A 96,138-nucleotide genomic window follows, 5' to 3' on the forward strand; every position below is an offset into this window, starting at 1 on the left:
TATCTTTTCTATACATTGCCATTGGGTGTCGGTTAAATCACTTAGGTAAGTCATAAGTCTGCAAACTTTTCTTACCCAACAACCGGCACCTACTTTTCTATTCAACTAAATCAAAACAGCCTCTAAGAGTTGCTGCTTTTTTTTTGCTATAAGAGCCTGAAGATTAGAATAATGATAGTGGGAAGAGATGCCCTTGTGAAGAGGAGCAGGAAACGGTGTCGGGCATTGGTCTAGGAAAATGAATTGTTCGACAGTATTCTAAAGCTATATATATAATATGTGTAAACATTAATATCTAATATTCTAAAACATACTTAGATTGATTAAGCTAAAACGGGGAAATAGCTGCTCCCTCAATTCTTTCCTTCAACTTAATTCTAATTATCTATGAAAAGAAATTACCTTATTAGGGTGATTGCCCTGTTGCTGTTCATGGCTCCTTTTGCCTTGTTCGGGCAAACGTTGGTGCGCGGTACAGTAACCGACTTTGGGTCTGGAGTACCCTTACCGGGCGTAAGTGTGGTGGTAGTGGGCACCACCACCGGCACCTCCACCGATGCGGACGGGAATTACAGCATCCAGCTTCCCTCCAGCACCGGCAGACTCACCTTCTCCTTTCTGGGTTATGTGCCGCAGACAATCAATATTACCCCAGCCGTAACCGAGTTGCCGGTGCAGTTGAAGGAAAGTACAACTAATTTACAAGAGGTAGTAGTAACAGGATTGGCAACCACTGTGAAGCGGGCCAACGCTGCCAACGCTGTATCTACGATCAACACAAGAGAAATTACAGGAATCACAACGCCACAGACGATAGATGCCGCCATCAGCGGAAAGCTGGTAGGGGCAAATGTGGTGTCTAACTCCGGGGCGCCGGGCGGCGGTATCGCCATGAAGCTGCGCGGCATTACCTCAGTGTTTGGCAACGCGCAGCCGCTGTATGTAGTGGACGGTATTATTGTGGATAACTCTTCTGTTTCCTCTGGTCTGAATGCCATCACGGCTGCCGGCGGTGGTGGAAACACGTCTACCCAGGACAATGCCTCTAACCGTATTGCCGACCTGAACCCGGACGATATTGAGAGCATTGAGGTGCTGAAAGGTGCCTCGGCTGCTGCTATATATGGTTCCCTGGCTTCAGCAGGTGTGGTCATCATCACCACAAAGCGTGGCGCTGCCGGTAAAACGCTTGTTGACTTGTCGCAGGATGTAGGGGTGGCGCGTGTATCCAAGCTCTTGGGCATGCGTACCCTCACGGAGGAGCGAGTGGCTGCATCCTTTGGCCAAGCATCGGTGCCTGCCTTTATTGCGGCCCGCGATGCCGGCCGCCTGATAGACTATGAGGAGGAACTCTATGGCAACACCGGCATGCTTTACAGCACCCGCCTCAACGTGAGTGGAGGTGCCGAGAAAACCCGCTTCTTTGTTGGCGGCCTGATACAGGATGAGGAAGGAATTGTGAAGAACACAGGTTATGAGAAAAAATCGCTCCGCTTTAACCTGGACCACACCCTCTCTAACCGCTTTGACTTTAGCCTGAGCACCAATTACATCAACTCTTCCGCTGACCGTGGCTTAACAAATAACGACAACGCAGGTGTTTCTTTCGGTGTGGCGATGTCGTCTACTCCGAGTTTTGTAAATCTGTTCCCGGACGAAAGCGGCCTGTACCCGAACAACCCCTTCGGAGCTTCTAACTTTCTGCAAACCCGCGACCTGATCACCAACAATGAAACCACGAACCGCTTTTTAGGGGGCCTAACCATGAACGCCTACCTGCAGGAGAGTGAGGTGAGCAACACAAAACTGGTTATTCGTGCCGGCCTCGACTTTTATAACCTCACAACAAGCGCTATTTTCCCACGCCTGCTGCAGTTCCAGTCAAACGGTAACGGAACGGGCGGTGCCGTTCTGAGGGGTAATAACTATAACTTAAACACCAACTACGCCGGATTTCTGGTGAACACCCTGAACCTGGCGGATAACAGCTTGTTTCTGACCACCACGGCAGGTGCTACCCGCGAGAACTTTAACCGTGACCAGGTGCTGAACGTGGCGACACAACTGATTGGTACACAAACAAACCTGGACCAGGCAGGTGCCGTGGAGGTAGACCAGACAGTAGCCACAGAACGCAACAAAGGCCTTTTCTTTCAGGAGGAGGTAAACTTCCGCGACCAGATTATCGCCACTGCAGGCCTGCGCCTCGACAAATCATCCAACAATGCCGAGTCAAATGAATTCCAGGCTTTCCCTAAGTTCTAGCTTGCTGTGAACCTGGCCAACTTTGACTTCTGGAGCCTGGAGGCCCTGAACTTATTTAAGCTGCGTGCGGCATACGGTGAGTCTGGCGGTTTCCCGCCGTTTGGGTCTAAATACACATCTTTCTCTCCCTTCAACATTGGAGGTAACCCCGGTTTGATTGTGGCCTTGCAGCGTGGCAACGAAAACATAAAGCAGGAACGGCAGAAGGAATTGGAGGCAGGTATAGACATTGCGCTTTTCCAGAACAAAGTTGTGTTTGAGGCAACGGCTTATAATAAAACAGTGTCTGACCTGATACTGATACAGAATGTGCCTGCCTCTTCCGGCTTCACCACCCAGGTGGTAAACGGCGGGGAACTGCGCAACCGGGGCATAGAACTGGCCCTGAGCACCACACCATTTGAAACGCCTTCCTTTAAATGGGATTCCAGAACCAGCTACTGGATAAACCGGTCAGAGATTACGGAGCTGAATGTGCCTGCCTTTCCACTGGGTGCTTTTGGTAGTACACTGGGTACTTTCTTTATTGAAGAAGGAAAGTCAGCCACGCAGATTGTGGGTATAAAGGAAGGAGAGGAGGGCCCGGTGAAACTGGGAGATGCAACCCCTGACTTCCAGATGAACTTCCACAACTTTTTCACCATCAAGCAGAACCTGACATTCTCTTTCCTGCTGCACTGGAAGCAGGGCGGCGATAATATTAACCTGACACAGTTGCTTACAGACCTCGGCGGCACCTCCTTCGACTATGACGACGATGAGGATGGTGACGGCACAACAAATGCAGCAGAGCGCATCAACCAACTAGGCGTAAGTGCAGAGCCTTTTGTGCAGGACGCCTCTTACCTGCGCCTGCGCGAGATTGGCATGTACTATAGCCTGCCGGTGCCACTGCTTCAAACAGCTTTCGGAAATACAGTGCGCCAAATCCGAATCGGAGTATCAGGAAACAACCTGTTTACCTTTACCGGCTACGACAGCTACGACCCGGAAGTATCTAACTTTGGTGGCAACGGCCTCTCGACAGGTGTGGACGTAACACCTTTCCCGAACTCAAGGCGTTATTTCTTCCATTTTTCCATTGGTTTCTAATTTAATGAGATAATTCAGATGAAAACATATATAAAGCAATTGAAATACAAGCCACTTATTGGTTTAGTAGCCATTGGTCTGATGTTGTCTTCCTGCGGGATAGAAGATATTCCGGACCCTAACAACCCCACCATCGAGTCGGTGCTGGAGAATGCCACAGTGGATGACCTGAATAACCTGGTGGTGGGCACGGAATCCGGTATGCGCAACTCACTGGGCACCTATTATGATAATGTGGGCGTAGTTGGGCGCGAGCATTACCGTTTCTCCGGCGCTGAACCCCGCTTCACGTCTGACTTACTGGGAGCTGGCAGCGCCACCCTTGATAACAGCACCTTTTATACAAGTAACCCATGGGGTGCCCGCTACCGGGTGGTGAAGAACACGAACATCCTGATAGCCTCTGTTAACAATACAGAATTAGTTTCAGAAGAGCAGCGGCAGGCATACTTAGGTTTTGCCAAGACCATAAAGGCATACCAATTGCTCCTGAACCTGACGATGACGAACGAGAACGGGATTCGGTTTGATGTGGATGATATCAATAACCTGGGGCCTGTCGTTGCTGATCCGCAGGAGGCCCTGACACAGATTGCGGCGATGCTGGACGAAGCGGCTGCGCACCTGCAGGATGCAGGTAGTACTTTCCCTTTCTCTCTCTCCCAAGGCTTTGAAGGATACAATACTCCGGAAGGCTTCCGGATGTTTAACAGGGCTTTGGCTGCCCGTGTGGCGGTGTACCGGGAGAATTATGCTGAGGCGCTGACGCTGCTGGAGGAATCTTTCCTCGACCTGGACGGCAGCTTTACCGAAGGGGTATACTATGTGTTCAGCACCTCACCCGGTGACCAGCTCAACCCGCTGTACTATGCGGCCAATGCCACCGGTGAGGTTCGGATAGCGCACCCTGGCTTTGTCGCTGACGCTACCCCCGGTGATACCAGATTAACCAAAGTGTCGAAGCGTGATGCGCCGGCAACGCAGAGTAACCTGACAGGGGAGTATGATGTGGCCCTGTATACCACCAATACAGATCCGGTTCCGATTATCCGGAATGAGGAGCTTATCCTGATTTATGCAGAGGCAAAAATCCAGACAGGTGACTTGCAGGAAGCGGAGGAAGCGCTGAACATTATCAGGGAAGGCAGTGGTCTGCCGCCGTATGCGAGTGCTGTGACACAGGAGGCTTTAATTGATGAGATGCTGCGCCAGCGCCGTTACTCTCTGTATTTCGAAGGCCACCGCTGGGTAGACATGCGCCGCTACAACCGCTTAGACCAGTTGCCTATAGACAGGACCGGTGATGATGTATGGGTAAGCTTCCCGATTCCTATCTCAGAAGAGATTTAGCAAAGCATACCAGTCAAATAAAAAAGGAAGCCTCAAAAGGCTTCCTTTTTTATTTGAATTTAGTTATTTGTCTTTCCAGAAATGGCCGCAGTTATAGCAAATAAATTTGCGACTCCGGAAAGGCACCGGGAAGCCAAGCAGCAGATAACTGAGGGAAAATACGGTCTTGTTGTACTTCTCCTCGCTTACGTTGTCAGAACCGCAGTTGGGGCAGGTTCTGGCGGGTACATGCTCCTGCATGGGTGGGGCCATTTCCAGGTCATCGTCGTACAGGTATTCAGAGGTGCCACCATGTATTTTGGCCATGATAGCCTGTGCCTCTTCTGCGTCCTGCGCTGTTACTTTTAGCTTCACGCCTCCCACCGCCACAGAGTAAAACGGCTGTGCGCCCACAATATGCTCATCGCCTAAAAAGCAAAGAATGCCCTCTGCCTCCAGGCGGCCTTTTACGATATGAGCCTCCGTTACGTCATTAAATGTGGCAATGGTTACGAAGCGATCTGCCATTGAAGGGTGCGGTTAAAGATTATTGCTTCTTTGGGGGCAGGTCGAATGCCTCCGCTTCGTGTTCAAAGTGACCTTTGTGAGAAGCATCGCAGAAGGGTTTATTCTTGGAAAGACCACAGCGGCAGATGGATACCAGCTCGCGGCCACCCAAACCATAGGTGTTGCCGTTCTTGTCCACAATTTCAAAGTCGCCTTCTACACGCAGCGAGCCGTTGTTGTTTACGGTTATTTTTGTTTTTGCCATTTTAATTAATGTTTCAGTAGTAGAACAATGTCTGTAACAGCAGAATAATCACAAAGCTGTAAGCTACAGCTTCGGTTTTTAGCATGCTGCAGGAGTGTCATTAGGACCACCCGCAATCCGGGTACCTATAAGCAAATATAGTTAATTAGGCGGATAACTCTTAAGATGAAGGGCTGTTAAGGGTAATAAATGCAAAATCGGCCCTGAGTAGCAGACTCAGAGCCGATTTAAACCTGATGTAGTGATTTGATTATTGGTTACTGTATAGATAGCTATACGTTTCACTCTTTCCAGTAGGAGTCACTACCGTTTGTGTCAGCGGGTACCCCTGCTCATTATAAGTATAAGCGTAGGCATATTTATACGTCTTATTGCCGTTCTGTATCAGAGCCGAAGATGCAACAAGGTTATTAGGGCTACTGGCACTGCCGGGCTCAGCAAACTCGTGGAGTGGGTTTCGGTTTGTGTCGTAAGAATAAGTAGTGGTGGAGAATAAAATAGCTTTTCCTTTTCCATCAATCACATACTGCTTCTCTTCAGCGTAGTTGCCATTAGGTAGTATCTCATAGGTAGTGTATGACTTTTGAGTGGCTTCGGCTTCTTTCTTCTCGCCTTTGTCGTTGCTTACCTCGAAAAGAGACTTTTTTAGAAGGTTATTCTTTTCGTCATATTCAAAGGTAGCATAAGCGGTGTACTCTAACTTACCTCCATTGTGGTAAGCCATATCTGTTTTAGCCAAGAGGTCCTTGGAGTTATACGTGAATTTCTGCTCTGTTAGCAGCGCGTTGTCTGAAGCTGCATATATGGAGGCTTTTGTAAGTTTCCCGGTACCGTCGTACTCATACTTCTCAAAGGTTTCCGCTTCTCCGTTTTCTTTGTGGTAGTGATTTACCTGGCTAAGTTGTTTACCAGCAAAGCTATACGAAGTTACTTTTGAAGAGTCTGCCAGAATTTGCGAAAGCATTCCCTGTGTAAACTCTGGATTAACAGATTCCTGCTCATTTTTTTCGCAAGAACTTAGTGCTACCACACCACAGAAAAGTAGGGCTGGCATCAATCTGTTTTTCAATCTCATTTGGCTAAAAGTTTTATTGAAGAAATATCACCTGCCTATGCAAGTTTAGGTCAAAACGGGGCGATTGTAGTGGAAATTGCACTGGTATATAAAATAAACAAAAAGCAGCTCTTGGACTCAACTGCTTTTGAGAGTTTAACTTTTTGACGTAAAATGTCTTGTGTTATGTTTTAGGTTTGCGGAAAAAATGTTAAATATTATAATTTATATATTTAATGGGCATTGCTTTAGTTTAAGCTGGCACTCTGGGCAATATTCAGCAATTCATCCCCGGCATCAATATCATGCCGCAGCTCTTCTTTAAAGTTGATGGAAAGGCGCATTGCCTTCAGCCCTGGTACGCCTGGCAGTTCCTCTACATCCAGATACTCTATTTCCTCACAGATATAATTCTCCGATTGCAGAAACTCAATATAACGCTGGTATTCCTGCACTTCTTTCTGCTGTGTATACACAATGGCAATCTTACCGGGCTGCGTCAGGCGTTCTTCGGTGTCACGTACGGTTGCCTTGTCAATTCGCTTTTTGATAATCTCATAGCGTATGTTATTGGCGCCATCTACATCGAATTTTTTCTCATCCATTCTGAATCGTATTGAGATAGGGTCGCTGTGCACGAGTAGGAGCTGCGTAATTTCTAACGGAAGCTTTAGGTTAGCCCGCAGCTTATAAATGCGCCGGGCAATCTCGCAGGTGAGCATCAGTTGCCACAGGCGCATGTTCTTCAGGTAGATGGATTGGTAGTCGCCGTTGTTCAGCAGTGAGGCACCAATATAAATGTTATACTCCAGGCCATCCGTTTTGTATCGTTCGAAATAATGCGGAAAGATCTGCTGGGCTTTCTCCTCCTCCCGATCCAGAAAAGTAGAGATGGTCTCATTTATCATAAAAAGACTCTCCTCATACGCACGGCGCTTGTTATACACTGCCTTATAGGGATTGCTGATAGCAGCCTGGTATGCCTCTATTGCAGGGCGCGCTGCAGGTCGCTTCTTCAGGAAGTGGTCAAAAAGCGGCTCAATTTCAGATCGCAGGAAGTCCAGTACCAGCACCTCATCCCCTGAACCAAGCTCACTCAGGATATCCTGGGAGTACTTATCCATCTTATACACCAGCTCATCCAGAATAGAAAGCGGCAGGTTGTCCTTCACGGCGAGCACCACTTCTTTTGCCAGTACCAGCTGTTCTATCAGGTCACCTTGTATGGCCTTGTTGCGCTCAGTGGCAGATCCGCGGATATCAGAAGAGCCATAGAGCGGGTATATATCCCGGAACACGATGGGTTCAATCTCAGAACTCGCGTTGCGTTCCCTTTTATCCAGGAGGTTAACCGCTGCCTTTGTGAAGCGCCACTCCACAACAGGGTGAATGGCAGTATACTTTTCTTTGATGATGCTCTGAATATTGCTGCGCAACTCTTCCAGGCTGCGGTTCATGGCCAGTGCAAACAGGGGCAGTATCTCTTTAAGCCTGATCGTAGAGAGGGCATTCAGCTCTCCCGGTATGGGCGAGGCCAACTCCATCAGGCCAATGGTTTTGCCATCATATTCGAGTGGTGCTATAATCAGGTTCCGGATTCCTGACTCCATTAGTTTCTGTTCTACCTTGGTCGGGTTCGGAAACACGTTCAGGTCTTCTACCACAATGGTATTCCCTCTTTTAAGCACAGGCTCGTAAATAGAGTATTGCAGATCTGAGAGTACAATATCACAGTCCTGTGTCAGGATAAGGCCATTCCAGATTTTGCGGGCATAGGTGGTGTCAAACTCCTGTAGTGCCGGGCAGGAGGCAAAGCCAAGCTTTATGCCGGGCAGGCCGAAAAGAATGCGCATCTTCTGCTGCAGGTTCAGGAAGCCCTCTGTTGTGCTCACAGAGCCTCTGTCCAGCAGGTCGAAACGCAGCGCGGAAATAGTTTCCTCGTTAGTGACCTCCGTAAAGTCATACACGGCAAAGCCCGAAAACTCAAAGTTCTCCGGCGGGAGCTTCATCATCCAGAGATCAAGGTCATTGTAGCGGTTAATGAGGAAGTTGATCTCCTGTGTCGTCAGTTTTTTTATTTCACCCCTTGCCTTCACCTCCATAAACTTCAGGTCGATGCTGAGTTTATAGTGGCGCGGCAGACCTGTGAATTTATCCTTCACGATAAAAATAAAGGGAACATCAATGTTGAAATTGGCATTGTAAAACTTTTCCAGTATCAGGGTATACGCTGATAGCGTGAGCCGGAAAAGCAGCGTTTTCAGGTCCAGGTTTAGCTTATCAACGTAGTTGTCTCCTTCCAATAGCTTTAGCTCCTCCAGCTTTGGCGTAGCGTAAAAACTCTCAAAGCGGAAAGGTACAACCGCTGCCATCAACTCTTTTTCCCAGAGCGCACTCGGGAAAACATCCTCCATCAGTATGTCAACGGTATCCACGTACTGCTCTATAATGGCTGGGTCCTCTATAGGCCCTGCCAACTCGGGGGTGTTACGCAGCAGGTCTGCCAGTTCACGCACCCGTGCAGCGTTGCAGCTGGGGTCGTTTTGCTCTTTGTTCTCCCAGTACGTAATCAGAGGCGCCAGGCTGAGCGTTGTTTTAAACGGGAATCCATCCACACTCAGGAAGATATCATCCTGGCTTGAAATGGAAACTACCGTCTCATGGAAGCTGGCTTTATGATGTTTTGTTTTACTCATAGTTTACTTAATCTGTCGTAGCGGCGAGTGTGCTAAGGGGCGTTTTATTTCACCGCTTTTGGATAATAAACGAAGTTTATTTCCAAAAGATAGTACAATTACCGTTATGTCTGTTTTAAGTTTGAGTAAAGTTTGACTGATACTGTAAGAGTTAAGTAAGTGTAGGGGAAATATGCTTTGTATATTTGTGGCATAATATTTACGGGGATAAGCTGTTATAGTTTAAGCCAAAAAAGAACTACCTATGAAAAATGTCATGAAATGGATGCTGACGCTTTTATTCGCAACTGCAACACTGGGAGCCGCACAGGCACAATCGAAGGTAGAACAGGACCTGGATGAGTTGCGCGCCTGGATGCAACGCAGATCGGGCCAGGCAGACAGCACTCTCAGGAAAGAGTGGCCAAGTGTGAAGCAGGAGTTTAAGAGCCTGACTTCAGGCCTCAACCGAAACACACAAAGCCTGTCTGAGGAGTCCAGAGCAGAATATAACGACATAAAGCAGCGCTACGAAAGCTGGGAGGAACGCAACGAAAGCACTGCTGTGGACCTTGAAGGAAAGGAGTTGGAGCGATGGGAACGGGAACTAACCGGTACTACCAACATCAACCGGATTAAACCCGCTAAAATGCGCGATGCCTATGCCAGGCTATTGGAAAAGACGAGGGGGCAGCGCCGTAACTGGAGCCTTCGCGACTGGGAGTATGCTGATTTTGTGCTTGGGGAGCTGAACAGCCGCAAAGCAGAAGTGCTGCATCAGCTCAGCAACGGTGATAAAATTAAGATTGCCGCTTTACAGGTAGAGTTTGCATCCCTCAAAAGAAGCCGTGAAGCCAAAGACGCTTACGAGCACATGATTGAAAGCAAACGGTAAGGGTTAAAACAGTCCTAAAAAAAGCGAACGCCTGGCAGCATATATAGCTGTCAGGCGTTCGCTTTTTTTAGGACTGTTTATGATTAAATGGCATTTTGGCCTTTGGTGCCACCAGACTGGTCTTCACCAGAATTGCGCCCCTGGTCCGGGCTTTTATCCTGTTTTTTATCAGTAAGATGGCGGTTTTCTTTCAGGTCATCCGGGTTCTTTGGCTTTGCATCAGTTTGTTTATGTGCGTCTTGATTATGTCCTTTTGTCATAGCTTTCAGTTTTTGGTTTATACCTTTAAATGTACGGCCCTTAGGCCATGAGGTTAAGCTGAGGAGAGAGCCGGTGCGGGAATGTTGATAACCTCGTGGGGAACTTGTCGGAAACGGACCCACTTCGTCTGTTGAAAAAGCCGTACTTTTGCTTCCCGATTTTTACTATAACCACAGATTACCATGCATATTGCAATCGTCGGCAACATTGGCGCTGGCAAAACCACCCTGGCAACGAAACTATCCCAACATTTTAAATGGGATCTATACCTCGAGGCAGTGGAAAACAATCCTTACCTGAAGGACTTTTATGAGGATATGGAGCGCTGGGCTTTTCACCTGCAGGTGTACTTCCTGAACAGCCGCTTTAACCAGGTGCAGCAGATACAGGCGAAGGCTAATGATGTAATTCAGGATCGTACCATCTATGAGGATGCCTTTATATTTGCCAAAAACCTGCACCAGTCGGGCCTGATGAGTACCCGCGACTATGAGAACTACTTTTCGCTGTTCCAGTCCATGATCAGCATGGTAAAAGCCCCGGATCTGATGATTTACCTAAAAGCCGACCTGCCCAAACTTATCGGACAGATAGAGAAGCGGAACCGCGACTACGAGAGCAGCATCAGCATTAACTACCTCCGCAACCTGAACGAGCACTATAACACCTGGATGAGCAGTTACGACCAGGGGAAGCTGTTGGTAATTGATGTAAACAACATGGATTTTGTGGCTAATCCAGAAGATTTAGGTTCTATCATCGAGAAGATTCAGCGGGAACTTTTTGGCCTGTTTTAAGCCATTATAGCACTAAGGCTGTATACGATAATGGAAGAAAGGGAAAGGCTGCGGTTTTTCCCTTTCCTCGTTTCAGGCGGTTTTTGATGTCTCTTTTTCCTACCCTTGCTTCAGTGCCACCCGCAGGTTTGCCACCACCTCGATTTTTACTATCTTCATCGCTAAAACAACCCTAAAAACACTACATGAAACCACAGCATATACTTTTTGCTTCGGCCATGGCGGCAGCCACCTTTGGTTGCACCAGCACAACCACCGAATCAGGAGAAACCACGGAAGCAGTGCAAACAGGCGATAACCTGCAGCAGAAACTGGACATGTACACGAGCGTGCGGCTGACTGCTGACCTTGGCCACCTGAGTGCACAGGAAAAGCAGATGATTCCATTGCTGATTGAGGCGGCCGATATCATGAACAAGCTGTTCTTGTACGAAGCCTATGGGCAAAGAGACTCGCTGTTAACAGCTTTGGATAATGAGAACGCCAGGCGCTTTGTCAACATCAATTATGGCCCCTGGGACCGCCTGAACAACAACGAGCCCTTTATAGCCGGAGTTGGGCCAAAGCCCGAGGGAGCTAACTTCTACCCGCAGGACATGACAAAGGAGGAGTTTGAGCAGGCTAACCTCCCGGATAAAGATAGTCAGTATACGTTCCTGCGCCGCGATGCGAATGGGAATCTGACGACGGTGCCTTACCATGTGCAGTTTCAGGAAGAGGTGGAGCGCGCATCGGATCTATTAAAGCAGGCTGCTAACCTGGCAGAGGAACCTGGGCTGAAGAACTATCTGAACCTGCGGGCAGAGGCACTGCTCACAGATAATTACCAGCCGAGCGACCTGGCATGGATGGACATGAAGAACAACCGGATTGATGTGGTGATTGGACCAATCGAGACGTACGAGGATAAGCTTTTCGGTTACAAAGCCGCACACGAGGCTTATGTGCTGGTGAAGGACATGGAGTGGAGTGAGCGCCTGGAGAAGTATGCTGCTTTCCTGCCGGAACTACAGCGCGGCCTGCCGGTAGAGCCCAGGTTTAAGCAGGAAACGCCCGGCACCGACTCCGACCTGAACGCCTACGATGTGGTGTACTATGCCGGCGACAGCAATGCGGGCAGCAAAACCATCGCTATCAACCTGCCAAACGACGAGGAGGTGCAACTCCAGAAAGGAACCCGCCGCCTGCAACTGAAAAACGCCATGCGTGCAAAGTTCGACAAAATTATGGAGCCGATTACGGACGAGTTGATTGCAGAGGATCAGCAGCAGCACGTTACGTTTGATGCGTTCTTCGCCAATACCATGTTCCACGAAGTGGCGCACGGGTTGGGTATCAAGAACACTGTGAATGGCAAAGGCACTGTGCGGGAGGCGCTGAAAGAGCATGCCTCTGCACTGGAAGAGGGTAAAGCTGATATACTTGGCCTGTACATGATAACGCAGCTACACGAGAAAGGCGAGGTAGAAGGTAGCCTGGAAGATTATTATACCACCTTCTTGGCTGGTATTTTTCGTTCTGTTCGTTTTGGCGCGGCCAGTGCGCATGGTAAGGCGAATATGGTGCGCTTCAACTTCTTTCAGGAGAATGGCGCTTTTGAGCGTGACGAGCAGACAGGCCGGTACCGTGTAAATTATGTAAAAATGCGGGAGGCGATGAACAAGCTGTCAGAGAAGATACTGACCCTGCAAGGCACCGGAGATTACGCAGGCATAGGTGAGCTTCTGGATAAACAAGGTCAGGTAAGTTCTCAATTGCAAGCTGATTTAGATCGATTGGCTAAGGCGAACATACCAGTGGATATTGTCTTTGAACAAGGTACAGAAGTGCTGAGTCTTAATTAGTTATATATTATCTTTTAATATTTAAATACCTGTTTTAGTAGCTCAAGAAGGTTGCCGAAAATATCAAATAAAAATATATAGTTGCTGAATATTAGCTAACCGGCTATACCCTTTTGGTGTAGCCGGTTTATTTTTTAGTTAAGCTGCCGCTGATACTTTGCTTAGAGTGTTGAATTTCAGTTTGTTAACAACTTATTAAATCTTTAAGAGTATGTTATTCTTGGCAATAAATTGTAAATCAATGTTTTAAAAAAAATCAAGTTCAACCATGAAAAGCTTTTATGACTTTAACAGAAACAATCCAGAAGAGCGGATGGAACAGTACCAATTATTTCCTGAAATGGCTCTTTTTCATATAGCTCTCCGGGAAGAAATGGGAGAGGAAGAGTATTTGGAATTTTATCAGGCAGAAAAAGAAGCAGCCAAACGCATGGCACCAATTTTTCACCATAGTAACCGTGTATGGGCAACCGCATAAGCAAAATGACCGAAACAAAATAAGAGGCAAGCTGATTCAAACGGCTTGCCTCTTATTTTTAACACACATTTATTAGGCAGTTATAGTGGCTGCTACTTTTGTCTTTAGCTTCTTTATAGCTCCGGCACCCTTTACAAAGGCATAAATAAAGACGAGGTTCAGCAGCAGGCCGGATGCTGGAGAACTGCCGGTGCCGTTTTCAAGGACAGATAAAATGCATAGGAATGCAATATCGAAAGCGAGCAGCGCAATCATGGCGTAGACAGCGAACAGCGACAGGCGTTTAATTCCCCGCGAAAGCGACAGATATGCCACCCCCACAATAGCCGTTTCGTAACCAAAGCCCAGGTGCAGCAACAGCTCTGATTGGACGGACTCCGCAAGCAGCCCTCCCATTATGTTCAGGATGCCTAAGAAGAAGGCTAGTTGATAATTGTTTTTTACCTGCCTGCGCAGGTCCGTATCACTGCCATGCATGGGCATTCCATCAAGAGACAGAACCAGGTCCGGCTCTTTGCGGCGGTTCAGGCGCACAGATAACAAACGACCATCCGGCATTACATATACCTGCCCTTCTGCCAGCTCCTCCTTCATAGTAAAAGAGCTAACTTCCTGATCTTGAAGGCGGAGCGTGAAATGTCGCCAGTTGTGCTTCCAACTGGCTGTCAGGCACTGCTGCTTTTCATCGTCAAGGTAAAAATAGCGCTGTGGCATATTCTGGTAATTTTGGCTGGCCAACGCCACAATATAATATTTCTACGCAGCTTTCATAAACAGATCAGGGAAAAAATACAAAAAATTATACTTTCTCCAGTACGAGTGCTGCGCCCTCTTCTCCTACAAGGGAACCTATGGCAATGCCCATGCCACTGAGGCGAATGGCGCAGCTCACCCGTTCCGATACCTGCTGTACGAGAGTCGTCTTTTCGGCGCCCATGCCCATGATGCCGCTCCAGCGATGTTCAATTTCAAACGGCGTATCCGGTAGAATGACCTCACGCAGCAAATCTTCCAACTTGTGCTGTACCAGTCCTGTTAAACCGAACTCCATTGTTTCCTCCGTCCCGAAGTCTAAGTTTCGGCCCCCGCCAAACAATACACGGTTGCCGATGTTGCGGAAGTAGTAATAGCCTTTGTCGTAGTGGAAAGTGCCTTTAATCCTGAGGTGGGGGATAGGCTTTGTAATCAGTACCTGCGCCCGGGCCGGAACGATAGAAAGCTGTGGCAGCAGCTTTTGAGCAAAGCCGTTGGTGGCAACGAGGGCTGCACGCGCTTTTATTGTGATATCCTGTGTTGTGGTGGCCGTTACGTGCGTTTCTTCGTCCTGCAGTTCCTGCACCTCCAGGCCATTCAGCACCAATACGCCCAGCGCTTGTACCTTTTGCGTCAGGGCCAGAATCATTTTGCCTGTATCTATCTGGCCTTCGGCTGTGCTTTCTATCAGGTGACTTACCTGCTGAAAGCCGAAGGTGCTGATTTTGCTATCGGCTGAGCGGTAAATTTCTGGTTCGCCAATCAGGGATTGCAGTTGCTTGTTTAGGTAGGGGAGGCGTTCCATACACGCCTCATACAGGTCTGCCTGATGTGGCTCGAAGAGCTCATAGCCGCCCCAGCGGTGGTAATCAATGGCAGTGTCGCCCAGGTTATGGCGCAGGCGCTGCAGCCCTTTCCAGCGGCGTTCCACCAGGTTGAACACCGTCTCCTCCGAGTGATGCGCAAGGTCGTCCAACAGCTCGGAGGGGCTACCGAAGCAGGCAAACCCGGCATTTTTGGAACTGGCACCCGTCGGCAACAGGCCCCGCTCCACCACCATCACTTTTAACTGTGGCTGGGTGTTCTTCAGGTGCAGGGCAGCGTTAAGGCCAACAATGCCGCTGCCTACGATCAAGACATCAATGTTACTGAAGTAGGTGTCTTTTTCCCAGAAACTGAGTTGCATAGGCTATTCGTCTTCGCGGAAGTAAGGGTGGTTATAGTTACGGGCTGATGCTGCGTCCATTCGCTCAAAATGCGTCAGCATAATCTCACGCTCTCCTCTGTTCAGGCCTTTTACAAAATTACCTTCCGGCGTTTCGTAGATGGCGTAGTTATGCTCCCCGAAAGGGTACAGGTTGTTGCTTTTCAGGATGACGGCTTGCGTAAGGTCAACCTGCTGCCCGTCAGGGGTGGTTACAATGTATTTGCTCTTGCTCATTCGTTCTCTAAAATTTTTTTCAAGATAGCACTAATTTCATCGGGCTGGTGCAGCACCATCAAATGTTCGCCCCCAGGTACCTGTGTAAGGCCAGGTCTGTTATAGAGCGGCAGCACCCTGTCGGCAGTGCCATGGATGTGCACCAGCCCCGGCAGCACTTCCTCCTGTTGCCAGTCCAGCAACTGCCCCAACGACCAGCGCAGGAACAGTTCATCAATGTCCAGAATAACTTCTCTCAGAAGCTTTTTATTATGGCGGCTGTGCGCTCCAAAGAGCCAGGGCGCAAAAGGTAAAGCGCTTTGCAGTACTTTCAGCGGTACCCAATGGTGCAGCTTCGTTTTGCCTAATGCTCGGTAATACCACGGTAAAGCGTGGCGGGTAGCCAGGCTGGAGATGATGATGGTTTTACGTGGCTGCAGGACTTTAGCCAGTTCTATCGCTATTACACCGCCATACGATAGCCCGATGAGTATAGGATCAGGGTCTGTTATTTCCTGCTTCAGGCGCTGCACATAGTCTGGCAGGCTTTCCTTTACGTGCTTTGGTGGTATCCAGTCCACGTGTTGCTTCCTGTACTGTTCCGGCAGCTTCAGGGACCTGAACATGCGCCAGTCCGCCCCGAGGCCGCTGATAAGGTAAATGGTGCCCATGTGTGGCTATACGCAAGCTGATGCGGTTGCGTACCCCTTGCTGTTCTGGAATTATCCTGTAAACTCCAGCACATCATCTGCGTGGCTGTACACAGACCAGACACAAATAAAGTGCCGCTAGCAAAAAAGAGTAGAATGAAGCTGTTGAGAGGACAGGAGTTGCCGGTATAGTGGTAAGATTTAAATCGCTGCTATGTAGACTTTATAGATTTACCTCCAGCACTTCCTGAGCTTTGCTAATCGTATTTTTCTTATTGATGCCACGCTTTATGGCAGCATGGCTGGTGCTTGCGAAGTAGTAAAACCACCCTACAATGCCCATAAACTTAAACCCGTCTTCAAAAAGAAAGGCCAGCTCGCCAGTGCTGCTCTGTTCCTCAATTTCAATGAAGAGGGAGAGTGCATCTATGAAAACGGAAAGCCCAAAGAAACCGAGTGAAGATAGCAGAACCAGGTAAGAGGTTGTCCATATTATTTTTACAAAGCGGATTAGGAACAAAGCGATGAGGATAAGGTACGTAACCATGATATACCTCTCCCTGATTCCCAGAAGCGAAGGTATCTCACCTTCATGCAGCAGGAAAAGATCGTCCAGCAGAAGCATAGTAGTTAGCAAGCCGCCACAAAGCAGAAAATTTTTATAGGAATTCATGTTCCACCTTTTCAGCAGGGATACACTGAAAAGGCAAATAGAGGCAGTTGCACACCACAGTAAAATGCCTATGTTCGATATCATGCCATGATAAAAAGAACCCCCTGCCACAACTACCGCATCACGGGTGAGTTCGCTCATTTTTACATAGGGTTGTGCATATACTGCTATCATAACCAGTAGGGCGGGAGCATAAAAGTAGGAGGCTCTCAGCAATGATGAACTTTGAGAGGAGAGGGAGCGATAAAGCTTCATGATAGTGTAAAATTTTTCTGATTTTATCTTATACGCGATGTTAAAACAATGTTATTAAAAGTTTGTTTTTTGCATACAAAGCATTGTCGTTACACACATATCCTCCTTTATTTATTGCTGTCTTGCAGGGTTTTAGGTGTGCGGATACTACACCAGCCCCTGCTCCAATAATCTGCAACTTTACCTCTTTCTTACAAATCTGAAGTACTGATAAGTCTTAAGGCAGCCTGTCCGCTAAAAGCGTAAAACACAGCTTACCCTGCCCCTGATACTGCTGTGATACTTTCCCGCGCTTTTCAGAAATCAGATGGTCATCAGGATAAATCAGGAAAAAAATAAAGGTCCCATTCGTCTTAATTTAAACACAGTTCGCGGATATAATTCGGTAGTCTGTATAATACAGTAGTAATGTATGTAAAAGTACTATGCATAACAAAGTACCTTATACTATATTTGCAATAACAAAATGATGTTAAACATATAAAATTTACAACTATGAAAATTCTAGTTCTTCTTTACGCCGCATTTTTTGGTTTTGGTCTTGCTGTTCAGAACACAGTTCAAGTAGACGAGTCAGCCAAAGTAGTAATGAATCACACAGAAGCCACCACTCCTGAGTTGGAGCAGCCTGTTATGGATGTTTTGCTGGACACAGTGGAAATTACAGTGGCAACTCCTGCCGCTGTGGCTCTAAACTAAGTAATATGAGATAAATGCCAGGACAACAGACACAGGACTTACTGGGCTTGTTATGCCTTTGTTTATGTCTGTTGGCGGCATTGGTCTTGTCAGAAATGTTTTTCGGGTACATGCGTTCTACCAGGTCAGTTTATTGGCCGATGGCTTTATCAGGAACGAAATGCGAAAGTAGCCATGCTTCGGCGAGTGCCCGGTCGTTGAAGTCTTTTATCCAGATATTGGGTGTCATGCGCTGTATCAGGTCGCGGGAGGATAGTCTGCTGAACATGTTGTTAGAGTAGACATAGGCGATGGCATGTAACCCGGACTGAATGGCTTTAGGCAACCATTCGAACTCGAGCCAGTCGTTTGCCTCTGTCCAGTCGCCGGTTGCGTCCGTTTTATCATTCAACAGCCTTGCCCTCGGCGTTTTGTGCAACAGGGAGAGGTATACTTTAGCGGCTGTTACTATATTATCTGCTGTAACATGGCCACTCCATCGGGCTTCAATGTAGTTTTGGTGCAGTGAAATAGTTAAAAAAACGTCTCCTCCGGGATGTGAGAGCTGCACTGGCGCCGGCCATGCTGCCGCCATGTCCTCAAATTCAGTTGTATCTGGTGCCATAGGTGCTTATTAAGATAAAGTGCAGGGCAGCCTGTATAATGAAATCCGTAAAGGCGTTCATCATCACTAATAACTAGAAGAATACGACTTTCAGGCGCAGTTGATTAGCTGAAAGAGTAAATATTTGCTGAAGAGGCATTAATATTCCACGCGCATGGCTTTGGCGTAGCCCTGCACCGGCATCGTTTCCGTGATACCACCCTCAAACCAGGCCTGTACCTCGTGCCCCTCGCGCAACTGCTCCAGTTTCAGCGGCTCCCCTGTAGTGGCCTCAATCAAGGTGTTTTCGTCTATTCTGACGCTGGCCTCGGGGTAGTTGGCTTCCAGGCCCTCTATCGTTTTCACCATAATAACGGCTTTGGCCTCACCTCCATTGTTGGCTGTGCGCTTTATGTCGCCAATGTAGCCGTGTACATCGGGCAAGGTGTCGGGCATGCGTTTAAGCTCATTCCTGCAGCTACTGCAGAGGCATAGCAGCAGGGCCAGGTAGACGAAGGGTAGCGTGTTTTTTTTCACTTATTTTCAGTTATGGATCGGTTCAGAAAATGGTGTAATGGTACAACCTGTCTGTACAGGGGCAGTAAACGTGCTATGAAATCAGGGGCACACACTTCCTCATCTGTAAAATAATGCAGCACCTGAAAACTGTTATGCTTTAGTAATGCTATTTCCTGGTGCGCTTTATCATAGCCTTTCGGAGGCAGTTTTCGCTTTTCTCCCTGTAGTCCTCCAAAAGCAGCTTTAAACGCAGGCTCCTGCAGTATACCCTGCAGTTCTCCGGGGCTGTAGTCAATTTCCTCCCGTATCAACTCCAATTGCTTAGAGGTAGGTTTTCGTATTCCTCCTCCGGCTCTGGATTTTCCGTTCGGTTCCAGCACCAGCACATAGTTTGCGAAAGGCGAATGACGCCCTCCCGGCGACATGCCTGCACCAAAATGCCCTTTATACGGCGGTTCTCCTTTTTTGGAGAAATCATTTTTGTTTATTCTGAAGATGCACTCCTGCGCTGTTACGCCATGTAAGTCACTGTCAAAATGTTGCAGTGCCTCCAGTAGGTGGTTTACAAGTGCTGTAAAATGAAATTTTGCCTGTTGGTACTCTTCCCGGTGGCTGTCCATCCACAGCTTACTATTGTTGTGCTGAAGGCTCTGCAAAAATTTTAACACCGTGCGTGTGTCCATTTAAGATGGGGGTGCCTTTAATGTTTTGGTGTTTTAGACTTAAACCAGATGACACCAATGATAATTGCTATTGTTAGGATGATTATTAAAATCAAAGTCATAGTTTCCTGTAAATTAAGTTTTCATTGGGGTGCTACCCTATAGTACTAAAGACAAAGCCCTCTTGTTGCAAATAATTGTGCAACAAGAGGGCGAATGCAATGGAACTGGTAAGACGGGTAAGCTAAGCTACGCGCAGAAAAGAGTCTCCCAGTAAAGCCTTCCGGATTCGATCCTCCGATTCATAATGCGACAGGAAATCTCCCCGGCGACAGGTCTGTGTCTGGGGCTCCTGCATCAATACAACCTTCGCCCGCTTACCTACTGTTATAACACCGACTCCGCGGCGCTGGCAGACAGACAGCAGGTGCTTTGCTATGTCGTTGTTTCGAAAAACCAGGCTGCTGATAGAAATGCCTAGCCACCGCTCATCAGCGTGAAGGTGCATGATATCATCGAGCAGATGCTCTACTTTAGCCTTTAGGCGCTTCTTCTCCAGCACAGTAGAAAGAACAAAGCCTGCGAAGGCTGCTAGTATGGGCACTACATATAAAATGGCCCAATGCGCTGCTTTTAAGCCTATGTACAAAGTGGCTGCAAATAGTAAAGCCGCTACTATATAGCGTCTTATACTCAGCCCTTCCTTTTTGTAACCAGTTAATAATGAGCTTATTTTAGAAGAATTTCTGATGCTTAGAGAGGCAATAAAAAGTCTTTTATCTGAGTTCTTATAAGAGAAGAACCCATCAGCCACATAGCCTTGCCTGGTGCGCTCGGCTTTGTCTACTAATATTGTTTTTACACCTGCACGTGTTGTATAGTAAGACTGAATATAGTCGAATGCGAAATCCTCTATATTGCTTTCTCTCTGATTTGGCATATTTTCCGCGTTGTGTATTTTAAGGATGGGGTGAGTTCGCATAAGCCTTTCATTTACAGAATAAAGACTTATGGGAAGTATCAAGCCAAACGATTGAAACTAAAGTATAAACACTGATAAGAGAATGCCTTCACAGGCTCTGGGTGCTAATCAAATATATATTAAACCTAATATAGATGCAATAAAAATATGCTTTTTTAATAAGAATATGTTTAAGCTTCCATACATTTTCATGCTGTGATTGGTTTTAGGTCATAATCAGGCATTAAACGTTTGTAGACTTCTTTCTGTTGTTTATAGGAGCTTTTTATCTTTCTATAACAAACGGAAATGGCAGCTGTATTTTAGCTCAACTTAATTTTATAGCTTTACAGAACGGGCTAATCCGGAGCGATTGCTCACATTAGCTTGTTGAACATAAGAAACTAAAATGACAAGACACACTGACTATCGCCACAGCATCTTACTGTTACTGGCGATGTTACTTGCAGTGCCTGCCGCATGGGCACAGGCTCCCGCCAAGCCCTCCTCTGCAAAGGTATTGCAGGACCTGAAAAAGCTGAATGTGCTCGGCTCTGTGCTGTACGTGGCGGCCCATCCTGATGATGAGAACACCCGTCTGATTGCCTACCTTTCAAATGAAAAGCTGTACAATACCGGCTATCTGTCTGTTACACGTGGTGACGGGGGGCAGAACCTTATTGGGCCACAGATTAGAGAGGGACTGGGGATCATCAGGACACAGGAATTGCTGCAGGCGCGTCGTACAGATGGCGGACAGCAGTTCTTTACCCGCGCCAACGATTTCGGCTTTTCCAAAGACCCACAGGAGACCTTCACCATCTGGGACAAAGAGCAGGTGCTGGCCGACATGGTGTATGTTATTCGCAAGTTCAGGCCGGATGTGATGGTAACACGTTTTTCGCCGGAACCTTCCGGAACACATGGGCATCATACTGGTTCGGCTATTCTGGCATCAGAGGCATTTGAGGCTGCTGCAGATCCGAAGCGCTTTCCGGAGCAGCTGAAACATGTGGAGGTGTGGCAGCCAAAGCGCCTGCTGTGGAACACAGGTATCTGGTCGTTTGGCAGCCAGGCAGAGTTTGATAAATACGTAAAGGAACTGCTGACGATGGACGTGGGCGTATATAACCCGCTGTTAGGAAAATCTTATGGTGAAATTGCCGCAGAAAGCCGCAGCATGCACAAGAGCCAGGGCTTTGGATCTACAGGTTCGCGTGGTGCTGCCCTAGAGTATCTGAAGCATACGAAAGGTGCCAGAGCAGAGAAAAAGCTTTTTGAAGGTATAAATACCAGCTGGAGCCGTGTAAAGGGAGGCGAGAAAGTAGAGAAGCTGATTCAGAAAGCCATCGACACCTATAATCCTGCGGTGCCAGCAGCTGTAGTACCCACATTAATTGCCGCTAAAAAGGAACTCGACAAGCTCCCGGAAGGCTACTGGAAACGCGTGAAGCAGGAAGAGCTGCAGGATGTGATACAGGCCGCTATGGGTTTGTACCTCGAAGTAACGGCTGATGATTTTGCTGCAGCCCCTGGCCAGCCGGTAAAGCTGCAGGTGGAAGCCATCAATCGTTCTGCCGTGCCTGTTACGCTACAGCGCATCAGTTACGGTTTTGCCTCTAAAGACACTACGCTCAACAAGCAGCTACAAAATAATGAGCCCCTCCAGTACGATGCCACTGCCACACTGCCGCAAAGCATGACCTATTCTCAACCTTATTGGCTTCGCAAGCCGGGAACAGTGGGCATGTTTGCGGTAGAGAACCAGCAGGAGGTAGGCATGCCGGAGAATGCGCCTGCCGCACAGGTTACTTTCTCGCTGCAGGTGGCGGGCCAACCGTTGCAGGTAAGCGTTCCGGTGGTTTACAAGCGCACAGACCCTGTAGAGGGTGAAGTGTACAGGCCTTTTGTGGTAACGCCTCCGGTTTTTGTGAACATCTCGGAGAGTGTGTATATGTTTGCCAGCCAGGAGCCAAAGCAGGTGCAGGTGCTGGTAAAGTCTGGCAAGGACAACATAGCAGGTAACGTGAAGCTGCAACTGCCACAGGGCTGGCGCGCAGAACCTGCCTCCATTCCGTTTAACCTGAAGAATAAAGGAGCCGAGTTGCCTGTTGCTTTTACTGTATACCCGCCACAGGGGCAGCAGGAAACAACACTGCAGGCGGTGGCTACAATAGATGGTAAAAATTATACCCAGGGCCTCAACGTTATCAATTACAGCCATATTCCGGCACAGGTCACTTTCCCGGATGCCACAGCAAAAATCGTGAAGCTGGATTTGCAGAAGAAAGGGCAGAAGGTAGGCTACGTGATGGGTGCCGGAGATGACATCCCCATCAGCCTGCAGCAAATCGGCTATGATGTAACGCAGCTGAAGGAGGAGGACATGCGCCTGAGCAATCTGCAGCAGTTTGATGCTATTATTATGGGTGTTCGGGCTTATAATACTGTAGATCGCCTGAAGTTCTACCAGCCAACGCTGCTGCAATATGTGGAGAATGGCGGTAACCTGATTGTGCAGTACAATACCAATCACAGCCTTGTTGTCCCTGATATCGCGCCATATCCGCTCAGTCTGTCCCGCGACCGGGTTGCCGTGGAGGATGCAGAGGTGCGTATTTTGCAGCCAAACCATCCGGTGCTGAACACACCGAACAAAATCACACAAAAAGATTTTGAAGGCTGGGTGCAGGAGCGGGGCTTATACTTCCCGAACAAGTGGAGCGATGACTACCAAGCCATACTTTCGTCTAACGACCCGGGCGAGCCTGCGCGGGATGGTGGCCTGTTGATTGCGCCGTATGGCAAAGGAAACTACATTTATACCGGATACTCCTGGTTCAGGGAACTCCCTGCCGGTGTGGCCGGTGCATACCGACTTTTTGCCAACCTGATTTCTTTGGGCAGTAATGCCGGCAGAGCCGGCGGCGAGGCAAAATCAAGCACAAACAATTAAAGGCAGCAGGCCAAAGACCAACTCTTCCCGGGGTTGGCTTTGACCTGTTGCCTTTCTCCAACCTACCCTTTCTATGAAAGATAAGAAGCACCCCCCTGTCGACACAGAGAAACCTATCGAAAAACCACCCTTCTTCAGCAGCTGGTCAGGCATGTATTGGCTGGTACTTGGCAACCTCGCTTTCCTGATTATCCTGTTTTACATCATCACCAGGGTTTATTCATGAGGCCACTTGACTGGATTGTACTGCTGGGCACATTAGGCTTCATCGTAAGCTACGGCGTCTGGAAAACGCGTGGAAGCAAAGACATAGAAGGTTACCTGAAAGGCGATAACAGCATGAAGTGGTGGACCATCGGGCTGTCAGTTATGGCGACACAGGCCAGCGCCATCACCTTTCTTTCCACACCGGGGCAGGCGTATGAGGACGGCATGCGGTTCGTGCAATTTTATTTCGGTCTGCCCATCGCCATGGTGATTATCTCCATCACCGTTATACCTATCTTCTATAGGCTGAACGTCTATACTGCCTATGAATTTCTGGAGAGCCGCTTCGACCTGAAAACACGTTCCCTGGCGGCGGCGCTATTCCTGGTGCAGCGTGGCCTGGCAGCCGGCATTACCATCTACGCCCCGGCCATTATCCTGTCTACCATGTTGGGCTGGAGCCTGACGACAACCACTCTGATTATCGGGATATTAGTAATTCTGTACACGGTATCGGGAGGCACGAAGGCTGTTAGTGTGACACAGAAACAGCAGATGGCTGTGATGATGGGGGGAATGATTATAGCTGGTATCATGGTAATCAGTTACCTCCCCGATAACGTCAGCTTTGGTGAGGCGGTGACCGTGGCAGGGAAAATGGGGAAGATGAACGTAGTGGACTTCTCCTTTAACTGGGACGACCGCTACAACTTCTGGTCTGGTATAACGGGAGGACTTTTCCTGGCGCTTTCCTACTTCGGTACCGACCAGAGCCAGGTGGCCCGTTACATAGGCGGTAAATCCGTTGGAGAAAGCCGTTTGGGACTTTTGTTCAACGGCCTGCTGAAGATACCAATGCAGTTCCTGATTCTGTTTATTGGAATCATGGTGTTCGTGTTTTACCAGTTTAACCAGCCTCCGGTGTTCTTTAATGAAGTAGCAAAAAATAATGTGTACGCCACACCTTACGCCGATGACCTGCGGCAGCTGGAGCAACAGTATAACACAGTGTTTGAGCAGAAGCAGGAGGCAGTGCAGGGGTTGGTCGCTGCCATTAAAACAGAAGACGAGGGCGCAATTGCAAGGGCACAGGGTAACGTAAACGCGTTGACTGAGGTCTCGAAGGAGGTTCGGGAAGAAGTAAAAGGCCTTATCAGGCAGGCTACCCCGGAAGCAGAATTGAAAGACACGGACTATGTTTTTATCTCTTTTGTGATGAAATACCTGCCGGCAGGCCTGGTGGGTTTACTGTTGGCGGTTATCTTCTCAGCGGCTATGTCGTCTTCGGCTTCGGAACTGAATGCGCTGGCCTCTACTACGGTGATTGACATTTACAAACGCTCCCTAAAGCAGCAAGGTAGCGACAGGCATTACCTCAACGCCTCCAGGCTCTTCACGGTGGGGTGGGGATTTGTGGCGATTACGTTTGCCTTGTTCGCCTCAGAGCTTGATAACCTGATTGAGGCGGTGAACATCATCGGGTCTATCTTCTACGGCACCATTCTGGGTATTTTCCTGGTGGCGTTCTATGTCCGCTATATCGGGGGGAATGCCGTGTTCATTGCCGCCGTGCTGGCAGAGCTGGTGGTGCTGTACTGCCACTACTTCACAGATATCGCCTTTTTGTGGTTTAACGTGATAGGCTGCGCCTGTGTGGTTCTGTTTGGTTTTATACTACAAGCAGTGCTGGGAGGGAAGCGGGAGTTAAGAGATAAAAGTTAGCGAAGACGCTAGCAGGTACTGTATACGCTGCGAGGTCTTTTGCATACTCTCATTAGCTTTAAGTGGCACTGGTCGTAATACCAGTGTCGCTGTATTTACCTCGGTTTCTGTGCGGCAATAATATAGACCAGGCTACCGCCCGCTGACACGTACTCCTCGTTCTGTAGTTTTTGCTTTAGCGTTACTTTGTTGAAAAGCAGGGTTTGCCAGTAAGCATCAAACTTTTCTTTCTGGCCGCCGCCTGCCATATAATAGTTCAGGTTGTCCTGGTAGTCATAACCCATGGCCTCCGACTCTATCCATTGCAGCATCTGCTCTACGCGCAGCAATTTTTCCTGCGTGTCGTAAGGCGGAATAATGGAAAGGGCCTTGTCCGAAATCCACACTTTTATATCCCTTAAACCAGCTTTAAGGAAGAGGTCCGGTATTACGTCTCCCAGCGAGTTAAAGCCCTCACCGAGCTGCTTTTTGCCTTTCTCTATCCGGAGCTTTACCTCCAGCACGTCCAGCATGCCCTCCACGTTATAATCTGTTTCGCCATAGCGGTCGAACATCAGGTTGGGCACGAGGTTATTGGGTTCCAGGGCCAGCACCCAGCCGCCCGGCTTCGTTACCCGAATCATTTCCTGAATCACGCGCTGTGGGTTTTTTACGTGAATCAGCAGCGTCTGGCACAGGGTTACATCAGCAGTGTTGTCGGGGAGGGGAATTTCTGTGGCGTTGCCTACCTTAAACTCGTAGTCGATGCTGTTCGCGGAATACTGGCTTTGCGCCCGCTGCCGTGCCTCTTCTATATAACCGGGCTCATAGTCCACACCATACACTTTGGCGCCGGACGGCATGTACTTCGAAAACTTAAAGCCCATCATACCCTTGCCGCAGCCAATGTCCACCAGCGTGCCACAATACTCTATATACAGGCGCTGCGCCAGCAGTTCAAGATAATCCTCATTCCACCAATACTCACGGGCTGGCCCTAAATGCTCTTCCGAATGCTGTTTTTCCTCTTGCACGTTATCTTTTCTCTAAAATATACAGGATAAAAAAGCCTCCGGGAATTGTGTCCCCGGAGGCTTTATATACGCTAAAAGCAGTTTAAGCTTTACTTCTGCTTTTTCCAGTCAGCAATTGCTTTCTGATTCAGGGCTACATAATCCTGGTTCTGTGCTTTTTGTGCCTCTGCCATGGACTTTTCTGCTGTTTTCACCGCGCTCTTGTAGTCTTTGAGCTGTGCCTCAATTTTAGCCTGCGTGTGCAGGTTCCAGAATTTAGGCTCGTTTGCATTGGCTTTCTTCATCCAGTTCAGCGCCTGCTTCAGGTCACGGTTAGTCTGGAGGTAGTAGCTGGCAGCGGCTGCATACACATTCGGGTCTGCGTTTGCATTATCGATGGCCTCTTTCTTAATCTGGCTCATTACCTTGCTGTCTACATCCGTTTTGATGGTAAAAGGTACAATGGTGTTGTCCCACAGTATCTCCACATCAGCTGCATCAGCTTGCAAATTGGTGAAGTTGATGGTGAAAGACTCTACTTTACGCGGGTTCTGCTGTGGTTTCACAGTAAAACGCGCCTGGTCTTCCTCCTGCTTGTAGGCAGCCACGTTTCCTCCTAACTTGGTGTTCTTGGAAAGAATAATGGTCCACTCGTTCTGGTTCGGAATAGACAGGATGGCATATTCACCGGCAGGAATCTGATTTCCTTCAATGGTGACATCATCTGCGAACTTAATGACAGTGGAGTTGTTGGCACCAGTGCGCCATACTTTTCCGTAAGGCACGAGGTCTCCATAGATAGTGCGGCCTTTTACAGAAGGGCGGGAGTAATCAACAGAGACAGTAGAAAGGCCTACTGCCTGCTCTATTTTTTGTGACGGACTTGCGGCCGGCATTTTGATGCCTTGCGCCTGTGTTGCTCCTGCACCTAGCAGCAGAGCAGCAGAAAGAACAAAACCAATAATCGTTTTCTTCATGATAAAACCTGTTAAAATAAGGATGTTTTGAAGCTGTAATATTACAAATTAATTCATGATTTAGCCAGCGGTATTTCATGGCCAAAAGTTGAAACTGTTAACGGAAGCTTTTGCCCACGCTCAGGCCGAACCGGGGGATCAGCCCGACGCCGGGAGTTCTGGAGTTGGGGTCGGGAGAGATAAAAGGAGTGAAAGCCACACGTACTAACAAGCCCCCTCGTGGCACCTGGTACCGGAAGCCAAGCCTGGCAAAGTACATGCTTTGCATCAGGTCCGGATCGTCGGTTAAGCGACGGGTGTAGCCTAAGCCACCTTCAAAGTGCTTTCGCCTGTTGCCTACCATGGCCATTACTTCCAAAGGCACGACTGGATATACACCTGCGTCATCTTCCAGGAAGAAGAGATTTGTGCCTAAGCCCACCCTAACGGCTGTTTTAAACTTTTCGCGCTGGTATATCACCCGGTCATAGTTGATGGAGTAGACGTCGCTGTTGCCGCCCACTTCTACATAAATAGCACTTAGCGCTCTGAAATTTTGAGTGAACTCCTGTGCATAGAGCCGGCACGGAAGCAAAAACAGTAGAAGACAAAGGATGTGGAGTGCCTTCGGATTAAAATGTGGCATAATATAAATCAGGGCGAAGCGTCAGGGTTTTACAGATTTTGGTTACTCTACGTAAAGGCACAAAGTAAGAAGTAAAATCCTGAAAATAAAAAACCTGCCGGTGTGGGTCGACAGGTTTTTTTATATAGTAGGTCTTTGGCCTAACTCAGTTCAAACTGTAGCTTCAGAAGGTTGGCATAGATGCCTTCCGGGTTCATGGAGAGCATATCGTGGGAGCCTTCCTCTACAATCTCACCATTATCAATCACGAGAATTTTATCTACTTTGCGAATTGTTGCCAGGCGGTGGGCAATCACAATGGTGGTGCGTTCCTGCATCAGTACATCCATTGCCTGCTGCACTAATTGCTCCGATTCAGAGTCGAGGGCACTGGTAGCTTCATCCAGTATAAGGATAGACGGGTTCTTCAGGATAGCCCGGGCAATGGCAATGCGCTGGCGCTGCCCACCCGATAATTTAATACCACGCTCACCAACAAGCGTTTCAAAGCCCTCCGGAAAGGACATGACAAAGTCGTAGGCGTTGGCTTTACGGGCCGCCTCTATGATCTCTGCTTCTGTTGCCTCTGGCCGGCCATAAGCAATGTTTTCCCGGATGGTACCACCAAACAGCAACACCTCCTGTGGTACAATGCCAATGTTACCGCGCAACGTGGTCAGGTTAATGTCGCGTATGTCTTTTCCGTCCACGGCAATACCGCCCCCGGATACATCGTAATAGCGCATCAGCAACTGGGCAATGGTAGACTTACCGGCACCGCTTGGGCCAACAAGGGCTACCTTTTCACCGGCTTTTACACTAAAGGTAATGTCGTTCAGCACCTGCAAATCGGTGCGGGTAGGGTAGGAGAAGGCAACCTGGCTGTACACAATATCTCCATGCAGCCTTGGCACCTCGCTCAGTGCCTTGATGCTTTTGTCGGTCGGTTCTTCCTGCTCCTGCAGTATCTCCAGTATACGTTCCGTAGAACCCAGCGCCGACTGTACTTTACCATAAATCTCACCCAAACCACCTACAGAGGCACCAATGAACACTGTATAGAGCACGAATGATATCAGGTCGCCAGGGTCAATCTCGCCGTTGGCCACCAGTGTGGCACCATACCAGATGACAAGTATAATGCCTCCAAACAAGCCAATGATGATGAACGTGATAAAGGCACCCCGGTAATAGGCAGCAGATAAAGCCGTACTCACCGCTTTGCCCAGCGTCGTTCTGTAGCGGGCAATCTCATACATTTCGTTCGTGAAAGCCTTCACTGTATTGATGGCCTGCAGTGTTTCCTCTACGATGACGTTAGTGTTTGCCAGTTCGTCCTGTGTCTTTTTAGAAAGGGTCTTGATTTTGCGGCCAAACACCAGCGCCAGCGCCACCAGCACCGGAAAGGTGGCCAGCATGAACAGCGACAGCTTGATGGATACCCACATGATGATGATAACACCTACAAGTAAGGTAGTGGTTTGCCGGAAAAGCTCTGCCAACGTAATTGACATAGCATCCTGCACCTGCGCCACATCCGTGGTGATGCGGCTCGTGATTTCGCCTACGCGTCTTTTCTCGAAGAAGGAGATGGGGAGCAGCACAAACTTACTATACAGGTCGCGCCGGATATCGGCCACGGCGTTTTCGCTTACCTGTGCAAAAAAGTACACTCTGAAAAAGGAGAAGATGCCCTGTAGTATGATAATAGCAAAAAGCCCCATAGCTATCAGGTTAATGTCCTGCAGCAGCCCCTCTGCGTTGCCAATGGAAGAATCCACAAGCTTACCAACCAGGTAAGGGAATGCCATGAATGTCAGGCTCGAGAGCACCAGAAAGGCAAGGCCGGTAATGAATTTGTACTTGTAAGGAAGAACATAGCCGAAAATCTGCAGGCTTCGCCGGAAGCTCTCTTTGCTAATCTTTACCCTGCCTTCTTTTTCCTGCTCTCCGCTTGGCCCGAATCTGCGTTTTGCCATTAATAAAACTCTGCTTAAAATAAGTTATAGAACAGCATTAGCCTCTTGAAGCCTCCGCTGTGTCGGTGTATCTATGGTATAACAGTAAGTTGGACTGAATGATGCCACAGTTCCGCGAAATCTTACAAAGGTAAGGATTCTGATGGATTTTGATGAAGTCCGCGTAAAGGAAAGACAGGTGTTAACTAGCGGAATAATAAAATCAGGCTTATCTTCTGTTATCCCCGCCGTGCATCATGCTAAGGTAGCTTTCGTAGCGGGTCAGGGAAATTTCGTTCTGGCGCACAGCCTCTACCACGGCACAACCTGGCTCATTAAAATGAGTGCAGTTGTTAAAGCGGCACTGGTTCATCCGTTCGCGCATTTCAGGGAAAAAGTGGCTCAGCTCAGCAGCTGGAATATCCACGATGCCCAATTCTTTAATGCCAGGCGTATCAATGATGTACGTATCGTCACTAACCTCGAACATTTCGGCGTAAGTGGTGGTGTGAACGCCTTTGTCTGAAAAATCTGAAATCTCAGAGGTCTTCAGTTCCAGGTCCGGCACAATGATATTGATGAGGGTAGACTTTCCCACACCGGAGTGGCCGGAGAGGAGGGTGGTTTTACCCTGTAGCAGCGCCTGCATCTCTTCAATGCCCTCATTGTCTTTGGCAGACACAGAAAGGCTCTGATAGCCCACCTGCTCATACATGTGGCTGATCTGGCGCTGGTAATCCCGGATATCCTCGTCATACAGGTCTGTTTTATTGAAGACAAGCGTAGCGGGAATATCGTAGGCTTCTGCTGTTACCAGGAAGCGGTCTATAAAACCAAACGAAGTGCGCGGCGATACCAGCGTTACAATGAGCATGGCCTGGTCGAGGTTGGAGGCGATGATGTGGGAGTAGGCTGTTTTATGGGTAGACTGGCGGATGATATAGTTTTCGCGGTCCTCAATCTTGTGAATGATAGCGGTGTCTTCGCCGGTTTGCTCTACATCAAACTCTACCCTGTCGCCCACAGCCAGGGGGTTGCTGACCTTTGAGTCTTTCTGCTTAAACTTACCGCGCAGGCGGGCACGGTGCATCTTGCCTTCTGCGTCGCGCACGAGGTACCAGGATCCTGTCGATTTTACTACTACTCCTTTCATGCCATCTACTTTAGCAGTTGCTGTATGTCGGCCATAATTTTGGCTGTAGCCCCTGCCTGCTGTTTTACGTATCGTTTTTCGTTCTCGGTTATTCTTTGCCTGAAAGCAGGAGACGTATACACCTTTTCGAACGCCAGGAGCAGGTTCTCCGCATTACTTACCGGAAAAGCACAATTCAACTCTACCAGTTCCTTCGCCTCCTGAAATTTACTATAGCGGGGCCCAAAAAACAGTGGCAGGCCAAACACGGCAGCCTCCAGTGTATTATGCAGCCCTTTGCCAAATGCACCGCCAATATAGGCGTACGTGCCATAACTGTATAGCGAGGAAAGCATCCCGATGTTATCAATTACCAACACCTCGTAATTGGCTACATCCGCTTCCGTTGCCTCAGAGAAACGAATGGCTTTTTCGCCCACCAGTTGCATAACAGCACTGGTGCTGCTCTCGTTTACCTCGTGCGGCGCAATAATAAACTTCATGCTGCTGCGGTATTTTCGGATGAGGGGCAGCAGGACTTCCATGTCTGCGGGCCAGTTACTGCCTACCATAAACACTTGTTGTTGCTGTACGAAAGCCTCTACCAATGGCAGAATCTTAACAGCGGCAGCTGTTTGCAGCACCCTGTCGAAACGGGTGTCACCGGCGACGCTTGCATGCGGCACATTAATGCGCCGGAGTAACTCCAGCGATTGCTTGTTTTGGGTATAGATGTGGGTGAAGCGTTTCAGGATATTGCGGTAAAACTGGCCGTATGGCTTAAAAAACACCTGCTCTTTCCGGAAGATGGCTGAAATGGAAAGCACCGGAATCTGCTGCTCCTGCAGTTGTTGCAAATAATAGTGCCAGAACTCATACTTCACAAATACAGCCAGCTTTGGCTGTACCAGCTTTATAAACTTAGTCGCGTTTTCCTCGCTGTCTAAAGGCAAGTAAAGGACAAAATCAGCGCCGCTGTAGTTTTTGCGCACCTCGTAACCGGAGGGGGAGAAGAAGGTCAGGAGGATTTTATACTCTGGGAAAGCTTCCCTAAATGCTTCTATCACCGGCCGCCCCTGCTCAAACTCCCCTAAAGAGGCGCAGTGGAACCACACCACCGGCGATTGATTACCATGCAGGGCCTGCTGTAGCCGCTCAAACTGCTGTTGGCGCCCTTGCTGCATCTGTTTTGCCTTCTCATTGAAAGGAGCAGCCAGGGCAATGGCTGCTTTATAAGCCTTCAGGCCAATGTCGTAGAGTAGCTTCAATCTGTATGTTTGTAGTACCGGTGCGGTGACATAAGCTCACACTTCTTCTGACTTGTGTTGGGGTAAGTTCCAGCGCAGTGAGTTTGATGATCTATCTGCACATTTCCTGCTGCAAATATAAGCTATTAGCTTGTCTTGTGGCGGTTTAGTTTTCCGGCAGGTGCCACTGAAGCAGATTTTCGATGTAATATCTAGTGCTCCTCCAATTAATTTATTATATATATTACATGTAATAACTGCGAAACTGTCCCATTGAGGGGACTATAGGGGTGTTGATGGCAGGAGAATTAGCATAAGGAACAGAAGCATTTTAATCCTGTAGATGTAAACACCCCTCTTGCTCCCCTCAAGGGGAGAATTCTCTCTAGCAACTAAATTGGAGGAACACTAGGATGCCGCAGAAAGAATCAGCCAGGATTTACCTGGAATAAAATCTTTAGAATATTGATAGAGCGCCTTCTAAAGTAGGCAGCTAAGCGCCCATTGCTAACAACATCGTACTCCGTATTATAATGACTGACAGAAGCAGAACGTATGAAAATGGTAGTGTGTATTATTTGCCAATGGTTTTAAACACCATCTCTGTCAGGAACTCCACCAACTGACTTTCTTTGTTATCCGAGATATTTGTGAGGGAGGGCAGGTGCAGCGAAAAGAATTTCTGGTAATGAGCTGTTTCGGCCACTGTGGAAACTAATGAAGCAGGAAACTTATAAGCAGGATTTATCTCTCTGACTATGTCCGCAACACGTTTACAAAAACGCTTATAGGAATAAAAAAAGCCTTCTCTGTTGTTATCGTCTACCTCTTTTGTGAGGTAAACCTTTGCAGATTCTGCCACCACAATTTTTTGCAGTGCCACCTCATCCACATGTGCAAAATTCATGTCTAGTTCTACCTTTCCTGACAGGATGCCAATGGCAATCTTTAATCTTTCTTCCGCAGACCTGATATTATTTGTAGCAAACACAAGCCGGTATTCCAGCCAGCTCCAATACCAGGAGATCAGGTATGAGAGCAGCATATGCTTGCTCTCAAAGTACCTGTATATAGTTGCCTCCGTTGTGCCTATCTTCTCCGCCAGCTTTTTAAATGTAAAAGACTCGAGTCCGAGTTCATCGATGAGCAGTATACTTTGCTCTACGATGTGCCGCCCTTTCTCCGATGTATCCGGATTTTTCAGGTAGACTTTCTCATCTACTTTTATTTTTATGTTCGCCAGCAGATTTCTCATTCAAGATTTATCCTATTGCAGAGAATGTTCATAGAAATCCACAACGCCTGTCTCCACGTCATACATGCCTCCTACTATACCAATCTCTCTGTTCTGAATCATTTCCTTCAGTGTACTACTTTTGCTCTGGATATCACCCATCGTTCTGCGGACATTTTCTTCAGCTACCATGTCCACGAATTCTAAATTCTTAGAGCTTTTATCTCCATTGTAATCAACACCTTCAACAGAAGGCTTTATTTTGTCTAAAAGCACTGTCAGGTTGCCTAGTTCTACATTGTCGCAGGCACCTTTTATGGCCCCACAGCTTGTATGCCCTAAAACTACAATCAACTTTGAGCCGGCTACCTTACAGGCAAACTCCATGCTTCCCAAAATATCCTCATTCACAATGTTTCCGGCAACCCTGGCATTAAAGATGTCGCCTATGCCCTGGTCAAAAATAAGCTCTGACGAGGTTCGGGAGTCGATGCAGCTTAATATAACAGCAAAAGGATTCTGCCCTTTAGATGTTTCGTTTACCTGTTGCAGGAGGGTATGGTCAAGCATCTTATTGCTGACGAACCGCTTGTTTCCCTCTTTCAGTCTCTCCAGTCCTTTTTCCGGGGTTATCTTTTCTTGGTCTTCTTTTGTTAGTGCTCTCATTTTCTATTTATTTTTATTGAAATGTACTGTTTCTATCTAGATTAAAACCTTGCCTGCCCTGACATCTTCACCTTCTTCTATCTCCTTTACGGTTAGGTTGATGTTCTTGCCCCGGGCAGTTTCTTTGAAGTCTTCAATAACCTCTTTCACGTCCGGGTCAACATAGGCTGACTTTGAATAGTCGATTTCCAGGTCCACATTGTCGGGAAGTCTCCTTAGCGTCTGCAGGATGTTTCCCTTGTTCAGAAAAGATATCTCCTCTGCCAGTATCATATAGTACTGTTCCCGGGCACCTTCAGTTTTGTCTTTGTACAGGTAATGTGAAACTTTGTAGTTGTTGCGCAAGACATTAACAATTGCCACAGCCATGCCTATACCTATTCCGGTAAGGAGGTCTGTGAAAACAATGGCTACGATAGTCACAATGAATGGCAGAAACTGATTCCAGCCGCTTCTGTACATGCTTTTGAACAGAGCGGGCTTTGCCAGCTTAAATCCGACAATTATTAGAATTGCTGCAAGGCTGGCCAGCGGGATCATGTTCAGAACACCTGGAAGCAGGATAACAGAGATCAAAATGAGCAACCCGTGAATAAGGGAGGCAAGCTTTGTTCTTCCGCCGGATTGAATGTTGGCAGAACTCCTGACGATTACCTGGGTTACAGGTAAACCGCCGATAAAACCCGAAACCATGTTGCCCACACCCTGCGCTACCAACTCTCTGTTTGCAGGGCTTATGCGTTTGTACGGGTCTAGTTTGTCCGTTGCTTCAAGGCACAGCAATGTTTCAAGACTTGCCACAATGGCTAAGGTGGCTGCCAGAAAGAGTACATCATAGGTGAGCACACGGCTAAAGTCAGGAGTGGTGAATTGCTGAAGGAAACCTGTAAAACTATCGGCAACGGGGAGTTCTACCAAATGGTTGTTGCCCAGTGCCAGTTGCGGATAGAAATCCCGGAAAACCACATTAAGTATAATGCCCAGCACCACAACAACCAGCGGCCCCTGTATAAGTTGAAACACTTTATGCTTCTTTGTGAGCACCTGATCCCATAAAATGAGAATAGCCAAAGACAGCACACTTATTATAATTGCCCCGGGCGTGATATAATTTAAAGCATCAAATAGTGCAGTGAATGTAGTGCCGCCATCAGGCTCAATGTAATGCACATTTCCCTCAAGATTAGTATCATAACCGAAGGCATGGGGAATCTGCTTGAGAATAATGATAACCCCGATACCCGCAAGCATTCCCTTGATGACTGAAGTAGGGAAGTAGTAGCCAATGCTCCCTGCCTTCAGGAAACCCAGCCCGAGCTGTATGGCACCTGCCAGCACAACGGCAGAAAGAAAGACTTCAAAGTTTCCGAGGCTTTGTATCGCCTGCAGTACGATAACTGCCAGTCCGGCCGCAGGCCCACTGACACCCAGTTGTGAGCCACTGATGAGCGTTACCACTATACCACCTACAATACCGGCAATAATACCGGAAAACAACGGTGCGCCCGAGGCCATGGCAATACCTAAGCACAGCGGCACTGCCACCAGGAAAACCACAATTCCTGCTGGCAAATCGTTTTTGATTTCTTTTAGGCTGATCATCTTTTTAGAATTTAGGTCATAAAGCTATAGTATTACTATCGTTATTAAATGTATACATTATTTTTTTAATTGGTCTATATATGGCCAAGTTTTTCATCCTTTTATCCTATGTTACTTATTGGGGCATATAGCCGGCTAAGGAAGGGCTGTGGTAGAGGCTTGATGGATAAACTATAGGAAGCTTGCTTCACTAACCTCCCAAAAACAGAAAAGCCACTGCAGATGCAGTGGCTTTTCTGTTTTATTCTTAAAGCGCTGATTTAGCTTAGTTTCCTCTGTTTGCAAGGTAAGCAGATACGCCTTCTTTAGTAGCTTGCATGGCTTCTTCACCTTCTTCCCAGTTAGCTGGGCAAACTTCGCCTTTCTCTTCAAAGTACTGCAGGGCATCTACCATACGCAGTGCCTCATCGATGCTGCGGCCAAGCGGAAGGTCGTTTACTACCTGGTGGCGAACCACACCTTCTTTATCTATCAGGAACAGGCCACGGTAAGCAACAGGCTCACCTACAAAAGTAACCTCACCTTCTTCGTTATAGTCGTAGTAGCCGGCCAGTACGTCGAAGTTCTGAGAAATTGTTTTAGCTGCGTCAGCAACCAGAGGGTATGTAACACCCTGAATACCGCCTTGCTCCTGTGGTGTGTTTAGCCAGGCGAAGTGCGATACATGCGTGTCAGTTGAGCAGCCAACTACAGCCACACCTTTACGCTCGAAATCTGCTATTCTGTCCTGGAATGCTAAAATCTCCGTTGGGCATACAAATGTGAAGTCCATTGGGTAGAAGAAGAATACTACATGCTTCTTACCGAGGTACTGCTCCAACGAAAAGTTTTCTTCAAATTCTTCACCGTTTACTACGGCTGTTGCTTTAAATGAAGGAGCTTTTTTACCTACTAATACTGCCATTCTTAAATCGTGTTAAAGTGTATGAATCTATTTAATTACTCTTGTAATACTTATTTGCTTTTCCGGATCAAGCTTGTTCCCCGTTAGCTGCACTGAAAAACTCCTGATTTCGAAATTGGAGAGGTTCCTTTTCTGCAAGAACTCCTGCAGTAGTTGTTCCAACTCCTCGTCTTCAAAATCTATTATTTCCCTCGTGTTGCTACAGTAAATATGGCTGTGCGCCATGGTGTTGGCATCGAAACGTTTTCCGCCTTCTTCTGACAACACTTTATGAACAAGGTTTGTTTCTGCAAAAGTGTCGAGGGTTTTGTACACAGTGCCTAATGAGATACTGGGGTTAGCCGGTTTTAGGTGCTGAAACACTTCCTCTGCCATAGGATGTTTTCCTTGCAACTCCATCAGTGCCTCATACACCACAATGCGTTGGTGCGTCGCCTTCAGGCCACTTTCCACAATGCGCTCTCGTAGCGTATGTCGGTTTGTAATGTGCTGCATCCTTTGTTAAGAAAGTTTCTTATCTGGTAATTTATCTTACAAAGCTAAATCATAAATGTTACGCCTGCAAATGGAGATTGTTATTTTAATGTTAAAACATAGTATGGACAAAGGAAAAGCTACCTCAAAAGGAAAGAAATAGCCGGGAGGCTAATCTTCATCTTACCCTTTCCTATATGCTGTGTTTGTGAAACCTTGATTCACTTACTAACGGGCAAAAAAAAGCCCGTCTTTTCAGGCGGGCAGTATATTTTGAGAACTATATCTTTCAGAGAGCAGCAGACGTGGCTCCGGAATTAGCCACCCGAAAGTAAAACCGCTGTATCTGCTGCGACGAATCCGGGTCTGAGGCCAAAGCAGGAGGAGAAACCTTCAGGTTCTTTGCCTCTACTACTGGCACTGAATCAGGGGTCTTGAACACTACGCCTGTAATGAGAAGAACAAAGAGTAGCAGCAACTTAAAAAAGGTTTGGATGGTAAACGTTTCAGCAGTTTGCATAGCGGTTAAGGGGTAAGCTTGTCTTCTGGAGAGACTTATATGTCTACAAATAAAGCACAAAGTTTCTGTAAAAGAAAATTATATATTAAACTTTTAGCATAATTTAAAATAACGGGAAAGTATAATTACCGGCTCACAAACTGGTAAGTTGTGCGGGTGCGCTGTTCCAAAAGGATTTCTTTGTTTTCCGTTAACCTGTTTACACTTTCCGAATCGTAATTTTTTACAGTGAACAGAGACAAAGCTGTGTTATAATGGATGATAAACTGGTCTTTTAATATCTGAATGAGGCAGTGCAGGCGCTCTTCATGAAAGTCGGAACACACGGAAAAAGAGATGGCTGAGTTTTGCATCATGTTTATTTTAATGCGCAACTCTGACAGCGCGTTAAAGATTGCTTCCAGGTTTTTCTCTGAAATAAACGTGAAGTCCTTTACACCGAAGGAAATGAGGCACTGGTTCTCTTTGATGATATAAGCAGGTGCTGGTTTATCAAAGCGGCAGTCGCATATCTTGGTTCCTTTGCCGGTTGGGTTCAGGAACGATTTTACATAGAGCGGGATCTGCTTGTTAGCCAGCGGTTTTATGGTTTTAGGATGAATAACGGAGGCGCCGTAGTAAGCCATTTCCACCGTCTCCTGGTAGGAGATTTCCGTGTAGCATACCGTGTCTCTAAAGTGCTTTGGGTCTGCGTTCAGCAGGCCTTCCACATCTTTCCAGATGCACATTTCTCCGGCATCAAGACTGTAAGCAAAAATGGCGGCACTAAAATCAGAGCCTTCACGGCCCAGCGTGGTCGTGAGGCCGGCCTTGGTGCCACCCAGAAAGCCCTGTGTAACCACTAACTGCTGTTCCAGTAGTGGCAGCAGGTCGCGTTTTATCAGGCGCTCTGTGCTGGGCCAGTCTATCTTTGCCTCGCGCCAGGTGTCGTCAGTCTGAATATACTTCCGGCTATCAACCCATGTATTTGCCAGTTGCTGCTCCTGCAGATAGTGGTGCAGGATAGTAGAAGAAAGCAATTCCCCATAACCCACCATCTGGTCATAAGCTTTGTCGTAGTTGTCAGTCGGGAGTAGCCGCTGTAGGTCGCTGTGCAGGTGCAGGAACAGCTCTTCAAGGCGGTGATAAACTAGGCTCTCCGGTTCCGGGAACAGTTCCTGCACCACCTCAAAGTGATAGGCCTTGCTCTGCTGGAAAGCCGCCTCAAAATCCTCCTGCTTGTAAGCCTGGTCCATAACCAACTCCAGTGCATTGGTCGATTTTCCCATCGCGGACACTACCAGCAGCAGTTGCCGCTCGCCTCCATGCGATTTGACTATGTTTGCCAGGTTCCTGAATGCCGCTGCATTTTTTACAGAGGCGCCTCCGAATTTGTATATTTTGATACTGTCTGTGGTCATGGGGAGTAAAAATAGCTATAATTGCCTAAAGATGACATCCTTTGGTATATAGCTAACTTGATTTTTAATCTGTGCGGCTAATTCGGAGGAAAGCGGGTATATTTTAACTGATAGGAGGGGATGAGGCGCAACGACTATGGGAGGAGGGGTCTTATAAAAAAAGGAGGGGCTGAAGTAAGTGAGGCTCTGGGTGATGGAGGATGCGCTTTGTTTCTGGAAAGATGAACATAATGGCCGGAAACGATAATCACTAAACGGAAATAAAATTACTGGCTGTACCTGAAGCGAATCTCTGCCTTTTGCAACTCTCTTTTAATAATCAGGCGCGAGATGCGTTCAGCTATAATTTCGGGCTCTTCTGCCATCATGGCCTCTTTCACCTTTCTTTCATCCACATCAATCCGGTAGAGGATATGCAACAGGCGGTTAAAGTCAGAATATAGCAGCTTTTGTATGAGGTGGGCAAGCCTGTAGTGCAGTGTTTCCAGGTCCTTGGCAGGAAGGTTGTCTACTTCAAAAACTTTTTGCAGGTGGTTTGTGGCGCTGGTGAGTATGGCGGGCGAGTACTGCATAGTAGGTTGGTGGCGTTTTCATCTTCTACTTAAACAAAGAAGCCCTCTTTTGGCGGAGGGCTTCTTTGTTTAGGCCTTATCTTCTTTACCTTCTTCGGTTTCTGTCTCTGATTCAGTAGTTGCTGTTTCTTCCTCTTCTTTGAAGCCTACATAATCTTTAACGATGTAGTACCAGTTCACCAGTTTTTTCATGTCTGATACATACACGCGCTCTTCATCGAACTCCGGTAGCACATCGGCCATCAGGTTCTTGTAGTCTTCGTTGTCTGGCTTGTCGCTGATGGGTAGTTTGTCACCATATTTCTGGTGCATCAGGTCAAAAACCTCTGAAAGTGGCACAGTGCCTTCCTCATCTGTTGTATAGATAGAGATTTCATCCAGCAACGACATGCGGTGGCGTGCCTGTGCTACCAGGTTTTTAGGGTTCTCCTCAAGGCTTTCTACAATAACACCTGTGCGTGTTGGTTTCACAACGCGGTACAAACCGCTCATGCCAGAAATGGCTGCAACTTGTCTTAAATCAATAGGCATAATAAAAAAATAAGCTTACTTTATAGTTTAAACAAAATAGGCAGGCTCGCATTCAGACTGTAGCCCGGGGACTTAAACTTTAGCAGTTTAACCACCCGAGCGGCTTCTTCGCCTGTACCGGCACCAGGGTTGCGCAACACTTTAATGTTAGAGGTAGAGCCATCTTCGTTTATGATGAAGGATACAATACTTTCTCCCTGCACGCGGTTTCGTTTTGCCATTGCAGGATACTGAAGCTCCTTGTCAATCGCTTTATACAACTCTTCGATACCACCTTCATAGTGCTCAGCCGCCGGAAGTACTTTGTCCGGTACCCATACTTTTTTTTCGGACTGTGCCTCATCCGGCTTGCTCTCGCTGGCCTGAGCCGATGCCGTTAAGCTTGCAAAGGCAAAGAAAAGAAACAAAATTGAGATTTTGGTTTTCATAAGGGTAAACATTTAAAGTTTCAACTTCACTTGGTTCGCTCCGGCACGTGCTTCAATGCATACCTTCTGTGCAGGGTGATTACTGATTCTGTACTTGCGCGTTTACTTCTTCTATGAAGTTCAGAATCTCTTCACGGCCTGTTTTTAACTCTGCAGAGGTACGGAACATCTGCGGCAGCTCATCCCAAGTTTCACGCAGTTTACGCTGATAAGCAGCTATGGTTGAGTCTGTTTTTGTAGCCGATTGCTTGTCAAGTTTTGTAAATACAAGTACAAAAGGCACGCCTAAGGTTCCTAAATGATTGATAAAATCAAGATCCTGCTTCAGCGGCTCGTGCCTCGAGTCAATCAGGGCAAACACACAGGTCAGGTTCTCGCGCTTCTGGAAGTAGTAGTTTATCATCTTACGCCAGCTCTCGCGCGAGTCTTTGCTTACTTTGGCATACCCGTAGCCTGGCAAGTCTACCAGATACCAGCTGTCGTTTATAAGGAAGTGGTTGATGAGCTGGGTTTTTCCGGGGGATGAGGAGGTCTTGGCAAGGCCCTTCTGATGCGTCAGCATGTTTATAAGTGAAGATTTGCCTACATTCGACCTTCCGATAAAGGCATATTCCGGCTTGTCCGGGACCGGGCAGTCCTCTACCCGGGTGTTACTCATCAAAAATTTAGCTTCTTTTATGATCATAAAGCAGGTATAGGTTTGCTGGCTCCATTCCTGATACATATTTTACAATGAAAAGTCATGCGAAGAGCCAAAAAATATGATTATAGCCTCCGTTCAGGCAGGCTTTTATGGTTCTCAAAGGTACTAATTTATTTCCCCATTCACGGATGATGTGCGCACGAACCTTAGCTGATGGCAGCACTATTTGTAATATAACGGTTGATAACTGTGAACAGTATAAGTTTTTGGCAGAGATGTAACAGCAGGGCGAAGCCTTGTTTGTCAGAAGCCTTGTTTGTCAACAAAAAGAGCAAACGAAGCAGGTAGCTATGAAGCGTCTGCCCTGAGAGCCAGGAAGTTTGAAAACCTCATTACTTTAAGAAAGAACTAACGAAAGACTCTAACGCTTTCGCCTTAAAGTTGGAGGGATATGATTTATAGGGCGTTATAGGTATAAATATCTGAACGTAAGCCTTTCATGTATAAAATGCTGGTGCAGCCTGGAGTGGCCGAAAAAGTTTTTACTGATGCTTTTTATTTGAATATTCTTCACCAGCATTAAGGTTTAGCGGGTAAATAAAAAAAATAAAAACATTTATTATTTTATATATTTGCTCGTTCAAATTTTTGTTCTTAATATTATACTTAGGGCAGCGCCCTGAATTTTGGTTTCAGTACAAGTAACGCTTAAAATTGAAGAAAGTATAAGCGTAAGCAATCAGGTGAATTTTAACAATGAGGCAGTAATTAAATATACTAAATTTGATATTAATCGTATAGAAGCGGAGTTACAGCGTATGAGAGACGTAATCTGCACTTCTGCTTATTCTTTACACATCAAACCAAACTCAAGCAAAGTATAACAAATCAATTTACACATGAACCAATTAGCCAAATCGTTCTCACGGTTTACTATGCTGCTGACTTTGCTCTGCCTTCTGGCAGCTTCTGCGTCGGCACAAAGCACTAGAAAACAAATGCGGACAGCAAACAGATTCTTTGATAGAGAAAATTACAGAGCAGCGATACCTCTCTATGAAGAAGTGATCGCCAGTAACCCCGATAATGCAACGGCACTTTACCGTGCCGGTATCAGTTTATTGACCTTTGATAAGGAAAGAGCAGCTGATTACCTGTATCGTGCCCAAGCTTTAAAACCAAATGTAGATCGGGACTTAAACTACTGGCTGGGACGGGTAGACCATATAAACTATCGCTTTGACAGCGCAATCGAGAACTGGCAGGAGTATCAGCAGGACATACCACGGCGGAATGAGTACCGCCGCGAAGAGGTAGCGCAGCTGATACAGCAAGCCCGCAACGCGAAGCGTGAAACGGCCAACCCGAAAGACGTTTTCGTGAAGAACCTGGGAGGAACTGTGAATACGGCCTTTTCTGAACACAGCCCTGTCATTTCATCCGACTATAATTACCTGCTTTTTACTTCTCGAAGCGAAGGAACAGCTGGTGCCAGAGCAGCGGAAGATGGGGAATATTACGAAGATATCTACGAGACAAACCGTATAGCCGAAGATGAGTGGCAGCCGACACGAATTGTTTCGGGTGCTCTCAACAGCTCTGGCCATGATGCCTCTATCCAGCTCTTTGACAATGATACAAAGTTGTTGCTGTACCAATCTGTCAACAACGGTGACATCATGGTGTCTGAGCGCCAGGCGGATGGTAGTTGGGGTGAACCCAGGAGTATCAGTGATGAGGTGAATACGCCTGACTTCGAGTCGGATGCCTATATCACACCAGATGGCCAGACCTTATATTACTCCACAAGCCATAACTCCGAAAATGGTGACCTGGATATATATGTTGTCCGTCGTAATGAGAATGGTACATGGGGTACTCCGAGAAGCTTAGGCCGATCTATCAACACCCCTTATGACGACGACAGCCCTTATCTTGCAAGTGACGGCTCTCTTTACTTTGCTTCCCGTGGGCACAACACTATGGGTGGGTATGATATCTTCTATGCTGAATATGACTCTGTTGCCAGAAGATGGGCACGCCCTGTAAACCTCGGCTACCCGATTAACACACCGGACGATGATACTTATTACCGCTTGTCTCCGGATGGTACTTATGCCTATCTGTCTTCCTACCGCATTGGTGGTTACGGCGAAAAAGATATCTACACCATCAACTATATTAAGAGTGCAGAGGTAGAAGGCCAGGTATTTACCCAGGCTGATAGCCTGCTCATTCCAGGTGTAGAGTTAGTCTTCAATGGCCTGCAGGCCGATAAGCGTCCTATTACTTACCGCGATGTCACAAAACCTGATTCTGCTAATTATGATGTGCAGGTGCTTTCAGGCAGAACATACCAGGTGCAGCTATCCATGGATAACCAGGTGATTGAAACGCAGGAGATTGAAATACCTGTTGTGCTGGACGATACTACCACTGTTAGAAGAGACTTCTACATTGCGCTGTCTGACACTGCTACTGCAACGCTTATTGCAAGAGACGGAACACGCGGTACCAGATCGACAGCTTTTGCCATGCAGCCGGTGTATTTTGATACCGATGAGTATGAGCTGCGCCCAGAGTCTATTGAGCAGCTGGATAGCATTGCCCGTATCATGAAGGAAAATCCGAACATCAACATCAGTATAGAAGGCCATACTGACTCCCGTGCCAGCGATTCGTACAACGAGACACTGGGCCAGAACCGTGCGGATGCAGCCTATGATTACCTTGTAAGACAGGGAATCTCTCCGAAACGCCTCGTAACAGTAACGTATGGTGAGCGCAGACCTGCTGTGCCAAACACTTCTGCTGAGAACATGCAGTTAAACCGAAGAACAGAGTTCAAGGTGCTGCCTCGTCAGGATGATGTCGCACAATAATTAAAAGGTCTTCAGGCCACTGTGTAAATAGTTTAGAAGCAGGCTGGGTATTAATCCAGCCTGCTTTTTTTATATTTCGCAACATAAAACCATGCATTATAGTTTTAGTAGCAGTATTTTTGCCGGAACTATTATTTACAATTAACCCATGGCGGTAGTACCTTACAAAGACCAGAACGACGACAAGAAGTCGCAGGTGGCCAAGATGTTCAACAACATTGCCGGCAAGTATGACTTCCTGAACCACTTTCTAAGTGCTGGCATCGATATTATATGGAGAAAAAAGGCTGTTAGTCTTCTTGCTCCTGAAAAGCCTAAACTGGTGCTGGATATTGCCACTGGCACGGCAGACTTTGCCATAGAAACGCTGCGCCTGAACCCGGATAAGATCATTGGGGTCGATATTTCAGAGGGTATGTTAGCGGTAGGCCGTGAAAAGCTAATTAAAAAAGGCCTGGCAGAGAAGATAGAGCTTCTGTACGGCGATTCAGAGAACCTGCCTTTCGAGGATAATACCTTTGATGCCATAACAGTGGCTTTTGGCGTACGGAACTTTGAGAACCTGGAGAAAGGTCTGGCAGACATGTACCGGGTGCTGAAGCCCGGAGGAACGGCTGTGGTGCTGGAGTTCTCTAATCCCCGCAGCTTTCCAATGAAGCAACTCTATCATTTTTATTCCAGCAATATACTACCGATGGTAGGTAAACTCGTTTCTAAGGACAATGCTGCCTATACCTATCTGCCGGAGTCAGTACAGGCATTCCCGGATGGGCAGAATTTTCTCAATATATATTCAAAAGTAGGATTCAGAAGCACGAAATGGCATTCACTCACATTTGGAATAAGCTCTATTTATATAGGCAAAAAGTAACATTAGCTGGCGTGCTGGCCCTGCTGCTTATGGGTGGCAACACCGCAGAGGCGCAGAAGAAGGTACATGACCTGAACAAACCCGGCTACGATGAAAGGCCGGTGCATTACGGATTTTACCTGGCCGTGCCGCTCACCAAATACAATGTGCAGCGCTCGCAGACCTACGCCGACAAACTGGCGCAGGGGGGCGATGATGCTGTTAACGCCCGGCCTGACCTGGGCTTTTATACTGGTCTCGTGCTTAATGTGCGCATAACAGATTATCTGGATGCCCGTTTTGTGCCGGGAGTGGGCTTTTACGGCCGTACACTTGCCTTCGAGAATGTGGAGGTACCTGGAGTAGAAACGCAGCCTATTATGTACGAAACTGTTAGCAGCACAATGATAGAGCTACCGGTGCTGCTGAAGTATAAAGCCAAGCGCCGTTCAAACTTCAGGCCATATATTGTGGCAGGAGTGAAGCCCGGTTTCGATTTAGGGAAAGGCAGCAACGGAGCATTAGGTACAAATGATATCAAGCTTGAGGTAGAGAAAATGGACATCGCCGTGGAGTATGGCATAGGGTTGGATGTCTTTTACCCTTACTTCAAGTTTGCACCTGAATTGCGCTTCTCCCATGGCCTTTTGAATCAGCATAAGCGTATTGACGGTCTTTACAGCAGTTATATCCAGAAGCTGACAAACCACAATGTTTCATTGATTTTCTTTTTTGAGTAGAAATGACAAAAGTAGCATTTGTTACCGGAGCCACCTCCGGCATAGGCCGCGCTACGGCTTTTGAACTGGCCAAACAAGGGTACCGTATCATCGCCACCGGCCGGCGGGCAGAGCGACTGGAGGAGTTGAAGCAAGAGCTAACGGAAGTCCCGGTTTACACACTGGAGTTTGATGTGCGTGATAAAGAAGCGACACAGCAGGCGGTAAATTCATTGCCAGAAGACTGGAGGCAGGTAGAGGTGCTGGTGAACAACGCGGGAAATGCCCATGGCCTGTCCTCTATTCAGAATGGCTCTCTGGACGATTGGGATGCAATGATTGACATTAACGTGAAGGGTCTCCTGTATGTGAGCCATGCGGTGCTGCCACTTATGATGCAGCATAAAAAGGGCCATATCGTGAACATTGGCTCTATTGCCGGCAAGGAAGTATACCCGAATGGTAACGTTTACTGCGCCTCCAAGCATGCAGTGGATGCTATCTCCCAGGGTATGCGCATAGACCTTGTACAGGAGGGAATACGAGTGTCTGAAGTAAATCCGGGGCTGGTGGAAACAGAGTTTTCAGAGGTGCGCTTTAAAGGTGACAAAGAGCGGGCTGCTTCAGTATATAAGGGCTTTCAGGCGCTGCAGGCGCAGGACATTGCCGAGATTATCAGCTTTATCGTAACAAGGCCTGCCCACGTAAACCTGGCGGAGGTGCTGGTGCTGCCGACAGCACAGGCAGCCGCGACAATCTTACATAAGCAACAGTAGGTTCACGCCTTCCGGAACCCGCTTACCGTAGCTTCGTAACAAATAGGGAGATGCTTGTAAAAAATGCAAGCCTTTAACTAATACAAAGAATAACTAATATAGCTATGGCAGACGAGAAAGAAACACAACAAAACAAAACGAATGATTCAAAACCGAGCAATAACGCTAATTCACAGCCCATTCCGGAAGAACATTCTAACACCGCGAACCACAAAGGTGCTACTGATTTAGGTACAGAAGGAACAAAGGCAACCGCCAGCCAGCAACAGGGGCAGGGGGCATGGAATCCGAAAGATAACGATGATAACCGAAATGGCAGCCGGAAGAGTGGCAAAGGCCAGGGAGGTAACAACCCAACAGGTAAGTAAGCATTTATTTTAACTACAAACACAAAGCGGCAGCACCTACAGGTGCTGCCGCTTTGTGTTTGTAGTTAATCGAGGTAGTAACGTAGCAGCCAGCCGGCAGCGTCAAAATCTTTTGCCCTCTGGTTGTTGTCTATGTCTACGGCGGTATATTTGTCTACGTTAAATTCATTCCGGTACAGGGTGTCGTTGATGTAGATGCGCTTGCCCAGTTTGCTGCCTTTGGCTTCCACCTGATAGTTGTCTTCCCCGGCGCCACCCCATATTTTTATGCGTATTCCAGGTTTGGTGCTTCCGCTGATGTAAAACTGGTCTTTGCCGTTTAAGCCATACAGCCTGATTTCGTCTGTCTCGCTGGCTCTGAAGGTGCGGAAATAAAGCTGCTGTTCTGTTCCTTCCTCTCTTTTGATTTTAAACATACGTACCCGGACCTCTTCCTCAGAGACTACTTCCACTTCAAACCGCTCCTTTTTATCGGTGCCTACCACCTGTACGTTTGCAGCCAGTGCATTATAATACTTGCTGGCAGCCTGCAGAAGCTGGTTGCGGCGGCTCTTTAATTTCGCCGTCATGTCAGGGGCAGAGAGGGCAGCAATGTTGTCGGGCATAGTCTGAAAGCCTTTCTCGATCACCTCGTCTGTCATGAGCCGCTGCACGCTATCCGCTACTTCTTCCCAGTCCTGCCACTCCAACTCTGCCAGTATCAGCTCATCGAGGTTGCGGCCGCTGCTGTTAAGTTTCTCCACATTCTTTAGCTTGCTCCTGAATGTCTGGAAATGCGGTTTAAAGTCCAGCTGCATAAAAAGCCATGGGATAGGCCCGTCGTTCAGCCGGTAAAAAATATTGTCGCGGTCGCGGGGGACGGCTTTGTAGGTATAAGCGTTTTCATCATGTTCTATTTCAGCCCAGCGCCAGTTGTCTTCGTGGCGGCTCCAGTCCCCGATGAGCATGTCTAACAGGCGGGCCCGCAGGTAGAATCTTGCATCAAAGTAGGTGTCGTTGTCGGTGAGGCGCTCTGCCAGGGCAGAACGGGTGCTCTTTACCTTAACCGCTCTCCCCATAGGGGCGTAGTCTGTCTGGTCGCCGGTAGGCCTGCGCTCCAGCAACGCAACAGTGCCACCCATCGGTGCCATAAACTCACCTAAGTGTACATCGTGCGGTACATAAACCAGTTCCGGCTCTACATAATACATTCCCAGGGCCTCTGCCATGGCTGGTAGTGTTAAGGCAGCGTAAGGGTGCGTGGCTGAGGTGGCATCCCGCACAATATTGGCCACATAGCTTTGCTGCCATTTCTCTGGCAACGCACTGGCAGGCTCTTTGTCTATAGACCGGAGTACGTATTCTGTGCCTGTGGTATCCTGGAGGCGCAGGTTTATAGTTTGTCGGCTGCCGCCCAGCTTCATAGGCGTAAGGCCGCCGTGGGCAGTGCCAATATCCAGCACCGGCACCTCCACTGGAAGTGTCCAGACGTCCCTGTAGTGCTTACCATAAAAGAAAGTATGCAGTCGGCTGCGGCCATAGTGAGGGCCGGCTGCTACATAGATAGTGCTGTCTTTGTAATTGGAAAAATCAGCGGCAGAAACCTCAGCAGGGGGAGGAACCTGTTGTACTGTGTGTGCAAAGCGTTCGCTACAGCTACTGATAGCTATAGAAAGCAAAGTAATGATAAATAAGTAAGGGTGGTAGTAAAGCGGTTGTCTGGTTTTTGTCATAGTCAGGGTTAAAACGAAACAGCACAACACCTTCCAATCGGAGGGGTGTGCGATATGAGCAGCAATAAGTACATCAGAAGCCCTCTCTGTCGAAGGCATGCACGCGTACATCGTTTGTCCGTTTATCTTTTGTTTCCGGCCCTGCCTCCAGTTCAGTGCCGCGCTTGGTGTCGTATACCCAGGTTTTCTTGCCCCAGCCCCCTACTTTAGAGGTGTCTTTTATTTCATCTTCACCGAGTCCGCCGTAAATCTCCACTTTTATACCTTCCCCTACTTCGCCGCTCACTTCAAATTCATCGTCCCCGGCAAGGCCATGCAGAGTAATCAGAACGGTTTCGGAACGGTAAAAGATGCGGTGGTAGGTAACTTTGTCGTCTGATTTGCGACGCACTGTTACTTCTGTCTCCTCATCGTTCAGGCGCTTCACTTCAAACTCATCCTCTTTATCAGTCCCCACCACCAGCACTTCTTCCGCCAGAATTTTATAGAAATCATCAGCGGCTTTTGGTAAGGTATTGCGGCGGTTGATGAGCTTTCGCTTCGTGGTTTCTCCTTCCCTCTCATATACTGATTCGGGAAACTGCTGCACTGCCTGCTCTATCACATCGTCGGTTATGGCGGTTTGTAATTCTTTAGCCAGTGAGTCAAACTGTTGCCGCGTTATCTCGGATAGCGCGCGTCTGTCTATAAATTCAGAGTTTATAGTAAGGGCCTTTACATCGTTGAACTCATCATCAAACGACTCAAATTTGCGGATCCCCCAGTTGCGGCTGAAGAGCCAAGGGATAACGCCGTCCTGGAACCTGTAGTAGGCATTATCCCGGTCTTTTGGGATGGGACGGTAAATGCGCTCACCGTCTTCATCGTACTGGGCCCATTCCCACTGCCCTTCGTGGCGGTCCCAGTCGTGGATAAGGATATCAAGAAGGCGGGCTTTTGCAAACGCTACCTGGTCTATAAAGACATCATCCTGGTTATAGCGATTGCTCAGTACTGTTCCTGATCCATCTATATCCACAGCATCTCCTAACGCAGGGGTAAGGGTGTTTTTGTCATCAAACTTCTCCTCCAGCATATACAGCCTGTCGCTGAAGCGTTCCTCATACTCCCCCAGGCTCTTATAATCTGGAGGCATATAGAATAGTTTAGGAGTAGAGTGTGGTATGCCCGCAGCCGCAGCCATGGGGGGTATTGTTAACGCGGCATAAGGGTTGATAGCGGAAATCTGATCCCGGATGACATTCGCCACAAAGGTTTTTTGCCAAAATTTAGGTAAGATGCCGATAGGGTCTTTGTCCAGCGTGCGAAGCGCATAAGTAAATCCAGTGTCATCAATCAGGGTCAGGCTGGTGGTTTGCTGCCCGCCCCCCAGTTTTTCAATCTCCAGCCCACCTTTTAGCGTGTCCATGTCGAACACAGGTACGGTTACCGGTGCATTCCACACAGGGCGGTAGTGTGTGCCCCAGATTAAGCGATGCAGAAAACCGCGCTTATAATGCTTTCCTGCTTTCACAGTTACACTGTCTACTGCTTCGGGGTAAATGACTAGTTGTTCGTAAACACCATCGTCCACAACAGGGGTTTTGGCGAAAAAATCTCTTTTGGCACAGCCAGTTGAAAACAGTAGAAGTAGTACAAGTAAGCCTTGCACAGGGCGTATGTTCATACAGAAATATCGATATTTTATGCATCTATCTAACGTAAATCCGCTATAATGTTTTCGTATGAGATACTGGTATCAATAAAGCAATAGCATATTTGTAACAGGAGAGGGCATAAACGAAAGAGCCCGGCTTCCAGCCAGGCTCTTAACAAACAGCTATTTAAAAAAAATAAGCCTAGTTAAAAGGTAACTACAACTTCACAAACTCAACCCGCCTGTTATTTGATTTTGCCTCTGCGGTGGTGTTCTTATCCAAAGGTTTAAACTCCCCCCAGCCCTTTGATGAAAGACGTTCTGCTGTGATGCCCTGGCTCACAAGATAAGCTTTAACGGCTTCTGCTCTTTCCTGGCTCAATTTCATATTGGTATTGTCATCACCGTCACTATCAGTGTGACCCTCCACGCTGAAATTTAATGCCGACTGCTCCTGCAGCAGCTTCACAATGCTGTTAAGGGTGCCGATAGATTCCGGTTTGATGAAGGCTTTATTCACATCGAATTTGATACCATAAGAAACGATTTTGCCATCGGCCATTACCTGGTCATACAGTTTTTTGCCTCCTTCCGCTATCATCACGTTTTTTACCATGGTATTGGCTTCTATCCTTTTATCAAGTTCAATTCTAAACCCTGTAGGGGTGCCTTTCACATTCGGTATGTTGATTAGCCGGTACTGGTCGAGGTACACTTTCATGCTGCGCTTGTTGAAAGCGATAGCCACATGGCGCCACTTGCTTTTTACACCAGCAGCTTCCAGTTCCTTCGATTCAGAGCCAAAGTCCCTGAATCTGACGCCATTGGCCCTGATAGCTATCGGATACCAGAAGTCGCCGTGTAGACTTTCGTTATGATTCTTCGTGTCCTCTAAGAGGAAAATTTCATAAGCCACGTTGGGATTGTCGCTGTCAAAGAAAATATCAAACTCGATCGTAAACGTCTCTGGTACCCACTTGTCGCGCTTTACCAGTGGTACAATGCTGGTGCCAGTTTCTACCAGGTTAATGACTGTTTCCCCTCCGAATGAGGCTACTTCCGCATTTCCTTTTTTCAGGTCCCAGCGCGATGGGAACTCCCCGTTCTCTTCACCCACCAGGTTATCCTCAAAAATGACTTTGTCTCCGGCTACAAAGTCATACTTCGTCCCGACACTCATTTTTTCTCCTTCAGCACCTGAGGCCGTGTTGGCTGTTGCTGCCTCTGATTCGGTTTCTGAGGTAGCCTGCCCGGCAGTTGCTCCTTTTTTAGGTGCTTCAAAAGCAGCATCTACTGTTTTATTTATCTGCTGGTCTACCTTCTGGTTGACCTTGTTCTGGAGTTTTTTTCCAATGTTGAACTGTGCCTGTGCCGGAAGTACCAGGAGTGATAGTAAGGCACAACAGCCATACAGCATAACTCTCTTTTTCATAGTGTTAATCAGTTAATTACATAGAAATAGTTTTATGCAAAGGAAATAAATCTATAAATATAATAACATATAGTATGGTTAAATCTATTGTGTGAAAGACTAAGCGTGGTGAATGTTCAGTGGAAGCGGGTGAAAAAGCAGAAGGTAAGCCTGCTGTTGTTAATTGTACAGGGGAAGACAAAGTGACGCTGATAATGCTGGAATAATAGCCAGTAAAAACACAGAAATTCATTATAAAGTAGACTATGTCACTTTCAAGAAAAGCTGCAGCACCCAAAAAGCTATCCACAATAAAAGAGGTGTTTCTAAAGCCCGGATAGCATCTGCTAACCAAGGAAACCGGAAGTGAATAGCGGTGTTTATGCTGTCCAATTTAATGCCTGCCCTTTTAATTGGTAATGTTCTGATCTAGGGAGAATTAAAACCTGTAGGAGCTATAGTCGTTAGATAGTACATCAAAAATACAATTATATAAAAGCTATGAAAGACGACTTACACAACGAAAGAGACTACAGAGCACCCTATGCAGGGGCAAGACCTGCTGCAGGGGTAAGTGCTTTAAAAAGGATATCCTGGGGAGCCGTGTTCGCAGGGCTCGTAGTAGCCCTGGTGGTACAACTAACATTAAGTTTGCTGGGACTTGGTATCGGAATAGGTTCCATTGATCCTGCAGAGGAGCAGAATCCTATGGCTGGTCTGGGTACAGGTACTTTAATCTGGTGGGTGGTAAGCATGCTTATTTCGCTGTTTGCAGGCGGATGGGTTGCAGGACGCCTTGCCGGTATGCCTACTTCATTTGATAGTATCCTGCACGGTATCCTGACCTGGGGCCTGTTCACGTTACTCTCCTTTTACCTGTTAACTACTGCTGTTGGAAGAATAGTTAGTGGTGTGGGAAGTGTTGTCGGCAGCACGCTCTCTCTTGCCGGGCAAGGAGTGGCAGCAGTGGCCCCGCAGGCTGCTGAGGCTATTCAAGGTGAGATGGAAGATCGAAACATCAACTTCCAGACAGCAAAGCAGGAGGCACGCCAGATTCTGCAACAGACGGGTAAGCCAGAACTGCAGCCAGAGAACATTGAGCAGGAGGCAAGAACTGCTGGTCGCCAGGCGCAGGGAGCAGCAGGAGAGGCAGCGGCTGATCCACAATCGGCTGGTTCTACGTTTGATGAAGTCATGAACAGGCTGTATGGCCAGGGATCAGAAGTAGCTAGCGCAGCAGATCGCGAGGCGGCTGTAAACGTAATTATGGAACGTACCGGCAAAAGCAGGGAAGAAGCAAATGAAGTTGTCGACAGCTGGATATCTACCTACGAGCAGGCAAAGGCGCAGTATAAGGAAACAAGGGCACAGGTTAGCCAGCAGGCACAGCAAATTGGAGGAGATGTTGCTGATGCTGTCTCCAAAGCGGCCATATATGCTTTCTTTGGGCTCTTGCTGGGGGCTATTGCGGCAGCTGTGGGTGGCAAAGTAGGGGAGCCACATGACTTGGTTAGTACAGGTGATAATGCAGTAGTAGAGAGATAATAAGCATCTTTTATACTGAAAACAAAACGGCCAGCTGTGAGAATTCACAGCTGGCCGTTTTGTTTTCAGTATAAAGTATCTCTATCGGTTAGTCCGATGCTCTTGACATACGGTTACGCTCGTTCTCGTCGAGGTAAATCTTGCGCATGCGGATGCTCTTCGGTGTTACCTCCAGGTACTCATCCTTCTGGATGTATTCCATGGCTTCTTCCAGAGAGAAGTTCTTGGCAGGAGCGATTTTCACGTTATTGTCAGAACCGGAAGCACGCATGTTTGTCAGCTTCTTCCCTTTCTGAATGTTCACTGTAATATCGTTCTGGCGGCTGTGTTCTCCGATTACCTGGCCCATGTATACATCAACGCCCGGGTCAACGAAGAAGAAACCACGGTCCTGAAGCTTATCAATTGAATAAGCAGTACCAGGGCCTGTCTCCATCGAGATGATAGAACCGTTGTTACGGCCAGGGATAGTGCCTTTAAAAGGCTCGTACTGCAGGAAGCGGTGGTTCATGATAGCCTCACCAGCAGTGGCAGTCAGCACGTTGTTACGCAAGCCAATCAGGCCACGGGCCGGAATGTTAAATTCAAGGTGCTGCAGGTCGCCTTTCGGCTCCATAATCGTCAGTTCACCTTTGCGCTGCGTTACCAGTTCTATCACCTTTCCGGCAGTTTCTTCCGGCACGTCCACTACCATGTGCTCAATCGGCTCATGACGGACACCGTCTATTTCCTTAAAAATTACCTGTGGCTGACCTACCTGCAACTCGTATCCTTCACGGCGCATTGTTTCAATCAGTACAGACAAGTGCAGAATACCGCGGCCGAATACCAGGAAAGTATCTTCACGATCTGTCTCCTGCACACGCAGGGCCAGGTTTTTCTCAGTCTCTTTGAACAGGCGGTCACGCAGGTGGCGTGATGTCACGAATTTACCCTCTTTACCGAAGAAAGGAGAGTTGTTGATCGTGAAGAGCATGTTCATGGTCGGCTCATCTATAGAGATGCGCTTCAAAGGCTCCGGGTTGGTAGCATCAGCAATGGTGTCGCCAATGTCAAATCCTTCAATACCGGTTACCGCGCAAATTTCGCCGGCTGTAACCTCCTGAACACTTTTTCTGCCGAGTCCTTCAAATATCTGGATCTCGCCGATTTTACCTTTTTTGATGGTCCCGTCTGCTTTGCACAAGCTGATTGGCATGCCTTCTTTCAGGGTACCACGGTGCACACGCCCGATAGCAATACGCCCAACAAAAGAAGAATAGTCAAGCGATGTGATTTGCATCTGCGGAGTTCCTTCCAGATATGGAGCCGGAGGAATTACGTCAATGATAGCGTCCAGTAATGGTGTGATGTTATCCGTTGGCTGCGTCCAGTCAGTGCTCATCCAACCTTGCTTGGAAGAACCGTAAAGCGTCACGAAGTCTAACTGGTCTTCAGAAGCATCTAGGTTAAACATCAGGTCAAACACCTGCTCGTGCACCTCATCCGGGCGGCAGTTTTCTTTGTCTACTTTGTTCACCACCACAATTGGCTTCAGACCAAGTTGGATGGCTTTGCCCAACACAAATCGTGTCTGTGGCATGGCTCCTTCAAAGGCATCTACCAGCAGCAGTACCCCGTCAGCCATTTTCAGCACACGCTCTACCTCACCACCGAAGTCGGCGTGACCAGGTGTGTCGATGATGTTGATTTTAACGTCTTTGTAACGAACCGATACGTTCTTTGAAACGATTGTGATGCCGCGCTCGCGCTCCAGGTCGTTATTGTCCAGAATAAGGTCATCAAAGTGCTGGTGCTCAGCAAAAAGCTTAGAAGCGTGGATGATTTTGTCCACGAGCGTTGTTTTGCCGTGGTCTACGTGTGCGATAATCGCAATATTTCGAATGTTCTGCATTTAATTGGTTTTTCGAGCCGCAAAATTACTAAAAAGCGTTCATACTTTTAGTATGCTGCTCGAAATAAACATGTTATGTATGTAAATAAATTCCCGCGGCTCGAAAAAGCAGCGCTTAAGAGGCAAACATTATAGGCTTGCAGTTTGTTTCTTAAGCTGTTACAAATCAAAGAAGGCAAAAAGCCGTTCGTGCGTTTATCCCGTATCATATACTTATGAAGACCCTATATTATTTAATTTTATTTACCGGCGTTCTTAACCTTGGCGCCTGTGCGCAGCAGGAAAACACCACCGAACGTGCACTTACAACAGCTACCGCCGGTAATAACCCATTACCAGACGAAGTGGTGAGAGAACTGAATGAGCAGGCGCTCGGAGACACTGTGGTGAAAACAGAGGCAGAGTGGCGGAAGGAATTAACTACCGAAGAATACTTCGTGCTGCGGCAGGAGGGGACTGAACGGGCGTTTGACAATGAGTATGACGCCAACAAAAGGAGAGGTGTTTATGCCTGCGCCGCCTGTGGTAACCCTATGTTTACATCCGAGACAAAGTTTGATTCAGGCACCGGCTGGCCAAGCTTTTATGCACCCATATCAGAGAAGAGAGTAAAGGAAGTAGACGAAAGAGCCATGGGCATGGTGCGAACAGAAGTAGAATGCGCCCGGTGCGGTTCCCATATTGGCCATGTTTTTCCTGACGGCCCCAAGCCAACCGGCCTGCGTTACTGCCTAAATTCTGTGGCCCTCGATTTTGATGAAAGATAAATAAACCACATTCAGTATTTCTGTGTTCTGATTTTTGTTGCCGGACAGGTAAAGGCTTGTTCGGCAATATTTGTTTTATTGTAGGGCGATTTGCCTTTACTTCGCTTTTTGAAACCTGACTTAATAGCATACCTCATGAATAACCGTATAGAGGCGCTGCAGCAAGCGCTAAAAGAGCACAGGCAGCGCCTGCTGCGCCACAACGTGTACCAGTCGCTAGAGACCCTCGACGACCTGAAGCTTTTTATGGAGCACCATGTATTCGCCGTTTGGGATTTTATGAGCCTGCTGAAGGCCCTGCAACGCGACCTGACCTGTGTGACGCTGCCCTGGGTGCCGAAAGGTAGCCCCAGTACCCGCCGCCTGATAAACGAGATTGTGCTGGAAGAGGAAACAGACGTGGACCAGGAAGGCAAGCCAGTGAGCCATTTCGAACTGTACCTGCGCGCTATGGACGAAGCCGGTGCCGACAAAAGTTTGATAGAGCAGCTGCTGCAAAGCATCAGCGAGGGCAAGAGTGTGAACAATGCCCTGGACCATATCCGGATTGATGCGAATGTCAAGTTCTTTGTGCGCAACACATTCAGCGTGATTAACTCTGAGAAACCACATGTTGTGGCAGCTGCCTTTACCTTTGGCAGAGAAGACCTGATACCAGACATGTTCCGAAACCTGATTGAAGACCTGAACAAGCGTTTCCCCGGCAAACTCGAAACATTTATCTACTACCTCGACCGGCACGTGCAACTGGATGAGGAGGTGCATACACCCCTTGCCCTGCAGATGGTAGCAGAGCTTTGTGAGGATGACGATGAGAAATGGCAGGAGGCATTGGAGGTTTCCCAGGCATGTATTGAGCAGCGCATAGAACTCTGGAACGGCATCCGCAATTTGCTGCCTTCAGAGGCGTAGGGTTGGCTGTTACATTGCTGAATGGTTAAATTGTTGGATCCGTGGCGTTGATACAGCTGTTATCTACAAATCAAACATATAACCATTTAACAATTTAGCCATGTAGCAATTTGGCAATTCAACAAGCAACAACTAACAATCCGTCACCGCCTGCCGTATCTTTTAACGTAACAACTAAAAGATAGCATAATGGCAGAATTACATTCAGAAGCTGAAAACATAGAAAATACCGCGCAATGTATCATAGAAGCCTTTAAGGCGATGGATGTCCGGGAGGGCAATGTGCTGCCTTACCAGCAATTGTACCCTTTCCTGCAGGAGCGCTACCCACATTACAAAGATGTGCAGAAGGAAGCAGAGCATCATCTCACTAAAGAAGGCTTTGTCAACCCCGCTCCAGATGGCCTGATGCTGACTCAGGTAGGTCATCAGCATGTGTATGGCGATAAGGCCTAGCGTAAAAAGGGCATCGATAGCAACATTCACACCACAGAGGCAGAGGCTATAGCTTCTGCCTTTTTACATAGATAATGTTGATAGCCTTTAGTTAGCTTTTAGTCCCGGCGGGAATCCCGGTTCATAGCCTTAAGGTCCGCAGGAATCCTAGCTCCAGCGGAGCGACCTGTTAAGGGTATATTTACAGGTAGCTCCGCTGGAGCTAAATAATAGTGGGATAACAGTGTATCCCGCTGAGAATTTTTGGAAACATCTATACCTGGGAAAATATCAGTTCATCAACAAAGAGGATTTATTCCTCCTTTTAATAAACCAGTTATTATAAATACCCCTTCTAAAACTCCAGACTACATTTTTCATCCGTATACAAGTATAAGAGCTCCGGAACGAGCGGAGCAAGTACAATAAGCGTGAAAGGAAAATGGATAGATATATTTTTTATTTGATTGGATTAATGTTCATCGGTGCAGGTGGCTGTACTTCGCTTTCGGAGGGGCAGGAGAACCTGCCGCCCGATGTCGAATTGAGGAAGCGGGTAACACTGCGTCCTACCCCCGTAGGCACGCTGGGAAGACAAATGGGTGGAGTGGCCAGTGAAATCAACCGAAAGAGAAACATTGAAGAATTTGACAGAAACGGCCCCGCCATGACACCCAATGCGCTGCGCCCCCGCCAACTGCCATTTGCCCCCATTGATTCAACAAGGCATAATATCTACTGGCCCGTCAGGCCCGTTATAAGACCAATCCGGGTAAATCAGTAAATATGTAAAAAAGCACAGAGGCCTCCGCTTTATCTAAAAGCGGAGGCCTCTGTGCTTCTCAGTAGCTAACAGGTTTAACTCTTTTCTTCTGCGTCGTCTGCCTCTTCATCTTCGCCCAGATACAACTCATCTGGCTCCAGGTTCACGTAAACTTCATTCTCCGGAGGAGTGTTTTCAGATTCACGGTCTACTTGTTTGGGTGCAGGGTTCTCAGACAGCTCATTCTCATGGTCCTTCTTTCCAAGGTTTTCTCCGTCGTCTCTTCTCGTTTTCTGACTATCGTTATGTCTCATATTTGAAAATACTTTAGGTGATGCCTTTTCTTACGGAAAAATGCCCTGCAGGTCAGGCATTGTCGCAGATTTTGGCTTTTGCACCCTGTTGGCAGTGCAATACGTTCTCTATTTGTATATTTGTATTTTAAACGAGACATGACAACTACTCCAAAACGATATACCGTTACGGCGGCATTGCCGTATGCCAATGGCCCCGTGCACATTGGCCACCTGGCAGGCGTGTACCTGCCTGCTGATATATATGTGCGCTATCTGCGCTCCCAGGAGCGAGATGTGAAATTTGTGTGCGGCTCTGATGAGCATGGCGTGCCGATTACCATCCGCGCCAAGAAAGAAGGCATCACGCCGCAGCAGGCCGTAGACAAGTACCATGAGCTGATCAAGAAGTCTTTCGAGGATTTTAATGTCTCTTTCGATATCTACCACCGCACCTCTTCAGACGTGCACGCAGAAACTGCTGCCGGATTTTTTAAGAAGCTGTACGAAGAAGGCAAATTCATAGAGCAGACCACGCAGCAGTATTATGACGAAGGGGCACAGCAGTTCCTGGCCGACCGTTACATCGTGGGCACCTGCCCTAAGTGTGGCAACGAGAATGCCTACGGCGACCAGTGTGAGAGCTGCGGTACTTCGCTTAACGCCACAGACCTGATTAACCCTAAGAGCACGCTGAGCGGCTTAAAGCCTGTGATGCGCGAAACAAAGCACTGGTACCTGCCCCTGAACGAGTATGAGGCATGGCTGCGCGAGTGGATTGTGGAAGGACACAAGCAGGACTGGAAGCCAAATGTGTACGGGCAGTGTAAAAGCTGGATTGACCAAGGGCTGCAGCCGCGCGCCGTAACCCGCGACCTGGACTGGGGCGTGCCGGTGCCAATAGAAGGCGCCGAAGGTAAAGTGCTGTACGTGTGGTTTGATGCCCCCATCGGCTACATCTCTGCCACCAAAGCCCTGACGGATGATTGGGAAAAATACTGGAAGGACGAGGAGTCGAAGCTGGTGCACTTTATCGGAAAAGATAACATTGTATTCCACTGCATCATTTTCCCGAGCATGCTGAAAGCGCATGGAGACTATGTGCTGCCGGATAACGTGCCTGCCAACGAGTTCCTGAACCTGGAGGGAGATAAAATCTCCACCTCCCGCAACTGGGCCGTATGGCTGCACGAGTACCTACAGGATTTTCAAGGCAAAGGCGATGTGCTGCGCTATGTGCTGGCCGCCAATGCGCCGGAGACAAAAGACAACGATTTCACGTGGAAAGACTTCCAGGCCCGCAATAACAATGAGCTGTTGGCCATATTGGGTAACTTCATCAATCGTGCGGTGGTGCTCACGCAGAAGTATTATGAGGGTGCGGTGCCTGCCCGTGGCGAACTGCAGGACTTTGATTCCGAGACCTTGGAGCAACTGGCAAAATATCCCGGCATTATAGCGGATTTGATAGAGCGCTACCGTTTTAGGGAGGCATTGAGCGAACTCATGAACCTGGCCCGCCTTGGCAATAAGTACCTGGCGGACACAGAGCCTTGGAAATTGATTAAGACGGATGCTGAGCGTGTGAAAACCATCATGAACATTGCGCTACAGATATCTGCCAGCCTTAACATTCTGATGGAGCCGTTCCTGCCAACCTCAGCTGCTAAACTGAGCGATATGCTGAACAAGGCAGTTGGAAAGTGGGCTGATGCCGGTGCAGCAGACCTTCTGGAGGTTGGCCATACCATTGGCACGCCGGAACTGCTGTTCGAGAAAGTAGAAGACGCCGCTGTGGATGCGCAGGTGCAGAAACTGCTCGATACGAAGAAAGCGAACGAGGTAGCCAATGCCGTGGCTGAGCCAGCTAAAGAGGACATTACCTTCGAAGACTTCACAAAGATGGATATCCGCATCGGCACGATACTGGAGGCAGAGAAAGTAGCCAAAACCAAAAAGCTCCTGAAGCTGAAGATAGATACAGGTATTGACCAGCGTACCGTGGTAAGCGGTATTGCTGAGTTTTATAATCCAAAAGACATCATCGGGCAGCAGGTAAGCATACTGGTGAACCTGGCGCCGCGCGACATCAAGGGTATTACCAGCCAGGGCATGATCCTGATGGCTGAGAACGCCGACGGTTCTCTGGCCTTTGTGCAGCCATCGAAGCCACTTAAGAACGGGAGCGGCGTGAGCTAAGCGCTGCTGAAGAGAAAGCAGTTATCAGACCTCCAGGATTAAAAAGTTCTGGAGGTTTTTTTTATACAGCAGGCACCACCTTTTCCAACTCTGGAATGGCAGTTTGCTGAACAGATTTTTGCTTTTCCATCTGTTGTACCACAATGTACAATCCACCCGCCGTAATCACTGACAGACCACCGGTTGCCCACCAAAGGGTAGTAAACCCATACAGGGAGGCGATAGTGGTACCAAGATAAGGCGCTATTACCAATGGTGCCGTATAGGCAATCGTGAACAAGCCCATATAAGCACCCCGGTTGTGGATGCCGGAGCGTTCGGCGGTAAGGGTTGACATAAGCGGCATTGCCAGAATCTCTGAGAGGCTGAAAAGCAGCATCGCGATCACCAGTACACTTGTGTGCTGCACCATGTTAAAGAGGATAAAGGAAATACCCAATAGCAGCACGCCTGCTATTATCATCACTGCCTTTTTCACATACTTAGCCAGCAGGTAGATCAATACCATTTCCACAGATAGCACCACCAGGCCGTTAAAGGACATTAAGAAGCCGATATGCTCCTCCGAAAGTTGGTACGCCTGCTTGTAATAAAGGGGAAGGGTGGAAAACAACTGGTAAAAGATAGAGGCAAAACAACAGCACAGCAGCACGAAAAGCAAAAAAGTTATATCTCTGTAGGGGGATGGTGCTGCTGCCGGAAAGGGCTGTTTCTGTTGTTGCGCTAGCTTCGGCGCAGGGGGGGCACCTTGTATGCCAAGAAAGTACCAAAAGAAGAAGATGCCAGCAAGTATACCCGTTATGCCATTCGCTATAAAAATCCATTTAAATGAAACCGCTGCCAGCACACCTCCCAAAGCCGTGCCTACTATGAACCCTACATTTACGGACATGCGGTTGAGTGAAAAAGCGCGTGTCATTGTTTCGGTAGTGGCGAAATGGGCAACAGCAGCAGCGTTTGCGGGGCGGAGGGTGTCGTTCACCAGGCTTAGTATAAATACACCAGCTGCCACGTATTCAAATTGCTGTAGCTGCAGGATGAGAAAGTACAGGCAGCCCCCGGCCACCTGGCTGATAAGTTGAACGCGAAAGTGCCCGAACTTATCAGTGAGCCAACCACCCAGAAAAGAGGCGCACACAGAGCCCAACCCATAGATGCTCAGAATGAAACCCGCCTGGCTCAGGTTATAATGTAGTACTTCCGTTACATAAACCGCCAGGAAGGGCATGACCATGGCTCCGCTTCGGTTTATCAAAACCATCACCGCAAGCATCCAGGCGGGCCTGGAAAACCCACTGTAGGCGTTTCGGAAGATTTGCATTGTAGGCATCATGGTGTGGAAGCAGACAGTTAACCCATTGTAAATGTAATATTTATATCTGCTTTACAAAAGATGTGTTCTCTTTAGAAGCTGTTTTCTACCAGAAACGATAGGTGCGCAGGCCTTACCCTACAACCATTCGCTCAGTTTCAGATGCTGCAGCCTGTTTTCCAAGCCTTTGCATCTCCATCTTCTGCACTACCCAGTAAAGCCCTATTGCTGTAACAACAGCCATGATGCCGGTTACCCACCAGAGCGTGGCGAAGCTGTAAGTGGAGATGATGGAGGTGCCCAGGAGTGGCGCTATAACATGCGCCGCAGCGTAGGAAATCGTGTAAAGCCCCATATAAGCGCCCCTGTTAGTGGTATTAGAGCGTTCCACCGTGAGGGTGGCCATATAAGGCATGGCAAAGATTTCAGAGATGCTGAGCAAAATCATAGAGAGGTAGAGTACGCTCAGGTGCTGCATCATATTCAGCAGCACAAAGGACAGGCCCAGGATAAAGAGGCCTACTGCTATCAGCACCTGCTTTTTGATGCGTTCGCCAATCAGGTATACCAGCATCATCTCCAGTAGAAAGACTATCACCCCATTCAGTGCCATTAACAGTCCTATCTGGCTTTCCGGCAGTGCATAAACTCCCCGCCAGTACAAAGGCATCGTGGTGAATAGCTGGAAAAACATCACAGCAAAGCTGCAGCAAAACAGCACGAACAGCAGAAAATAGCCATCCCGGTACGGAGAACGTGTAGCTGTTGCCTTCACAGCTAATAAAACCTGCTGCTGTGGTGGTGGCCGGTGGCCCTGCTGGTTACGGAAGTACAGAAAGAAGAAGATACCTGCTGCTATACAGGTGGCACCATCGGCAATAAAAAGCCAGCGGTAGGACAGAGCCGCCAGCATACCGCCAACAGCCGGACCCACCGAAAAGCCGAGGTTAATGGCCATGCGGTTCAGCGAAAATGCCCGTGTCATGTTTTCGGGCTTAGCATAATGTGCAATGGAGGCCGAGTTGGCAGGGCGCAGGCAGTCGTTTACCAGGCTCAGGATAAAGACACCTGCCGCCAGGTACTCAAACTGGCGCAGGTTGAGCAGCAGAAAGTAGAGGCTGCCCCCCAGTGTGAGGCTCACAAACTGCACCTTAAAGTGGCCGATTTTATCAGTAAGCCATCCTCCTAAAAACGAACCGCACACCGAGCCCATGCCATAGATGCTGAGAATGATGCCTGCTTCGCGCATACTGTAGCCCAGCATGTCGGTCACGTAAAGGCTCAGGAAGGGCGTAACCATAGAGCCGCTGCGGTTTATCAGCATCACCACAGACATCATCCAGGCAGGCTTGGAGAGCCCGCCGAAGGCGTTGCGGTAGAGGAGGAGGACCCGTTTCATAGCAAATGTAAAAGACGCAAAATTTTGCGGCTCTACAAATTACAAAGTACGCTGGCTGCTTACTTTGTATTGAACTGGTTCATAGTGCGCTCCAGTCCAATCGTGCCGAAAGCAATTGTAGCCTCCGCCGCTTTTTCTATCAGCGTCTGAAGCTCAATTTGCTCATCTGCGCTGAAATTGCTTAATACATAATCTACCTGCTTGCCTTTGGAAAAGGTGTCGCCAACTCCAAAGCGGAGACGGGGGTAGTTGTTGTGCCCAAGTGTCTGCTCGATGTGCTTGAGGCCGTTGTGGCCGCCGGCGCTGCCTTTGGCCCGGATACGGATTTTGCCGAATGGCAGGGCAAGGTCGTCTGTAATCACGAGCATCTGCTCCGGCGACAGCTTAAGGCTGTTAAGGTAATGGCTAACAGCTTTGCCGCTCAGGTTCATGTAAGTGGTAGGCTTTACCAGTACGAAAGTACGGCCTTTCGTTTTTATCTCTGTCACGAAGGCATGGCGGCTCACATCAAAGTTGCCTTCATACTTCTTCGCCAGGTAGTCGAGCACCATAAAGCCGATGTTGTGGCGCGTGTCAGCATATTCAGGACCGATGTTGCCCAGGCCCACTATCAGGTATTTCATACTTGTATCTTCATCAGGAGTAGCGGGGGCAAGGCCCAGCCACTGTTTTATGCTTTCAATTGTTGAATGGCTCAATTGATAAAAGGCTAATGGTTAAAAGATTGTTTTCACGATAGCAGCACCATGCTCTAGCAATGCAGCAATTTAGCCATTTAAGAGGTTAACCATCCAGCCAAAACAAAAAATCCTGTCCTGCTTGGAGGCAGGACAGGATTTGATAAATAAAGCTGCGTGAGCTTATTTCTTGCCTCCGCGGGCTTCTTCCATTTGCGCGCTCTTCAGGGCACGTGGAACGGTTACAGTCGCGATTGGGGCACTTGGGTTATTCAGGATCTCGTAGTTCTCAGGTTTTACCCTTGCTACCTTGATCGACTTACCAAGTTCCAGGTCAGAGATGTTAACTTCTACGTAATCTGGCAGGTTAGCAGGAAGTGCTTTCACTTTCATCTTACGCAGGTTTGTTACCAGTTTACCACCAGCAATCACACCAGGAGAAGTTCCAACAAACTTCACAGGAATTTCAATCTTCACTGGCTTGTCGTCCTGCAGTTGAAGAAAGTCTACGTGCAGCAGCATTTCGTTCACTGGGTGAAACTGAGAATCCTGCAGTACAGAACGGTAGTGTGTACCTTCTATGTTAAGATCTACTTCGTATACTTCTGGCGAATAGATTAAGTCTCTGAACAGGATAGCTGGTGCATAGAAGTGCACTTGCTCTCCGTTGCCATACAATACTCCTGGTACAAAAGACTGATTGCGCAGGTCTTTTGCCTGCTGCTTACCGAGATTTGCTCTTTTAAACCCTATAATCTCTAAAGTTTTCATAAAAATGAATTAATTAAATTGTTATATATCGCTACATACAAAAGTATAGCCTTTTTCGTTACTCGTTGTTTGTTTTTCGTTGTTCGAATGACGAGGAACGAAAAACAAATAACGACACTAAATAAACAGCGAGCTAATCGACTCGTGAGTTACCACGTTGTTGATTGCCCGGGCGAACAGGTCTGAGAAAGACAGCACCTTAATCTTAGAAGACTCCTGCTTTAGCGGAATCGTGTCCGATACAACAAGTTCTTCCAGCACAGAGTTCTCTATACGCTCATAAGCCGGCCCCGAAAGTATCGGGTGCGTGGCAATAGCGCGTACTGACTTCGCTCCTTTTTCTATTAATAGCCCAGCTGCTTTTGTGATGGTACCTGCTGTATCCACCATGTCATCTACCAGCACCACATCCATACCCTCCACGTCACCAATTACCTGCATTGAGGCAATTTCGTTGGCACGCTTCCGGTACTTATCGCAGACTACCATCTCAGCTCCGAAGTTCTTGGCAAATGCTCTTGTTCTTACCACACCTCCCACATCAGGAGAGGCGAAGATAAGGTCAGCACCCAGGTTCAAGCTGCGCAGGTAGGGTACGAAAATAGCCGAGCCATCCAAATGATCTACCGGTATATCGAAGAAGCCTTGTATCTGGCCTGCATGCAGGTCGCAGGTCATCAGGCGGTCAGCACCGCAGGACTGTATAGCGTTTGCTACCACTTTAGAGCCAATAGATACACGCGGCTTGTCCTTCCTGTCCTGGCGGGCGTAGCCATAGTACGGCATCACCACAATTACCTTGTGTGCTGAGGCGCGCTTGGCGGCATCCACCAGCAGCATGAGTTCCATTAGGTTATCAGTTGGCGGAAAAGTGGACTGTACAATAAACACCTCTGCTCCACGGACTGACTCGTTAAAGTGAACACCTATTTCGCCATCGCTGAAACGGGAAATAGTTACATCACCAAGCTTGGTGCCATATGCGGCAGCTACTTTCTCAGCTAAATATTGAGATGCAGATCCGGAAAAAATTTTAACCTGTGGCATAACGGGGGCTGAATACTATCTGTTAGGTTTCGTTTATTATGCCTGCAAAGCTACCAAAATTTCGGATGCCTCCCATCACCTGGCGCTGATTTTAAATTACTTACGGCTGCTCCATAAGCAAAAAAGAACAACACCCAATGCGAGTGTTGTTCTTTTGATTGTTGTCCGACCAGGGCTCGAACCTGGACTCTTCTGAACCAAAATCAGACGTGTTGCCAGTTACACCATCGGACAATCTCCCTACTAAACTTCAGAACTTTCGTCCCTTTGTTGTTTGGTGATGCAAAGATAGAGAGACGATTTTAAACTGCAAACAATTGCCGCAAAATTTTTTAGAAAATTTTAGTCTAAAATCTGCTCCAGCGCCGTGTCATAGTGCTTTTTGGCCACTGTAATGCCGCCAAACAGGTCACCGTCTATATGGCAGTCATGGGCTGTTACCTTACCTAATTTAGTGAAATTCACTCCTTTATTTTGCAGCGCTTTCTCAAATTCCGCCTGCTGCTCCGGTGCAACAGAAGCCACCACACGGCCCTGGCTCTCTCCGAACAGATAAGCGTCTTTTCTGAAATTTTTATCTGTATCGATATCAAAGCCCAGTTCTTTCGGCATGGCAGATTCCAGCAGCGCGATGTATAAACCACCGTCTGCCACGTCGTGAGCCGACTTTATCAGCTTCTGCTCGATAACGGCCTTCACGGCTGCATGTAGCTTCAGTTCCTCGTCCATGTTAAAGTATGGAGCAGGAGTGAGCTTCACTTTGTGGTAAGAGTACAGGTATTCGGAAGAGGCGATATCATTCTGCGCATTACCGATCATATAGATAAGGTCGCCAGGGTTCTGGAAAGCCAGCGTCATCTTGTTGTTCTTATCCTCGAGTATACCCAGCATACCAATGGTCGGCGTCGGGAAAACCGGGCCTTCGTCAGAAGACTGGTTATAGAAGCTTACGTTACCTCCTGTTACCGGAGTGCCAAATGCTTCACAGGCTTTGCTCATACCTTTAATGGCGCCTACAAAGTGCCAGTACACTTCCGGCACATAAGGGTTGCCGAAGTTGAGGCAGTTGGTAATAGCCACGGGCTCGGCACCAGAGCAAACGATGTTACGGGCAGCCTCAGCCACCGCAATCGCACAGCCTTCTTCCGGATCAGAATAGACGTAGCGGCTGTTGCAGTCTACTGTTACGGCAATCGACTTGTCTGTTCCTTTTACCTTTACAATAGCCGCATCAGAAGGGGAGTTGGTCGTCATGGTGGCGGTGCCTACCATGGAATCGTACTGGCGGTACACCCAGCGCTTGGAGGCGATGTTCGGATGCGTTGTCAGGAATTCGGCTACGGCCTGGTAATCTTCCGGCTCCTGTACCTGGTCTATGCTGAACTTCTTTGACTCTGCAAAATATGCTGGCTCACGGTACTCACGGTGATACACCGGTGCGCCGCCACCCAGCACTAAGTCTTCAGCTGGCACTTCGGCTGCCAATTCGCCATTCATGTAGTAGCGCAGTGTTCCGCCTTCCGTTACCACGCCAATCTGCTCGCAGTACAGGTCCCACTTATCGCAAATGTCTTTGATGGTTTGTTCAGAGCCTTTCTTCATCACAATCAGCATCCGTTCCTGGCTCTCTGACAGCAGAATCTCGAACGGCACCATGTTTTTCTGGCGCGTCGGCACTTTATCTAGCCAGATATCCATGCCGTGTTCGCCTTTGGCGCTCATTTCGGAAGTAGAGCAGGTAATACCGGCGGCACCCATGTCCTGCATCCCAATCACCTCACCAGATTGGATAACCTCCAGCGTAGCCTCCAGTAGGAGCTTCTCCTGGAAGGGGTCACCCACTTGTACGGATGGCAGGTCGTTGGCAGAGTCTTCGGTGATATCCTTAGACGCGAACGCAGCACCGCCCATTCCGTCTTTACCTGTGGCAGAGCCTACGATAAATACCGGGTTGCCTACACCATAGGAAGTGGCAGAGGCCGTTTCACCCACTTTCACGATACCTGCCGAGAAGGCATTTACCAGCGGGTTAATGTTGTAGCACTCGTCAAAGAAAAGCTCACCACCTACGGTAGGTATACCAAAGGCATTGCCATAATCGCCGATGCCTTTTACCACACCTCTTAATAAGCGCTGTGTTTTTTCTGATTTCGGATTGCCAAATCGGAGGGAGTTCAGCTGCGCGATAGGGCGGGCACCCATCGTAAATATGTCCCTGTTGATACCACCTACACCTGTCGCGGCACCCTGATAAGGCTCGATGGCAGAAGGGTGGTTGTGTGATTCTATTTTAAAACTGCAGGCATAGCCGTCGCCAATGTCCACCAGTCCGGCGTTTTCTTCACCAGCCTCGGCCAGTATGCGCGGCGACGACTTCGGAAGTTTTTTAAGCCAAACAATAGAGTTCTTATAAGAGCAGTGCTCCGACCACATTACTGAAAAGATGCTCAGTTCGGTGAAGTTGGGCGTGCGTCCTAGTATTTGCTTTATTTTTTCGAATTCCTCTTCCAGAAGGCCAAGCTTCTGGGCTGTTTCTACTGTTGTCAGTTCTTGTTCCACGTGTATCTGGTTTGTAACGGATTAGCAAAAGTAGGAACTTATAGTGTAAGAGTACAGCAGAACTTCAGCCTTTTTATATTGATGCCACGGGAGCAAGCTTAAAATCTCTCCGGATACGTGTCGCTGCCCCTCCGTTGTAACGGTTTGGGTTAAGAAAAATATTGAGTTTTATCAATCTTCAGTGTCACATGTGCTCAGTTTATGCGTAAAGAATTTTGCAGTATCCTTTTACCCTCTGTTTCCCCTTTTTATTATGATGACCACTAATCCCGAAATAGTTGTTACAACCTGTGGCCGTGAGTTAAATTTAAGTAATACTGAACTGGTGATAGAGCGGTCTAACAGCCTGTTCAGTTACAACATCCATAAGTTGGAATCCGGTGAGTATATCATAGCCGAGAAGTTTTACGCCAACCCCTTTAATAACAGGTATATCCTACTGAACGACGAGCAGATAGAGCTGTTGAAGAACCTGTAGGCGCCGTCTGAAAGTTTCTGAGTTAATTTGCTGGCAGCATGTGCTGGAATTGCCGTTGCAGCTACACAAGTGTTCGGTGGCAGTAGGCTTATATATGGTGCAGGCTTATTTAAGAGCTGATTTTAAGAAATAGCACACGTGTTTTGCTTTAGTCCCAGCGGGACGAACTGTTGATAGAAACCGATTCTAACTGCTTCTTTAGCTCCAGAGGAGCGACCTGTCTTATGAATTTGAACAGGGTGCTCCTCTGGAGCTAAGAGTAACTTATTTGCATGAGGCTATCGACATATCGTCTAGCCGGGACTGAACCATAAGTGCCGATATGAGTGTGCTGAAGCGGTATTATACCTGTCAGCACTTTTTGAAGCGCTTGTTATTCCTGTGTTTGTGCATAATATATAAATGTGCGCTCAAAGTTTTTAAAGCCTCGTATGGTTTTAACCTTTTTATGCATTAGTTTTGCAGCTTGAAATAACTCCATAACAATAGTTAGTTAATTTAACAAAGTCAAATGGCGAATATTGGCAGAATTACCCAGGTTATCGGTCCGGTAGTGGACGTTAGCTTTGTGGGTGACAACATTAAGCTACCAAATATTTTGGATGCCCTGCAAGTGACCAAAGAGAACGGCCAGGTAATCGTGCTGGAAGTGCAGAACCACCTTGGGGAAGACCGTGTGCGTACCATCGCCATGGACTCTACCGAAGGTCTTAGCCGTGGCATTGAGGTACTTGACCTGGGTTCTCCTATCCAAATGCCGACAGGTGAAGGCATCAAAGGGCGTCTTTTCAACGTAATCGGCGAAGCCATTGATGGTATTCCGCAGCCTGTGAGCACAGGTGGTTTGTCAATTCACAGACCTGCCCCTCGTTTCGAAGACCTGGCTACTTCTTCTGAAGTGCTTTTCACAGGTATCAAGGTAATCGACCTGATTGAGCCCTATGCAAAGGGTGGTAAAATCGGTTTGTTCGGTGGTGCCGGTGTAGGTAAAACAGTACTTATCCAGGAGCTGATCAACAACATCGCGAAAGCACACGGCGGTCTTTCTGTATTTGCCGGTGTGGGTGAGCGTACGCGTGAAGGAAATGACCTGCTGCGTGAGATGATTGAGGCGGGTATCGTGCGTTACGGTGCAAATTTCATGGAGTCTCTGGAGCACGGCGGCTGGGACCTTTCGAAGGTAGACCCTGAAGAACTGAAAGAGTCTAAGGCTACTTTCGTGTTCGGACAGATGAATGAGCCTCCTGGGGCACGTGCCCGTGTGGCGCTTTCCGGTTTGACGATGGCGGAGTATTACCGCGATGGTGAGCCTGGTTCAAGCGATGCAGGTCGTGATATCCTTTTCTTCGTTGATAACATCTTCCGCTTTACACAGGCGGGTTCTGAGGTATCGGCCCTTCTTGGCCGTATGCCATCAGCGGTAGGGTACCAGCCAACGCTGGCAACGGAAATGGGTGCCATGCAGGAGCGTATCACATCTACTAAGCGTGGTTCCATTACATCTGTGCAGGCCGTTTACGTACCTGCGGATGACTTGACTGACCCGGCTCCGGCAACAACGTTTGCCCACCTGGATGCTACAACTGTACTTTCCCGTAAAATATCCGAGCTTGGTATCTACCCTGCGGTAGACCCTCTGGATTCTACTTCCCGTATTCTTTCTGCTGACGTTGTGGGTGCTGAGCACTACAACACCGCGCAGCGTGTAAAAGAGATTCTGCAGCGCTACAAAGAACTTCAGGATATTATCGCCATCCTTGGTATGGACGAACTTTCTGAAGAAGACAAGCAGGTAGTACACCGTGCGCGCCGCGTACAGCGTTTCCTGTCTCAGCCTTTCCACGTAGCAGAGCAGTTTACAGGTCTGAAAGGTGTGTTGGTTGATATCAAAGACACCATCAGAGGCTTCAACGAAATCATGGATGGCAAGCATGACCACCTTCCTGAATCAGCTTTCAACCTTGTAGGCACCATCGAAGATGCAGTTGCCAAGGGTGAGAAAATGATGGCTGAAGCAAGATAAATTCATTTATCAGTTAGCAGTTATCAATTAACATTTATTGGTAACTGTTAACTGTTAATTGTTAACTGATAAAGATGTATTTAGAAATAATCACACCTGATAAAAAGGTTTTTGCCGGTGAGGTAGAATCAGCAAAGTTTCCCGGAACGAATGGTTCTTTCGAGGTGCTTGACCTGCACGCGCCGCTCATCAGCACACTGGAAACAGGGCAGATCCGCATCACAACTAACGCAGGACAAGAGTTCTTTACCGTTGATGGCGGTGTGGTGGAAGTACTGAATAATAAAATTATAGTACTCGCTGAGTCTGTTGTAGCGTAGCCTAAGCCTTTCTTAAGTATACAGCAGCGCCTTCTGTTCTTTTGAGCAGAAGGCGCTGCTGTTTTATTGTAGTGCCTGAAATGGATTCTTATGCCTGATTGTCAGGTATTCAGGAAAAGGAATCCAACAGAGGACTTACCGGTTTTTAGTGGTGGGCTGTGTTGTCCTTTGCTTCTCCAGTACTCTGTGGAAATCAAGGTCGTGGAAATCATAACTGAAATCTGTTAGGGGAGATACAGCCTTCATCGTTATTCCTTCCTGGTCAGGGGAGTACATTACAAAAGCATCGGCATCCATACTTCGGTCTGTCCATTTTACAACAAACATGTTGTCTTTGTAATACAGCATTTCGCCACTAAGCTTTGGGGAACGCTTAGACTGAAACCATAATTTGTTTTTCTTCCTGTAAATATCAACTTGCCCAAACCATTTGTCCTCGAAAGTGCCTGTGTAGTCCTTCAAGGCCGCTTTTAATTTTTTGTCCTTCAACTTGGCGTCAATTTCCTGCCAGGTCTTGTCAGTGATGGTTTTGGCTTCTGCCTTATACTGCGCTTCCCTCTCCCTAAAGTGCTCTACCCAATCCTTGGCTTCCATACCCAGATAAGCTTGCTTGATGGTATTGGTAACGGTACGGAAAGCCTCCCCGCTTTGCTGGTTTGTAAGTACAATGATGCCCAGGTTTAGCTCTGGCAGCAGCGTTACCTGCGTTACCATGCCAGGCAAGCCTCCAGTGTGGTTTACTTCTTTGTAGCCTTTCGTGTCGGCGAGGAACCAGCCGAGCCCGTAAGCCGTGAAGTGTGTGTTAAAGGAGCTGGTGCCTCTAAATGGAATAATTGTCTGTGGTGTCCATTGCTCCTGAATAATGTTTTCGGATAGCAGCTGTTTCTGATTATTGTCACCATACTTTCCATTGTTCATCAGCATCATGATCCACTTGCTCAGGTCGTTTACACTGGTATAAATACCTCCTGCTGCGGCTGCGAATGGCAGCTCGTACCGGTCTATTACTTGTAGCTTTCCCTCCACAAGAGCATGTGCATCTATTGTGTTGGTCGTGTCTGTAAGCCTGTCAAAACTTGCGGCACTGCGTGTCATGCCAAGAGGGTGCATGATGCGCTTTTCTGTGAAATCAGACCAGCTGGTGCCTGTAACCCTTGCCACTACCTCCCCCGCAATAATGTAAAGCAGGTTGTCGTTATCATACTTGGTTCTAAAAGCCGAGACTGACCTGAGGTGCTGCATGTTCTGAAGGAGGTCTTTCACAGTAAAGTCATTCCCGTCCGGGAAAATCATCAGGTCACCAGCACCAAGCCCCAAACCGCTTCTGTGCGTTAGCAAATCCCGAATGGTAAATTCTTCTGTTACATAGTCATTGTAGAGGCGGAATTCAGGTATGTGTTTTACCACTTTATCATCCCAGGACAGTTTGCCCTCTTCTACTAACAAGCCAATGGATGCCGCTGTAAAAGCTTTGCTGTTTGATGCCACTCCAAAGAGTGTGTTCTCATCAATCTTTTGGGCTGAATTCAGCGAGCGAACGCCATAGCCTTTCATGTGCGCCACTTTGCCATCTTTTACCACTGCTACGGCTACTCCCGGTACCTGAAAGGTTTGCATCGTCCTCTCAACCAAATTGTCTATCTCCTGCGAGGTAATAGCCTGCGCACTCACAGCAGCAATACTGCTTGTTAGTAGAATGAGTACAGCAAAGAGGTATTTGGCAGGAGTGGGCATTTTCATGGTTCTGAATGGCTAAAGCTTGAAAGCGAATGTATTTAACAATATAGTAAATATTTTGAGTTGGTAGCAGATGAAAGCCTCACTCAAACCAAAATTCCATCCCGTAACTATCTCTGAATATTGCTGCTTGGGTTACAATTTTGAAGATACAAATGCCTTGAAACTCTTATCGAGTTTTAAAAGAATAGCAGTATACATTTAAATAGCAACGGCAGCGCTTTCTATTCACGATGAACAAAAGGTACTGCCGTTGATAGGGAGTTTCAATGATATGCGTTTAGGAAAATCAGCCTGCTCAACTTTTAAGGCCTGCTCCACCCAGTATTTCAAGCTCTTGCCCTGGTTCGGGTCTCCCGCTAAGAATTGGCATCGCCTGCGCTATCAGGTCTCTTACTCCCTCAACATTCAAGGAATTGTCGTGGTCTTCCTGACTGTCCCAAACTTCAGTTACCCACACAGCATTTCTATCGCTTTTGTCTTTGCTGACCATGTATAAGTGGCAGCCTTTTGCTGTTGAGACCAATTCAGATGCCTGAAGCAGAATGGAGGAAAGCTTATCTCCGTTTCCTTCTGTTGCCGTTAATTTGCCATGTAGGCCGTATCTTTTCATATAGTTTTATTGTTGGTTTCTGTTCTTATCCCGCTCCTATGTCCTTGGCCAAGATACGTTTAAACTTGCTTTTTGTCGTGACGCTTGCTCAATTTTTACTGTAGTTAGCAAGATGTAATTTTCCCGGAATTGAAGCACAAATAGCTAGCTGCCACATTAAGCTAAAGCAGCAGCAGCTTATTATGTCCTGAGCGTTGTTGAGAGGAAGCAATATGCTATCCTGTTGCAGAATAATTTCTGATAAGTGTAAATACTGCTTAACTTTAAGCTAAAATCTTATAGTAAGACATGCCGCACATCCATCCTAAAACCACCCCCATTTACCAGACATCTGTGTTTACCTTTGATGATCTGAATGCTTTGGAACAGTATTTTGAGCAGCCGGGACAAAGTTACATGTACACGCGCTACAGCAACCCGAACTCCGATGAGCTGGCAGAGCAGGTGAACAAACTGGAAGGTGGGGCCGGTGCCGTGGTGACCTCTTCGGGAATGTCGGCTATACTGGCGGCAGTGTTGGGGCTCTGCAAAGCCGGAGACCACGTGCTGTGCGCAGAGGAAATATATGGCGGCTCATCGGCCCTGCTGACAAAGGAGCTGACGCGCATCGGCATAGAAGTAACCTTGGTGCCCACCGCCGACATATACACGCTACAGCCTTATGTGCAGCCTAACACGCGCCTGCTGCTGTTAGAAACCATGAGTAACCCTCTGCTGCAGGTGTTTGATATAGCGCAACTGGCGCAGCAAACACAGCAGCACCAAATAAAATTGGTGGTTGATAACACATTCGCTACCCCGATCATTACCAAGCCCCTCTCTTTAGGAGCGGATATGGTCATCCATAGTGTGACGAAGTACCTCTCCGGCCATAGCGATGTAACGGCAGGAGTTGTGATTTGTGAGCAGCAGGAAGATTTGCAGCGTGTAAAGCAGGTGATGATGGTGTACGGCCTGAACCTGAGTCCCTTTGAAAGCTGGCTGGCGGCACGTGGACTGAAGACGCTGCGGCTGCGCATGCGGGAGCACAGCAGCAATGCCTTAGCTGTAGCCCAATTCCTGCAGTCGCACCCAAAGGTAGAGAAAGTATGGTACCCTGGGCTGCAAGAACACCCACAGTATGAACTGGCGAAGAAGCAGGGCCGGGGAATGTCTGGCGGCATGCTCAGCTTCCGAATTCAGGACGATAAAGAGGCAGTGAACCGGTTTATGCAGGCGCTGCAGCATATTCCTTTTGCTCCGTCGCTGGCAGGAGTGGCTACTTCCATTTCTTATCCTCTGGGTACATCGCATCGGTCGCTGAGCCCGGAGCAGCAGCAGCGGATGAGCATAACGGCGGGTGTAATTCGCTTATCAGTTGGCATTGAAGAGCCGGAAGAGCTCATAGCCGACATCGACCAGGCACTAACGCAGGTGTAGGGCTGAGTACAACCATTGCTTAAATACACCGAAGCGGGTGCTTTTAAGTGTTGCCCTTCTAAACGTACTCCAGAATTCGCTTCAGGTGTTTCACCACCTTGTCCAGCTCTTCTTCGGTTAAGCTGCTGCTGCTGGGCAGGCACAGGCCCCGCTCGAATAAGTTGGCGCTCAGGTTATTGCCATAGTAAGGATACTGGGCGAACAGTGGCTGCAGGTGCAGCGGTTTGTAGAGGGGACGCGTCTCAATATTCTCCTCTTCCAGCGCCAGCCTTACCTTTTCAGGATGGTGGCTCTCCGGCAGTAGCACTGTTGTGAGCCAGCGGTTGGAAAAGCAGGTTTTGGGCTCCTGCAGAAACTGTAGTCCCTCTATATGCTGTAACTGATTTTTATAGTACGTGAATATCTCGCGGCGCTGCTTTACACGCTTCTCCAGCATCTCTATCTGGCCACGGCCAATGCCCGCGCTGATATTGCTGAGGCGGTAATTATACCCCATCTGCGAGTGCTGATAATACGGGGCCGCATCCCTGGCATGCGTCGCTAAAAACAAAGCCTGTTCTGCCAACTGCTGGTCTTCTGTTACCAGGGCGCCACCGCTGGAGGTGGTAATTATCTTGTTGCCATCGAAGGAGAAAACCCCGATGCGCCCCAGCGTGCCAACCTGGTGGCCGCTGTAACGGGAGCCGAGTGATTCCGCCGCGTCTTCCACCACAGGTATACCGAATTCATCAGCCACCGCCATTATCTTACTTAGGTTTGCAGGCATGCCATAGAGGTGCACCAATATAATGGCTGTCGGTCGTTTGCCTGCTTTTAAGCGGGCTATAATCGTATCACGCAAAATATCCGGGCACATGTTCCAGGTCTCATCTTCACTCTCCACAAATACAGGCGTAGCACCCATATACAGTATGGGGTTAGCAGAAGCTACAAACGTGAAGGTAGAGCAAATCACTTCGTCGCCAGCCTTTACGCCTAACAGGCGTAGCGCAAGGTGGAGGGCCGCAGTACCCGTGTTGAGGGCGACTGCATGGCGCGCATTGGTGTGCTGGCAGATATCATGCTCAAATCCTGGCAGGTTCGGGCCAGTAGAGGTGACCCAGTTGTCTTCCAACGCTTTCTGCACATAGTTCTTCTCATGCCCGCCCATGTGCGGCACCGAAAGAAAGATTCGTCCTGGCCTGTAGTTCATGTTGCTTCTAAATCTGTGCTGAATTCCGACGGGCATATACCCCCAACGGCAATAATTTTGTAGAACGGCATTTGCCCGGATTGGGTGCTATACACGTTTACCTTCTAAATATTTGTTCTGATAAATATACACTTTATATCTACCACTACGTCAACGTATAGTGCCGGATGCGAAAAAAAAATATGCTATCTTTTTCTCTGGAAGTGTATGGATTTGCGTTGAAAGTAAGTGCAATTCTCAGTCCTCTCAATTTACACGTTTCACCCTTCCCATAACAGCCACAGCATGCACAAAATTTAGAAATGCGAATAGCTACAGCAGCGGTTTCCTGACAATTTTATAGATTGCATTCGATCAATTAGCACAGTTGCCTTTATGCTCGACTTCCCAAACGCGAAAATCAACCTAGGTTTGTACATTACCGAAAAACGCCCTGATGGATTTCATAATCTGTTGTCGTGCTTTTACCCGGTGAAGTGGACGGATGCGCTGGAGATTTTGCCTGCACCGGCAATGCGGTTTGACATGACAGGATTACCTGTGCCAGGCGACCCGGAAACGAACCTGTGCCTGAAGGCTTATCATTTGCTGCAGCAGAACCATGATTTGCCACCCGTGCACCTGCACCTGCACAAGGTGCTCCCGATGGGCGCTGGCCTGGGCGGAGGGTCAGCGGATGCCGCTTTTACGCTGCGTATTCTCAACAAGATGTTCGAACTGAACCTGACGGCGGCGGAACTGGAAAACTATGCGCGCCAGTTAGGAAGCGACTGTGCCTTCTTTGTGAGGAACAAACCCGTGATTGCCACCGAAAAGGGAGATGTGTTTGAGCCGATTACCTTAGACCTGAGTGGCTATACGTGCGTAATCGTGTATCCCAACATACACATTACAACAGCCGAAGCATATGCGAGCATCACCCCAAAAGAGCCTACCTGTACCATGAACCTGCTGCTGAAGCAGGATGTGAAGGTGTGGAAAGAGATACTGGTGAACGATTTTGAGGCTGCGCTTTTCCCGAAGTACCCGGAACTGCCCCAGGTAAAAGAGAAACTGTATGCCGCAGGGGCATCCTATGCTTCTATGACGGGCTCAGGGGCCGCTGTTTATGGTTTATTTGAGGGAGAGGCTCCAGCTAACTTAGTCTTTCCCGGCCATTACCTCATCTGGAAAGGTCTGCTTTAACTTTTTACGGCGCTCAACATAGGCATCTATAATCGGATAGATAAAAACGCTCATCAGGATGATAGCTGCACCATAGTAGAAGCCCGCAGACATCTGTTCGCCCTCGTTAAAAATAAACCAGGCCAGCACAATGCCATATACCGGTTCAAGGTTCACGGTCAGGTTCATCGAATAAGCGGAAATGCGCTGCATCAGGCGTACGCCGGCGGTATAGGCATACACCGTACATGCCAGCGATAGCACCAGCAGGTATACCCAATCCATGGCCGTTAAAGTAAAGTCAAGTGCACCTCCTTCAGCAAAAACCGCTGTGTAAACAGGGAAAAACAGCACCGTGCCGAGGCAGGCGCCTGCCATCTCGTAGCAGGTGATGGTGGTAGAAGGTACTTTCTTTACCAGCTTCGCGTTGATGATGGTGAAGATAGAGGCCAACAGCGCAGAACCTATGGCCATGCTGATGCCCAATATGCTGTTGAACTCTGTTTCGTGCTGAAAAATAACGTATAGCCCCACAATGATGAGCAGGGCCAGCAAAATCTCGTGTGGTTTTATTCTTGTCTTTGAGAACAGGGGTTCCAGAAAAGCAGTCCAGAGGCTGCAGGTGGCCATGCCTATCAGGGTGATAGATACGGATGATACCCGTGCCGCTGCAAAGAAAAGTATCCAATGCGCCGCAATCAGGAAACCTACTCCAACAATCTTCAGCACCATCTGGCGGCCCAGCCAAAAGGCGGTACGTCGTCTGTAGATAATTAAGCCTAAGGCCACGGCTGTGATAAAAGTGCGCAAGGCCACCAGCTCCACAGCAGGTATGCTGATCAGCTTTCCAAGTATGGCGGTGAAACCCCAAAGGAAAATAACGAAATGGAGCTCCAGAAAATCTTTAAGACGTGGCATGTTAGCGCGGAACGTAACGGTATAGTATGAGGCCTATTCCGGTGAAGATTGTGGTGGGAATCCAGGCGGCAACCTGCGGCGGTATATCACCCACTTGGGCCAAACTCCGGCTGGCAATCACAAAGATGATGAAAATGAACGCTAAGAAAAAGCCAATCGCTATCTGCAGACCTACGCCGCCACGCGCTTTTCGCGCACTCATAATCACCCCGATAACAGTCAGAATGATAATGGCAAAGGGGTAGCTGAACCGCTCATACTTCTCGATGAGGTATATCTCAATATCGTCGGCACCGCGATCTCTTTTCTCATTTATGTACTCGTTCAGCCTCGTCAGGGTCATTGTCTGCTCCAGTTTATAGGTGCTTTCAAAGTCACGGGGCCACATGTTCAGGGTGGTATCCAGGGAGGAGCCTTTGTTAATGGTTTCCTCTTCCCCGTTAAAAGTGCGAAGCGTATAGTTGTCTATGCGCCACTTTTCTGCCTCAGCGTTCCAGGAGATGCTGTTTGAGGTAAGCTTACGCTTCAGGGTAATGCCCTCTATGTTTTCTAAGGCAAAGTTGTAACCCACGTTTGCGATGTTATTATAGCTCTCCATGTACACATAAGTTTCCGGGGCTATTTTGATGTGGATATTGCGGCTGTCGTAGGTAAAGGGGCTTTTAATGTACTTCACCTGAAATGCCACACTCTCTTTGTTCGCATTTGGAATCACCCAGCCAATCAGCACAAAAATGACCACGGCAATCAGAGAGGAACCCATCAGGTAAGGAACCAGCATTCTTCTGAAGCTCACGCCACTACTCAGGATGGCCACAATCTCCGTGTGCGATGCCAGCTTCGCCGTTACGAAAACCGTGGCGATAAACACCGTAATCGGGCTGAGCAGGTTAGCGTAAAACGGGATCAGGTTCAGGTAGTAGTCAAAAATAATCTCGCCTACACTAGGGTTGGTTTTGATAAAGTCGTCATTCTTCTCCGTGAAGTCAATCACCAGAATAACAGCCACCAGAATCAGCACCGTAAACACAAAGGTGGTCAGGAACTTCTTTAATATGTATTTATCGAGGAGCTTCAATTTGAGTTAGAAATTTAAAGAGTTAGAAAGTTAGAAAGTTTTGTGGTTAAAAAGTTGAAAAGTCTTAAAGTAGTGTTGCCAGCGTAATGAGAGAAGTTCAATGCTTTCTTTCATCTTAACTACACTTGAGAACAACCTGGTACATAATTCAATACATTCTATAACTTTCTAACATTTTAACTCTCTAACCTTCTAACTACAAACGCGTCATTAGTTTCTTTACCATTAAATCTTTCCAGTCGCGGAAAGTTCCGTTTATGATTTGCTGCCGTGCCTGTTTCACCAGCCAAAGGTAAAATGTAAGGTTATGTATACTAGATATTTGGGCTCCCAGCATCTCATTGGCGCGCACGAGGTGGCGCAGGTATGCCTTGCTGTAAAAGGAGCTGGCATATACCCCCAGTTCCGCATCTATCGGGCTGTGGTCATTCGCCCACCTTTCGTTCCGGATGTTCACGATGCCCTGCGTAGTAAACAGCATGCCGTTTCGGGCATTTCGGGTAGGCAGCACACAGTCGAACATATCCACGCCCAGCGCGATATTCTCTAAGATGTTTGCCGGCGTACCCACACCCATCAGATAACGGGGCTTGTCTGCTGGCAGTATATCACACACCAGTTCGGTCATCTCATACATCATTTCGGCTGGCTCACCCACGGATAAACCACCGATAGCATTCCCCTCACGTCCGAAGCTGGCAATGGTCTCCGCCGACTTCACCCGCAGGTCTTTGTAGGTGCTGCCCTGCACAATCGGGAAAAGCGTTTGAGAGTAGCCGTACTTCGGTTCGGTGCTGTCAAAGCGATCAACGCAGCGTTGTAGCCAGCGGTGTGTGCGCTCCATCGAGTTTTTGGCGTAGGTATAGTCGCAAGGGTAGGGGGTGCACTCGTCAAAGGCCATGATAATGTCTGCACCGATAATGCGCTGCGTATCCATCACGTTCTCCGGGGTAAAATCCAGCGGAGAGCCATCAATATGCGACCTGAACTTAACACCTTCCTCCTTAATCTTCCGCGTGCCAGCCAGTGAGAAAACCTGGTAGCCACCGCTGTCGGTCAGGATGGGGCGGTCCCAGCCGTTGAACTTGTGCAGGCCACCTGCCTGCTCCAGCACGTTCAGGCCCGGGCGCAGGTATAAATGGTAGGTGTTGCCGAGGATAATCTCCGCTTTCACATCTTCTTTCAGCTCGCGCTGGTGCACTGCTTTTACAGTTCCGGCCGTGCCAACAGGCATAAAAATAGGCGTTTCTATGGCGCCGTGATCAGTTTGCACTACGCCGGCGCGCGCTTTGGATTGTGCGTCTTTTGCTATAAGGTCAAATTGCATGATATTCGTATTGCCGGTGCATCAACTATCAAAAACAGCACCAATGTGCCGGCTTTGCCGCAAGGGCTTGTGATTCTTTAGGTTCTTAAAAAATATAACCTGCAAAGATACAAACTGCCGTGGCACAAACCACAAACATTGAATAAATCAGAGGGTGCTTCGGAAATGCTTAGAGTTTAACTAATTTTGAAAGCGAATCGCTCGTGGTGGTTCTGCTTCAGAAATTACCCACACAACATTTCAACCCTTAATAGAAACATATAATTTGATTACAACTGTACTCCTCGTGCTGCTGGCCTTGTGTGTGCTGGTGCAGCTTTATTTTTCTTTCTTTTATTTTCTGCCCCTTTCCAAGTATGAAGATCCTGAATCCCGGGCGGAGTGGCCGGTATCCGTTGTGGTGGCCGCACACGATGAGTTGGAGAACCTCGTGGAACTGTTACCCATACTGCTGGACCAGGAATACCCGGAGTTTGAAATAATTGTGGTGAACGACCGTTCTGAAGATGACACCGAGTTTTACCTGTATGAGTTGGAGAAGCAGTTTCCGAATTTTCGGGTAGTTACCATAAAAAAGACGCCGGAATACCTGAATCCGAAAAAATATGCGCTGGCATTGGGCATAAGAGCGGCAAAATATGAGCACCTGCTGCTAACAGATGCAGACTGCCGGCCCTTAAGCAAAAATTGGATCGAAAAAATGCAGAGTGGCTATAAAAGTGGCTCAGAAGTGGTATTAGGCTATTCTCCGTATGCACAATTAAAAGGATTTTTAAATCAATTGGTGCGTTATGAAACCTTACTCACCGGAATTCAGTATTTGTCTCATGCAAACAAGGGTAATGCCTATATGGGTGTTGGTCGAAACTTATCTTATACCAAAGGGTGTTTCTTTAAAAATAAAGGGTTTGCATCGCATATCAAAACTATAGGCGGCGACGATGATCTTTTTGTTCGGGACGCCGCGAACAATAGTAGCATTAGCATTGTTATCGACAAGGAAGGACAGACGGTCAGCATTCCAAAAAAAACGTTTCGGGAATGGATAGTTCAGAAACGAAGACACATGTCTGTTGGCGGACGATACAAAGCGTCGGATAGAAGAAGAATAGGAATTTTTGTAGTATCGAATATACTTTTTTACATTATTTCCATTATTATTCTTGTTCTGAATACCCATTTAGCTATCTTAGGAGCGCTTGTTGGTGTTCGGTATCTGTCGGTTTTCCCGGTTTATATGCTGGTCGCCCGACGACTCAACGACACAATATCCTTGCTGATGCTACCTTTACTAGACGTAGTTTACTTTTTAAACTACTTGTTCCTTGGGATATCTGTAATACTGTTTAAAAAATTCAGATGGAAGTAAACAAACAATTCTCTGCGAAAGCAAAGCACGACTTCAAACTTATTCAGGCCGCAGTTGAGGAGAACGACGAAAAAGCGTACGCCGAGCTGATGAGCATCTACAAGAAGCCTGTATACCATGTGGTTTTGAAGATGGTGCGCAACGCCGATGATGCAGAGGACTTAACGATAGAAGCTTTCGCGAAAGCTTTCCGTAACCTGCACAAGTTTAACCCGGAGTATGCCTTCAGTACCTGGCTTTTCCGGATTGCAACAAACAACTGTATCGACTTCATCCGTAAGAACCGGATCAAAACAATGTCTATCGACTCAGCCATCAAGATTGATAATGGCGATGAGATTACAATCGACTTCAAAGACAAAAACCTGAATCCGCAGGAAGAGGCGATTAAGAACCAGAAGATCGAGATCATGCAGTACGTGGTGGCGAAGCTACCAGACAAGTACCAGCGCCTGGTGACGCTCCGCTACTTCAATGAGCTGAGCTACGAGGAAATCGCGACAGAGCTTAACGCACCGCTTGGTACCGTGAAAGCCCAACTGCACCGCGCCCGTGAGTTGCTCTATGACATGGTAAAAAACAAAAAGCACCTCATTTAAATATTAAATTAAGGTTAATTATTGATTACGTTCAAAGCCCCTGATGCCTGAGTGCAGCAGGGGCTTTATACATTTAAGCTATTTCCGTTCTTATTTTATACTTTTGCAAAAGCGACGATGGCTATATTCAGCCCTCTATAATAACAGCGTTTTACCAGGTGATGTATGCTTTCCTTACTAGGTAGAAGTTATCTGTATCTCCGCTTCAGAAACAAAGAAAAGGTACAGCAGGAGCTTACCAGGAAATATGAAGGGCAGTTCAGGAATGCAGGAACTATGCTTCTGGCTGATATTTTTATGGCCCTGGCCGTAGTGGCTGTAGTAAGTCTTATAGCTGCTGGTGTGTACTTCCTTGTCGCCTAAGAACCCATTCATAATTTATAATTCGTAATTCATCATTTGATATGACCGCCATCCGAACATTATTATCTGGTTACTTTCCGGAACTTACCGAAGACCAACTGCAAAAGTATGACCGGATGGGCGAGCTATACGAGGAGTGGAACCAGAAGATTAACGTCATTTCGCGGAAGGATATGGAACACCTGGGCGTACACCACATCCTGCACTCGCTGGGAATTGCCAAATTAGTCCAGTTCCCGGAGCATACGTCGGTGCTGGATGTGGGCACAGGAGGTGGCTTACCGGGGCTTCCGCTGGCCGTGATGTTCCCGGAGGTGAAATTCCACCTGGTGGATTCTATCGGCAAGAAAATACACGTGGTGCAGGAGATTGCGCGTGAGTTGCACCTGCAAAACGTGACAGCATCCCATGTGCGGGCAGAGCAGGTCCGGGAGAAGTTCGATTTTGTGGTGAGCCGTGCCGTTACACGCCTCGCCAACTTCTATCCCTGGGTTGCAAACAGCTTCAAGAAATCAAGCGTACCCACCAAAGGACTATATTATTTGAAGGGCGGCGACTTGGCCGAAGAAATTGCTGAATCTGGCCTTATCACCAAGGTGTACGACCTGAAAGACTACTTCAATGAAGAGTTTTTCGAGACGAAGAAGGTCGTGTACGTGCCGTTTAAATAGACTAAAATTTAATACACCTGAAAACTTGAGTCAGTCTTGGTGTCCAATAAAAACTGGACCGCTCTTGCCTCTGAGTAATACAGGTCTTTCCTGAAGTCTTCGGCGAAGCCTACATGGCCGCCCTGCTCGGGCATTTCCAGGTAAAAGTTAGAGTTTTCCTGCGCCTCCTGCACCGGGTAGCATTCTTCAGACAGAAACGGGTCGTTCTTCGCATTCACCAGCAGCGTGGGCAGTTGTATGTTTGGTATGAACTGCTTGGAGCTAACACGGGCGTAGTAATCTTCTGCATCTTTGAAACCATGCAGCGGAGCCGTATACTTATCATCAAACTCCGGAAAGGACCAGAGCACATTATAATCTGTTAGGTCTACCTCTTGGGCATACAGCCGCTGTTTCTGCTCCAGCTTAAGCTTCAACGATTTCAGAAAGCGCCGGGTATAGATCTTCGAAATTCTCTGGGCAGATCCTTTCAAATCCACGGGAGTAGAGAACACGGCGGCGCACTTTACCTGCGGCGGCACCTGCTCAGGAGCTTCGCCGAGGTATTTCAGGGTGATATTGCCGCCCGCACTGAACCCCACCAGGTATACAATACGGTAACTGTTATGCTCCAGGGCATACTGTAGCACAAAGTCCAGATCGTCGGATGCGCCCAGGTGGTAGGAGCGGAGGAGCTTGTTAGGCTCACCGCTGCAGCTACGGTAGTTCCAGGCCATGGCATCTATCCCCCGCGCATTAAACGCTTTCACCATACCCGTAATGTAAGGCCTGGCGGTGTCTCCTTCCAGCCCATGCGACAGGATAATGAGTGAATCAGAACCCACCCTGCACCAATCCACATCAATGAAGTCTTCGTCAGGTGTAACAAGTCGCTCCCGCTGATACTGCACGCCCTCTACCTGTCTGAAAAGGCTGGGGACAATAGTTTGAAGGTGGCCATTGAAAAGGTAAAAGGGAGCTTTATGTTCGGACGGAATGATAGGCATAGTATAGGGTAAATTAGCTGCTACTGCTCTTTACAGCATATAGCGTGCTATACTTTGTTCGGAGTGCTCCTAAATCAATAACTTTTATTTCTGCGTAAGTAGATGAAGGAATTAACAAATAAATAAAATGAAAGTTACATCAAAATTTAAAACTATAAGCCTGGCATTTGCGCTTGGTGCATTTACGGTTGCCTGTAATCAGGAAACGACTACCGACGTGAATGAGGAAATAAATGAGGCGCAGATGGAAGCTCCTGACAGGTCGGCAGAAGTTAACGTATCGACAGAAGCCAACCGGGACATAGAGGAGTTTGAGACCTGGGTTCAGGAACAGTCAGCACGTGCCGAGACTGCTACAAGAGAGGAATGGGCCGAGATAAGAAGTGAATATCAGCGCCGCAGGGCTGAACTGGAGGCTGAGAGCGCCAACTGGGATGAAGAGGCAAGGCAGGAGTGGGAGGAACTGAAGGCTGACTGGAATGAAGCTGAAAACAAAATCAGAGAGCGTTTAGGTAATATTGAAGATGTGGACGTGGATGTAGATGTGGATGTGGAGCGGCAGAATAATTAAGAGTCCTGTAACTGATTGATGCAGGCCACGTCACTGAAAATGTTGTTGCCTGTTTTCCTTAAATCATTCTGAAAAGAGTCTGTTGCGAATGCCCCGCCCTGTGGTATGGCACTTTGCAGGTAGGGAAGGCAATAAGAATTCTGTGCAGTGGCTTAATGTGGGGCAATAAAGCAAGGCTTTTGAATGAACAGTGCTTCAGACAGTATGTTTTTACTATATTTGTTCTGCTAATGCACAAAGGAATAATTTTATAGTTGGTTTTGGAAATTATATGTAAAGGTTATACCTTTGCAAACTCATTCTAAGAACAGAACAAAAGATTTAATTACATAAAAATAATATGGCTAATCACAAGTCGGCATTAAAGAGAATCAGAGCGAACAACGCTAAACGTCTTCGTAACAGGTATCAAGCGAAAACTACTCGTACTTTCATTAAGAAATTAGAGAAAACAACTGATCAGGCAGAGGCGCAAGAGCTTTACAAGACAGTTTCTTCGATGCTTGACCGTCTGGCTAAGAAAAACATCATCCACAAAAACAAAGCTGCCAACAACAAGTCAAGACTGGCTAAGTTGGTGAACGGCCTGGCTGCAGCTTAATTTTTGCTGGAAAAGCGCTTCAAAAGCCTTGCACATGCCGTGTAAGGCTTTTTGTGTTTTAATAAATATAATGCTTTTTGAGGAGGAGTTTTGCCTTATTACAATGTGAAGCGCCAGCACTGGTGGGTGAATATATTATGCTGCAGAATTACTCATAGAACTTGCTGGTCCCTAAACAGAAAGCCCGCTGTAGAAGCTTCTACAGCGGGCTTTCTGTTTTATTTGAGGCTCGCGGATTAAGCTATACTTAGCTTAATCATGTTGGTGCGTTTCTGCTCGTTTATTGGCATGCTGGCTGTGTTGATGAACACATCACCTTTATCGATGTAACCACCCTCTAACAAGGTGTTCTTAATATCATCAATAGTTGCGTCCGTTGACTCAAACTTATCATAATGGAAGCCACGTATGCCCCACACCAGGTTCAGTGTATTCAGTAGCTCATGATTTTCAGTGAAGATAAAGATGTTGGCTTTCGGGCGGTACTTTGCCAGCTGTAATGCTGTGTATCCTGACTTTGTCATACCTATCACTGCTTTGGCATGGGTATCATGGGCAAGGCTGCAGGCGTTTGCCACCAGGCTGTCGCTATAGAACGTCTTAGCCTGTGGGTTCAGCGCATAGCTCTTGTTAAATATGTTGGTAGCGTTGGCCTCCACCGTGCGGATGGTAAGGCTCATGCTGCGGATAGTCTCGATAGGATAAGCACCTACAGCCGTCTCCGCACTTAGCATCACGGTGTCAGCACCGTCAATCACTGCATTTGCTACGTCGTTTGTCTCGGCGCGAGTCGGCCTTGGATTAGTGATCATGCTCTCCATCATCTGGGTGGCCACAATCACAGGCTTACCTGCTCTGTTGCATTTCTCCACCAGCATTTTCTGGATCATCGGCACTTTCTCCATGCCCACTTCAACACCGAGGTCACCACGCGCCACCATAATGGCGTCTGTCGCTTCTATAATCTCATCGATGTTTTCGATGGCCTCAGGCTTTTCAATTTTAGCGATCACACGGGTCCTTTTTCCCCGCTCTTTGATCATTTGTTTGATTTCGTTGATATCCTCTGCTTTGCGTACAAAAGAAAGCGCTACCCACTCCACATTATTATCTAAACCAAACTGCAGGTCTTCTATATCTTTTTCAGTCATGGAAGGGGCGGACACCTTTGAGTCAGGCAGGTTGATTCCTTTACGTGGTTTCACTGTGCCGCCATAAATAACCTCTGCCTCCACTTCCATGTGGTGATCTGTGCTGATAACTTTAACCTCCAGTTTACCGTCATCCAAAAGAATAGCATCGCCTGGTTTAACGTCTCTGGCCAGGTTCTCATATATAGTGGAGAGCCTGCCTTCTGTTGTGAGAGAGCCGTCACAAACAAGCTTTATTACCTGGCCTTCCCTTATTTCAATCGCACCGTTTTCTACATCACCCAGTCGAATCTTAGGTCCCTGAAGGTCCTGCACCAGGCAGAGGTTTCTGTTGTGTTTCTTATTTAAGTCGCGAACATAATCAATTACTTTCTGATGTTCTGAATAGGCACCATGTGAGAAGTTAAGGCGGAAAGCATTTACGCCTGCATCAGCTAAAGCCAGGAGGCGCTCAGGGGTATTGCTTGCGGGGCCAACGGTAGCCAGGATTTTTGTTTTGTTGAAGGATAAGTCCATACTTAGAATATCAGGTTATCTTTTAGTTTAAGTGTAAGTGGGTCAAATTGTTTCACGTACTGTACCAGCGGAATACGGAGAAGCCTGTTTATAAGCTCCTGCGGGCACAGTTGCCGCAGCGGACCGTTTATCTGCAGCACGTAGTCATACTCCTTTATTTCGGGCAGTAAGAACGGGTTTTTTGCCGGGGCAGTACCTACTGCTCTGTTCTTAAGAAGGCGAACTATACTATAGTCGGTAAGATACTCATAATTAGATATAATTATGTGCTCCTGCTCAACTAAGTCATAACAAAGGTCCTTCTGCTTGATGAGGCGGAAGCCCAGTAGCTTGTTCAGAGCCCAGGCTAATTTGTGCTCTTTTACCGTCGACACCAAGCCATACAGATCAAAGTCGTACTCATACGCTATGTCCAGCCGGAGTGTCTTCATGATTTTTAGTTCAACGCCAAAAATAGCAAGGGAACTTGGTATAATGGCAATTGCATGGTAAAACTTTTGCAAAAGAGGGAATAGAGTAATTTTTTTTGACATTGTCTGCCTAATTACATTTCTTTGCACAGTGTTTTAATTAACTATAAAAAAAATGTCAGAAATCGCAGAAAAAGTAAAGGCTATCATTATCGATAAGCTTGGTGTGGAAGAGTCAGAGGTTACACCGGAGGCTAGCTTCACGAATGACCTTGGCGCTGATTCATTAGATACAGTTGAGCTTATCATGGAATTCGAAAAAGAATTCAACGTATCTATTCCAGATGATCAGGCTGAAAATATCGCTACTGTAGGTCAGGCTGTAAGCTACCTTGAAGAGCACGCGAAGTAATATTCCCCTCTTTTTATTTAGTATCCTATCAGAACAAATTTTCTACTATCTATCCTCTACTAGTAGCTTATGGAGCTTAAGAGAGTTGTAGTTACTGGGTTAGGCGCACTCACGCCACTTGGCAACACTGTTTCAGAATATTGGAACGGGTTAAAGAATGGCGTGAGTGGTGCTGCCCCTATCACGCGCTTTGATGCGAGTAAGTTTAAAACACAGTTTGCCTGTGAAGTAAAAGGATACGATCCTGAGAACTACTTTGACCGTAAAGAGGCCCGTAAAATGGACCTTTTCTCTCAGTTCGCCATGGTTGTGGCCGATGAGGCCGTGAAAGACGCCAGGCTGGTAGAAGATAATATTGATCTTGACCGTATTGGTGTTATCTGGGGTTCCGGCATTGGTGGCCTGCGTACCTTTCAGGAAGAGTGCGTAAACTTCGCCAACGGCGACGGCACCCCACGCTTCAATCCCTTCTTCATTCCGAAGATGATTGCCGATATCAGCGCAGGCCATATCTCCATTAAGCATGGCTTCCGGGGACCTAATTTTGTAACTGTATCTGCTTGTGCATCTGCTACAAACGCTCTGATTGATGCTTACAACTACATCCGCCTGGGTATGGCTGATGTCATCGTTTCCGGTGGCTCTGAGGCAGCTGTAACAGAGGCAGGTGTAGGTGGTTTTAATGCTTTGAAAGCCCTTTCAGAGCGTAACGATTCTCCAGAAACAGCCTCCAGACCTTTTGATGCGGACCGCGACGGTTTTGTGTTGGGAGAGGGAGCAGGAGCTATCATTCTGGAAGAGTATGAGCACGCCAAAGCACGCGGCGCAAAAATTTATGCTGAAATCATCAGTGGTGCAATGTCTGCTGACGCATACCATATCACGGCGCCACACCCGGAAGGCCGTGGTGCATTTACCGTGATGAAAAATGTGCTCGCCCAATCGGGAACTAACCCGGAGGAGGTTGATTATATCAACGTGCACGGAACATCCACTCCCCTTGGTGATCTGAGCGAGGTAAAAGCGATTAAGCAGGTATTCGGCGACCACGCCTATAACCTGAACATCAGCTCCACTAAATCCATGACAGGGCACTTACTGGGTGCTGCCGGTGCCATCGAAGCTATTGCTTCCATCATGGCCATTCAGCACAATGTGGTGCCTCCAACTATCAACCACTTTACCGACGATGAGAACCTTGACAGCCGCCTGAACCTGACGTTTAACAAGGCGCAGGAGCGTGAAGTAAAGGTTGCCCTGAGCAATACATTTGGATTTGGTGGTCATAATACCTCCGTTTTATTCCGCCAACTGAAGGATTAGTGTGTTTGGGCCTATAAAACCAGTTCGGCGCGTATACCACAGGTTATTTAATAAAGACAGGGTATTAGTACGCGCTCTTGCTGGCCTTATTGGCAGTACACCGGATAACATCCGGCTGTACAAGCTTGCCCTCACGCATACCTCTTTTGCACGGCAGACAGCGGCGGGCAAACACGAGACAAACGAGCGCCTGGAGTTTTTAGGCGATGCCATATTGGGTGCTGTTGTGGCAGAGCATCTTTTCAGAAAATTTCCCTACGAAGATGAGGGCTTCCTGACCGAAATCCGTTCACGCATCGTGAACCGGGAGTCGCTGAACCTCATTGCTGTCAGAATTGGTTTAAACCTGCTGGTGAAGGTAGATACCGCCAGCCACGGTACCCGCCACAAATCCGTGAACGGCAATGCACTGGAGGCGCTGGTGGGCGCCATTTACTTGGATAAAGGCTACGATAACACCCGCCGGTTTATCCTCTCTAAGCTGATAAAGCCGCATGTAGATCTGCATAGCCTGACTACAACTACCGCTAATTTCAAAAGCAAACTAATTGAGTGGGCGCAGAGCCAGAACATGGATATCCGTTTCGAGATTGTGAAGCGGAAGCAACAGGGCAACACCACCGAATTCACTTCTGAGGTAACCATCGACGGTAAACCTATTGCCGTAGGCGTAGGCCTTTCCAAGAAAAAAGCCGATCAGGCCGCCGCCGAGAAAAGCCTGGCTGCGCTGAAAATCTCCTAAGCTTAATTTTGAATGATTGAATAGGTGTGCCTAAAAGTATGCCCTTTGATAGGCTGTTCCTATTATCCAATAATTCGAATATAAATTGCCTCGCATCACTTAACTTGCCTCCACAATGTTGCGTTAAACAACCCTATGGAAGAAACAAGATTAATGCTTGCCGCCGCCGCCCTTAACCAAACCCCTATGGATTGGGACGGCAACATGCAAAATATAAAGGACGCTGTAGAAGAAGCGAAATCAAACAAGGCCCACCTGCTTTTGCTGCCAGAACTCTGCATTACCGGTTATGGTTGCGAAGACATGTTTCTGAGCCCCTGGCTGTCGGAGGTAGCATTTGAGAAGCTGTTACAGGTGAAGGAGTGGTGCGATAACATAACTGTAGCTGTTGGTCTGCCGCTTTTCCTCGACAAAAAAGTATATAACACTGCCTGCGTCATCAAAAACAAAGAAATCATTGGTGTTACGGCAAAGCAGTTTATGGCTAACGACGGCGTGCACTATGAGCCGCGTTGGTTTACACCCTGGCCTGCGGATGTGGTGCAGGAGTTTGAGAAGTTTGGTCAGACCTACCGCATCGGCGACATCATTTATGAGGAGCAGGGCGTAAAGTATGCATTCGAGATATGCGAGGACGCTTGGCGGCCGAACAGGCCTGCCGAACGGCACATGCCAAAAGGGGTGGAACTCATCCTGAACCCGAGCGCCAGCCACTTTGCCCTCAGTAAAACAGACGTACGGCACCGGTTGGTAGTAGATGCCTCTAAAAAATACAGATGTGCCTACGTATATGCGAACCTGCTCGGGAATGAGGCCGGCCGCATGACGTACGACGGGGAGGTGCTGATTGCCCAAAACGGTAAACTTATCCGCAGAAATGAACTGCTTTGCTTTAAGAATGTGGATATGGAGTGTGCAGAAGTCTGTTTCTCCAAGAACCCCACCATAGAGGATGTGATAGAGTACCTGCCCCCGATAGATGAGAACAAAGAAGTAATAGATGCCTTGAGCCTCGCCTTGTTCGATTACATGCGCAAGAGCCGCAGCCGAGGCTTTGTGCTGTCGCTGAGTGGGGGTGCCGATTCGTCTTTATGCGCTGTGGCTGTAGCGGAAATGGTGCGGAAAGGGATTGAAAGCCTGGGAGTTGTGCTGTTTGCAGCCAAAACCCAGATGTTCCCGATGAAAGATGTCGCCTATTTTGAATCGCTACCCCCCGAACAGGCTCAAAAGGAACTGGTAGGCAGGCTGCTGACCTGTGCCTACCAGGGCACTGTTAACTCCTCCGATGACACCTACAACTCCGCCAAAGGGCTTGCCGACTCTATCGGGGCCAAATTCTTTAACTGGACGATAGACAATGAGGTGAGAGGGTACATTTCCAAAATCGAAGATGTGCTGCAGCGCCCGTTAACCTGGGAACAGGACGACCTGACGCTTCAGAATATACAGGCACGGGTACGTGCCCCTGGCATTTGGATGCTGGCTAACATCAACAACGCCCTGCTCATGGCCACCTCAAACCGAAGCGAAGGCTCTGTGGGCTATGCCACCATGGATGGTGACACGGCAGGTGGTATTTCACCGATTGCAGGTATAGACAAAGCCTTTATTCGGCAGCTGTTAATCTGGATGCAGCAGGAGTTAGGCTACGAGGGGCTACAATATGTGAATAAACTGCAGCCAAGTGCCGAGCTGCGCCCGTCAGAGGACGAGCAGACAGACGAGAAAGACCTGATGCCGTATGAGGTGCTGAACCAGATTGAGCGCCTTGCTTTTCACGACCGCTTTGCACCGCATGAGGTATATAACATGCTTCTGGAGCAGCAGGTGGCGGAACCGGAGATGCTGAAGGCCTGGGTGACCAAGTTCTATACACTGTGGTCGCGAAACCAATGGAAACGTGAGCGGTATGCCCCATCTTTCCACCTCGACGATTACAACATAGACCCTCGCAGCTGGCTTCGTTTCCCTATTTTAAGCGGGGGCTTCCAAACAGAACTTGCCAAAATAAATGAGGCTTAGCAGGCTTGCAGTAAATAATGTAGAGTGGTAGGCGTTACTTGTTATAGTAGCGCCTGCTTTTTTTACCAGTCCCCGTATTTGCGCTTCAGGTGTTCGTTGGTGAGTACGATGCTGCCCATAAAGAATAGCAGCATGAAACCGAGTGGCACCAGCAGGCTTGCAAAAAAAGGCAAAGTATAGTAACAGATAAGGCTGATGAACAATGAAACAAAGCCTATTCCGAGGATAAACCGGGCATAAAAACGATTGCCTTCGTGCCAGTTTTCCTCATCCCTCATAGAGTAGTGGGTGCGGAAGCCGTAAAACCAGTTCACCCGCTTAGGAGGCCATTGCTGTAGTACAAAGCCGATAAGAATTACCAGCAGGGCAGGCATTAAGTGAAGGAAAAGCATTCGGGTTTAATAAAGTTTTATTCTTTTGTTACACGCAGGGCGCAAGTCTTTCGTTTTTTCAGTACCTGATTTATCGTAACTTTGGGAAGAACTGAACCACCTTTATGAGCATTTTAAATTACATTCCCTGGAATGTCGACCCCGAAATATTTAGCATTGGCCCCTTAAGCATCCGTTGGTACGGTTTGCTTTTTGCCCTGGGCTTCGTAATTGGGCAGCGCATTCTCACCAAGATTTATGTGGCTGAGGGCCGCACAGAAGGCGATGTGGATGTTATTACCCTCTACATGATTATCGGAACAGTGATTGGTGCCCGTTTAGGCCATACGTTGTTCTATGCTCCGGACTACTACCTGAGCAACCCCATTGAAATCCTGAAGATATGGGAAGGTGGCTTAGCCAGCCATGGGGCTACCATCGGTATTCTGTTTGCACTGTGGCTGTTCAGCCGCCGCATGAAGTTTGACTATGTGTGGGTGCTGGACCGCATCGTGATTGTAGTGGCTTTAGGCGGAGCCCTAATCCGGTTGGGTAACCTGATGAATTCAGAGATATTTGGCCGACCAACTGATGTGCCGTGGGCATTTATATTCTACCAAAATAATGAATATTCCCACGTGCCGCGCCACCCGACACAGTTATACGAGTCACTGAGTGTTTTTCTGCTTTTTGTGGTGCTGTACTGGTTGTGGAGCAAGTATAAAGCTGCGTTGCCACGCGGATTGCTGTTCGGGCTTTTTGTAACGTTCCTTTTCACTTTCCGTTTTTTAGTGGAGTTTATGAAAGAGAACCAGGAGGCCTTTGAGGATGAAATGGCCCTGAACATGGGCCAGATATTAAGCATACCGCTTATTCTGGTTGGCCTGTTTATCCTGTTTAAAGTGTGGCAGAACCCAAAGCCTGCCCTGCCCGGAGGTAAACTGGTGGATGATACAAGAGCCGATACAAAAAAGGTACGAAAAGGATAAAAAACGAAGCAGGCCTTTCTCCATCAGAGAAAGGCCTGCTTCGTTTTTTATCTTATATGGTGCTATAGACTATAACGGTAGAGGTTGCCGCCTTCACTCGTAATTATCAACGTGTTGTTGTTTTCAAAGGCAATGCCTTCTGTCTGGCCAGCCCCTTCGATACTAACCTCGTCATGATCTCCTTCAAAAAAAGTGGCTGGCGAATCAAAGCCCCGGAACAAGTGTATTTTCTCTTCACTTAGCAGCGCCACGGTGTTTCCGTCCGGGCTAATGTCAGCACCTGTTACTTCTGTCTCTGTTTCTGCTTTGTAACTGCCAATCAACCTAGCCTTGTGGTTCCCTGGCTGAGCAGGTATCTGGTATACATTGGCTGTTTCACCCTGCCCTCTGTCTTTTGTAATGATGTACAGGTTATCATCGTGCCAGAAGAGCCCCTCCGAATCGAAGTTCCGTTCTTTTTTAGAAGGCGGAAATTTTTTCTGGTCCTCATAAGTAAAGTGGATAGCCTCTGTCTGTTGCGGGTTCTCCAGGTTCATCCTGTACACCACTAAATCACGGCGTCTGTTATTATTGTTGCCAGTGTCTGCAATGTATATGTTGCCTGCTTCGTCCTGCGCCAGGTCTTCCCAGTCTACATTCTTTATATCCAGCTTTAGTGTTTCCACCAGCTTACCTTCTTTGTTTAACTTGTAGAGGTATGGCCTGTTACCCGCATCGTTGTGCGTGAGGTAATGGCCTTCCTGAGGTAGTACAGCAACACCAGAGCTTTCTCCAACAGCACCAGGCAGATTAGCCAATTTTTCGAAAGAGGCTGCTGTTGCAGGGGGTGCCTCCGCTGTGGTTGGCGCTTCCAATAATGTGTCGCGCATAAAGAAGAACAGCAGTGCTGCTACAGCTACAAAAACAGCTGCTACTTTTATCATCAGGTTCATTTATTTTGGATTGAAAATATGGTCGTGTAATTCTTATTTAACGGGAAGGCCCTGCCCGACGTTAACAATGAAGGCAAATAAATATTTTGACAGGATGTGTTATGCCACATGGGAGAATTACAAGTGATAAAAAGATGGAGATAAAAAAGATAAAAGAAACCTGCCTTTATGTCGCAGATTTAAAAGAGAGTAAGGCCTTTTACGCAGGCAAATTGGGGATGAAGCAAATTGGGGAGGTGAAGGACCGTCACATTTTCTTTCGGGCCGGATCATCGGTACTTTTATGCTTCATAGCAGATGTGTCTAAACAGGGTGGCAACTTACCTCCGCATTATGGTGCAGGGCAGCTGCATCTTGCTTTTGAAGTAGAGCAGGAGCAGTACGAAGCGTGGAAGGAGAAAGTAAAAAGCGCCGGCATACCAATTGAGCAGGAGTATGACTGGGGCGGGGGCTTCCTGTCGTTCTACTTCCGTGATCCAGACCAGCACCTGCTGGAAGTAGTGATGGAAGGGATGTGGGAGAGAAGTTAATACTGAATAACTGAATTTTGAATGACTGAAACTTTATGTGGTGTACGCCCAGTTTACAGTTCTCAACTTTCCGGTTATTTTGAAAGAAGTCTTTCGTTTACCATTGATAGCGTTTCCGGGTGTACAGTATGTCCGCCATCAAAGGTATACACCTGCGGCGTAATTCCTAGTTGTGCCATCAGTTGTCCCTTCTGTTCCAGTTTATCGGGAGTGATAAACTCATCCTGCGTACCGTAGACAACGGCCACTGGTAAATCCTGAAAGGCAGCCTTGCCTGCATCAAAATCGATATCCTCCGGAAAGGAAGCAGCCCAAAGTACAAGCCGGTGCACAGGCACCTGCCCGGTAGCCAACCAACGGCAAACGGTAGCACCCCCTTGGGAAAAGCCTAATACTGTAACCTGTACGTCCTGCGGCAACTGCCGCAGCTGTTCTTTAAGCAGTAAATTCAGGTAAGCTGCCTGGTCCTCAATCTCTGAAAGCCTATCTTCCTTTGTCATCCAGGTAGCGCCTACACGCCCCGAGAAGCCATCCAGGTAAAAACGCGACAGCGCCTCAGGTGCCACCACAAGGGTTTTGCCATCATCCAGGCCGCTGAAGTGGCGCAGAAAAAAAAGGCCTAACTGCCCGTATCCATGGCACACAATCCAAAGGTCTTTGATAGCATCGGAAGGGGTACCCAAGGTATAATAACGGGCAGTGCGCGGGACAATAAGTTGGTGTTCAGTCAATATTTTGCGTGTATCTAAACAGTTGATCGTGATAGCAGTACCTCTCTACCTCTCTACCTCTCTACCTCTCTACCTCTCTACCTCTCTACCTCTCTACCTCTCTACCTCTCTACCTCTCTATGAACTTGCAACAATAAATTGGACAAAGGATTAAGCTGCTAAATGTTTAACATTTCTTCCATTTGTTTGGGTGTACGGTATCCCAGACTTGAATGGAGTCTTTCTCTGTTGTAGAAGATCTCGATGT

At 47.8% G+C, this 96,138-nt stretch carries 93 protein-coding genes and 1 tRNA gene; 38 read left to right on the top strand and 56 right to left on the bottom strand.

What is annotated here, in order from left to right:
* Positions 1 to 387 precede the first annotated feature (387 nt).
* Genes DXT99_RS27365 through DXT99_RS19460 form a run of 3 tightly spaced genes read left to right on the top strand, consistent with a single transcriptional unit; the run spans position 388 to position 4,707 of the window.
* Positions 388 to 2,265: a carboxypeptidase-like regulatory domain-containing protein gene (locus DXT99_RS27365; protein ID WP_220273415.1), complete on the top strand. Its 1,878-nt coding sequence runs from the start codon at positions 388 to 390 to the stop codon at positions 2,263 to 2,265.
* 6 nt (positions 2,266 to 2,271) lie between these two features.
* Positions 2,272 to 3,357: a TonB-dependent receptor domain-containing protein gene (locus tag DXT99_RS27370; protein WP_220273416.1), complete on the top strand. Its 1,086-nt coding sequence runs from the start codon at positions 2,272 to 2,274 to the stop codon at positions 3,355 to 3,357.
* A gap of 18 nt (positions 3,358 to 3,375) precedes the next feature.
* Positions 3,376 to 4,707 carry a RagB/SusD family nutrient uptake outer membrane protein gene (locus tag DXT99_RS19460; RefSeq protein ID WP_115567264.1) on the top strand — a complete coding sequence of 444 codons (1,332 nt, stop codon included), beginning with the start codon at positions 3,376 to 3,378 and terminating at the stop codon, positions 4,705 to 4,707.
* 63 nt (positions 4,708 to 4,770) lie between these two features.
* Here the strand turns inward: DXT99_RS19460 and DXT99_RS19465 are convergent, their stop codons facing one another.
* The 4 genes from DXT99_RS19465 to DXT99_RS19480 all read right to left on the bottom strand — a co-directional run bounded on the left by DXT99_RS19465 (position 4,771) and on the right by DXT99_RS19480 (position 9,208).
* The gene (locus DXT99_RS19465) at positions 4,771 to 5,214 is read right to left on the bottom strand and encodes a putative signal transducing protein (RefSeq protein ID WP_115567265.1); all 444 of its coding nucleotides are present in this window, start codon (positions 5,212 to 5,214) and stop codon (positions 4,771 to 4,773) included.
* 19 nt (positions 5,215 to 5,233) lie between these two features.
* Positions 5,234 to 5,458: a CDGSH iron-sulfur domain-containing protein gene (locus tag DXT99_RS19470; protein WP_115567266.1), complete on the bottom strand. Its 225-nt coding sequence runs from the start codon at positions 5,456 to 5,458 to the stop codon at positions 5,234 to 5,236.
* 250 nt (positions 5,459 to 5,708) lie between these two features.
* Positions 5,709 to 6,512, bottom strand: coding sequence for a hypothetical protein (locus tag DXT99_RS19475; protein WP_147294256.1), 804 nt, complete (start codon positions 6,510 to 6,512; stop codon positions 5,709 to 5,711).
* Between the two features lie 248 nt (positions 6,513 to 6,760).
* Complete coding sequence (locus tag DXT99_RS19480; RefSeq protein ID WP_115567268.1) at positions 6,761 to 9,208, bottom strand: GAF domain-containing protein; 2,448 nt, start codon at positions 9,206 to 9,208, stop codon at positions 6,761 to 6,763.
* Positions 9,209 to 9,452: 244 nt separating this feature from the next.
* On the opposite strand from DXT99_RS19480, the gene DXT99_RS19485 reads away from it, so the two are divergent.
* Positions 9,453 to 10,082 carry a hypothetical protein gene (locus DXT99_RS19485; protein WP_115567269.1) on the top strand — a complete coding sequence of 210 codons (630 nt, stop codon included), beginning with the start codon at positions 9,453 to 9,455 and terminating at the stop codon, positions 10,080 to 10,082.
* An 83-nt stretch (positions 10,083 to 10,165) separates the two neighbouring features.
* On the opposite strand, the gene DXT99_RS27110 is transcribed toward DXT99_RS19485, so the two are convergent.
* Positions 10,166 to 10,342, bottom strand: a complete 177-nt coding sequence (locus tag DXT99_RS27110; protein WP_181885186.1) for a hypothetical protein — start codon at positions 10,340 to 10,342, stop codon at positions 10,166 to 10,168.
* A gap of 183 nt (positions 10,343 to 10,525) precedes the next feature.
* On the opposite strand from DXT99_RS27110, the gene DXT99_RS19490 reads away from it, so the two are divergent.
* The 3 genes from DXT99_RS19490 (at position 10,526) to DXT99_RS19500 (ending at position 13,462) form a co-directional block, all read left to right on the top strand.
* Positions 10,526 to 11,140, top strand: a complete 615-nt coding sequence (locus DXT99_RS19490; protein WP_115567270.1) for a deoxynucleoside kinase — start codon at positions 10,526 to 10,528, stop codon at positions 11,138 to 11,140.
* 185 nt (positions 11,141 to 11,325) lie between these two features.
* Positions 11,326 to 12,984 (top strand): dipeptidyl-peptidase 3 family protein, encoded by a 1,659-nt coding sequence (locus tag DXT99_RS19495; RefSeq protein ID WP_115567271.1) that lies wholly within the window; start codon positions 11,326 to 11,328, stop codon positions 12,982 to 12,984.
* A gap of 268 nt (positions 12,985 to 13,252) precedes the next feature.
* Positions 13,253 to 13,462: a hypothetical protein gene (locus DXT99_RS19500; RefSeq protein WP_115567272.1), complete on the top strand. Its 210-nt coding sequence runs from the start codon at positions 13,253 to 13,255 to the stop codon at positions 13,460 to 13,462.
* Positions 13,463 to 13,534: 72 nt separating this feature from the next.
* Here DXT99_RS19500 and DXT99_RS19505 read toward each other — a convergent pair whose 3' ends face one another.
* From DXT99_RS19505 to DXT99_RS19525, 5 genes are all read right to left on the bottom strand, one after another.
* A complete protein-coding gene (locus DXT99_RS19505) occupies positions 13,535 to 14,176 on the bottom strand; it encodes a hypothetical protein (RefSeq protein WP_147294257.1) in 642 nt (213 codons plus the stop codon).
* An 85-nt stretch (positions 14,177 to 14,261) separates the two neighbouring features.
* Positions 14,262 to 15,401 (bottom strand): NAD(P)/FAD-dependent oxidoreductase, encoded by a 1,140-nt coding sequence (locus DXT99_RS19510; RefSeq protein ID WP_115567274.1) that lies wholly within the window; start codon positions 15,399 to 15,401, stop codon positions 14,262 to 14,264.
* A gap of 3 nt (positions 15,402 to 15,404) precedes the next feature.
* Positions 15,405 to 15,656: a hypothetical protein gene (locus DXT99_RS19515; protein ID WP_115567275.1), complete on the bottom strand. Its 252-nt coding sequence runs from the start codon at positions 15,654 to 15,656 to the stop codon at positions 15,405 to 15,407.
* Positions 15,653 to 16,306, bottom strand: coding sequence for an alpha/beta hydrolase (locus tag DXT99_RS19520; protein ID WP_115567276.1), 654 nt, complete (start codon positions 16,304 to 16,306; stop codon positions 15,653 to 15,655). The genes DXT99_RS19515 and DXT99_RS19520 overlap by 4 nt, the downstream gene beginning before the upstream one ends.
* A 202-nt stretch (positions 16,307 to 16,508) precedes the next feature.
* Positions 16,509 to 17,099 carry a hypothetical protein gene (locus tag DXT99_RS19525; RefSeq protein ID WP_147294258.1) on the bottom strand — a complete coding sequence of 197 codons (591 nt, stop codon included), beginning with the start codon at positions 17,097 to 17,099 and terminating at the stop codon, positions 16,509 to 16,511.
* Positions 17,100 to 17,708: 609 nt separating this feature from the next.
* On the opposite strand from DXT99_RS19525, the gene DXT99_RS19530 reads away from it, so the two are divergent.
* A complete protein-coding gene (locus DXT99_RS19530) occupies positions 17,709 to 17,912 on the top strand; it encodes a hypothetical protein (protein WP_115567278.1) in 204 nt (67 codons plus the stop codon).
* 130 nt (positions 17,913 to 18,042) lie between these two features.
* Here DXT99_RS19530 and DXT99_RS19535 read toward each other — a convergent pair whose 3' ends face one another.
* From DXT99_RS19535 to DXT99_RS19550, 4 genes are all read right to left on the bottom strand, one after another.
* Complete coding sequence (locus DXT99_RS19535; protein WP_246000863.1) at positions 18,043 to 18,516, bottom strand: STAS/SEC14 domain-containing protein; 474 nt, start codon at positions 18,514 to 18,516, stop codon at positions 18,043 to 18,045.
* A gap of 138 nt (positions 18,517 to 18,654) precedes the next feature.
* Positions 18,655 to 18,951 carry a DUF3221 domain-containing protein gene (locus tag DXT99_RS19540; RefSeq protein WP_147294259.1) on the bottom strand — a complete coding sequence of 99 codons (297 nt, stop codon included), beginning with the start codon at positions 18,949 to 18,951 and terminating at the stop codon, positions 18,655 to 18,657.
* Between the two features lie 77 nt (positions 18,952 to 19,028).
* Positions 19,029 to 19,697 (bottom strand): DUF2461 domain-containing protein, encoded by a 669-nt coding sequence (locus DXT99_RS19545; RefSeq protein WP_115567280.1) that lies wholly within the window; start codon positions 19,695 to 19,697, stop codon positions 19,029 to 19,031.
* A 223-nt stretch (positions 19,698 to 19,920) separates the two neighbouring features.
* On the bottom strand, positions 19,921 to 20,616 hold the full coding sequence (locus tag DXT99_RS19550) for a hypothetical protein (protein WP_115567281.1): 696 nt from the start codon (positions 20,614 to 20,616) through the stop codon (positions 19,921 to 19,923).
* A gap of 430 nt (positions 20,617 to 21,046) precedes the next feature.
* Between DXT99_RS19550 and DXT99_RS19555 the strand changes: the two genes are divergently transcribed.
* From DXT99_RS19555 to DXT99_RS19560, 3 genes are all read left to right on the top strand, one after another.
* On the top strand, positions 21,047 to 23,593 hold the full coding sequence (locus DXT99_RS19555; protein ID WP_115567282.1) for a PIG-L family deacetylase: 2,547 nt from the start codon (positions 21,047 to 21,049) through the stop codon (positions 23,591 to 23,593).
* Between the two features lie 73 nt (positions 23,594 to 23,666).
* On the top strand, positions 23,667 to 23,819 hold the full coding sequence (locus DXT99_RS27115; protein ID WP_181885187.1) for a hypothetical protein: 153 nt from the start codon (positions 23,667 to 23,669) through the stop codon (positions 23,817 to 23,819).
* Positions 23,816 to 25,522, top strand: a complete 1,707-nt coding sequence (locus tag DXT99_RS19560) for a sodium:solute symporter (RefSeq protein WP_115567283.1) — start codon at positions 23,816 to 23,818, stop codon at positions 25,520 to 25,522. Before DXT99_RS27115 ends, DXT99_RS19560 begins: the two co-directional genes overlap by 4 nt.
* A 95-nt stretch (positions 25,523 to 25,617) precedes the next feature.
* Here DXT99_RS19560 and DXT99_RS19565 read toward each other — a convergent pair whose 3' ends face one another.
* The 17 genes from DXT99_RS19565 to yihA all read right to left on the bottom strand — a co-directional run bounded on the left by DXT99_RS19565 (position 25,618) and on the right by yihA (position 41,448).
* The gene (locus DXT99_RS19565) at positions 25,618 to 26,535 is read right to left on the bottom strand and encodes a class I SAM-dependent methyltransferase (RefSeq protein WP_115567284.1); all 918 of its coding nucleotides are present in this window, start codon (positions 26,533 to 26,535) and stop codon (positions 25,618 to 25,620) included.
* Between the two features lie 89 nt (positions 26,536 to 26,624).
* Positions 26,625 to 27,491 carry a DUF2911 domain-containing protein gene (locus DXT99_RS19570; protein WP_115567285.1) on the bottom strand — a complete coding sequence of 289 codons (867 nt, stop codon included), beginning with the start codon at positions 27,489 to 27,491 and terminating at the stop codon, positions 26,625 to 26,627.
* Between the two features lie 97 nt (positions 27,492 to 27,588).
* On the bottom strand, positions 27,589 to 28,116 hold the full coding sequence (locus DXT99_RS19575; protein WP_246000865.1) for a hypothetical protein: 528 nt from the start codon (positions 28,114 to 28,116) through the stop codon (positions 27,589 to 27,591).
* A gap of 140 nt (positions 28,117 to 28,256) precedes the next feature.
* A complete protein-coding gene (locus tag DXT99_RS19580; protein ID WP_115567286.1) occupies positions 28,257 to 30,074 on the bottom strand; it encodes an ABC transporter ATP-binding protein in 1,818 nt (605 codons plus the stop codon).
* Positions 30,075 to 30,282: 208 nt separating this feature from the next.
* Positions 30,283 to 31,206: a ribosome small subunit-dependent GTPase A gene (rsgA, locus tag DXT99_RS19585; RefSeq protein WP_115567287.1), complete on the bottom strand. Its 924-nt coding sequence runs from the start codon at positions 31,204 to 31,206 to the stop codon at positions 30,283 to 30,285.
* Between the two features lie 5 nt (positions 31,207 to 31,211).
* A complete protein-coding gene (locus tag DXT99_RS19590; protein ID WP_115567288.1) occupies positions 31,212 to 32,453 on the bottom strand; it encodes a 3-deoxy-D-manno-octulosonic acid transferase in 1,242 nt (413 codons plus the stop codon).
* A gap of 553 nt (positions 32,454 to 33,006) precedes the next feature.
* Entirely contained in the window at positions 33,007 to 33,687 is a 681-nt protein-coding gene (locus DXT99_RS19595; protein WP_115567289.1) for a TetR/AcrR family transcriptional regulator, read from the bottom strand.
* A 12-nt stretch (positions 33,688 to 33,699) separates the two neighbouring features.
* The gene (locus tag DXT99_RS19600; protein ID WP_115567290.1) at positions 33,700 to 34,332 is read right to left on the bottom strand and encodes a carbonic anhydrase family protein; all 633 of its coding nucleotides are present in this window, start codon (positions 34,330 to 34,332) and stop codon (positions 33,700 to 33,702) included.
* A 36-nt stretch (positions 34,333 to 34,368) separates the two neighbouring features.
* Entirely contained in the window at positions 34,369 to 35,934 is a 1,566-nt protein-coding gene (locus DXT99_RS19605) for a SulP family inorganic anion transporter (RefSeq protein WP_115567291.1), read from the bottom strand.
* Positions 35,935 to 36,199: 265 nt separating this feature from the next.
* Positions 36,200 to 36,838 carry a peroxiredoxin gene (locus DXT99_RS19610; RefSeq protein ID WP_115567292.1) on the bottom strand — a complete coding sequence of 213 codons (639 nt, stop codon included), beginning with the start codon at positions 36,836 to 36,838 and terminating at the stop codon, positions 36,200 to 36,202.
* 27 nt (positions 36,839 to 36,865) lie between these two features.
* Positions 36,866 to 37,333, bottom strand: a complete 468-nt coding sequence (locus DXT99_RS19615) for a Fur family transcriptional regulator (RefSeq protein WP_115567293.1) — start codon at positions 37,331 to 37,333, stop codon at positions 36,866 to 36,868.
* 268 nt (positions 37,334 to 37,601) lie between these two features.
* Positions 37,602 to 37,832: a hypothetical protein gene (locus DXT99_RS19620; RefSeq protein ID WP_115567294.1), complete on the bottom strand. Its 231-nt coding sequence runs from the start codon at positions 37,830 to 37,832 to the stop codon at positions 37,602 to 37,604.
* 125 nt (positions 37,833 to 37,957) lie between these two features.
* The gene (locus tag DXT99_RS19625; protein ID WP_115567295.1) at positions 37,958 to 39,232 is read right to left on the bottom strand and encodes an aspartate kinase; all 1,275 of its coding nucleotides are present in this window, start codon (positions 39,230 to 39,232) and stop codon (positions 37,958 to 37,960) included.
* 266 nt (positions 39,233 to 39,498) lie between these two features.
* Positions 39,499 to 39,804 (bottom strand): hypothetical protein, encoded by a 306-nt coding sequence (locus DXT99_RS19630; protein ID WP_115567296.1) that lies wholly within the window; start codon positions 39,802 to 39,804, stop codon positions 39,499 to 39,501.
* Between the two features lie 69 nt (positions 39,805 to 39,873).
* The gene (locus DXT99_RS19635) at positions 39,874 to 40,335 is read right to left on the bottom strand and encodes a DUF5606 family protein (protein WP_115567297.1); all 462 of its coding nucleotides are present in this window, start codon (positions 40,333 to 40,335) and stop codon (positions 39,874 to 39,876) included.
* Positions 40,336 to 40,355: 20 nt separating this feature from the next.
* Positions 40,356 to 40,763, bottom strand: coding sequence for an energy transducer TonB (locus DXT99_RS19640; protein WP_115567347.1), 408 nt, complete (start codon positions 40,761 to 40,763; stop codon positions 40,356 to 40,358).
* Between the two features lie 79 nt (positions 40,764 to 40,842).
* Positions 40,843 to 41,448 (bottom strand): ribosome biogenesis GTP-binding protein YihA/YsxC, encoded by a 606-nt coding sequence (gene yihA / locus DXT99_RS19645; RefSeq protein WP_115567348.1) that lies wholly within the window; start codon positions 41,446 to 41,448, stop codon positions 40,843 to 40,845.
* 956 nt (positions 41,449 to 42,404) lie between these two features.
* Between yihA and DXT99_RS19650 the strand changes: the two genes are divergently transcribed.
* From DXT99_RS19650 to DXT99_RS19670, 5 genes are all read left to right on the top strand, one after another.
* Positions 42,405 to 44,288: an OmpA family protein gene (locus tag DXT99_RS19650; protein WP_246000868.1), complete on the top strand. Its 1,884-nt coding sequence runs from the start codon at positions 42,405 to 42,407 to the stop codon at positions 44,286 to 44,288.
* 148 nt (positions 44,289 to 44,436) lie between these two features.
* Positions 44,437 to 45,159, top strand: coding sequence for a bifunctional demethylmenaquinone methyltransferase/2-methoxy-6-polyprenyl-1,4-benzoquinol methylase UbiE (gene ubiE / locus DXT99_RS19655; protein ID WP_115567299.1), 723 nt, complete (start codon positions 44,437 to 44,439; stop codon positions 45,157 to 45,159).
* Positions 45,108 to 45,878 carry a type IX secretion/gliding motility protein PorT/SprT gene (gene porT, locus DXT99_RS19660; RefSeq protein ID WP_115567300.1) on the top strand — a complete coding sequence of 257 codons (771 nt, stop codon included), beginning with the start codon at positions 45,108 to 45,110 and terminating at the stop codon, positions 45,876 to 45,878. Before ubiE ends, porT begins: the two co-directional genes overlap by 52 nt.
* A gap of 2 nt (positions 45,879 to 45,880) precedes the next feature.
* The gene (locus DXT99_RS19665) at positions 45,881 to 46,633 is read left to right on the top strand and encodes an SDR family NAD(P)-dependent oxidoreductase (protein WP_115567301.1); all 753 of its coding nucleotides are present in this window, start codon (positions 45,881 to 45,883) and stop codon (positions 46,631 to 46,633) included.
* Positions 46,634 to 46,737: 104 nt separating this feature from the next.
* Positions 46,738 to 47,001: a hypothetical protein gene (locus DXT99_RS19670; protein ID WP_115567302.1), complete on the top strand. Its 264-nt coding sequence runs from the start codon at positions 46,738 to 46,740 to the stop codon at positions 46,999 to 47,001.
* Positions 47,002 to 47,066: 65 nt separating this feature from the next.
* Here DXT99_RS19670 and DXT99_RS19675 read toward each other — a convergent pair whose 3' ends face one another.
* From DXT99_RS19675 to DXT99_RS19685, 3 genes are all read right to left on the bottom strand, one after another.
* A complete protein-coding gene (locus DXT99_RS19675; RefSeq protein WP_115567303.1) occupies positions 47,067 to 48,713 on the bottom strand; it encodes a hypothetical protein in 1,647 nt (548 codons plus the stop codon).
* A gap of 73 nt (positions 48,714 to 48,786) precedes the next feature.
* Positions 48,787 to 50,379 (bottom strand): hypothetical protein, encoded by a 1,593-nt coding sequence (locus tag DXT99_RS19680; RefSeq protein ID WP_115567304.1) that lies wholly within the window; start codon positions 50,377 to 50,379, stop codon positions 48,787 to 48,789.
* 187 nt (positions 50,380 to 50,566) lie between these two features.
* The gene (locus DXT99_RS19685; RefSeq protein WP_115567305.1) at positions 50,567 to 51,781 is read right to left on the bottom strand and encodes an OmpA family protein; all 1,215 of its coding nucleotides are present in this window, start codon (positions 51,779 to 51,781) and stop codon (positions 50,567 to 50,569) included.
* 480 nt (positions 51,782 to 52,261) lie between these two features.
* Here DXT99_RS19685 and DXT99_RS19695 point away from each other — a divergent pair, with 480 nt between their 5' ends.
* A complete protein-coding gene (locus tag DXT99_RS19695; protein ID WP_115567307.1) occupies positions 52,262 to 53,305 on the top strand; it encodes a hypothetical protein in 1,044 nt (347 codons plus the stop codon).
* 88 nt (positions 53,306 to 53,393) lie between these two features.
* Here DXT99_RS19695 and typA read toward each other — a convergent pair whose 3' ends face one another.
* Positions 53,394 to 55,199 carry a translational GTPase TypA gene (gene typA / locus DXT99_RS19700; protein WP_115567308.1) on the bottom strand — a complete coding sequence of 602 codons (1,806 nt, stop codon included), beginning with the start codon at positions 55,197 to 55,199 and terminating at the stop codon, positions 53,394 to 53,396.
* Between the two features lie 215 nt (positions 55,200 to 55,414).
* Here typA and msrB point away from each other — a divergent pair, with 215 nt between their 5' ends.
* The 4 genes from msrB to DXT99_RS19720 all read left to right on the top strand — a co-directional run bounded on the left by msrB (position 55,415) and on the right by DXT99_RS19720 (position 58,097).
* Positions 55,415 to 55,966: a peptide-methionine (R)-S-oxide reductase MsrB gene (gene msrB / locus DXT99_RS19705; RefSeq protein WP_115567309.1), complete on the top strand. Its 552-nt coding sequence runs from the start codon at positions 55,415 to 55,417 to the stop codon at positions 55,964 to 55,966.
* Positions 55,967 to 56,101: 135 nt separating this feature from the next.
* The gene (locus DXT99_RS19710; protein WP_115567310.1) at positions 56,102 to 56,878 is read left to right on the top strand and encodes a DUF3050 domain-containing protein; all 777 of its coding nucleotides are present in this window, start codon (positions 56,102 to 56,104) and stop codon (positions 56,876 to 56,878) included.
* 189 nt (positions 56,879 to 57,067) lie between these two features.
* Complete coding sequence (locus DXT99_RS19715; protein ID WP_246000870.1) at positions 57,068 to 57,334, top strand: hypothetical protein; 267 nt, start codon at positions 57,068 to 57,070, stop codon at positions 57,332 to 57,334.
* A 421-nt stretch (positions 57,335 to 57,755) separates the two neighbouring features.
* Positions 57,756 to 58,097, top strand: coding sequence for a hypothetical protein (locus DXT99_RS19720; protein WP_115567311.1), 342 nt, complete (start codon positions 57,756 to 57,758; stop codon positions 58,095 to 58,097).
* A gap of 74 nt (positions 58,098 to 58,171) precedes the next feature.
* Here the strand turns inward: DXT99_RS19720 and DXT99_RS19725 are convergent, their stop codons facing one another.
* The gene (locus DXT99_RS19725; protein WP_115567312.1) at positions 58,172 to 58,390 is read right to left on the bottom strand and encodes a hypothetical protein; all 219 of its coding nucleotides are present in this window, start codon (positions 58,388 to 58,390) and stop codon (positions 58,172 to 58,174) included.
* Positions 58,391 to 58,528: 138 nt separating this feature from the next.
* Between DXT99_RS19725 and metG the strand changes: the two genes are divergently transcribed.
* Entirely contained in the window at positions 58,529 to 60,568 is a 2,040-nt protein-coding gene (gene metG, locus DXT99_RS19730; RefSeq protein ID WP_115567313.1) for a methionine--tRNA ligase, read from the top strand.
* A 61-nt stretch (positions 60,569 to 60,629) separates the two neighbouring features.
* Here the strand turns inward: metG and DXT99_RS19735 are convergent, their stop codons facing one another.
* From DXT99_RS19735 to purL, 7 genes are all read right to left on the bottom strand, one after another.
* On the bottom strand, positions 60,630 to 61,901 hold the full coding sequence (locus DXT99_RS19735) for an MFS transporter (protein ID WP_115567314.1): 1,272 nt from the start codon (positions 61,899 to 61,901) through the stop codon (positions 60,630 to 60,632).
* 112 nt (positions 61,902 to 62,013) lie between these two features.
* Positions 62,014 to 63,279 carry an MDR family MFS transporter gene (locus DXT99_RS19740; protein ID WP_115567315.1) on the bottom strand — a complete coding sequence of 422 codons (1,266 nt, stop codon included), beginning with the start codon at positions 63,277 to 63,279 and terminating at the stop codon, positions 62,014 to 62,016.
* Positions 63,280 to 63,338: 59 nt separating this feature from the next.
* Entirely contained in the window at positions 63,339 to 63,902 is a 564-nt protein-coding gene (gene pth / locus DXT99_RS19745; protein ID WP_115567350.1) for an aminoacyl-tRNA hydrolase, read from the bottom strand.
* A 237-nt stretch (positions 63,903 to 64,139) separates the two neighbouring features.
* Positions 64,140 to 64,727, bottom strand: coding sequence for a 50S ribosomal protein L25/general stress protein Ctc (locus tag DXT99_RS19750; RefSeq protein ID WP_115567316.1), 588 nt, complete (start codon positions 64,725 to 64,727; stop codon positions 64,140 to 64,142).
* 117 nt (positions 64,728 to 64,844) lie between these two features.
* Entirely contained in the window at positions 64,845 to 65,774 is a 930-nt protein-coding gene (locus tag DXT99_RS19755; protein WP_115567317.1) for a ribose-phosphate pyrophosphokinase, read from the bottom strand.
* A gap of 161 nt (positions 65,775 to 65,935) precedes the next feature.
* Positions 65,936 to 66,008 (bottom strand) — tRNA-Gln (locus tag DXT99_RS19760).
* 108 nt (positions 66,009 to 66,116) lie between these two features.
* Complete coding sequence (purL, locus tag DXT99_RS19765; protein WP_115567318.1) at positions 66,117 to 68,333, bottom strand: phosphoribosylformylglycinamidine synthase subunit PurL; 2,217 nt, start codon at positions 68,331 to 68,333, stop codon at positions 66,117 to 66,119.
* A 253-nt stretch (positions 68,334 to 68,586) separates the two neighbouring features.
* Between purL and DXT99_RS19770 the strand changes: the two genes are divergently transcribed.
* The 3 genes from DXT99_RS19770 to atpC all read left to right on the top strand — a co-directional run bounded on the left by DXT99_RS19770 (position 68,587) and on the right by atpC (position 71,154).
* Positions 68,587 to 68,811 carry a hypothetical protein gene (locus DXT99_RS19770; RefSeq protein WP_147294260.1) on the top strand — a complete coding sequence of 75 codons (225 nt, stop codon included), beginning with the start codon at positions 68,587 to 68,589 and terminating at the stop codon, positions 68,809 to 68,811.
* Positions 68,812 to 69,322: 511 nt separating this feature from the next.
* Positions 69,323 to 70,834: a F0F1 ATP synthase subunit beta gene (gene atpD, locus DXT99_RS19775; RefSeq protein WP_115567320.1), complete on the top strand. Its 1,512-nt coding sequence runs from the start codon at positions 69,323 to 69,325 to the stop codon at positions 70,832 to 70,834.
* Positions 70,835 to 70,908: 74 nt separating this feature from the next.
* Positions 70,909 to 71,154, top strand: a complete 246-nt coding sequence (atpC, locus tag DXT99_RS19780; protein ID WP_115567321.1) for an ATP synthase F1 subunit epsilon — start codon at positions 70,909 to 70,911, stop codon at positions 71,152 to 71,154.
* 135 nt (positions 71,155 to 71,289) lie between these two features.
* On the opposite strand, the gene DXT99_RS19785 is transcribed toward atpC, so the two are convergent.
* Positions 71,290 to 72,894: a serine hydrolase gene (locus tag DXT99_RS19785; RefSeq protein WP_115567322.1), complete on the bottom strand. Its 1,605-nt coding sequence runs from the start codon at positions 72,892 to 72,894 to the stop codon at positions 71,290 to 71,292.
* Between the two features lie 295 nt (positions 72,895 to 73,189).
* Positions 73,190 to 73,504, bottom strand: a complete 315-nt coding sequence (locus DXT99_RS19790; protein ID WP_115567323.1) for a putative quinol monooxygenase — start codon at positions 73,502 to 73,504, stop codon at positions 73,190 to 73,192.
* A 288-nt stretch (positions 73,505 to 73,792) separates the two neighbouring features.
* Between DXT99_RS19790 and DXT99_RS19795 the strand changes: the two genes are divergently transcribed.
* The gene (locus tag DXT99_RS19795; RefSeq protein WP_115567324.1) at positions 73,793 to 74,923 is read left to right on the top strand and encodes a trans-sulfuration enzyme family protein; all 1,131 of its coding nucleotides are present in this window, start codon (positions 73,793 to 73,795) and stop codon (positions 74,921 to 74,923) included.
* 58 nt (positions 74,924 to 74,981) lie between these two features.
* Here the strand turns inward: DXT99_RS19795 and DXT99_RS19800 are convergent, their stop codons facing one another.
* Positions 74,982 to 76,115, bottom strand: a complete 1,134-nt coding sequence (locus tag DXT99_RS19800) for a DegT/DnrJ/EryC1/StrS family aminotransferase (RefSeq protein ID WP_115567325.1) — start codon at positions 76,113 to 76,115, stop codon at positions 74,982 to 74,984.
* Positions 76,116 to 76,490: 375 nt separating this feature from the next.
* On the opposite strand from DXT99_RS19800, the gene ispE reads away from it, so the two are divergent.
* Positions 76,491 to 77,300, top strand: a complete 810-nt coding sequence (gene ispE / locus DXT99_RS19805; protein WP_115567326.1) for a 4-(cytidine 5'-diphospho)-2-C-methyl-D-erythritol kinase — start codon at positions 76,491 to 76,493, stop codon at positions 77,298 to 77,300.
* On the opposite strand, the gene DXT99_RS19810 is transcribed toward ispE, so the two are convergent.
* From DXT99_RS19810 to tgt, 3 genes are all read right to left on the bottom strand, one after another.
* Complete coding sequence (locus tag DXT99_RS19810; RefSeq protein WP_115567327.1) at positions 77,256 to 78,197, bottom strand: DMT family transporter; 942 nt, start codon at positions 78,195 to 78,197, stop codon at positions 77,256 to 77,258. The two genes, ispE and DXT99_RS19810, sit on opposite strands and share 45 nt — an antisense overlap.
* 1 nt (position 78,198) lies before the next feature.
* Positions 78,199 to 79,275 carry an LptF/LptG family permease gene (locus DXT99_RS19815; RefSeq protein ID WP_115567328.1) on the bottom strand — a complete coding sequence of 359 codons (1,077 nt, stop codon included), beginning with the start codon at positions 79,273 to 79,275 and terminating at the stop codon, positions 78,199 to 78,201.
* Between the two features lie 196 nt (positions 79,276 to 79,471).
* Entirely contained in the window at positions 79,472 to 80,602 is a 1,131-nt protein-coding gene (gene tgt / locus DXT99_RS19820) for a tRNA guanosine(34) transglycosylase Tgt (protein WP_115567329.1), read from the bottom strand.
* Between the two features lie 265 nt (positions 80,603 to 80,867).
* Here tgt and DXT99_RS19825 point away from each other — a divergent pair, with 265 nt between their 5' ends.
* Together DXT99_RS19825 and DXT99_RS19830 are read left to right on the top strand one after the other, a co-directional pair.
* A complete protein-coding gene (locus DXT99_RS19825; RefSeq protein WP_181885188.1) occupies positions 80,868 to 81,971 on the top strand; it encodes a glycosyltransferase in 1,104 nt (367 codons plus the stop codon).
* Positions 81,962 to 82,570: an RNA polymerase sigma factor gene (locus DXT99_RS19830; protein WP_115567331.1), complete on the top strand. Its 609-nt coding sequence runs from the start codon at positions 81,962 to 81,964 to the stop codon at positions 82,568 to 82,570. The genes DXT99_RS19825 and DXT99_RS19830 overlap by 10 nt, the downstream gene beginning before the upstream one ends.
* 177 nt (positions 82,571 to 82,747) lie before the next feature.
* Here the strand turns inward: DXT99_RS19830 and DXT99_RS27120 are convergent, their stop codons facing one another.
* On the bottom strand, positions 82,748 to 82,945 hold the full coding sequence (locus DXT99_RS27120; RefSeq protein WP_181885189.1) for a hypothetical protein: 198 nt from the start codon (positions 82,943 to 82,945) through the stop codon (positions 82,748 to 82,750).
* A 29-nt stretch (positions 82,946 to 82,974) separates the two neighbouring features.
* Between DXT99_RS27120 and rsmG the strand changes: the two genes are divergently transcribed.
* Positions 82,975 to 83,604 (top strand): 16S rRNA (guanine(527)-N(7))-methyltransferase RsmG, encoded by a 630-nt coding sequence (gene rsmG, locus DXT99_RS19840; protein WP_115567333.1) that lies wholly within the window; start codon positions 82,975 to 82,977, stop codon positions 83,602 to 83,604.
* An 8-nt stretch (positions 83,605 to 83,612) separates the two neighbouring features.
* On the opposite strand, the gene DXT99_RS19845 is transcribed toward rsmG, so the two are convergent.
* Positions 83,613 to 84,590 carry a YheT family hydrolase gene (locus DXT99_RS19845; RefSeq protein ID WP_115567334.1) on the bottom strand — a complete coding sequence of 326 codons (978 nt, stop codon included), beginning with the start codon at positions 84,588 to 84,590 and terminating at the stop codon, positions 83,613 to 83,615.
* A 127-nt stretch (positions 84,591 to 84,717) separates the two neighbouring features.
* On the opposite strand from DXT99_RS19845, the gene DXT99_RS19850 reads away from it, so the two are divergent.
* Both DXT99_RS19850 and rpsT read left to right on the top strand, forming a co-directional pair.
* Positions 84,718 to 85,161 carry a hypothetical protein gene (locus DXT99_RS19850; RefSeq protein WP_115567335.1) on the top strand — a complete coding sequence of 148 codons (444 nt, stop codon included), beginning with the start codon at positions 84,718 to 84,720 and terminating at the stop codon, positions 85,159 to 85,161.
* 340 nt (positions 85,162 to 85,501) lie between these two features.
* Complete coding sequence (gene rpsT / locus DXT99_RS19855; RefSeq protein ID WP_115567336.1) at positions 85,502 to 85,762, top strand: 30S ribosomal protein S20; 261 nt, start codon at positions 85,502 to 85,504, stop codon at positions 85,760 to 85,762.
* A gap of 236 nt (positions 85,763 to 85,998) precedes the next feature.
* On the opposite strand, the gene pyk is transcribed toward rpsT, so the two are convergent.
* Entirely contained in the window at positions 85,999 to 87,429 is a 1,431-nt protein-coding gene (gene pyk / locus DXT99_RS19860) for a pyruvate kinase (RefSeq protein WP_115567337.1), read from the bottom strand.
* A 2-nt stretch (positions 87,430 to 87,431) separates the two neighbouring features.
* Complete coding sequence (locus DXT99_RS19865; protein WP_115567351.1) at positions 87,432 to 87,860, bottom strand: IPExxxVDY family protein; 429 nt, start codon at positions 87,858 to 87,860, stop codon at positions 87,432 to 87,434.
* 154 nt (positions 87,861 to 88,014) lie between these two features.
* Here DXT99_RS19865 and DXT99_RS19870 point away from each other — a divergent pair, with 154 nt between their 5' ends.
* From DXT99_RS19870 to nadE, 4 genes are all read left to right on the top strand, one after another.
* Entirely contained in the window at positions 88,015 to 88,251 is a 237-nt protein-coding gene (locus tag DXT99_RS19870; protein ID WP_018477241.1) for an acyl carrier protein, read from the top strand.
* 69 nt (positions 88,252 to 88,320) lie between these two features.
* Entirely contained in the window at positions 88,321 to 89,574 is a 1,254-nt protein-coding gene (gene fabF, locus DXT99_RS19875) for a beta-ketoacyl-ACP synthase II (RefSeq protein ID WP_115567338.1), read from the top strand.
* A 1-nt stretch (position 89,575) separates the two neighbouring features.
* Complete coding sequence (rnc, locus tag DXT99_RS19880) at positions 89,576 to 90,316, top strand: ribonuclease III (RefSeq protein ID WP_115567339.1); 741 nt, start codon at positions 89,576 to 89,578, stop codon at positions 90,314 to 90,316.
* Positions 90,317 to 90,451: 135 nt separating this feature from the next.
* Positions 90,452 to 92,338: an NAD(+) synthase gene (gene nadE, locus DXT99_RS19885; RefSeq protein ID WP_115567340.1), complete on the top strand. Its 1,887-nt coding sequence runs from the start codon at positions 90,452 to 90,454 to the stop codon at positions 92,336 to 92,338.
* A 62-nt stretch (positions 92,339 to 92,400) separates the two neighbouring features.
* Here the strand turns inward: nadE and DXT99_RS19890 are convergent, their stop codons facing one another.
* Positions 92,401 to 92,730: an SdpI family protein gene (locus DXT99_RS19890; protein WP_115567341.1), complete on the bottom strand. Its 330-nt coding sequence runs from the start codon at positions 92,728 to 92,730 to the stop codon at positions 92,401 to 92,403.
* Positions 92,731 to 92,834: 104 nt separating this feature from the next.
* Here DXT99_RS19890 and lgt point away from each other — a divergent pair, with 104 nt between their 5' ends.
* Positions 92,835 to 93,698, top strand: a complete 864-nt coding sequence (gene lgt / locus DXT99_RS19895) for a prolipoprotein diacylglyceryl transferase (protein ID WP_181885190.1) — start codon at positions 92,835 to 92,837, stop codon at positions 93,696 to 93,698.
* 62 nt (positions 93,699 to 93,760) lie between these two features.
* On the opposite strand, the gene DXT99_RS19900 is transcribed toward lgt, so the two are convergent.
* Positions 93,761 to 94,621, bottom strand: a complete 861-nt coding sequence (locus DXT99_RS19900; protein WP_246000872.1) for an SdiA-regulated domain-containing protein — start codon at positions 94,619 to 94,621, stop codon at positions 93,761 to 93,763.
* A 143-nt stretch (positions 94,622 to 94,764) separates the two neighbouring features.
* On the opposite strand from DXT99_RS19900, the gene DXT99_RS19905 reads away from it, so the two are divergent.
* Positions 94,765 to 95,160, top strand: coding sequence for a VOC family protein (locus DXT99_RS19905; RefSeq protein WP_115567343.1), 396 nt, complete (start codon positions 94,765 to 94,767; stop codon positions 95,158 to 95,160).
* Positions 95,161 to 95,234: 74 nt separating this feature from the next.
* Here the strand turns inward: DXT99_RS19905 and DXT99_RS19910 are convergent, their stop codons facing one another.
* Entirely contained in the window at positions 95,235 to 95,891 is a 657-nt protein-coding gene (locus DXT99_RS19910) for an alpha/beta hydrolase (protein ID WP_115567344.1), read from the bottom strand.
* Between the last annotated feature and the right edge of the window lie 247 nt (positions 95,892 to 96,138).

Origin of the sequence: Pontibacter diazotrophicus, from assembly GCF_003367245.1 — a bacterium.
GTDB classification, from domain to species: Bacteria; Bacteroidota; Bacteroidia; order Cytophagales; family Hymenobacteraceae; genus Pontibacter; species Pontibacter diazotrophicus.

Coding starts and splice junctions, on each gene's coding strand:
- DXT99_RS27365 (WP_220273415.1), top strand. CDS start 388: ATGAAAAGAAATTACCTTATTAGGGTGATTGCCCTGTTGCTGTTCATG.
- DXT99_RS19460 (WP_115567264.1), top strand. CDS start 3,376: ATGAAAACATATATAAAGCAATTGAAATACAAGCCACTTATTGGTTTA.
- DXT99_RS19465 (WP_115567265.1), bottom strand. CDS start 5,214: ATGGCAGATCGCTTCGTAACCATTGCCACATTTAATGACGTAACGGAG.
- DXT99_RS19470 (WP_115567266.1), bottom strand. CDS start 5,458: ATGGCAAAAACAAAAATAACCGTAAACAACAACGGCTCGCTGCGTGTA.
- DXT99_RS19475 (WP_147294256.1), bottom strand. CDS start 6,512: ATGCCAGCCCTACTTTTCTGTGGTGTGGTAGCACTAAGTTCTTGCGAA.
- DXT99_RS19480 (WP_115567268.1), bottom strand. CDS start 9,208: ATGAGTAAAACAAAACATCATAAAGCCAGCTTCCATGAGACGGTAGTT.
- DXT99_RS19485 (WP_115567269.1), top strand. CDS start 9,453: ATGAAAAATGTCATGAAATGGATGCTGACGCTTTTATTCGCAACTGCA.
- DXT99_RS27110 (WP_181885186.1), bottom strand. CDS start 10,342: ATGACAAAAGGACATAATCAAGACGCACATAAACAAACTGATGCAAAG.
- DXT99_RS19490 (WP_115567270.1), top strand. CDS start 10,526: ATGCATATTGCAATCGTCGGCAACATTGGCGCTGGCAAAACCACCCTG.
- DXT99_RS19495 (WP_115567271.1), top strand. CDS start 11,326: ATGAAACCACAGCATATACTTTTTGCTTCGGCCATGGCGGCAGCCACC.
- DXT99_RS19500 (WP_115567272.1), top strand. CDS start 13,253: ATGAAAAGCTTTTATGACTTTAACAGAAACAATCCAGAAGAGCGGATG.
- DXT99_RS19505 (WP_147294257.1), bottom strand. CDS start 14,176: ATGCCACAGCGCTATTTTTACCTTGACGATGAAAAGCAGCAGTGCCTG.
- DXT99_RS19510 (WP_115567274.1), bottom strand. CDS start 15,401: ATGCAACTCAGTTTCTGGGAAAAAGACACCTACTTCAGTAACATTGAT.
- DXT99_RS19515 (WP_115567275.1), bottom strand. CDS start 15,656: ATGAGCAAGAGCAAATACATTGTAACCACCCCTGACGGGCAGCAGGTT.
- DXT99_RS19520 (WP_115567276.1), bottom strand. CDS start 16,306: ATGGGCACCATTTACCTTATCAGCGGCCTCGGGGCGGACTGGCGCATG.
- DXT99_RS19525 (WP_147294258.1), bottom strand. CDS start 17,099: ATGAGCGAACTCACCCGTGATGCGGTAGTTGTGGCAGGGGGTTCTTTT.
- DXT99_RS19530 (WP_115567278.1), top strand. CDS start 17,709: ATGAAAATTCTAGTTCTTCTTTACGCCGCATTTTTTGGTTTTGGTCTT.
- DXT99_RS19535 (WP_246000863.1), bottom strand. CDS start 18,516: ATGGCACCAGATACAACTGAATTTGAGGACATGGCGGCAGCATGGCCG.
- DXT99_RS19540 (WP_147294259.1), bottom strand. CDS start 18,951: ATGCCCGACACCTTGCCCGATGTACACGGCTACATTGGCGACATAAAG.
- DXT99_RS19545 (WP_115567280.1), bottom strand. CDS start 19,697: ATGGACACACGCACGGTGTTAAAATTTTTGCAGAGCCTTCAGCACAAC.
- DXT99_RS19550 (WP_115567281.1), bottom strand. CDS start 20,616: ATGCCAAATCAGAGAGAAAGCAATATAGAGGATTTCGCATTCGACTAT.
- DXT99_RS19555 (WP_115567282.1), top strand. CDS start 21,047: ATGACAAGACACACTGACTATCGCCACAGCATCTTACTGTTACTGGCG.
- DXT99_RS27115 (WP_181885187.1), top strand. CDS start 23,667: ATGAAAGATAAGAAGCACCCCCCTGTCGACACAGAGAAACCTATCGAA.
- DXT99_RS19560 (WP_115567283.1), top strand. CDS start 23,816: ATGAGGCCACTTGACTGGATTGTACTGCTGGGCACATTAGGCTTCATC.
- DXT99_RS19570 (WP_115567285.1), bottom strand. CDS start 27,491: ATGAAGAAAACGATTATTGGTTTTGTTCTTTCTGCTGCTCTGCTGCTA.
- DXT99_RS19575 (WP_246000865.1), bottom strand. CDS start 28,116: ATGCCACATTTTAATCCGAAGGCACTCCACATCCTTTGTCTTCTACTG.
- DXT99_RS19580 (WP_115567286.1), bottom strand. CDS start 30,074: ATGGCAAAACGCAGATTCGGGCCAAGCGGAGAGCAGGAAAAAGAAGGC.
- rsgA (WP_115567287.1), bottom strand. CDS start 31,206: ATGAAAGGAGTAGTAGTAAAATCGACAGGATCCTGGTACCTCGTGCGC.
- DXT99_RS19595 (WP_115567289.1), bottom strand. CDS start 33,687: ATGAGAAATCTGCTGGCGAACATAAAAATAAAAGTAGATGAGAAAGTC.
- DXT99_RS19600 (WP_115567290.1), bottom strand. CDS start 34,332: ATGAGAGCACTAACAAAAGAAGACCAAGAAAAGATAACCCCGGAAAAA.
- DXT99_RS19605 (WP_115567291.1), bottom strand. CDS start 35,934: ATGATCAGCCTAAAAGAAATCAAAAACGATTTGCCAGCAGGAATTGTG.
- DXT99_RS19610 (WP_115567292.1), bottom strand. CDS start 36,838: ATGGCAGTATTAGTAGGTAAAAAAGCTCCTTCATTTAAAGCAACAGCC.
- DXT99_RS19615 (WP_115567293.1), bottom strand. CDS start 37,333: ATGCAGCACATTACAAACCGACATACGCTACGAGAGCGCATTGTGGAA.
- DXT99_RS19620 (WP_115567294.1), bottom strand. CDS start 37,832: ATGCAAACTGCTGAAACGTTTACCATCCAAACCTTTTTTAAGTTGCTG.
- DXT99_RS19625 (WP_115567295.1), bottom strand. CDS start 39,232: ATGACCACAGACAGTATCAAAATATACAAATTCGGAGGCGCCTCTGTA.
- DXT99_RS19630 (WP_115567296.1), bottom strand. CDS start 39,804: ATGCAGTACTCGCCCGCCATACTCACCAGCGCCACAAACCACCTGCAA.
- DXT99_RS19635 (WP_115567297.1), bottom strand. CDS start 40,335: ATGCCTATTGATTTAAGACAAGTTGCAGCCATTTCTGGCATGAGCGGT.
- DXT99_RS19640 (WP_115567347.1), bottom strand. CDS start 40,763: ATGAAAACCAAAATCTCAATTTTGTTTCTTTTCTTTGCCTTTGCAAGC.
- yihA (WP_115567348.1), bottom strand. CDS start 41,448: ATGATCATAAAAGAAGCTAAATTTTTGATGAGTAACACCCGGGTAGAG.
- DXT99_RS19650 (WP_246000868.1), top strand. CDS start 42,405: ATGCGGACAGCAAACAGATTCTTTGATAGAGAAAATTACAGAGCAGCG.
- ubiE (WP_115567299.1), top strand. CDS start 44,437: ATGGCGGTAGTACCTTACAAAGACCAGAACGACGACAAGAAGTCGCAG.
- porT (WP_115567300.1), top strand. CDS start 45,108: ATGGCATTCACTCACATTTGGAATAAGCTCTATTTATATAGGCAAAAA.
- DXT99_RS19665 (WP_115567301.1), top strand. CDS start 45,881: ATGACAAAAGTAGCATTTGTTACCGGAGCCACCTCCGGCATAGGCCGC.
- DXT99_RS19670 (WP_115567302.1), top strand. CDS start 46,738: ATGGCAGACGAGAAAGAAACACAACAAAACAAAACGAATGATTCAAAA.
- DXT99_RS19675 (WP_115567303.1), bottom strand. CDS start 48,713: ATGACAAAAACCAGACAACCGCTTTACTACCACCCTTACTTATTTATC.
- DXT99_RS19680 (WP_115567304.1), bottom strand. CDS start 50,379: ATGAACATACGCCCTGTGCAAGGCTTACTTGTACTACTTCTACTGTTT.
- DXT99_RS19685 (WP_115567305.1), bottom strand. CDS start 51,781: ATGAAAAAGAGAGTTATGCTGTATGGCTGTTGTGCCTTACTATCACTC.
- DXT99_RS19695 (WP_115567307.1), top strand. CDS start 52,262: ATGAAAGACGACTTACACAACGAAAGAGACTACAGAGCACCCTATGCA.
- typA (WP_115567308.1), bottom strand. CDS start 55,199: ATGCAGAACATTCGAAATATTGCGATTATCGCACACGTAGACCACGGC.
- msrB (WP_115567309.1), top strand. CDS start 55,415: ATGAAGACCCTATATTATTTAATTTTATTTACCGGCGTTCTTAACCTT.
- DXT99_RS19710 (WP_115567310.1), top strand. CDS start 56,102: ATGAATAACCGTATAGAGGCGCTGCAGCAAGCGCTAAAAGAGCACAGG.
- DXT99_RS19715 (WP_246000870.1), top strand. CDS start 57,068: ATGGCAGAATTACATTCAGAAGCTGAAAACATAGAAAATACCGCGCAA.
- DXT99_RS19720 (WP_115567311.1), top strand. CDS start 57,756: ATGGATAGATATATTTTTTATTTGATTGGATTAATGTTCATCGGTGCA.
- DXT99_RS19725 (WP_115567312.1), bottom strand. CDS start 58,390: ATGAGACATAACGATAGTCAGAAAACGAGAAGAGACGACGGAGAAAAC.
- metG (WP_115567313.1), top strand. CDS start 58,529: ATGACAACTACTCCAAAACGATATACCGTTACGGCGGCATTGCCGTAT.
- DXT99_RS19735 (WP_115567314.1), bottom strand. CDS start 61,901: ATGATGCCTACAATGCAAATCTTCCGAAACGCCTACAGTGGGTTTTCC.
- DXT99_RS19740 (WP_115567315.1), bottom strand. CDS start 63,279: ATGAAACGGGTCCTCCTCCTCTACCGCAACGCCTTCGGCGGGCTCTCC.
- pth (WP_115567350.1), bottom strand. CDS start 63,902: ATGAAATACCTGATAGTGGGCCTGGGCAACATCGGTCCTGAATATGCT.
- DXT99_RS19750 (WP_115567316.1), bottom strand. CDS start 64,727: ATGAAAACTTTAGAGATTATAGGGTTTAAAAGAGCAAATCTCGGTAAG.
- DXT99_RS19755 (WP_115567317.1), bottom strand. CDS start 65,774: ATGCCACAGGTTAAAATTTTTTCCGGATCTGCATCTCAATATTTAGCT.
- DXT99_RS19770 (WP_147294260.1), top strand. CDS start 68,587: ATGATGACCACTAATCCCGAAATAGTTGTTACAACCTGTGGCCGTGAG.
- atpD (WP_115567320.1), top strand. CDS start 69,323: ATGGCGAATATTGGCAGAATTACCCAGGTTATCGGTCCGGTAGTGGAC.
- atpC (WP_115567321.1), top strand. CDS start 70,909: ATGTATTTAGAAATAATCACACCTGATAAAAAGGTTTTTGCCGGTGAG.
- DXT99_RS19785 (WP_115567322.1), bottom strand. CDS start 72,894: ATGAAAATGCCCACTCCTGCCAAATACCTCTTTGCTGTACTCATTCTA.
- DXT99_RS19790 (WP_115567323.1), bottom strand. CDS start 73,504: ATGAAAAGATACGGCCTACATGGCAAATTAACGGCAACAGAAGGAAAC.
- DXT99_RS19795 (WP_115567324.1), top strand. CDS start 73,793: ATGCCGCACATCCATCCTAAAACCACCCCCATTTACCAGACATCTGTG.
- DXT99_RS19800 (WP_115567325.1), bottom strand. CDS start 76,115: ATGAACTACAGGCCAGGACGAATCTTTCTTTCGGTGCCGCACATGGGC.
- ispE (WP_115567326.1), top strand. CDS start 76,491: ATGCTCGACTTCCCAAACGCGAAAATCAACCTAGGTTTGTACATTACC.
- DXT99_RS19810 (WP_115567327.1), bottom strand. CDS start 78,197: ATGCCACGTCTTAAAGATTTTCTGGAGCTCCATTTCGTTATTTTCCTT.
- tgt (WP_115567329.1), bottom strand. CDS start 80,602: ATGCAATTTGACCTTATAGCAAAAGACGCACAATCCAAAGCGCGCGCC.
- DXT99_RS19830 (WP_115567331.1), top strand. CDS start 81,962: ATGGAAGTAAACAAACAATTCTCTGCGAAAGCAAAGCACGACTTCAAA.
- DXT99_RS27120 (WP_181885189.1), bottom strand. CDS start 82,945: ATGAATGGGTTCTTAGGCGACAAGGAAGTACACACCAGCAGCTATAAG.
- rsmG (WP_115567333.1), top strand. CDS start 82,975: ATGACCGCCATCCGAACATTATTATCTGGTTACTTTCCGGAACTTACC.
- DXT99_RS19845 (WP_115567334.1), bottom strand. CDS start 84,590: ATGCCTATCATTCCGTCCGAACATAAAGCTCCCTTTTACCTTTTCAAT.
- DXT99_RS19850 (WP_115567335.1), top strand. CDS start 84,718: ATGAAAGTTACATCAAAATTTAAAACTATAAGCCTGGCATTTGCGCTT.
- rpsT (WP_115567336.1), top strand. CDS start 85,502: ATGGCTAATCACAAGTCGGCATTAAAGAGAATCAGAGCGAACAACGCT.
- pyk (WP_115567337.1), bottom strand. CDS start 87,429: ATGGACTTATCCTTCAACAAAACAAAAATCCTGGCTACCGTTGGCCCC.
- DXT99_RS19865 (WP_115567351.1), bottom strand. CDS start 87,860: ATGAAGACACTCCGGCTGGACATAGCGTATGAGTACGACTTTGATCTG.
- DXT99_RS19870 (WP_018477241.1), top strand. CDS start 88,015: ATGTCAGAAATCGCAGAAAAAGTAAAGGCTATCATTATCGATAAGCTT.
- fabF (WP_115567338.1), top strand. CDS start 88,321: ATGGAGCTTAAGAGAGTTGTAGTTACTGGGTTAGGCGCACTCACGCCA.
- nadE (WP_115567340.1), top strand. CDS start 90,452: ATGGAAGAAACAAGATTAATGCTTGCCGCCGCCGCCCTTAACCAAACC.
- DXT99_RS19890 (WP_115567341.1), bottom strand. CDS start 92,730: ATGCTTTTCCTTCACTTAATGCCTGCCCTGCTGGTAATTCTTATCGGC.
- lgt (WP_181885190.1), top strand. CDS start 92,835: ATGAGCATTTTAAATTACATTCCCTGGAATGTCGACCCCGAAATATTT.
- DXT99_RS19900 (WP_246000872.1), bottom strand. CDS start 94,621: ATGATAAAAGTAGCAGCTGTTTTTGTAGCTGTAGCAGCACTGCTGTTC.
- DXT99_RS19905 (WP_115567343.1), top strand. CDS start 94,765: ATGGAGATAAAAAAGATAAAAGAAACCTGCCTTTATGTCGCAGATTTA.